We start from the raw sequence: 115,343 nt of genomic DNA, 5'->3' as shown, positions 1-115,343 counted from the left end.
CCAGGGGGGCGAGGGGAAAGGGAGCCGATCGAGTGCTGTTCAAAGCCTGAGTTCAACTTGATATTTCAGGTCGGCGTAATACGAACAAACAACTCGGTCAATTCCCTCTCCCTCTGGGAGAGGGCTAGGGTGAGGGCAGTCCGGCTGACACACCTCACATATCGAGGTTGACCCACCCCGGCTTGACCTCTTCAGGCGCCACCGCCTTCACCGGTTTCCCGGTCGCCAGTTCCACCCGCCGCGCCACCTCCGGATCATCCGCAAACGGCACCATGCTCGCCTCATCCAGAGTGTCCGCCGTCTCCCGGCCCAAGCAGTACTCCACCGCCAGCCACAGAAACACTACGCCCGTCACATCGAAGAACATTTCCATCACTGGCACCTCAAGCAACCTGCGCTTCACGCTGCGCCAGTGCGACATCCGCCACCCGCACCGTGCGCCAGACGTTGTAGGCCATCAGCAACATGCCGCTGAGGAAAAACACCCCGCCAGCGAAGCGCACGATGAACCCCGGATGGCTGGCCTGCAGCGCTTCGACGAACGAATAGGTCAGCGTGCCGTCCTCGTTGATCGCTCGCCACATCAGGCCTTGAGTGATGCCGTTGACCCACATCGAGGCGATGTACAGCACCGTGCCGATGGTCGCGAGCCAGAAGTGCAGGTTGATCAATGCGGTGCTGTGCATCTGCGCCCGGCCGAAGATTTTCGGCACCATGTGGTAAGTCGCGCCGAAGGTGATCATCGCCACCCAGCCGAGCGCGCCGGCGTGGACATGGCCGATGGTCCAATCGGTGTAGTGGGAGAGGGCATTGACGGTCTTGATTGCCATCATCGGACCTTCAAACGTCGACATGCCGTAGAACGCCAGCGACAACACCAGAAAGCGCAGGATCGGGTCGGTGCGCAATTTATGCCAGGCGCCGGACAGGGTCATCATGCCGTTGATCATCCCGCCCCAGCTTGGCGCCAGCAGGATCAGCGACATGGCCATGCCCAGCGACTGTGCCCAGTCCGGCAGGGCGGTGTAGTGCAAATGATGCGGGCCGGCCCAGATGTACAGGGTGATCAACGCCCAGAAGTGCACGATCGACAAGCGATACGAATACACCGGCCGATTGACCTGTTTTGGCACGAAGTAATACATCATGCCGAGGAAGCCTGTGGTGAGGAAAAAGCCCACGGCGTTGTGCCCGTACCACCACTGCACCATGGCGTCGGTGGCGCCGGAATAGACCGGATAGGACTTGAACCAGTCGACCGGAATCGACAGGTGATTGACCACGTGCAGCATGGCGATCACCAGAATGAACGCACCGAAAAACCAGTTGCCGACATAGATATGTCTGGTCTTGCGTTGCACCACGGTGGTGAAAAAAACCACGGCGTACGCCACCCAGACCACGGCCATCCACACCGCGCCGGAGAATTCGATCTCGGCGTATTCCTTGGTGGTGGTGTAGCCCAGCGGCAAGGTGATCAGCATGATCACGATCACCGATTGCCAGCCCCAGAAAGTGAAAGCGGCAAGAGCGTCCGAGTACAGCCGCACCTGGCAGGTGCGCTGTACCGCGTAATAACTGGCGGCAAACTGCGCGCTGCCAGCGAAACCGAAAATCACCAGGCTGGTGTGCAACGGGCGCAAGCGGCCGAAGGTGGTCCATGGCAGGTCCAGATTCATCTCGGGCCAGACCAGTTGCGAGGCGATCCACACGCCCATCGCCATGCCCACCACACCCCAGAAAACCGTCGCGATGACGAATTGGCGCACGACCTTGTAGTTATAGGCCTGCCCGATTGTTGCTGTGCTCATGGTCAGTTCATCCACGGTTGCCAAGTCTCGCCAGGCCTCCTGGTCTGGCATGGGCTGCACTGTAGGAATTGCGCTGGGAACAAAACAGACTCAGCAATGGCTGGTTTGTGCGGATCAGACTCGGAGCAGGGCTGTGGCGGTTTGACGCGGGCTGATATGGTGTTTCTGTAGTTTCTGTTCCCTGCCACGGTCCATTGCAGGAGTGAGCCTGCTCGCGATAGCGCTGTACCCGTCAACACATCTGAACCTGATACACCGCTATCGCGAGCAGGCTCACTCCTGCAAGTCGAAACGCCGGGACCGGGGAAACCCTTAGTATCCTCAACGATTGGGCATTTTCCCTTGGGTCAGTGATGGCCTTTTGGTAGAGTCGCGCTCGCCAGCGGGTTTTCGGCTGGACGATGGAACCGAAGAAGGGAGTCTGATCAGTGAGTCCGGGCAAAAAAATCCTCGGTCTGACGGCGTTGCTTTTGCTGCTGACGCTGTGGGCCAGCTATGTATATCTGTTCAACGAAAACCGTGACGGCCAGCTCGGCGGTGTCGGCGAGAGCACCGCGTGGTGTGGCGTGCCACCGTCTACCGAAGCGGCGGCGCCGGGCAAGGATCAGCTGACCCTGCGCATCACCAACAACCTGCGCGGCGAGTTCATGCTCAGCGGTTCGCTGGTGGTCTCCGAACGCACTTTCAATCGCTATGATCTCAGCCGCAATGAACTGCGCCTGCGCCTCGAGCCGTTGCAGTGGACCTACGGCGCGACGCCGATCTTCCTCGAACAGGTCAAGGTGCAGCCGCTGAGCCGCAACTTGTCGGCGAGCAACAAAAGCGCCTACGCCGAACTCGAACCGCGCCCGATCGGCGTGCAGGGCCAGGCCACTGCGTTCCCTTTCGACACCTACCGCTACGGCTACAAACCGGTGCTGTATTACCTCAAGGGCAGCGAACGCATCGACCTGCGGTTCAAGAACATCACCACGCTGATGGAGATGTCCAATACCTTCACACCGATCCAGAAGTACAACCGCGTCGACTACATCAACGAGAACACCTCGATGATTCGTGACGAGGATTACAAACCCTACGGACCCCACGAATGCGCCTTCAGTGTCGAGCGCAAGGATTCGTTCAAGGTCGTGGTATTGATGCTGCTGCTGGTGCTGTGTCTGCCGCTGATGCTGGTGTTCTATCGCGACCTGCCGGGGATCGATTTCCTCGCGACGCTGATGGGCGTGGCGCTGGTGCGCGGGCTGCTGCTCGGGCCGGTGCAGGACTTCCGCCTGTACAACATCGACTTTCTGTTTGGCGCGGTGATCTTGCTGGTGGGGACGGTGTCGCTGATCAAGGCGATGCGGATCAATAGCCGGCGGGAGATAGCGATGCGTAGTGGTGAGACGTCCTGGTGATAATCGGGTTGAAGATCAAAAGCCCCTCACCCTAACCCTCTCCCGGAGGGAGAGGGGACTGACCGAGGTGTCTGGCGAGCTGCGCCGACCTTGAAAAATCCAGTCGATTATGGATTCACTACATTAGGTCAGGTAAATGCATCTCATGAATATCCTTCGGTCGGCCCCCTCTCCCTCTGGGAGAGGGCTGGGGTGAGGGGATGCAATCTCCAGCCGATCACTTCAACGCCGGATCCCCCATGTTCATCTTCTTCCACCCCTGCAACAGCACCTGCGCCTTCGGCTCCTGCCCGCTGTCGAGGTACCACTGAATCAGCGACAACCGTGCATTGCGATTCGCCGGCTGCACCTTGAGCAACCCCTCCAGCAGTGCACAGGCCTCATCGACCTTGCCACTCTCATGCAGCGCCACCGCCAGCACGTAGCCGTACTGCGCGTTCTGCGGCTCCAATTCAGCAGCTTTTTTCAGTGGCGCCATCGCCTCATTGGTCTTTCCAGCGCGGATCAGTGACAAGCCTTGAGTGTGCTGCAGCAATGCAGCATCCGGGTGTTGCTTGAGACTGTCGCCGAGCAGTTTCTGCGCTTCAGCAACCCGACCATTGCCTTCCAGCCATTGCACCAGCGTGACCAGCGCCGGATAGAAGTCCGGGTCACGTTGCAGTGCCGAGCGCAACAAACCTTCGACTTCGACGGTACGGCCGCTGGCCTGGTACAGCATCGCCAGATTCAGATTGGCCTCGGCACGTTCCAGCAGGCTTTGCTGCACCGCTTCATATTCGGCAATCGCCGCGCTCCAGTTGGCTTGCGCTGCGCCCAGACCGGTGTTGCGCGATGCGCCGAGCAGGTCCCGCGCCGCAACGATGCGCACGGCTTTCACCGGGTCGCCCAACAACGGTGCAAGCAACGGCGCACGCTCTGCTGGCGGCAGGAAAGCGCTGATCGCGCGTACCGCGCCTTCACGCACGTGCGGGTCGGCGTGGCGCAAATCCTGAGTCGCCAGTTTCAACGCCTGTTCGCTCGGGTACAGCGGCAGTTCCGCCAGCAACGTCGCGCGCTGAATGGCCGGCAGGTTGCTGCGTTGCAGCTGCGTATACAGCGCGTCCGCGGCACCGGGCTGGCCGTTGCGAATCAGCCACAGACTCTCGTCATAACGCGGCGCTTGCGCTGCGCTGGAGGTGCCCCACAGCTTGAACTGCGCGGTGATCTTGTCGCCGGCCTTGCCCTCGTGGCAGGTCAGGCAAGCGTCCGGGGTGCCGAGCTTCTGCGCCCGTTCCGGGTTGGGAATGCTGAAACTGTGGTCATGACGGAAGTCGTTGCCCATGTAGAACTTGCCGGGCATGTGACAATCCACGCACTGCGAACCGGGCTGGCCCATGGTGTGGCGGGTGTGTTCGCTGGAGTCGTAGTTCTTTGCTTGCAGGCCTTTGCCGTCGACGTCTTCGATCGAGGTCTTGCCGGCGCTGTTGTGGCATTGCAGGCACACCGCGTTGCCCGGCGCGTTGAGTTCGGTGCTGTGCGGGTTGTGACAATTGCTGCAGCGCACACCCTTGTCGAACATTTTGCTTTGCAGGAACGAACCGTGTTCGAACACTTCATCCTTGATCTTGCCGTCCAGCTCGTACAGTTCGCGGGTGAGGACGCTGGGCAGATAATCGTCCATCAAGCGCTTGCCGACGGTAAAACCATCGTCCAGCGGTGCCCGACGGGCGTGACAGCGTGCGCAGGTTTCGATCTCGACGGTGGCGTTTTTGTCTTTCAGGTTCACGTCAAAGCCGTGATGGATCAGATCGGTTTTTTGCGCCGTCCACTGCACATGATTCGACGCCGGACCGTGGCACGCCTGGCAGCCGACGCCGAGGCTGTTCCACTGACTGTTGAAGCTGTTGCTGGCCGCCTCGAAGTTGCGCTTGAAGCCGGTGGTGTGGCACTCCACGCACATGAAATTGGCGTTCTGACTGGGCTTGCTCCAATGCAGCGGATTCTTGAAGTTGACGCCCTGGCCGGGATAGAGATGAAACCAGCGGTGCTTTTGACTATCCCAAGCCACGCCGAGCGCCTGCAAGCGACCTTCTCCGACCTCGATCAGGTACTGCTGCAACGGCGCGATGCCGAAGGTGTAGGCGACTTTGAAGTCAGCATTCTTGCCGTCGATGCCGGGCGTGTTGACCCAGAATCCACCGTCGTGGCGCGAGAACCGTGTGGTTTCCTTTTCCGCCTTGAAGGTGACGTTATTGAAATCGCCGAGTACGGTCTCGGCGTTCGCCGCCTGCATCGCCAACTGGTGGTGCGAACCCTGCCAGTCCTTGACCTGCTCGCTGTGGCAGCCTTGGCATTGCTGTTCATCGACCATCGTCGCCGGGGTGCTCGCCACGACCGGCTGTGACTTCGCGGGCGTGGCAACCGGCGTGCTCGCCGGTATGGCTTTCACTGGCGAGGGAGCGGGGCTGAACAGAAACCAGCCGATCCCCGCAACGGCAGCCAGCAGTACGCCGATGGCGACGGGAAACAGATAACGTGAGGTTGAAGAGCGGGACGAATCAGGGTCAGGTCGTGCGGCTTTGTTTTTATGCTTGGGCATTGCGACTTCCGTAGTCCAGGGGCATTTGCCGTCGGGCGCGCGTTCCAGCTCGTTGCAGCTTTGCCGGATGACCGGCGTCTGTCAAATGGGGCGTATGAGGCGTTGCGTAGCCGTCTGTGAATTTTGTGCTTTGCCAGCGCAATTACCGAGGATTTAGCTATACCTGTAACTCCCCCAGGCAAAGTGTTTGGCCTTCTGACAGGAGTTACAGCATGAAGCTAGCAGTGATGATGGGCACGCTGTGCATTGCCACCCTCGGTGTGGTGGGTTGTTCCAGCAAGACCGTCGCTCCCGATGAATACTCCGGGTTTCTCAAGGACTACAGCCAGCTCAAGGAGGCCAAATCGCCGTCCGGGGCTGAAGTGATGCGCTGGATGGACCCGAAACTGGATATCAACAAGTTCACCAGCGTGTACATCGAGCCGAGCCAGCTCTATCCAAAGCCGCAGCCGACCGCGAAAATTCCGCAGCAGACGCTCAACGGCATCACCAGTTATTACGATCAGGCGCTCAAGCGTGAAATCGGCAAGTCGTTGCCGTTGGCGACCGGGCCTGGGCCGGGGGTGATTGTGGTGCGTCCGGCGATTACGGCGGTGAGCAGCAAGACCGAGGGGTTGCATGCCTATGAGGTGATTCCGATTGCGCTGGTTGCTGCGGCTGTGAGCACGGCCAGTGGTATTCGTGATCAGGAAACGACCTTGGCCACCGAGGCGGTGTTTCTCGATGGTGGCAGTAACGGTGTCGTGGCGCAGGTGGTGCGCAAAGGTACCGGGACGCCGTTGGAGAATTCTTCGCAGGTGATGAAGGCTGATGACGTTAAAAAGGTTATCGATGGTTGGGCGGTGGATATGCATCAGACTTATTTGAAGCTCAAGGCTGAGGCCAAGTGATGCGCTGAGGCTTGGGCTTCGTCGTTGGCAGGCTGGCTCCGTTTTGTGAGCACTGAAGATCAGTGTGGGAGCCAGTCTGCTGGCGATGGCTATCTTTCTGGCGCTTCTTGATTGGGTACATATCCGTTGCTGCGGTAACGGCTTCTTATGGTTTCGCCCTTACGGCGACTCACTTTTTTTACAAACGCCTAAAAAAAGTAAGCAAAAAAACGCTTGCTCCTGCGTTCGGCCCTCGCAGGCTCGGGTCCCTTCGCTCCGGGATCGCTCCGGGCGCAGCGGCTACGGTTTGCTTCGCTGCACCTCCTTCCGCTGTGTCTGGCTGCGCCAGACGGTCGCTGCGCTCCCACGCCCGGATCAATCCCTCCACTCAGCCTTCCGATGTCGCTGGTTAGGCAAGATCAAGATCAAGATCACGCGAGCTAACGCTCATTGTTGAGTGGTTAGAAGCGACGTATGGCTTGAGATCTTCAGTGGATTCGCCCCTCATCGGAACGCCGCCCGCCCAGCCCTCTCCCCGAGGAGAGGGAGCCGATCTGCTTTGGCTTTGAAAATCGCGTACGACTCGGTATCCCAGGTCGGCGTATGCCTTCCAATCAACACGGTCAGTCCCCTCTCCCTGCGGGAGAGGGCTAGGGTGAGGGGCCTTTGATCTTGATCTTGGTCTTGATCTGGTTTTTGATCGTTCCCACCCTCCGCGTCACGGCTGCGTTCTTGGCTGCATAGCGTGGATCAGGCCTACCTGACTGGCGGTGCTTGTCAGGTATTTCCTACAGGAGTACAAATGTACTCCATGACCAATCTCACTCCTCGCCGTACCGCTATCCTGACCTTTATCCGCGAACGTATCGCCGAACACGGTCAGTCCCCAAGCCTCGCTGAAATCAGCGAGGCTTTTGGTTTTGCCTCGCGCAGTGTGGCGCGCAAGCATGTGCTGGCGCTCACTGAAGCCGGTTTTATCGAGGTCAACCCGCATCAGGCCCGTGGCATCCGACTGCTCGGGCAACCGTCGCGTCCCGAAATGCTTGATGTTCCTGTGCTTGGCCGCGTGGCTGCCGGTGCGCCGATAGGCGCCGATGCCGAGGTGCATGGGCGCTTGATGCTTGACCCCGCCTTGTTCTCTCGCACCCCCGATTACCTGCTGCGGGTGCAGGGCGATTCGATGATCGAGGATGGCATTCTCGACGGTGATCTGGTCGGCGTGCGGCGCAATCCCGAGGCGCTGAATGGGCAGATCGTGGTGGCGCGTCTTGACGGGGAAGTCACCATCAAACGCTTCGAGCGGTTGGGCACTGAGGTGCGGCTGTTGCCGCGCAACCCGGCGTATCAGCCGATTGTCGTGCGTGACGATCAGGATCTGGCCATCGAAGGGGTGTTCTGCGGTCTGGTGAGGCAAGGCTGATGGGCGCCGTCGTTGCACTGGATACGCTGTTCAATGGTGGCCAGGTCTGGAAGGGTCGGCCTGCGCCACCGGCGGCCAGTCCGCAGCCGACCGGGCATGCCGCACTCGATGCAGCGCTGCCCAGCGGTGGCTGGCCGGAAGGAGCATTGAGCGAAATCCTGCTGGCCGCCCCGGGTGTCGGTGAGTTGCAACTGGTCTGGCCGACGCTGGCGCGGTTGGCAGCAGCGGGTGAGCGCATCGTGCTGGTCGCGCCACCGTTCGTGCCGTATCCGCAGGCGTGGGCAAGCGCCGGGGTCGACCTGCGGCAGTTGTCGGTGATTCAGGCCAGCGAACGTGATGCCTTGTGGGCGGCGGAGCAATGCCTGCGTTCGGGCAGTTGTGGCGCGGTGCTGTGCTGGCCGCACAAGGCTGATGATCGTGCCTTGCGGCGTTTGCAGGTGGCTGCCGAGTCCGGCCAGACGCTGGCCTTTGCCTGGCGGCCGTTGAGCGAAGCGGTCAACCCGTCACCGGCGGCACTGCGGATTGCCATCGACGCCAAGCCGGCGCAATTGCGCATTCTCAAGTGTCGTGGCGGGTTGGCGCGTTCGGCACCGATTGCCTTTGCCGTGGGGCACTGAGACCGCCATGCGCTGGGTATGCATTCTGTTTCCGCAATTGGCTCTGGACGCTGTACTGCGTCAGCGCCCCGATGCCGATGAGCCGTTGGTGCTGCTCAACGGCCCGGCCCAGCGCCGGGTATTGCAGGCGGTCAACCCGGCGGCGCGCAAACTGGGTTTGCGTGCGGGGCAATCGATGACCGCGGCCCAGGCCATGAGCAAAGGCTTTGCCACGGTTGATTACCAGGCCGCCGAAGTCGAGCGCTGGCAGCAGTTTCTCGCCGCCTGGGCCTATCGCTTCAGTGCACAGGTCAGCGTGCATTACCCGCGTACCGTGGTGTTCGAGATCGAGTCGAGCCTGGGCCTGTTCGGCACCTGGGCGCAATTCGAAGCGCGGTTGCGCCAGGAACTGACCGATCTGGGCTTTCGCCATCGCATCGCCGCCGCCCCCAATCCGGTGGCTGCCCGAGTGTTGGCCAACGCCTACGATGGGCTGGTGGTGCCAGACGGCGAGGCCTTGCAGCATCATCTGGGTCAATTGCCCGTCGACCGGGTTGGCCTCGAACCGAGCGTGGCCACGGCGCTTTCACGGATGGGCTTGCGCAACCTCAATCAAGTGCAAAACCTGCCGCGTCAGGCGCTGGCGCGGCGCTTCGAAGCGTCGATGCTCAAACACCTCGATACGCTGTTCGGCGCGCGGCCGCTGGCGCTGGAGTTCTACTTGCCACCCGACCGTTTTGATGTGCGCATCGAACTCAACTTTGACGTGCAATCGCATCAGGCACTGCTGTTTCCGTTGCGACGACTGACCGGCGATCTGTCGGCGTTCCTTTGCGGACGCGACAGCGGCGTGCAGCGTTTCGATCTGCACCTGGAACACGCCGGCTTGCCGGACACGCTGATCAAGGTCGGCCTGCTCAGCGCCGAACGGGATCCGGCGATGCTTTTCGAACTGGCCCGGGGGCGGCTGGAACAGGTGCAGGTCGAGGCGCCGGTGCGCGGCTTTCGCCTGCGTGCAGAAGATCTGCCGAGTTTCGTGCCGCAATTTCAGGAGCTGTTCGACGACCGCCCGCAGCAGACCCTGCCGTGGGAGCAATTACGCGAACGCTTGCGCGCGCGGCTCGGTGACGATGCGGTGCAGGGTCTGCGCTTCCAGGCCGATCATCGCCCCGAGTGCGCCTGGCAGTTCGGCGTCGACAAACAGCCTTGCGCAGGCCTGCCGAGCGTGCAGCGTCCGGGCTGGCTACTCACTGAGCCGCAAAGCGTGCCGGAAGGCTCGGCGCGGATTCTCATGGGCCCGGAACGCATTGAGTCAGGCTGGTGGGATGGCGATGATGTGCGCCGCGATTATTACCTGATCCAGAGCCGCACCGGCCAGCAAGGCTGGGCCTGGCGGGCGGTGGGTGAGGGCGGACCGTTGTGGCTGCAGGGCTGGTTTGCATGAACGGTGGTTACGCTGAACTGCATTGCCTGTCGAACTTCAGTTTCCAGCGCGGTGCGTCCAGTGCGCTCGAGTTGTTTCAACGAGCGAAAAAGCACGGCTATCAGGCCTTGGCGATCACTGACGAATGCACACTGGCCGGCATCGTACGAGCGTGGCAAGCGGCAAAGTCGGTTGAGCTGCCACTGATCATCGGCAGCGAAGTGCGGATTGAAAACGGCCCGAAGCTGGTGCTGTTGGTGGAGAACCTTGCCGGTTATCAGGCGCTGTGCGGCTTGATCACCCGCGCGCGGCGGCGTACGCAGAAAGGCCAGTATCAAGTCTTGCGCGAGGACTTCAACGAACCGCTGTCGGGGCTGCTGGTGTTGTGGGTGCCTGATTCTGTCACTGAGGTGCAAGAAGGGCGCTGGCTGAAACAGACGTTCGGCGACAGGCTGTGGCTGGCCGTGCAACTGCACCGAGGTCAGGATGATCAACAGCGTCTGTTGGCGTTGTTGGATCTGGCCGCCGAGTTGCAGATTCGCGCCGTGGCCAGTGGCGACGTGCACATGCACGCCCGTGGCCGCCGCGCCCTGCAGGACACCATGACTGCGATCCGCCATCACCTGCCGGTGGCCGAGGCCGGCCTGCGCTTGCACCCCAATGGCGAGCGGCATTTGCGCAGTGTCGAGGTGTTGCATGAACTGTATCCGCAGGCTTTGCTTGATGAGTCAGTCGCCCTCGCTCGGCGCTGCACCTTTGATCTGAGCGAATTGCGCTATCAATATCCAAAGGAGCTGGTGCCCGAGGGGCACAGCGCCACTTCCTGGTTGCGCCAATTGACCAAGGAGGGCATCGCCTGGCGCTGGAAGCAAGGCGCACCGTTCAAGGTGCTACGGCAGATCAACAAGGAACTGCAACTGATCGCTGAACTCGGCTACGAAAGCTATTTTCTCACCGTGCACGACGTGGTGCGTTTCGCCCGCGAGCAACAGATTCTCTGTCAGGGCCGTGGTTCGGCAGCCAACTCGGCGGTGTGTTTTGCCTTGGGCATCACCGAAATCGACCCGGAGCGCACCACATTGCTGTTCGAACGCTTCATGTCCAGGGAGCGCAACGAGCCGCCGGACATCGACGTCGATTTCGAGCACGAGCGTCGCGAAGAAGTCCTGCAATATGTCTTCCGTCGATATGGCCGTGGTCGTGCAGCGTTGACCGCGGTGGTCAGCAGTTACCACGCCGCCGGTGCCGTACGGGACGTGGCCAAGGCCTTGGGCCTGCCGCCGGACCAGATCAATGCACTGGCCGATTGCTGTGGCCACTGGAGCGACGAAACGCCGCCGCTGGAACGCTTGCGCGAAAACGGTTTCGACCCCGAGAGCCCGCTGCTACGCCGGGTCTTGAGCCTGACCGGGCAACTGATCGGCTTCCCCCGGCACCTGTCGCAACACCCCGGCGGTTTCGTGATTTCCGAGCAGCCGCTGGACACTCTGGTGCCGGTCGAGAACGCGGCCATGGCCGAGCGCACGATTATTCAGTGGGACAAGGACGACCTCGATGCGGTCGGCCTGCTCAAGGTGGATATCCTGGCACTTGGCATGCTCAGCGCGATCCGCCGCTGTTTCGATCTGCTGCGCCACCATCGTCAACGCGATTTGAGCCTGGCGACGATTCCCCCCGAAGACCAACCGACCTACGCGATGATCAGCCGCGCCGACACCATCGGCGTGTTCCAGATCGAATCACGGGCGCAGATGTCGATGCTGCCGCGCCTGCGACCGCAAAAATTTTATGACCTGGTGATTCAGGTGGCGATTGTCCGGCCGGGCCCGATTCAGGGCGGGATGGTTCACCCGTATCTGCGTCGTCGCAATAAAGAAGAAAAAGAAACCTATCCTTCGCCAGAACTGGAAGTGGTGCTCAAGCGCACCCTTGGCGTGCCGCTGTTTCAGGAACAGGTGATGCAGATCGCCATTGTTGCCGCCGACTACAGCCCCGGCGAGGCCGACCAGTTGCGCCGCTCCATGGCGGCGTGGAAACGCCACGGTGGCCTGGAACCGCACAAGGAGCGCCTGGCTGCCGGTATGAAGAAAAACGGCTATACGCCGGAATTCGCTGCGCAGATCTTCGAGCAGATCAAAGGTTTCGGCAGCTACGGTTTCCCCGAGTCCCATGCCGCCAGTTTCGCTTTGCTGACCTACGCTAGTTGCTGGCTCAAGTGCCACGAACCGGCAGCGTTTGCCTGTGCGCTGATCAATAGCTGGCCGATGGGCTTCTACAGTCCCGACCAGATTCTGCAGGACGCGCGTCGCCATCAATTGCAGATTCGCCCGGTCGACGTACGTGCCAGCGACTGGGATTGCAGCCTGGAAACCACCACCGGGCCACAACCGGCGATTCGCATGGGTTTGCGCATGATCAAGGGCTTTCGCGAGGACGACGCTCGGCGCATCGAAGCGGCGCGGGCGCGTGGAGCGTTCGCCGATGTTGCCGATCTGGGCGAGCGTGCGGCGCTCGACAGCCGCGCGCAAGCCTTGCTTGCCGACTCCGGGGCCTTGCGTGGCCTGGCCGGGCATCGGCATCGGGCGCGCTGGGAAGTGGCGGGGGTGCAGAAGCAGTTGGGGCTGTTTGCCGGATTGCCCAGTCAGGAAGAGCCGGAAGTGCTCTTGCCCAAACCCAGCGTTGGCGAGGATCTGCACGCTGACTACGCCACCGTCGGCACGACATTGGGGCCGCATCCGCTGGCACTGTTGCGCGGCGAATTGCGAGCCTTGCGCTGCCGCAGCTCGCGGGAACTGCTGGATGTCGAACATGGCCGGCCAGTGAGCATGGCCGGGTTGGTGACCGGGCGCCAGCGTCCCGGTACTGCCAGCGGGGTGACGTTCGTGACGTTGGAAGACGAGTTCGGCAACGTCAATGTGGTGGTCTGGCGCGATCTGGCCGAGCGTCAACGGCAAGTTCTTGTTGGATCGCAATTGCTGAGGGTCGATGGCCGCTGGGAACGCGAGGGCGAAGTGCGGCACTTGATCGCCGGTCGCCTGAGTGATCTGAGCCCTCTGCTCAACGGCATTCGCGTGCAGAGCCGGGATTTCCACTGATCAACCCGACCCTGGTCCAAACAGCGAACCCTGCGGGAGCCAGCCTGCTGGCGAAAGCGACCTGTCATTCAACATAGTCGTCGCCTGATTCACCGCCTTCGTGAGCAAGCCCACTCTCACATGGCTTTTATTACCCCTGGATGCCAAGCCTGTTTATTGACGCCAAAAAATCCTGTCATGAGTGATGGCACTTTGTCATAATGCCGGTCCTTTTCCGCTGCCCAGCGCTTTGCCGTGCCGGGACACCCCGTTTTTCAAGAAGGAAATACTCAGTGAGAATGATCTCCCGGATGTTGGTCTCAGGCGTTGCGATTGCCGTGCTCGGCACGCTGGCCACCACGCTGTCCGGCTGCGCCACCGAAAGCTCCCGCGCGCTGCCGGTGGCCAAGGTCGAAAGCGCCACTCAGGTCTGGACGGGCGTTCGCGTGCCAATGGCCGTGGGCAAGTTCGACAACCGTTCCAGCTACATGCGCGGCATCTTCTCCGACGGCGTCGACCGTCTCGGCGGCCAGGCCAAGACCATCCTCATCACTCACTTGCAGCAGACCAACCGCTTCAGCGTGCTGGACCGCGACAACATGGGCGAAATCCAGCAGGAAGCCACCATCAAGGGCCAGGCCCAACGCTTGAAAGGCGCTGATTACGTGGTCACTGGAGACGTCACCGAGTTCGGCCGCAAAGAAACCGGCGACCACCAGTTGTTCGGCATTCTCGGTCGCGGCAAGACCCAGGTCGCCTACGCCAAGGTCAACCTGAACATCGTCAATATCAGCACCTCCGAAGTGGTCTATTCGACCCAGGGCGCCGGCGAGTACGCCTTGTCCAACCGCGAAATCATCGGCTTCGGTGGCACCGCTGCCTACGACTCCACCCTCAACGGCAAAGTACTGGATCTGGCCATGCGCGAGGCGATTAATCGCTTGGTCGATGGCATGAACGCCGGTGCCTGGAAACCGGGCAACTGATCGACGCCCATTGCAAGGAGCAACACCCATGAAACTGAATCTGTCGCGCCCGCTGCTGGCGCTGACCCTGGCCGCCAGCACGTTGTTGGCCGGTTGTGCCGCGCCGAAAACCCTGTATCAGTGGGAAGGCTACGAGCCGCAGGTCTACGAATACTTCAAAGGCGAAGAACCGAAGGAAGCCCAGGCCGAAGCGCTGGAGCGTGACCTGCAAAAAATCCGCTCGACGGGTAAAGCCGTGCCGCCGGGCTACCACGCGCACCTGGGCCTGCTCTATCTGAGCATGGGCAAGGACGATCAGATGGTGCAGCAATTCAACACGGAAAAAACGCTGTTTCCCGAGTCCGGCACGTACATGGACTTTTTGCTTAAAAATGCCAAGGCCGGAGTCACCCAATGATCTCGCGTACCTGCAAATGGCTGATTGCCGGTCTGGCCCTAACCGTGCTGGGTGGCTGCGTCGCGCCGAAAACCGTGGATTACTCGGCGTACAAACAGGCGCGCCCGAAAACCATTCTGGTCCTGCCGCCGCTCAATACCTCGCCGGACGTGAAGGCTTCCTACAGCCTGCTGTCGCAAGTGACGTTCCCGCTGGCCGAGGCCGGTTACTACGTCCTGCCGATCACCCTGGTCGACGAAACCTTCCGCCAGAACGGCATGACCACGCCCGATGACATCCATCAGGCACCGCCGAACAAACTGCAGGAAATCTTCGGGGCGGACGCGGCGCTGTACATCACCGTGACCGAATACGGCACTCGCTACATGGTGATCAGCAGCGAAACCGCAGTGACCGCGACGGCGAAACTGGTCGACCTGAAAAGCGGCACGACGCTGTGGACCGGTACGGCGCGCGCGTCGAGCGAAGAGGGTGGCAACAACGGTGGTGGCGGTCTGATCGGCATGCTGATCACCGCCGCCGTGAAGCAGATCATCAACAGCTCCACCGACGCCGGCTACCCGATTGCAGGTGTGGCGAGCAATCGTCTGCTTTCCGCTGGCCACCCGGCAGGCCTGCTGTACGGCCCGCGTTCGCCGAAATACGGCACCGACTGAACCTCTACCGGTGATCGTTCCCACGCTTTGCGTGGGAACGCCGCCATGGACGCTCTGCGATCAATAGTGGTCAGTCCCAGCGCCATTTCCCCATCGAAACCCCTGTATCCTGACGCCAAAGTCGATATTCTGCGCCTCGGGCCAACCGACGCCAAAGGAGTGTTCGTATGACCGACAAGAAACCGGAGACCACGGTCGACCGCGTCTACCAAGGGGTTTACCAGGCGATCAGCAAGCGTTCGCTGCGTCCGGGGATGAAACTGGGCGAGGCCTCGCTGGCCGAGCTGTTCAATGTCAGCCGCACCTCGGTGCGCGCGGCGCTCAAGCAACTGGAAGCCGAAGGGCTGGTCACCACGGAACCCAACAAGGGCGCATCGGTGTCGTTGCCGAGCAACGATGAGCTGCGCTCGCTGTTCGAAACCCGCCGTCTGATCGAGATCGGCATCGTCACCGAACTGTGCCGGCGCAAAGACCCGGCGGCGATGCAGGACCTGCGCGCGCACCTGCTGCTCGAAGACGAAGCCCACGCGGCGGGCGATCACGAACGGCTGATTTACCTGCTCGGTGAATTCCATCTAAAACTGGCGCGCAGCCTGAACAACCCGGTGCTGCTCGATTGGTTCCAGAAACTGATTTCCCGCGCCTCGCTATACGCTGCTGCGTTGGATGACGACAGCCATGAAGTCTGCCGCGACGACGAGCATTTGCGTCTGATCGAGCACATCGAGGCCGGCAACCAGAGCGCTGCCATCGAACTGACCTGCACCCATCTGAACGGTATCGAGAAAGCCATTCTCGACGTCGCCGCGAAAATGAAAACCGGCTACCACCCGCTCAAGCACTTGATCGGCGTCTAGTCGGCTGCACGCCCACAAATCGGCTAATCTCTGATGAAACCAATGCGACCGAAGACGCTCGAAACACACGAGCGTCGCGTCGTTCCGGCGTCGCGACAGATCGGGCACTCACCACAGGACTCCGAGTCAATCGATGCAGTTTTTATCCGAGAGCTACGGTTGTGACGGCTGGAAAGGCGAAATGGCCGAGCGTATTCGGGCGTTCGACTGGAGCCACACCGAGCTGGGCCCGTTGCATAGCTGGCCGGCGAGCCTGTGCAGCGCGGTACAACTGATGCTGGCCTCGCCGTTGCCAATGGTGATGCTTTGGGGGCGCGCCGGTTACATGGTCTACAACGACGCCTATTCGCAGTTTGCCGGCGGTCGTCACCCTTACCTGCTCGGCGCGCCAGTCGAATTGGGCTGGCCAGAAGTCGCCGAATTCAATCGCAACGTGGTCGATACCTGCCTGGCGGGCGGCACGCTGTCCTACCGCAACAAACTCCTCGTGCTGTTGCGTGACCGCGTCCCGGAAGACGTCTGGCTCGATCTCTATTACAGCCCGGTGGCCAATGATGAAGGCGCGCCCGCCGGCGTGATGGCAATGGTGGTGGAAACCACCGAGCTGGTGATCTCCGAACGCCTGCGTCAGGAAGCGGAGAACGCCTACCGCGCCGATAACGAGCGAGTGCGGCTGGCGCTGAATGCCGGGGCGTTGCTCGGCTCGTTTGTCTGGGACATCAAAAACAACCGGCTGTCGGCCGATGAACGCTTCACCCGGACCTTCTCCTATCCACCGGACCAGGATCTGAGCAATCTGGCCCAGGACATTGCCGACTCACGCATTCATCCCGATGACCTCGCCTGGGTGCAGGAGCGTGTTGCTCATTCGGTGCAGACCGGTGAGCCGTATAACGCCGAATACCGGGTGTTGCGCAGCGATGGCAGTTACCTGTGGGTGCTGGCCAGCGGTGCTTGCGAATTCGACGACGACGGCGCGCCGCTGCGCTTTCCGGGTGTGCTGATCGACATTCATGAACGCAAGAACGCCGAAGAATCCCTGCTCAAGTTCACGCGCAATCTGGAACAGCGTGTGGCCGAAGAGGTCGAGGCGCGCCTCGCGGCTGAAGAGCAGTTGCGCCAGTCGCAGAAGCTCGAATCGATCGGCGGATTGACTGGCGGCGTCGCTCACGATTTCAACAATCTGCTGCAAGTGATCGCTGGCAACCTGCATCTGCTCGCGCGGCATGAACCAAACAATGCCAATGTGCAGCGCCGCGTCGGTGCTTCGCTGGCAGCGGTCGAGCGCGGCGCAAAGCTGTCTTCGCAACTGCTGGCGTTTGCCCGGCGCCAGCCGTTGTCGCCGGCGGTATGCAACCCGCAGCAGATCTTCGAGGGCGTCGGCGAATTGCTCCAGCGCGCCCTCGGCGAAACCATTCAGATCGACGTGCAATTGCCGCCAGCACCGTGGCATGTCTACGTCGACCGCAACCAGTTGGAAAACGCCATTCTCAACCTGGCGATCAACGCCCGCGATGCCATGCAAGGCGAGGGCGTGATCGGCCTCAGTGCTTCCAACGTCCAGCTCGACAGCGCGTTCTGTGCCGGTAAAGGCATCAGTCCCGGCGACTTCGTGCGGGTCGCGGTCAGCGACAGCGGCGCGGGTATCCCGCCGGACATCCTCGAGCAAGTGTTCGAGCCGTTTTTCACCACCAAGGCCGATGGTCAGGGCACCGGGCTTGGCCTGAGCATGGTCTTCGGTTTCGTCAAACAGAGCGGCGGCCATGTCGAGATCGACAGCCGGATCGGCGAGGGTACGCGGGTGCAGTTGTATTTCCCGCGCAGTCTGCGCCCGATCCTCGACGAATCGCCGAACCTGCAACGCCAGCAGAGCGGCGGCAACGAGACGATTCTGGTGGTCGAGGACAACGATGCCGTGCGCACCTCGGTGGTCGAGTTGTTGCGCGAGGAAGGTTATCGCGTGGTCACGGCCGGCAATGGCGATGTGGCGATGCAGACACTGCTTGAAGGCACTGAAGTCGATTTGATTTTCACTGATGTGGTCATGCCGGGATTGATCAAGAGTTCCGATCTGTTCGCCTGGGCCAAGGTGCAGACGCCGCCGGTCGCGGTGCTGTTCACGTCCGGGCACACCCGCGACATCATTTCGCGCAATCACCAGCTCAGCCCCGACACCCATCTGCTCGGCAAACCCTACAGTCCGCAAGCGCTGCTGCAGACGATTCGCTCGGTACTCAGCAGTTGAGCGCTGAACACCCTTTCACCAAGGCAGGCCGATGACTTCCAAACGCAGCTCCAAAGCGCCCGCCGGCATGGTCCGCGTTCGCGGCGCCCGCGAACACAACCTGAAAAACGTCGATGTCGACATTCCGCGCGACGCCTTGGTGGTGTTCACCGGGGTGTCCGGTTCGGGCAAGTCATCGCTGGCCTTTTCGACCCTGTACGCTGAGGCGCAGCGGCGCTATTTCGAATCGGTGGCGCCTTATGCTCGGCGTCTGATCGATCAGGTCGGCGTGCCGGATGTCGACTCCATCGAAGGCCTGCCGCCCGCCGTCGCTTTGCAGCAACAGCGCGGCACGCCGAGTACGCGTTCATCGGTGGGCAGCGTGACCACGTTGTCGAGCCTGATCCGCATGCTCTATTCGCGCGCCGGCAGTTATCCGCCGGGGCAACCGATGTTGTACGCCGAGGATTTTTCGCCGAATACCCCGCAGGGCGCCTGCCCGGAGTGTCATGGGTTGGGGCGGGTTTATGAAGTCACCGAGGCGCTGATGGTGCCGGATCCGAACCTGACCATCCGCCAGCGCGCGGTGGCCTCGTGGCCGCTGGCGTGGCAGGGACAGAACCTGCGCGACATCCTCGTAACCATGGGTATCGATGTCGACATTCCATGGAAGAAACTGCCGAAAAAGCAGCGCGACTGGATTCTGTTCACCGAAGAAACCCCGACGGTTCCGGTGTACGCCGGGCTGACCCCGGAAGAAACCCGCGTCGCCCTCAAACGCAAGATGGAGCCGAGTTACCAAGGCACGTTTACCGGCGCCCGTCGCTACATCCTGCACACCTTCACCCACTCGCAAAGTGCGCTGATGAAAAAGCGCGTTTCGCAGTTCATGCTCGGCAGCCCGTGCCCGTTGTGTGAAGGCAAACGCCTGAAGCGTGAGGCGTTGTCGGTGACGTTTGCCGGGCATGACATCGGTGCGTTGTCGCAGATGCCTTTGCTGCAACTGGCAGAGGTGTTGCGCCCGGTCGCGGCGGCGGATTATCTGGAGCAGGCTGAAGAAAGCAGCGACACCCTCAGTCATGCGCAAACCCGCGAGGCCCGCCAGCAGCGCGTGGCCCACGGCGCCAGCGGTCATGCCAGCGCGCCGGATGTGCGGCACACGCCGAACCTGTCGCTGGAGAAGCGCATTGCCGCGCAGCGCATCGCCGAGGATTTGCTCGAGCGAGTCAGCACCCTGACCGATCTGGGCCTTGGTTATCTGGCGCTGGAGCGCAGCACGCCGACGCTGTCTTCCGGAGAGTTGCAGCGCTTGCGCCTGGCGACGCAATTGGGCTCGCAGCTGTTCGGCGTGATTTACGTGCTCGACGAGCCCTCCGCCGGCCTGCATCCGGCCGATGGCGAGGCGCTGTTCGAGGCCTTGCAGCGTCTGAAGGCGGATGGCAACACGCTGTTCGTGGTCGAGCATGATGTCGAGACCATGCGCCGCGCCGACTGGCTGATCGACGTCGGCCCGGCTGCGGGCGAGAATGGCGGTCAGGTGTTGTACAGCGGCCCGCCGGCCGGTCTGGCCGAGGTCGAGTTGTCGCAGACCCGGCCCTATCTGTTCGGCGAAGCGCAGCGTCCACCACGCGCCGCACGCAAACCCTCGGCGTGGCTGAAACTCGAGGGCATCACCCGCAACAATCTGAACAACCTCAGTGCCGAATTTCCGTTGGGCTGTTTTACCTCGGTGACCGGCGTTTCCGGCTCCGGCAAGTCGAGTCTGGTCAGTCAGGCCTTGCTCGAACTGGTCGGTGCGCAACTGGGGCGGCCGACGGTGGAGGCCGAGCCGGAAGAACTCAGCCTCGAAGACGATGCACCGCAGATCAGCGGCGGCCAGGTCACGGCAGGGCTGGAATCGATCAAGCGTCTGGTGCAAGTCGATCAGAGGCCGATTGGTCGCACGCCACGCTCCAATCTGGCGACCTATACCGGGCTGTTCGATAACGTACGCAAATTGTTTGCCGCCACCGATGCGGCGCGCGCCGAGGGTTACGACGCCGGGCAGTTTTCTTTCAACGTCGCCAAGGGCCGCTGCGCCACTTGCGAAGGTGAGGGGTTTGTCAGTGTCGAGTTGTTGTTCATGCCCAGCGTTTATGCGCCGTGCCCGACCTGTCATGGCGCGCGCTATAACCCGCAGACCCTGGCGATTGTCTGGCAAGGCTTGAGCATCGCTCAGGTGTTGCAACTGACCGTCGATGAAGCGGTGGCGGTGTTTGCCGAGCAACCGGCGATTCGTCGTTCGCTGGAAGTGCTGCGCGATATCGGCCTCGGTTACCTGCGCCTCGGCCAGCCGGCCACCGAATTGTCCGGCGGTGAAGCGCAGCGCATCAAACTCGCCACTGAATTGCAGCGCAATCAGCGCGGCGCAACCTTGTATGTACTCGACGAACCGACCACCGGATTGCACCCGCGCGATGTCGATCGGCTGCTGGAGCAACTGGATACGCTGGTGACGGCGGGGCACACGGTGATTGTGGTCGAGCACGAAATGCGCGTGGTCGCGCAAAGCGACTGGGTGATCGACATCGGCCCGGGCGCCGGGGATCAGGGCGGCAGAATCGTCGCCGCCGGCACACCGCAAAAAGTCGCCGCCAGCAAGAAAAGCAAAACGGCGGCGTTTCTTGCCCGTGCCTTGAGCCGATGACGGCGGCGCCTGGACTCGCGCCATCGCTGGCAAGCCAGCTCCCACAGTAATCCTTGGTGTAGCCGAAAATTGGTGCACGCCGCCAATCCCTGTGGGAGCGAGCCTGCTCGCGAAGGCGTCCGTCCAGCCAACTCATCTGCAGCTGACACAATGCTTCGCGAGCAGGCTCGCTCCCACAGGGAAAGGGGGGTGTCGGCTATTCCTGCACCACTGCAAAACTGTGTGGGAGCTGGCTTGCCAGCGATGGCATCAGCTCAGGCCCCATCCAGCGTGCGGCGAACCTTGTCGAGCAGTTCGTTGATCTGGAACGGTTTGACCAGCATGTCCATGCCCGTGCCAAGGAACACCTGGCGGTTGAGCGCGGTTTCGGCGTAGCCGGTCATGAACAGGATCGGCAACCCTTCGCGCCAGCCACGGGCGACATCGGCCAGTTCCCGCCCGCTCATGCGCGGCAGGCCGACGTCGGTCAGTAGCAATTGAATTGACGGATCATTCTGCAAACGCTCCAGCGCCGATTCGACATCGACCGCCTGAGTGCAACGATAACCGGCATCTTCCAGCACTTCGGTGACGAACAACCGCACCGTGGCCATGTCTTCGACGATCAGCACGTGCTCGCCGCTGCCTGTGGCGTCGGGCAAGGGCGCCGGTGTGTCGGCCCCGGTCGGGTCGTTGGTGCCGGGGAGCATGATGGTCACTTCAGTGCCACGCCGGGCAACGCTGCGAATGTGCGCGTCACCGCCAGACTGGCGGGCAAAACCGTAAATCGTCGACAGGCCCAGCCCGGTGCCCTGACCCAGCGGTTTGGTGGTGAAGAACGGTTCGAACACTTTGTCGATCACGTTGTGTTCGATGCCAGTGCCATCGTCACGCACCGACAGGGCCACGTACGCGCCATCGGCCAGATTCGGATCGCCATGGGAATAGGCGGCGTACGTATTCACCCAGATATTGCCGCCCGAGGGCAGGGCATCGCGGGCGTTGATCACCAGGTTCAGCACTGCGCTTTCCAGCTGCACCGGGTCGACCAGGGCAATCGCCGGTTTATTGGTCAGTTCAAGCTTGAGGGTGATGCGCTCGCCGATGGTGCGCACCAGCAGTTCCTCCAGCGAGCGAACGTGCTCATTGATGTCCACCGGCCTTGTGTCGAGCGGTTGCTGACGGGCAAACGCGAGCAGGCGATGGGTCAGCGAGGCCGCGCTCATCGCCGAGTTGAGCGCGGCTTCGGTATAGAACTGGACTTTGTCCAGACGCTCATCGGCGATGCGCTTCTGAATCAGTTCCAGACTGGTGATGATCCCGGTTAGCAGGTTGTTGAAGTCGTGGGCGATGCCGCCGGTGAGTTTGCCCAAGGCGTCCATTTTTTGCACTTGCAGCAATTGCGCTTCGGCGCGCACGCGCTCGGCGACTTCCTTGGCCAGTTGCGTGGTGGTGTCGTCCAGTTGCGCCAGGTGCGAGCGCTCACGGTGGCGGTGCTCGGTGACATCCTCGACGAACACCAGGCTCAGTTCCGGCGTGCGATAGGGCGAGATCTGCCACTGCGTTTCGCGAATCTCACCCTGCACGCTCATGTTCAGCGTGCCTTTCCAGCGCTCGCCGTCCACCAGGCGCATACGCAATTCGTCAAGGATCGTCGATTGATCCTCGGCGAAGCATTCCTGCAGGGCCAGCGGGTTACGGTTGTCGACGATCAGTTGGGCGAACGCATGGTTGCACTCATGCACTTTGAGGCTGGCATCGAGCACGGCAATCGGCGCCGAGACGTTGGCGAAGATTTCGCGAAAGCGCGCCTCGCTTTCGCGCAAGGCGTTTTCCGTGTCGCGTACCCGCAGCAAGGTGCGCAGGGTGGCAAGCAGCACGTCGGGGTCGACCGGGTGAATCAGATAGGCATCGGCGCCCGCGTCGAGGCCGGTGATGATGTCGCCGGTCTGGATCGATGCCGCCGACACGTGGATTACTGGCAGCAGCGCCGTACGCGGGTCGGCACGCAGCAGGCGAACGATATCGAAACCGCTCATGTCCGGCAGGTTGACGTCGAGGATCAACGCATCGAGTGCTTCACTCTCGATCAGGGCCAGGCCGTCGCTGCCGGTGCCGGCTTCCAGCACCGTATAACCGTGGCGCTCAAGGCGCCGGCGCAGCGCATAACGGGTGGCAACGTTGTCATCGACGATCAACAGGCGGATGTCACGATTCATCGACGTTCTCCAGAGCGATCGCCAGCGGGATGATGACAAAGAACGTCGAGCCGACGCCCGGCGTACTTTCGACGCCGACTTCGCCGCCCAGCAACGCGGCGAAACGCTTGCACAGTGACAGGCCCAGACCGGTGCCGCGCAGGCGTTTCTGCAACGGCGAATCGACTTGAGAGAAATCTTCGAACAGGGTGTCATGCAGCTCCGCCGCGATGCCGATGCCGGTATCGCTGACGGCGAAGCGCACACGGTCTTCGCCTTCCATGCGCGCCGACACTCGCACTTCACCGCGAGTGGTGAACTTCAGCGAGTTGGAGATGAAGTTGCGCAGAATCTGCCCGAGCTTCTTGTCGTCTGTGTACAGGCGCGGCAGGCCACGCGGTTCTTCGAAAATCAGGTCGACCGCCGAGGCATCGACGATCGGCCGGAACATCCCGCGCAGGGCCGAGAACAGGTCGAACATGTCGAACCAGGCCGGAGAAATAGTGATGCGTCCGGCCTCGATCTTTGCCAGATCGAGCAGGTCATCGACCATGTCGCTCAGTTCGCGGGCAGCGGTGCTGACGAACGCCACCTGCTTGTGCTGTTCCGGGCTGAGCGGGCCGTCGAGTTCGTCGGCCAGTAAACTGTTGATGCTCAGGATCGAACCCAGCGGCGTGCGGAATTCGTGGCTCATGTACGACAGGAAACGGCTTTTCAGATCCGACGCCTGACGCAGCTCTTCGGCCTGGGTGTCGAGTTCGGCGTACAGCGCCAGCACCCCCTGATTGGTTTCATCGAGTTCTTCGCGCAGCGCGCTGGTTTCGCGCTGCAACTGGTCGATGAGCGCAAGCTGTTCGGCGTGGCTCAAATCGGTCGATTCAGCCATGGCTGGCCTCCAGCGCGACGACCAGCACCGTAACGTCGTCGCGGCCACGACAAAAGTCGCGGTGCAGGACGCTGGCTATCACGGCGGGATGGCGATGCACCAGGCCGGGGTAGTCTTTCAGGTTCCAACGGGACTGTAAGCCGTCGCTGTACATGATCAATAAATGTCCGTTCACGTGAGCATAGTCAAAAGGTTTGGCTTTTCGGTACTGAGCACCGACGATGCCGGGGTGCGAGGCCAGGCCGCGCGATTTTTCCGGGTCGAGCAGGCTGGCGCCGATATTACCGACACCGGCGAACGTCAGGCCATCGCGCTGGCTGTCGAACTGGGCGAACGCTACGGCGCCGCCGCGGGTGCCGAGCATGTCTTGATGCAGATCTTCCATCAACATCACCGGATCGGCAAACGGCGCTCGGGCGAACGCCCGGGCCCCGGCCAAAGCTGCACGTTCGGCGTCTTCGCCATGACCCAGGCCGTCAATCACCAGCGCGCTGATCCGCGACGCTTCATACGTCAGGTGCCAGACATCGCCGCACGCAGGATCGGCATGCAGCGAATGCTGGCTGACGCCAAAACGGATATCCGCCTGACGATCACTGCGAGGGAAGATCCGCGCCAACAGCACGGCGCCACGGTGGTCAGCGTAGACATCGAACGCGTCGGTCTGCCGAGATACCGCCCCGAGACCAATCCCTTGTGTGCCGCCGGTGGAAAAGCCATCGGCCAGACACGCATCGAGATCAAAACCCTGGGCCCGATCTACTGTCTGCATTTCGATGCCGAAGCCGTTGCCCGGTCGCGCCAGTACCCGCAGGTGAAACTCACCGCGCTGGGCATGCTTGAGCACATTGCTGGTCAGTTCCGTCGCGACCAGTGCGACACGGCCGGCATCGTTTTCATCGAAACCATGCTGCTCGGCGAGTTTCTGCGCGGTGCGCCGCGCGTGGCCGATCTGGCTGCTGTCCTCGATCGGCAAAACCTGGGTCAACGACCCGGCAATATTCATGTCCATCGGGTGATCGTTATGCGCGTGCCTTTGCCGGGCTCAGTGTCAAGTTCGAACTCATTGACCAGCCGCTTGGCACCGGTCAGGCCAAGGCCCAGGCCACTGCCGGAGGTCCAGCCGTCGGTCATCGCCAGTTTGATGTCGGGGATGCCCGGGCCTTCATCGCGAAACGTCAGACGCAAGCCGACCCGGCCGTTTTCCTCGAGGATCTGCCAGTCCATGTCGCCGCCGCCGCCGTAGACCATGGTGTTACGCGCCAACTCGCTGACGGCGGTCACCAGTTTGGTCAGGTCGATCAGGCGCATGCCGCATTCAGTGGCGAGCTTGCGCGTGGTCTGGCGGGCCAGCACTACGTCCTGTTCAATGAGAATGGGTTGAGTACCACTGCTGCGCACGGTCATTGCAGGCGCACTCGATCCTGCAGCAGTTTCATTCCACGCTCGACGTTCAACGCGGTGCTGACGCCGGGCAAGGTCATGCCCAGCTCAACAAGGGTGATCGCCACGGCCGGTTGCATGCCGACCAGCACGGTTTCGGCGTCCATGATTTTCGACAAACCGGAAATCGTGCCGATCATGCGGCCGATGAACGAGTCGACCATGTCCAGCGCGGAAATGTCGATCAAAACGCCGCGCGCCGAGGTACGACTGATGCGTTCGGACAGATCGTCCTGCAGGGTCAGGGCGAGCTGGTCATGCATGTCGACCTGAATGGTCACCAGCAGCAGATCGCCCATTTGAAGAATCGGAATACGTTCCATCGGTCAGACCGCTTTGCCGAGGGTGATGCCCAGGCGTGTCAGGGCCAGCTTCAATGCATCGGCCAGATTGGCTTTGGTGACCACGCCTTGCAGGTCCAGGCCCAGGTGCACGATGGTTTGTGCGATCTGCGGGCGCACGCCACTGATGATGCAGTCGGCACCCATCAGGCGAATCGCGGTGACGGTTTTCAGCAAGTGCTGGGCGACCAGGGTGTCCACAGTCGGCACGCCGGTGATGTCGATGATGGCGATTTCCGAACCGGTGTCGACGATGCGTTGCAGCAGCGATTCCATCACCACTTGCGTGCGCTGCGAGTCGAGGGTGCCGATCATTGGCAGGGCGAGGACGCCGTCCCACAACTTGACCACCGGGGTCGACAGTTCGAGCAGCTCTTCCTGCTGACGCTTGATCACTGCTTCGCGGGATTTCTGGAAGGTGCCGATGGTGTGCATGCCGACCGTGTCCATCAGTTCGGAAATTTCCAGCAATTGCTCGGCCAGCAGTGCCGGCTGATCCTGATAATGATTTTGCAGCAGGGCGAACAGCGGGCCCTTCAACGCGAAGATGAAGTTGGCGGTTTGCTGGGAATCCTGGCCGAGCAGGGCGCGGCTTTGCGAGAGCTTTTCAAGGAACTGACGGGTGTCTTCCCAGCCGGCGGCGGCGATCTTGCTGCCGTTGCCATTTTCCAGGCCGGCCAGCAGCAGGCCCAGCAAGTCGCGGGTTTGCTGTGCGATGTCATGTTCTTTGAGATTGCGCGTCGCGCCGCTGGCTTCGAGGCGTTTGGTCCATTCGTTCAACAGTTGAGTCTGGTTGTTCTTGATTGCTTCGACTGTGCTGTTCTGCAGGGCTGCCATGTGCGTGTCGCTCCGTTACGTAAGGGGCCGGCGTGGCGAAATGGCCGGCGCGAATTGACTGACATTTGCCGCTTGAAATAGTTGTTCATCCAGCGGTGAATTTTTCTGCCTGCCGCGTCGAACGCCCCGGTAACTCTAGTCGGCGTGGCAGCAGGCAACGATGTTTTGAACGAATCTACGGCGTCAGGCTTCGAATCTGCATGCCCGACGTTTTCCAGTCGTGCTGGAAGAAGGAGGCAGGACTATGAATGAGGTGGATATGAACGAGCAAGCGCCGCAAACGCAAAATCAGTCCGCGGAATCGATCAATCGCAACGACCCGGCCATCGACCCGCAAACACCAGGGCAAAATACCCCCGCGCCGGCTGAAGAAGGACAGGCGGACAGCGCTGCTGCCGAGGTCGATCAGAAGCAGCATCACAACGATAACAGCAACGACTTCAGCCCCGGCTTCAAGCCCGATCCGGACAGACCTGCGCCGGGCGAGAGCACGGATGCCGACATCGACACCGACGGGGGTTGATCGCCGCACCCAAAAAAAAGCCGCATCCATGGATGCGGCTTTTTATCGCCCGGGCGTTTATTTGCTCGGATACTTGGCTTGCAGCTCTTTGGCATGGGTCAGATGCTTCTCCAGCGCAGGCAGCATTTTTTGCGCGAAGGCCTTCAGTTCTGTCGCCCCCTTGGCCTTGTCATCGGTCACGGTGTTCGCCTGTTTCTTGAACAGCTCGATGGTTTCCTGGTGCGCCATGACCTGATTGTTGGCATAGGCCGCATCGAAGGATTCGTCGCGCATGTCGAGAATCTTTGCCTTGGCCTGTTTGGTCAGGGTCGTGGTGTCAGGAACCTCGATGTCGTTGGCTTTGGCAATCGCCGCCAGCTCATCGTTGGCCTTGCTGTGATCAGTGATCATCTGGTTGGCGAAGGCTTTGATGTCTGCGGACTGACTTTTTTCCAGGGCCAGGCGACTGGTTTCGATTTCGGCGATGCCACCGGCGGCGGCGTTATCGACAAAGTCATTGTCAGTCGCGGCAAAGGCGCTGCCCATGCCGGCCGACAGTGCAACAGCCAGAGCGAGATGACGCAGGTTGAATCCGTCCATTGGGTATCTCCACGCAGGTTTTTGTGAGCGTTAACCAATGGAGCGAACACACCCGCCAAAGGTTTTATCGCATTTACGACAGGGCGACGAACGGCAACCGCTGGTCTGACAGGGTGTCGACAGACGCCTGCGGGTGAGGCCATGCTGATAACGAACCAGCGCATCGGTCGCGTTGGTTGTCGATCAATTGATGGAGGTGTTTCATGCCGGTTTCACATGATCTGTATCAGGACCTGGGTTGCAAGAAGGAAGAGATCGAGCAAAAACGCTCCGAGGATCCGAAGCTGGATTCGCTGCTCAACAAGTATTTCGACGTCGATAAAGCGGTCGTCGAGGCCGAGAACGCCCAGTCCGACGCCCCCACTGACGACGAGCTGAAAAAGCTCAAAGAGAAGCGTGTGATCGTCAAGGAACAGATCGTCGCCCAATTGGCCGGGCAACCGCTGACGGGCCAATAAGTCGCCGACCGGCGGTCACTGACTGACCGGAACGACCCTCGGCAATGGCACCTCGAATATTCAGAGTCCTCCAAACCCGACTCTTGGCGAGGTGCCTTATGAACGACCCCAAATTTCCCAGTGAGGAGCAGGGCGGATTCGACCCGATTCCAACCCGTCCCGAACCGAACAGCCCGGCGCACACCACCGCGCGTCCCGAGAAACCCGTGGAAGAATTGCCCGAGGATGAAGATCCCGAGAAGTTCGACAGGTCCAGCAACTGACAACCACTATCGCCAGCAGGCTGGCTCCCACAGTGGAGTGTGTTGCAAACAGATTTTGTGACCGACCAGGAACCCTGTGGGAGCTAGCCTGCCAGCGATAGCGCCAGTCCATTCAACATGGACCCAGAGGGCTCACTTCAGAGCCGCCTCCAACGGCATCCGCGCCATATGCCGCGCCTTCAACGAGCCGAAATACAACCACTCCCCATACTCGCGCACCGTGGTAATCGGCGAATAATTACCGCTGCTCGCATCCTGCAGATTGGCGATCACCTTGCCCTGCAGATCCAGCCCCAGCACAAAGCCGCGTTTCTCCACCGGTTTGGGCAGCACGGTCAGCGCCCGAACGATCATCTTGCGCACGAACGGATGCTCGGCGGTGCCATCGAGCAAGGCATTGCGCGGCGCATACAAGGCCACCCAGAAACGATTGCTGCCATTGAACGCGAGGTTATCCGGTAGCCCCGGCAAGTTGTCGATGAATACATCATGGGTGCCGGCTTGCGGTCCGCTTAGCCAATAGCGGCTGATGCGGTAGGCGCCGGTTTCGTTGACCAGCACATAGGCGTCATCCGGGCCGAGAGTCACGCCATTGGCGAACTGCAATTTGTCCAGCAACACGCTGGTCTTGCCGGTCTGAAAGTCGTAGCGCAGCAAGCGCCCGTCAGCACCGTGCTCAATGATCGCCTCGCCGTCGTGGCCATAGCCCCAGCGGCTGGAGGCGTCGCTGAAGTAGGCGTAATGCCCGGATTCGTCGATCGCCACGTCGTCGGTGAAACCGAAGACCAGACCGTTGGCCTCGGTGCTCAATGGAATCAAGCGACCTTGCGCGTCGAGGGACAGCAACCCCTTGACCGCATCGGCGATCACCAGCAAACCGTTGGGATGCCGCGCCAGGCCCAGCGGACGTCCACCGGTGTCAGCCAGCACTTTGCGCTCCTGGCCGTCGAGGCTGGTGCGGATCAGTCGGCCGTCATGCAGGCCGGTGATGAGGTAATCGTCTTCCAGCAGTAATGCTTCCGGCCCTTCGATATCGCTCGGGCCGACCTTTACCGCGCTTTTGAGTTTCTGGTTGTCGGCGTAGATGCCTTCTTTCAGCGACGGTGCTGGCGGTGGGGTCCAGGCCAGTGGTTCGACGCGGGTCGGCATCAACAACAGAAAACCGATAACGATGACAACCAGCAATGACAATCCATGTCGTAGCTTCACGCGTGCGTCCTCGCTGAGGCCAGGTACTGTGTGGCCATGTCGCGCAACGCCAGCAACGACGCGGCGGACTCGCGCTCGATACGCCGCTTGAGCAGCAAGCGATTAACGATGCGCAGGGCGAAACCGTCGAAACGATAATCCAGCGTACGCACGAATCGCGTCGTGCCAGCCTCGGCGCTGCATTCATAGGTGAGGTGCAACGACAAGCCCTGATCACCCTGCGCCCGCGCGCACCAGCGGCGGCCCGGGCAGGTACTCGGTGACTTCCCAGCGCAAATGGCCGCTGCGCCCGCCGGCGTTGATGTCTTCCTCGAAACGCGAACCGGCATGCAGCGGCCCTTGTGCGCCGTCGATTTTCCGTGACGAGGGATGCCACTCCGGCCAGCGACTGACGCTGGCGGCATAGGCGAGGACGGCAACCGGGTCGCCAGCGATATCGATCTGGTGCTGCATGCGGGTCATGGGCAATCTCGAATGGCTTGGAAGGGTGTCTTCAGGTTCGCGATAAAGCGTGCCGAACAGGTAATCCATCAGCGGCACAACGATGTTGAAATTGCTTGCTTGCATGTGCTCGCGACGGTGATGCAGTTCATGCAGGCGGCGCATCTGGCGAATCCACGGCAGGCGCGCCAGTGGATGATGTGACGGCAGATGTTCACAGGCGTGAAAAACCTCATACATCAAATAGCCGAGCACCATGCAGCCGCCGAACAGCCCGGCGACGTTGGCGTTGGCCTGTGCCAGCAACCACCACAGCGGGAGGGTGATCAGCAGCGTATGAATCACGACCAGCCACGCCGGAAACAGAATCACCCGCCAGTCGCGCGCGCTGTCGTAGCTCATGTGACCCGGGGTGAAGAAACTGTGGTGATCGCCGGCATGGCGGGCATAGAACATTCTTGCCCAGGCCTTTTTGTGGTGGCCGAGATGACGATGAACCATGTACACGCCGAAGTTGAACAACAGCAGAGTCACCGGCACCGTCAGCCATTCCAGCGGGCTGACCTGCTGCACGCCGCTCCAGAACCCGGCAATCGCCAGCACACCAAACACCAGCACAAACCCACCATGCAGCCATGGGTTGTAGCGCGGATGAACGGCCGCGCGGTAGCGCTCGCGGAACATCTCGGTGGTCTGCCTCACTGCCTCACCTGCGGGTATCGTTGTGATACCCGGCAGAGTAGCCGATCCGGCCATTCGTGCAGGCTCGACCTTGATGGCAGTTGCGCCATCATCCGGTGTAAAGCGTCGGCGTCAGCTCAACGGATTCCAGCGCTGCGACCAGTCGTCATCGGTGCGGATCACTTCGCGCAGCAGGTCGAAGGCTTGCTGCAGGGTTGCCGAGTCACGGTCGCGTGAGTAGACGAGGTAGGTCGGGTAGCCGAATTCCGGGGCTTTGGTCACTGCCTCCAGCGCACCGGTTTCCAGATAGGTGCGCACCACACGGGTCCGGAAGTAGCCGCTGCCGCCGTGTTCGAGGATGTATTGAAGGGCCAGCGGGCCGAGATTGAAGCTCAGCGGCGCCTTGGCTTTTTCCGGCAGCGCGGCGTCGTGCTGGCGGCGGAAGTCCGGGCCCCAGTCGATGTACACGTAGGGATCCGGACGATCGGGCGCGCGCACCAGAATCAGTTTTTCTTCCAGCACTTGCTCGACCTGCAAGCCCGGCCAGTATTCCGGTTGATAGACCAGGGCTGCGTCGAGCACGCCAAGTTCGAGCTGGCGCAGCAGGTTTTCACCGTCGCGGATTTCCATGCGCAGGGCGTGACCGGGGATCTTCTCGCGCAGTTCCGCCGCCCAACTGAGCATCAACGGGTTGCACAGGCTGACTTCGCCGCCGATGTGCAGCACGTTGTGATAGCCCTCGGGCAGCGGCAGGTCGCGGCGTGCGGCTTCCCAGGTTTGCACCAGTTGATTGGCATAGACCACGAAGGCCTCGCCGTTGGGCGTCAGCTTCGCCCCGGCGCGGTTACGCACGAACAGCGTGCTGCCGAGCTGGCTTTCCAGCTTCTGCACCCGCGCGGTGATTGCCGTCTGCGTGACAAACAGCTTCTGCGCCGCCGCGGCGAGGCTGCCATGGCGGACAATTTCCAGAAAGGTGCGAGCGAGATCGATGTCCATGGGTGGGCCGGTGTTTTCAGATGGCGCATTGTACGGACAAAAAAGCCCTCACCCCTAACCCTCTCCCGGAGGGAGAGGGGACTGACAGTTCCCTCTCCTGTGGTAGAGGGCCAGGGTGAGGGCAAATGCAGTCACCGCCGAGCATGGCGTTTCGTTCAGTTCCTACGAAAACGGGCCTGTATCCAGCAGATGAGGGGATATTTCTGACGACTTTTTCAGGTTGGTTGTCGGACGCCTGGCCTATAGCATCAGTCCCGACATTGAAGTCACCGAGCGCACGATCGCTCGGAACCCAGACAAAGGACGGCACTATGCGAATTCCGCTGCTTGAAAGCCACACACCGGCTTACTCCCCTCGCCATTACTGGCGCGACGATCGCGCCAGATGCCCCTCGGAGGACATCGCCATGCCCGCTGCCAAAGCGCCCCGGCTTACGGGCTTGAAGAAGCTCGAGGGCAAGCCGGTCGAGTTATTGCTGCGAGGGCAGGACACTGGCGACGACCCGATGTTGATTCTGCGCTGCACAACCGAAGGGTTTGAACTGCACGACGTCATTAACATGCTCGCCTCCAGCGAGCTCTATCAGCGTGGCGATCTGGTCAAACGCATCACCGGAAGATCGGTCAGAACCGTGCGGCGCCTGCTCAAAGAGGGCACGTCGGTGCGCCTGGACACGCCGCAGAGCATCATCGCGTACCAATACGCCGCTGCGCTGGAATTGGCCACCGAAGTGTTCGCACGCCAGGCCAAGGCCGAGTCGTGGCTGCAACAATCTGCGACCTATTTCTACGGCCATGTTCCGCTCGATCTGGTCGGGCACGCATTGGGGTTCAGGATGGTCGAGGAATATCTGAACCAGATCAAATACGGGGTTTATCAATGAATCCCTTGCCCTGGGATGAACGCTGGTACGCCTGGCGACTGGATCGCGAGATGTACAGCGATACGTGGGATCGCGGCCTGGGTTCGAATCGCCGTGGCGGCCGCTGGAATACACCCGGGCGACGCGTGGTTTATGCGTCAGTCGACCCCTCCACGGCGATCCTCGAAGTGGCCGCCCATGGCGGGTTCGATGCACTGGACGAGGAGCCTCATGTGTTGACCTGTTTTGAGGTCATCCACGAAGCCAGCGTCAGAATCGTGCAACCGGAAGAAGTGCCCAATCCGCATTGGCTGCACCCGATGAAAACCTCGCCCAATCAGCGCCGATTCGCCGACGCCTTGTTGGCCGAGCACCCGTTCGTACTGGTGCCCTCGGTGGCAACTCGCCATTCCTGGAACTTGCTGGTGAGCTGCGATCTGGCAGAGGGGCAATTCAGGATGGTTTCGCAGGAGCGGTTTGGTCTGGATACACGGTTGTTGAAGGATTTGGCTGCTAGCTGAGCAGACGCTCAACTACCAGACACAAGCCGGGCGCTGAAACGACAAATCCCGCCACAAGGGACGGGATTTGCAGATAACCAAGCCGCTTCTTACGAAGGGAACAGCTCGGACAGTTTCATCGACAGCATCATGTCGCCTTCAACGCGCAGCTTGCCGCCCATGAATGCCTGCATGCCGTCGGTTTCGCCGCTGACGATGTCTTTCAGGGTCTGGCTGTCGAGTACCAGCGTGCAGTTGGCATCCGGGTTTTCGCCTTCCTGGATGTCGCAAGTACCGTCCTTGACGATCAGTGCGTACTGCTTGTCTTCGTCGGTGATGTTGAAACCGAAGACCAGATCCAGACCGGCAGCGGCGGCTGGGTTGAACTTGGCTTGCATTGCTTTTACGGCATCAGCTACGGAGGTCATGGTTCGATCCTTTCTTGGGTAATGGTGCTGGTGTTACAGCAAGGGTCACAGTTGTCCGGTACTCAGCGGAAAGTGATGAGTTCCGGAGCCTTCAACAGTTGCAGATGTGCATGACTGTTGAAGGAAGCCAGGGCCACCTCGCGACCACGGAACTTCAGCTGGTTGAGCGAGGTGTTGACGATTTGCCAGTTCAGTTCAAAGGCCTGTTTCGCAGGCATTTGCGTAATGAGGTGGAGCAGGGCAGTAATGGTGCCGCCGGAAGTGAACACGGCGATTGTCTGGTGCTTTTGAGCCAGATCGAGAATCCGGTGGAGCCCGGCGCGTACGCGTTCGACGAAGCCCTGCCAGCTTTCAAGGCCAGGGGTGTCGTAGGTGCCGGCCAGCCAGCGCTCGATGATCAGGGCGAAAATGCGCTGGAACTCGCCACGGTTTTGCGCGGCGTTGCGCAGGATGTCGAGCGCTTCGGGTTCTTCCGGCAGCATCGCCGGGAGCAGAGCGCGGATCACCGCGTCGGCATCGAATTCGTTGAACGCGGAGTCGGTTTCGAGGATCGGCACCGACAGGCCTTTGGCGCTGAATTGCTCCAGTGCACTAGTGGCGGTGTGTTGCTGGCGACGCAGGTCACCGGCGAGGCAGCGATCGAAGCGAATACCCAGTTCAGCGAGATGCTGACCGAGGATTTCAGCCTGGCGCACGCCGGTCGGCGACAGCACGTCATAGTCGTCTGCACCGAAGGAGGCCTGGCCATGTCGAATCAAGTAGATGCTGCCCACGTCCGCGTCTTCCCGGTACGTTGAAGGTTTGGCGAGGTTATGGGGATGGCGGTTAGCTGTCAATGAAAAAACATACGCTTGTTTGAAATGCCCGTTACAGGGGTGTTGCCGAAGGTTTCACGACTGGTCGACAAGGCGACGCATGGGTATGCTGGGGCCATCCCGCGTGTGCCGTAAAACCACGCACTGTTCTAAGGAGTCTCTGTGGAGTTTTTCACCGAATACGCCAGCTTCCTGGCCAAGACTGTCACGCTGGTGATCGCCATTCTGGTGGTGCTGGCCAGTTTTGCTGCATTGCGCAGCAAGGGCCGGCGCAAGTCGGCGGGGCAATTGCAGGTCAGCAAGCTCAACGATTTCTATAAAGGTCTGCGTGAGCGTCTGGAGCAGACGCTGCTCGACAAGGATCAGCTCAAGGCGCTGCGCAAGAGCGAGGCGAAATCCGAGAAAGGCGAGAAGAAACAAAAGAACAAACCCGAGAAGAAATCGCGGGTGTTCGTGCTGGATTTCGATGGCGACATCAAGGCCTCGGCCACCGAAAGCCTGCGCCACGAGATCACCGCGTTGCTGACCCTTGCCACGCCCAAGGATGAAGTCGTGCTGCGCCTGGAAAGTGGCGGCGGCATGGTGCACAGCTACGGTCTGGCCTCCTCGCAACTGGCGCGTATCCGTGAGGCCGGCGTGCCGTTGACCGTGTGCATCGACAAGGTCGCGGCGAGCGGCGGCTACATGATGGCCTGCATCGGCGAGAAGATCATCAGCGCGCCGTTCGCGATTCTCGGCTCGATCGGGGTGGTTGCGCAGTTGCCCAACGTCAATCGCCTGCTCAAGAAGCACGATATCGACTTCGAAGTGCTGACTGCCGGTGAGTACAAGCGCACCCTGACCGTGTTCGGCGAAAACACTGACAAGGGCCGGGAGAAGTTTCAGGAAGACCTGGATATCACCCATCAATTGTTCAAGAACTTCGTCGCCCGCTATCGCCCACAACTGGCGATCGATGACGTGGCAACCGGTGAAGTCTGGCTCGGCATCGCGGCACTGGACAAGCAACTGGTCGATGAACTGAAGACCAGCGACGAATACCTGGCAGACCGAGCGAAAAAAGCCGAGGTCTATCACCTGCACTACGCCGAGCGTAAAAGCCTGCAGGAGCGTATCGGCATGGCCGCGAGCGGTTCAGTCGATCGCGTGCTGTTGAGCTGGTGGAGCCGTCTCACGCAGCAACGTTTCTGGTAATCCGGCAGGCATAAAAAAACGCCGGTCACATGACCGGCGTTTTTATGTCCGCAGCAAAAGCCCTGAGGCTTATCGGCGACGGAACAGCGGCAGCGGTTCGTCAGTCGCGGCCTGGTAGGTCACCGAGAAGTCCTTGAGACCTTCCAGCGCTTCGTACGGATCTTTGTCGGCGCGAATGGCAAAGGCGTCGAAACCGCAGCGATGCATGTAGAACAGTTGATCGCGCAGCACGTCGCCAATCGCACGCAATTCACCTTTGAAACCATAGCGATCCCGCAGCAGGCGCGCATTGGAATAGCTGCGGCCGTCGGTGAAAGCCGGGAAGTTCAGGGCAATCACCTGGAATTCATTGACCACTTCACCGATCTCTTCGGCTTCTTCGTCGGCGTCCAGCCAGACGCCCAGACCGCCGTCGCGAGCCTTGAGCATGCGGCTGTGCTCGCGCCACAGTTGCAATGGAACGATCAGATCGTCGCAATTGCTGATCTCGTCAATGTTGAAATCCTTGGGCAGCAGGTGCCAGGTTTCGTCGACGACTTCGTTGTTCTTAATGATTCGCTGCATAGACGCGTTCCTTGAAGAGGTCGATGCCAATACGCTGATAGGTGTCGATAAAGCGCTCGTCTTCGGTGCGTTGTTCAACGTACACGTCGATCAGTTTAGAGATCACGTCAGGCATGGCATCCTGAGCGAAGGACGGGCCGAGGATCTTGCCCAGGCTCGCGTCACGGCTGGCGCTGCCACCGAGAGAAACCTGATAGAACTCTTCGCCTTTCTTGTCCACGCCGAGGATGCCGATGTGGCCGACGTGGTGGTGACCACAGGCGTTCATGCAACCGGAGATGTTCAGGTCCAGCTCACCGATATCGAACAGGTAGTCCAGGTCGTCGAAACGACGCTGGATCGATTCGGCGATCGGGATCGACTTGGCGTTGGCCAGCGAACAGAAATCACCGCCAGGGCAGCAGATGATGTCGGTCAGCAAACCGATGTTCGGCGTGGCGAAACCTTGTTCGCGCAATTCGCCCCACAGGGTGAACAACTGGCTCTGCTCGACATCGGCAAGAATGATGTTCTGCTCGTGGGAGGTGCGCAATTGACCGAAGCTGTAGCGCTCGGCCAGGTCGGCGACGGCATCGAGCTGCTTGTCGGTGATATCGCCTGGCGCCACGCCGGTCGGCTTCAGCGACAGGGTCACGGCGACATAGCCCGGTTTCTTGTGCGTCAGGGTGTTGCGGCTGCGCCAGCGGGCGAAACCTGGATGCTCTTTGTCCAGATCGGCCAGCTGCGTGGTCTGGTTGTCCAGCGCCTTGTAGTCCGGGTCGACAAAGTGCTTGGCCACACGCTGCAGTTCAGCTTCGGTCAACGTGGTCTGGCCACCGCGCAGGTGCTCCATTTCCGCATCGACTTTCTGCGCGAACACTTCAGGTGTGAGCGCCTTGACGAGGATCTTGATCCGCGCCTTGTATTTGTTGTCGCGACGGCCGTAGCGGTTGTAGACCCGCAGGATGGCGTCGAGATAGCTCAACAGGTCCTGCCACGGCAGAAACTCATTGATGAAGGCGCCAACCACCGGCGTACGACCGAGGCCACCGCCAACCAGCACGCGGAAGCCCAGTTCGCCGGCGGCGTTGTACACTGGCTCAAGACCGATGTCGTGGACTTCAATGGCGGCACGGTCAGTGGTTGAACCATTGACGGCAATCTTGAATTTGCGCGGCAGGTAAGCGAATTCAGGGTGGAACGTAGTCCACTGGCGAATGATTTCGCACCATGGACGCGGGTCGATCACTTCATCAGCGGCGACACCGGCGAACTGGTCGGTGGTGACGTTGCGCAGGCAGTTGCCGCTGGTCTGGATGGCGTGCATCTGCACGGTGGCCAGCTCAGCCAGAATGTCCGGAATGTCTTCCACCGCCGGCCAGTTGAACTGCACGTTCTGCCGCGTACTGATGTGGGCGTAGCCCTTGTCGTAGTCGCGGGCAATTTTGGCCATCATGCGCACCTGACGCGAGGTCAGTTGGCCGTACGGCACGGCGACGCGCAACATCGGCGCGAAACGCTGGATGTACAGGCCATTTTGCAGGCGCAGGGGGCGGAATTCTTCTTCGCTCAGCTCACCTGCCAGATAGCGTCGGGTCTGATCACGGAACTGCTTGACGCGGTCCTCGATGATCCGCTGATCGTACTCGTCGTATACGTACATATAAGTCCTGTTCTCAGGCTTTGGGCTACTCGGAAAACGCTGCGTTTTCGCTTGCTGGAGTCCGATTGTGCCTCTGCAATTCTGCGCGCACGGCCGCGCACTCCCTGACGGAGCCGGGGCAATATACCCGTTTGCAGTTATGCGCAAAAGTGATGTTTGAGTATATGTAAAGAACCAAATCGCCTAACGAGAATCACTGTCAGCTAATCCACATTTGTCGTGCGGACAATCTTCGTCTTAACTGTGGTCGAGTCTTTCTGCAATCACCGACAAAACCGACAAGAGGCGATGCAATGAGCAATCCGACTAAGGCAAGAAAGAGCGACAGCAGTGTCGATGCGTGGGCCATCCTGTTCCTGATCATTCTCGTGGTAGGGACAGCGGTATTCTGGGTCAGCCATCAGTAAGTGAAATTCCGGGCCTGACCGCATGCCTGTAACAGGTGGTTCGCCAGTTACAAGGCTCGATCGTTCTGTCACGGCCCGGATTTTTTTCATGCAGGCCTCAAACCCCGGCCAGATGCAACACCAGTTTGACAATGGCAAACAGCGTCAAACCGAACAGGGCTGTGAATAAAACCCCCAGAATGACGAAATGGCTGGGCTTGCCGTGGGTGAAGTCCCTTTCGCGGTTCTTGCCGCTCTGCACCCCGAACGCAGCGGCCATGACGCTATGCAGCATCTGCCACAGGGTCGGCGGTTTGTTGTCGCTTGGATCGTCCATATATCCCTCTGCACGAAGTCGTTCGTGATCAGCATAGTCAAATAACCGCCTGTCAGCGGTCCGAACACGACGTAACAACTCTCTCGCTATTCGATAACTATGTACCGCCGGACGGGTCGGTGCGGATGATGTGCTGCCGCTTCATCTACAGGAGCGATGTATGTCACCCGATTTCCCCCTATCCCGAACCGCGCAAGTCATGGCCAAACCTCTGGCAACGGAAAGTGTGCATGCGCCGTTGCTCGAAGCCGCGTTGCCGCAATGGCTGATTGATGCTCCCGCTCGCAGAAGAGCTGAAATCAAGCGGGCCACCAGCACCATCCCCGACTGGTACACAAAGGCGTCACCGGCGCAACGCGACGTATTGCACAAACGCTTCAATCACAGTTTCCAGGCGCAGGTGCAACTGGATAAAACGATGTCGTCGTTCAAGGACATCGACGCATTTGCCAGGCCTTTGTTGCTGGAGGCGTTGAAAAGCCGCTTTCAGGTGCAAGTGGATGTCGACAAGACGCTGTTGTGTTTGAAGCGACCCGTTCTGTTGACTCTTGCTCGCGTGGAAGTCGGCACGTTCGAAGTCCTGACATTGCCCATGCTGCAGGCGGCGCTGCACAACTTTGAAAGTGAGGAATGCAAGTACGGAGCCTTTCACAACAGCTCAACCTTCGCGGTTGAAACCGGCACGCCCGACAAATACAGGGCAGTACCGGTCAATGTCTCGGTGAGGAACTTTCTCAGCCTGTGCCGGGAGCTGGACATCGGGGCAAAGTATCAAGCCTATCTGACTTCTTTTTTCCATCCCGCCAACCCAGACGCAGAGGCAAAGCTGCGCCGCCATTTCATTCTTGCTCAGAAAACCGCTCTGCACGCGGCGGCCGAACAAGCGTTGTTGACAAAGGACATCCGTCGGCAGGATTACGCGATGATTCTTTCGGTACTCAACGGCAATAGAAACCCCAGACTGGACAACAAGATAGTCTCATTCCAGGACTTGAGTCTGATGCGCTACAGGCTGGTTGGCTGCATTGTCTTTGTGATGTATGACAAATTCCCATCGTTTGATGAGGTGATTCTGTATGTGCCCAACGACCCCGAACATCCGCTCAAGCGCTATACCGGCACGCAGATGCAAGACACCTTGAAACGGCTATTGTCTGCTCGGGATCCACAGCAGCCGCAGAGTACCGCACCGACAGCCTATCAACAGTTTTTCAGTCAGTTCTTACCTTATAAAAGGCGCGCAGAATATTTCAGCCAGTTCGTCAAGCCCGCCCATCCCGCGTCCGATTGGCTGTGGTCGGCATGGCTTACGATCGGGCAAGCAGTGACGGGTGTCAGCGCGTGGGAGGCGCCTCCCAGGGTACCGAATACGATTCCGGATACCGACCCATTCGTGGCGGCAAAACCGCTTCCGGACCTGGAGACCTACATAAAGGGTAGGAACCATGACCTCTGGACTTATCTCTACGAAAAACACCGCGACAAGCTGTTCGATGATGCTCGCAGTCACGCGGTGCCAACCGCGGACGTCGATGCCAAGGCGCGCGATGCCAAACTCGCTGCGCTGCTGCAGTTCGGTCTGTTGGCCCTGAACGTCGTATCAATGTTCGTTCCCGTGCTGGGTGAAGTCATGATGGTGGTCATGGCGGGTCAGTTGTTGTTTGAAACCATTGAAGGCGTCGTCGAATGGAGCGAAGGCGACAAGCATGCGGCCAAGGCCCATTTGGTCGATGTTGCCGAAAACCTTGCGCTGATGGGCGCGATGGCAGCTGGGGGGGCGGGCTTCAGCCGGCTGACGGCGGTCAAGCCTGAGCCGGTCATCGAGAGCCTCCACCCGGTGACGTTGCCCAACGGAAAAACCCGCCTGTGGAAACCCGACTTCAGCGGTTACGAACAGGACGTCACGTTGGGCGCCTTATCCGAACCCAATGCGCTGGCGCAGTATTCGCTCGACGGCAAAACGTATATCCGTCGAGACGGCAATATCTACGAGCTGGTCAAGGATGAGACGACTGCGCAATGGCTGCTCAAACATCCCACCGATCCCGATGCCTACCGGCCAGTCCTTGTGCATAACGGCCACGGAGCCTGGCGCTTGGCACTGGAACAACCCATGACCTGGGGGCGTCTGGACCTGTTACGACGCATGGGGCCGGTAACCGACGGTTTTTCCGATGATTCCCTGCTGATGCTGGCCGATGTCAGCGGTGTCAGTGACAACACGTTGCGCAAGATGCACATGGACCATCTGCCGCCGCCGCCCGAATTGCGCGACGCCATGAACTTGTTCGAGGCGGACGCCGGTGCGCGGCAGATGATCGAGCAATTGCGCGGCGCAAGAGCGATCGATGAGCGGTACCTGTACGCATTGCCATTGATCCCCGAGATGCCGAACTGGCCGGCCGGTCGGGTGTTGGAAATCTTTTCCGGGTCGGAGAGCGCGGGACGGTCGATCCGCTACGGGGCGCAAAATTCGGGTGCGGTAGTTGGCCAAAACTCCTTGATACGTCTCAGTCGTGAACAAGTGATGAACGGCGAGATGCCGGCGCGAATCCTGGCAGCGCTGGAGGAAAACGAGATCGGTCATCTATTGGGCGAAAGAGGCGCACAATTTCGGCCGGCAAGGCCTGACGAGTTCATGCAGCGGCTCGCCGAGTATGCGTACACGCGCCAGGCGGCCATTTTTGACAGCCTCTACAGCGGCACCCAACCGCTGAGCCGGCGTGCGCGCATTCTGCAGCGTGAGTGTCCCGGTCTCGGCCAGGCCGCCGCGCAGGACGTGCTCGAGCATGCAACGTCCGCGCAACTGAGCCAGATGGATAAAACCGGACGTTCGCCTCTCAATCTGCTCGAAGAGGCCCGCTGGCATGCTCGGCAAGGGCGCCGGATCCGCGCCTTTGCCGGTTTGCACAGTGAAAATCTTGCCTCGGCAGCGAGCCGGCGGCTGGCATTGTTTGCCCTTGAGCAATTGCCGGAATGGCCCTTGACACTGCTTCTGGAAATTCGCGAAGGCAGCACTGCAGGTGCCTTGCTCGACAGCATTGGCGAACCGACGGCCGCGGTTAAACGCTATCTGGTAAAGAACGGGCCTTTTTACCAGGCATTCGATGCACATGGAGTAGCGCTCAACCGGGTACGAAGAATCGAGGACAGCTTTTACCGTTCGCTCATGTACGCATTGCCTGATGACCTGCGTGCGACGCTAGGTTTGTATGAAGGCAGCAACGGTAGCGAACTGCAACACCGGATCATCGAGTCCGCGCATGTTCATCGACACGAAGCTGTGCGCCTGCTGGAACCTCAAGCCAAATGGTTCAAACCGCCGGTGCGGGTCGCTGCGAGGTTGCTTGGCTATTATGCAAGTGGGCGGGGCAGGGGGTTCAATCGGTCGCTGGAGTCGCGAGTCACCCAGTTGTATCCCCAACCGCAGCAGGCCGATGCATTCTTCGCCCAGCAACGAGGCCGTAACGACGTGCAGATCTACGCTGAGTTGCAAACGCGTCAGCAGGATTGGGACACCCTCAACACCAGCCTCGATGAGTGGCAGGCAGGCCCGACCGACAGCCAGACTGCACAGCGCCGCACGCACGTGGCTCAGGCGTTGCGAGATGCCTGGCGCAATGCTCCCTTGGCCGGACAGATTGCCGAAACCGCGCGGCTGTCATTGGTTTGCGACACGCCGCTGCCGGTGCTGAACACACGCTTTGCCCACATCCGCGAACTGTCGCTGACGGGCATCGGTGTGACGGACGCCAATGCTGATGGCTTCCTGGCGGCTTTTCCGAACCTCACCGATTTGTCGATTGGCGAGCCGGGGCCGGTTTATCACCGCCGATCCATGGCCCGGCCGCTGACGACACTGCCACTGGCAGTCGGACAATTGCCACGATTGACCCGCCTGCGGTTCTCCACCGATGCGCCTCTACTGGCGCAGACCCTCGCCCCAAGACTCAGAGCGCTTACATCACTGGAAACGCTGCACATCGACTATTCGGGTACCGACGCAACCACACTCCACGGTCTCGATCTTGAGCCTTTGACGCAACTGCGCACACTACGCATAGACGCGCCGCGTGCCTTGTGGCGATGGCCTGCCTACGTTGAACGGCTTGAGCGGCTTGGGCGCCTGGACCTGACTCACACACTGATCGAAACCTTGCCGGAGTCGCTTTATCACGGGCATGAACAACTCTGGGCCGGGCTGTCGCTGGATTGGTCGCGGGTCACCCCGGCCACCTTCAGGCGCGCTTACGATTATGTCAGCCAATATTCCGGTCCTTTTGGTCATCTGCTTGATGTGCATCAGATGGTCCGTGAGTTCTGCGCTGCGGAGCTGGACGCCATGGCGATCAGGCCAGGCGTGGCCGATCCTTTGGCCGAGGCCTTTTACGGCGCCTGGGCTACACCCGAAACCCGGATTGAAGCGATTGAAGATCTTCGGGCCGAACATGAAGCGGTATTCGCTCAGTTCTACGCCCCCGCCCTGCGCCACGGAACACGCTATGCGGCCCTCCAACGGCGTTGGTCGACAGGGCGCAACGCCGACATGCTCAATGCGCTGAGAGTCAGTTGGCATGGGACGATTCGCCGGCGCTACGGCCTTGCGTCCAGCGTCGAGACGTTTGAGTTGCCTGGGGCGCAAACGCCGCTCGCCTTGTCAGCGCACGCCGAATTGCTCACCGAGCTGCCGTCGCTGCCGACCGGCAGTTTTGCGCACGTGCGTACATTGCGTCTGGCGCGGCTGGATGTGCCGCTCGAACAGGCGCGCAGCTTTCTCCGGGCGTTCAGTCAGGTTGAAAGCCTTGAAATCACGGGTGCGACCTTTACCGAACTGCCTTTCACCGCAGACGCGTTGCCAGCGTTGACGCACCTCGATGTCTCAGGCAACAGGATCGCGGTAACGCCGCTCGTGCAGCGGCAGATCAATGGATTGCAGCGTCTGAGAGGACTGAATCTGAGCCATAACCCGCTCGTTAACGTCGATGTCGGCGCTTTGAGTCGCTTGCGTGCCTTGAATCTGCGGTCGACCTCATTGCAAACGTGGCCCGGCGGCGCCGAACGCCTGCGGCGATTGACCTGGCTGGATTTACGCGACAATCGTATCGCGGCATTGCCGCCGCCAGTGCTGTCCCTCCCCGACGTACTGATGCGAACCAATCTGACCGGTAATCTTTTCAGCCCGGACGGCGAAGCCGGATTCAATGCGGCGCTGCAGCGGGTCGAGCAGCAACGTGGATTGCGGCAGGGCACGTTGCGTCGCTTCGCGGCGGAACCGGTGCCGGAACCATTTCCTCCGGCGGAAACGGGTGGGTCATTCATCGATTGGCTGCTGCCGCTTCCAGAGCCGGTGACCGTATTGCCCGATGACGCTGTGGCTTCGGCGAACGTGCAACGCCTCAGCACGATCATGCCCCACGCACAGGCTGAGCCTTGTGTGAACGACTGGCGGGCGACGGGATGGAGTGAGGCGCGAATCGAAGCGCAAATCGACGTCTGGCATCGGTCCTGTGAGGGTTTGATCCGCCAGATGAACGACTGGCTGTACATTCGCGAGATACGCACGGACCGGCTGCAGATCAACGCACGGAACCGTTCATTTGCGGCGCGAAGAATCCGCGATGCATGGCTCGACGGACTCACCGAAAACCCCGGCAGGCCGGGGCTGGAACTTGAGCTCGAGGGGCGTGAGACAGGTGACTTGCCAGCGCTGGCTGTACAGCTTCCGGCGGTGACCACGCTGGATCTTGACGGGGTGGGCATGACCGTGCAGGGCTCCGACGGTTTTCTCAATGCGTTTCCCTCTCTCGATACCTTGTATATCGGTGGCAACGCACTGACGTCTTTGCCCGCCCCGGTGTTACGGATGCGTCATCTGGAACGTCTGGACATGCAGTATTGTGATCTTCACAGCGCGACGAGCCTTTATCCGTTGGTTGGTCGTGCGCGTCTTCGCCAACTGGATATCGGCTACAACGAACTTCGCGTGTTCAACCCGCCCGATTTTGGCGTCATCGAGACCCTTGATCTGCGTTACAACCGCCTGACCGAATGGCCGGTGGGCGTGTTGCAGGCACCACGGCTGCGCAACTTGAACCTGAGCGGCAACGAGATCGCCGACATCCCGGTTGATCTGTTCAATGGCACGCACGAATCTTTGATCCATGGGACCGACCTGTCGGGAAACCAGCACTTGTCTCTTGCCGCGTTGCAGGATTTGCGCCGCTACGCCCGCGAACATTCATCGACTCACGCGTTGGGCGTATCACGTCGAAGCATCAACAGCATGATCGATGCGCATGTTCTGCCTGACCCCGTCGCTGTCGCCGGGCCCAGCGGCAATGAAACCAGTACTGACGCTCATGACCCGCATGCAGTCATGGAGCCGGTGGAAGAGGTTTTTGATCCAGCCATCGACGTAGCGCCGAGGTCGCTGGAGCCGTGGCTGAAGCACAGCAGCCCGCAAGTGGCGGCACAACGACGGGCGGTCTGGGCGCAGTTGGCTCGCGAACCGAATCATGAGCGGTTTTTCCAGTTGCTGCGGCTGTTGCGTGACACCGAGGATTTCCGCTTGGTACCGGCAGATCTCACGAGAAGAATGTGGGACGTGGTACAGGCCGCCACGGAAAATACCGAGTTGCGACAGTTGTTGTTCGCGGGGGCCGAAACCCATGGTACCTGTGTCGATGGACGAATTCTGACCTTCAGTGACATGGAAGTACGCGTCGCGGTGTATCGCACCTTGCACGACATTCCGTTAAACAGAACAGCGCTTCGGGGCCGGACACTGTTGCGCCTGTCCCGGCAGTTGTTTCGCCTGGAACGGGTGGAAGTGCTTGCCGAAGCCGCGGCACCAGGGATGGATCGCGCCGAGGTACGCCTTAAATACCGCATCCGTTTGACCCGCGGCTGGGGTGACGGTATCGAGTTGCCCGGCCAACCGGCCTACATGCTGTACGACGCGCCCCTGAGCGATGAACGGCTGATGCAGATCCGGGCTTCAATCCTGGAAGCGGAGCAGACTGACGCGCTGCCGGCGAGCATGATCGAACGCGATTACTGGAGCGCTTATCTGCAGGAGCGTTATCCGCAAGCGTTACGCGCAATCGACGTCGAAATCGACGCGCAGCGTGAGCAGCTCTGGACCGTGCTGGATGATCGGCTTGCGCGGGGTGAAATCAATGCCCAACAGTACGATCAGCAACTCACTGATCTGGGCAGGACCATGGAGGCGCGGCGCCGGCAAGAGCGCATCGCACTGACGCGACGGGAGATTGTTGATCTGCTGAGTTATGCCGGTGAGTCCGAATCGCCCGGTCATCTGTCGCCGACGCCTGGGCCGTCATCGCAACCGTAGAAGGTGCATTTGGGCGCAGTCACATGCATGGGGGGCGGGTGACGTATCCGGTTACTCATCGCCGGCCGTGCAATAACCGGGTACCGCAGACGCAATGGCGCGACGTGGTCTGCTGATTGTTTCCCCAATAAGGAACAATCATGAACCCGACATCAACCAGTGCGCGAGCGAAGCAACCTGCTTCGCTCGCGCAACCTGCCAAACCGAAAGCGACGCAAAGCCTGCACGGCCACTTCCTTGAGAAATCGATCCCTGCATGGTTGACCAACGCCTCAGCGCAACGACGCGAGGCGTTCAAAGGTGTCACGACAGCGCTGCCGTCCTGGTTTCTTAACGCGACGTCGGCCCAGCGCCAGACGTTGAGCGACACCTTCAAGGCCAGCATTGAGGCGCAGAACAGCCTCGATAAAAGCATGGCGACGTTTCAGCAGGTCGAAGCCTTTGCCAGGCCTTTGCTGATCAAGGCCCTTGCGGACGAGTATCGGTTGCAAGTGGACGTTGACCAGACGCTGCTGTGCCTGCGCCGGCCGCTGGAGGTCAGCGTTCTGGCAATAGAGGTGGGCTCCTTCGAAGTGGTCAAACTGTCATTGCTGGAGGCCGCGCTGCATAACTTCGAAGCCTGGGAATGTGACCGGGGTGCTTACCACGCAACCTCCGGCTTCGTCGTGGCAACGACTGAAGCCGGCAATTATGAGGCCGTGAGCCTTGCGATCTCGGTCAGCCAGTTCCTCGGATTGTGTCGCCGTCTGGACATTGGCAAGCAATATCAGACCTGGCTGCGGTCGTTCTTTCATCCCGCGGATCCAGTGGCGGAGGCGGCACTGCGTGAGCGTTTCATTGCCAGCCAGAAAGCGACAATGTGCGCTGCTGCCGAGCAGGCGTTGCTGACGAAGGACATCGAAGCTGCGCACTACGCGATGATCGTTTCGGTGATCGAGGGCGAGCTCAACCCCTCGGTCGGCAACAAGCCAGTGTGGTTCCGCGACTTCAGCCTGATGAAAAAAAGAATGACGGGCTGTGTGGTCTTCGTCATCAGCGAGAAGTACCGCTACAGCAATGAATGGCTTGTTTACATTCCTCACGATCCCGAGCACCCGTTCAAATGCTATCGCGGCAATGACGAGAAAGAAGAGTTCAAGCGGCTGCTCACGGCTCGAAGCACGGCGTCAGCGTCGGGCGCGGAACCGACTGCCTATCAGCGCTTCCTCAGTCAGTTTTTGCCTTACGACCAACGAGGCGACTATTTCAGCCAATTCACCCGCAAGGCAGCGGATTCACCCAGCGATTTCTGGCGCTCCCCGTGGCGCATCGTCACCTCGTTTGGCCCTGGCGCGCCTATTACTCGAATCAAGCAGTTGCCGCCCCCGCCAGCCGCAAAACTTGAGCCTGAACCTGATCCCTATATCGCTCCCGGCACGCTTCTGCAAAGGCAGCGCGGGCTGTGGGAAAAGAACCAGGATTTGTGGCAGTACCTTTACGACGAGAGCCGGGCCAAGGTATTGGCCGACGCTCGAAGCCATGCCGTGCCCACCGACGATGTCGACGTCAAGGCGCGCGAGGCCAAACTGGCGCACCTGATGCAGATCGGCCTGCTTGGTTTGAATGTGGTGTCGATGTTCGTGCCGGTGCTGGGCGAAGTGATGATGGTGGTGATGGCCGGGCAACTGCTCTATGAAACCCTTGAGGGCGCGATTGAATGGGGTGAGGGCGATCGCCGTGCCGCCAAGGATCATCTGATCGATGTGGCGGAGAATCTGGCGCAGATTGCGCTGATGGCGGGGATTGGGGCAGGGGTGCGGAAAATCTCCAGCGCCAAAGCTGTGCCGGTCATCGAGCAGCTACAGCGGGTGCAGTTGCCCAACGGCGAAACCCGTCTGTGGAGAGCCGACCTGCAAGGTTACGAGTCCGCTGTCGCGCTGCCGGACAGTCCCGGCCCGAATGATGCCGGGCAGCATGTGTTTGAGGGGAAAACCTACATTCGCCAGGGTGGCAAGGTCTACGAGCAGTTTTTCGATGACTCGATCGGCAAATGGCGGATCAGGCATCCGAGCGACGCCAATGCCTGGCAGCCGGTGCTCGAGAGCAATGGCCTCGGCGCCTGGCGGCATACGCTGGAGCGTCCACAGACCTGGGATCGTCTGACGCTGCTGCGGCGCATCGGCCATGCAACCGAAGCCTTCTCCGATGCGCAACTGCTCAAGGCTGCCGATATCAGCGGTGTCAGTGAGGCGGCCCTGCGCAAGATGCACATCGATTCGGCGCTGCCACCGCCGGAACTGACCCAGGCCCTGCGCATGATGCGGGCCGATAGCAACGCGGCGCGAGTCGTTGAGCAGTTGCGCGGGACACAAGCGATCGACGACCTTTATCTCTACGCGTTGCCGCTGATCACCGAAATGCCGCGCTGGCCGGCGAACCGGGTGTTGGAAGTCTTTGACGGCGAGTCATTGTCCGGCAAGTCCGTCAGGTATGGCTCCGCTCGGCGCTTTCGCGATGTCGGCGTCAAGGCGCCGATTCAGATATCGCGGGCCGATGTCCTCAGCGGTGACCTGTCAACCCATATTCTGGCGGCGCTGGACGAATCTGAAGTCACCGCGCTGCTGGGAGAACAAGGTGCACGCGTGCGCGATGCCCGGCCGGCAGAATTCGGCAAGCAGATCGCCGACTACGCCAACAGGCGTCAGCCGGCGATTTACGACAGCCTCTATCTGGGGACAGGTCCCGCCGCCCCTCAGGTTTTGCGTTTACAGAAGGCCTGTCCCGGGCTCAGCGAAGCGGCGGCACAGACAGTGCTTGCACATGGGCGCCCCGATGAACTGGAGCGACTCGGCGCAGGCCAGCGAGTGCCGCTGCGCCTGCTGGAAGAGGCACGCTGGTATGCGCGTCAAAGCCGACAAGTGGCGGCCAACGCCGGTCTGCGCAGTGAAAATGTTGCTTCGGCGGACAGCCGGCGTCTGGCGTTGCACGCGCTGGAACAATTGCCGGGCTGGCCTGACACCTTGCGTATCGAAGTACGCGAGGGGCATGCGGCTGGCACGCTAATCGACAGCATTGGCAGTGAAACGGCCGGCGAGAAAAAATACCTGATCAAGCAAGGCATGCAGTTTCAGGCCTTCGACGAACGCGGGGAGGCGCTCAACAGCCTGCCTCGCCACGGCGATAATTTTTACTCATCGATCATGCATGCCCTGCCTGATGCGGCGCGCCGCAGCCTCGGTGTGCCTGAGGTCGGGCAGTCCGCCGGGTTGCGAACAAAGATCATCGATTATGCCGATAAGCATCAAGCAGATGTGTCTGCGCTGCTGGCGCCACCGGTCAAGTGGATCAAGCCGCCCGTGCGGGTGAACGCTACGCTGATCGGTTATCCCGCCAGCGGACGCGGCGCGGGATTGCCAACGCAGCTGGTCGCCCATGTGCGCGATATCTATCCGCAACTGAGCTACGAGCAGGTTCAAGGCTTCATTCTTGAACAATATCGGGCGGGAAAAGACAGCAGCGCCATTTTCGAACTGTTGCTATCCCGTCGGCGCGAGTGGGAGCAACTTAACGCGACGCTGGATGAATGGGCGGGGACATCGACGCTCGCACCCTGGGAACGTTCCGGTACAGATCACAAGTTTCGCGCCGCGCAAGCGCTGAAAACCTGTTGGCGCAATGCCTTGTCCACCGGAGTCGCGGGTGCTGATCAACTTTCGATTCTCACTTACGACCCTCTGCCGGTGCTGACCGCAGATTTTGCACATGTACGTGAGCTTTCGATTGGCGGCAACGGTTTGACCGATGCCAATGCAGACACATTTCTGGCGCGGTTTGCCAATGTGCAAAAGCTGTCGCTGGGGGAGCGGGGCACTCTGTTCGGCACTTACATTGGGCATGAGCAGTCCCTGACGACCGTGCCCTTGACGGTGACGCGAATGTCCGCGCTGAAGACGCTCAAGTTCAGAACCCAAGCCACGGTCATGGCTGCAGATCTATCGACACGATTGCGTACGTTGACCGCGGTCGAGGAGCTTCATCTCGACTTGATCAGCGGCGCAGGCATGCCGCCTGGCCTGGACCTGGCTACCCTCAAGCGACTGCAAAAACTCAAGATCGAAGCCCCGGGCCTTACGCAGTGGCCGGCTTATGTGGAGCAACTGCCTGAACTGGAACGACTGGACCTGACCCAGACCGCCATCGCTTCCCTGCCACAAACGCTTTATATCGGCCACGAAAAACTCTGGGCGGGTTTGTCACTGGACTGGTCGAAGTTTTCCCATGAAGCGTTCAAACCTGCTTACGACTATGTGAACAATTACCTCGGGCAGTGGCGACACCTGGTTGATCTGGACACGATGGTTCGCCGCTATTGCGCCGGAGAACTGCAATTTCTCACGGGCGAGGCCGGCCGTCCCAACCCGCTGCCCGAGCGGATCATGAGCCTGTGGAACACCCCGGAAACCAGGCTCAAGGCCGTGGAGATCCTGCGCGTGGAGCACACCGCGATATTCCGCCAGTTCTACGAGCCCACGGCATCCGCAGGACTGCGGACTGCGAAGCTGGCCGCGCGTTGGCAAACGCCGCCCCATGACCGGGTAGTTCGTGCACTGGAAAAGAACTGGCGTGCTGCGATACGCCGGCGTTATCGCTTGAGCGACGACATGCATCCCTTCAATGCGACGAACTGGACATCCGCCACCGATCTCGACGATGCCGGCGTGTTTGAACTGGTCGACACCGCCTGGATAGAGGGCGAGGCGCCGATCAGTGAACTGCCGCAATTGCCAGTCGGTACGTTTGCCCATGTGCAGACCGTGCGGCTGGAGCGGTTGAACGTGCCGATCGATCAGCTTCGCGGGTTTCTCCAGGCATTCAGTGGCGCCACAAGCCTGGAAATCACCGCCTGCGGCTTGACCGAAGTGCCGGTGCGGCCAGCCGACTTCACCCAGCTGACTCAGCTGGACCTGTCTCTCAACCTTATCGCCGTCACGCCTGAGGTGCAGGGCCAGTTCAATGCGCTGAACAAACTGGAACACCTCAATGCCCGGCTCAATCGGCTGGACACACTGGACGTTTCTCGCCTTACAGGGCTCAAGACGCTGAACCTCAGCTCCAACGGACTCAATCAATGGCCGACAGGGGCGCAAAGCCTGCCTCGTTTGCAAGTGCTGGATTTGCGTCATAACACCATCGGGTCGCTTCCCGAAGATGTCCTTGCCGACGACACGGTGCTGCTCAAGACCCGCTTGCTCAACAACCGCTTCAGTGTCGCAGGCGAGGCGGACCTTGAAGCGGCGCAGCGCCGGATTGAAATGTCCATCGGTTTGCCCGAGGGCGCCTTGCAACAGTTCGATGCGCAGTCGGTGTCACTGCCGGGCATTTCAAGCGCGACCCTGCCGGAAAGTGCGCTGAATCGCGCCGGTCAGCTGTTGCCACTCCCGCCGGTCTCCGCAATCAGCGGCGGCTCTGACATGAGCGCCAGTGTGCTGGAGATATTTCCCTTGCTGACGCTTGAACAAGCGCAAGCCAGCGTTGCGCGCTTACGCAGCGAAGGGCTGCTTCCCGAACAAGTGGTGGACAGGCTGAACCAGTGGCGAGCGACTAACGAGACGCTGACGCGTGAGTTGAACGGCTGGATTTTCAACCCGGCGCCAGGGCCTGGTGAGGGGGTGTCGTCGTCCACGAGACTGTTCGACGCGACGAGGATCCGAAATTGCTGGCGCGACGGGGTTACCGCGCTGACCGAGTCCGCCGGACAGACGCTGAGTCTTTCAGCGGGACTCATCGGTGATTTGCCTGCGTTGTCTAGCGTGTTTTCCCACGTGCGAACACTGGACCTGACAGGGGTCAAGTTTACCGTTGAGGGTTTCAACCGCTTTTGCCCGGCGTTCCCTGAGTTGACCACCCTGATGCTCAACGGCAATGCATTGGACCGCGTGCCGGAAGCTGTCGCGGGTCTGAGCCAGCTGGAACGGCTGGAATTGAGCGGTAATCGCCTGGCCGCGGCACAAACGGTATATCAGTACGTGACCGGGGCGCGCCTGCGCTGGCTCGACCTCAGCCACAATCAGCTGGAAGAATTCAACGCCACAACCTTCAGCCGCCTGGAAACCCTCAACCTCGGCCAGAACGGTCTGGATTTCTGGCCTGACGGCGTGCTCAATCTGGCGCATATGCAAAGGCTGGATCTCTCGGGCAATAACATCATGGTCTTCCCGGACCGGCTGTTGGGCGGCAACCATGAGCGGCTCGTGGCGGGTACTGACTTGGCGGATAACTCGCTGTCGCTCGACGCACTGCAGCAACTCAGGGATTACAGTGCCGCGCAGGGTGGTGATGTAATGGGGTACACGCCGGAATCCTTGCAGGGTTTGATCGAAGAGCGGATAAGCAGCTCGGAAAGCGATTCCGGTTCCGGATCGGATTCGGATACCGATAGCAGTGACGGTGATGACCCGAGTGGCGCAGGCGGTGGGGCTGTCAGGCGCGTTGATACGCATGCTGGTGTCGAGGCTGCAGAGGTGATTGCCGATCCGGCCCAGGATGTGGCCGCACCGGCGATGGAGACCTGGATGACGTACACGCATGCAGATGTACGTGCCGCGCGGCTTACGCTATGGCAGCAATTGGCACGACAGACCAACCATGAGTCGTTCTTTCATTTGCTCTCGACCTTGCCTGACACCCTCGAATACAGGTTGTCAGGCGCGGATCTGACTCATCGGGTGTGGCAGGTCATCGAGGCCGCCACGGAAAATACCGAGCTGCGCGAGCTGTTGTTTCTCAATGCCGAGACGCACGGCACTTGCGGTGATGGGCGGATCCTGTCGTTCAGCGAACTGGAAACCCGGGTCTATGAATACAACGCTTTGCGTGATATCCCACGGCACCGTCCGCAGCAGCGCGGCAGAGCGCTGCTTGATCTGACCCGCCGCCTGTTTCGTCTGGAAAGGGTCGACCGACTGGCTGAAGCCGCTGCAAAAAACAAGGACCGCGCCGAAGTCCGCTTGCAATACCGCATCGGCCTGACTCGCGGCTGGCCGGACGGCCTCGAATTGCCGGCGCAACCCGAGCACATGCTGTACGCCACACCCATTCGCGGGCAGCGCTTGCTCGACGCACGCGCCGCGGTGCTCGCCGATGAAGCGTCGGACAGGTTTCTCGAGGATCTGATCGCCCGCGATTACTGGATTCGCTATTTGCGCGAGCGCAACCCTGAGGTGTTCGAGACGCTGGAGCGCAACGCTGGCCAGCGTCAGGAAGAGGTTGAGGACGCCTACCCGGACAAAGAGGACAACGAGGTCACCCGCAACCGCTATCTCGAGGCAATGGCAGCGCTGGAGATCGAACTGGCGGAAGCGCGTATAGAAAAGTTGAAAGAACTGACGCGCGCGCAACTGCCAAACCTGGCGTCGAGCGGCGAGGGCGCGGCAACACCCGCTCCGGCTTCACCGCAGCCCGGCCCGTCATCGCGCCCGTGAGCGGCTGAAGGACAAGGCCCGGGAGCAAGCAGCTACCGGGCCTTGGGCGCCTCAGTTGTCGTAACCCAGGTTCGGCGCCAGCCAGCGCTCGGTGACGCTCAGATCCTGGCCCTTGCGCGCGGTGTAGCTCTGCACCTGGTCCTTGTCGATCTTGCCCACGGCAAAATACTGCGCCTGCGGATGGGCGAAGTACCAGCCGCTGACCGCTGCTGCCGGGAACATCGCGTAGTGTTCGGTGAGGAACACGCCGCTGCGTCCGGCACGCATTTCGGCCGCTTCAGGATCGAGCAGGGCGAACAGCGCCGCTTTCTCGGTGTGGTCCGGGCAGGCCGGATAACCGGGAGCAGGGCGGATGCCGCTGTATTGCTCTTTGATCAGCGCTTCGTTGTCGAGCGTTTCATCCTTGGCGTAACCCCAGTGCTCTTTACGCACCTGTTGGTGCAGCCACTCGGCGCACGCCTCGGCGAGACGGTCGGCCAAGGCCTTGACCATGATCGAGTTGTAATCGTCGCCGGCGTCCTGATAAGCCTTGGCGACTTCTTCGGCGCCGATACCGGCGGTGGTGATGAAACCACCAACGTAATCGGTCACTTCGCTGTCCTTCGGTGCGACGAAGTCGGCGAGGGAGAAGTTCGGTTTGCCGTCGGTCTTGATGATCTGTTGGCGCAGGTGATGCAGTTTCGCCAGCGGCTGGCCGTCATCGCCGTACAGCTCGATATCGTCGTCATGCACCTGATTCGCCGGCCAGAAACCGAACACGGCGCGGGCGCTGATCAGCTTCTCGTCGATCAGCTTGGCCAGCATCTCCTGCGCGTCCTTGTACAGCGCGGTGGCGGCTTCACCGACCACTTCGTCTTCAAGGATGCGCGGGAACTTGCCGGCCAGATCCCAGGAAATGAAGAACGGCGTCCAGTCGATGTATTCGGCCAGCACCTTCAGATCGATGTTATCGAGCACTTTGCTGCCAGTGAAGGTCGGCTTAACCGGCTGATAGTTGGCCCAGTCGAATTGCGGTTTCTTGGCGATGGCGGCGGCGTAGCTCAGGCGCTCGGTGCGCGCGCTGCGGTTCGAGGTGCGCTCACGCACGTCGACGTATTCCAGGCGGGTCTTCTCGACGAAACCGGCCTTCAATTCCTTGGACAGCAACTGCGTCGCCACGCCTACCGCGCGGGAGGCGTCGGTCACATAAACCACCGCATCGTTGCTGTACTTCGGCTCGATCTTCACCGCTGTGTGCGCTTTGGAAGTCGTTGCGCCACCGATCATCAGCGGCAGGTGGAAATCCTGACGCTGCATCTCGCGGGCCACATGAACCATTTCATCCAGCGACGGCGTGATCAGGCCGGAGAGGCCGATGATGTCGCATTTCTCATCCTTGGCGACCTGCAGGATTTTCTCCGCCGGGACCATTACCCCGAGGTCAACAATGTCGTAGCCGTTGCAGCCGAGCACCACGCCGACGATGTTCTTGCCGATGTCGTGCACGTCGCCCTTGACCGTGGCCATGAGGATCTTGCCCTTGGCTTCCGGTTTGTCGCCTTTTTCCAGTTCGATGAACGGAATCAGGTGCGCCACGGCCTGCTTCATCACGCGGGCGGATTTCACCACTTGCGGCAGGAACATTTTGCCGGCGCCGAACAGGTCGCCAACGATATTCATGCCGGACATCAGCGGGCCTTCGATCACTTCGATCGGCCGCGCAAACGACTGACGCGATTCTTCGGTGTCTTCGACGATGTGCGTGGTAATGCCCTTGACCAGTGCATGCTCCAGGCGCTTGTTGACGTCCCAGTTGCGCCACTCTTCGGTTTCGGCTTCCTTGACACTGCCATCGCCCTTGTATTTGTCGGCGATGGCGAGGAGGGCGTCGGTGCCTTCCGGTGTACGGTTGAGGATCACGTCTTCAACGGCGTCGCGCAGCTCCTGCGGGATCTGGTCGTAGATCTCCAGCTGGCCGGCGTTGACGATACCCATGGTCAGGCCCGCGCGGATCGCATACAGCAGGAACACCGAGTGGATCGCCTCGCGCACCGGGTTGTTGCCACGGAACGAGAACGACACGTTGGACACGCCGCCCGAGCTCAACGCGTACGGCAGTTCATCGCGGATGTAGGCGCAGGCATTGATGAAGTCGACTGCGTAGTTGTTGTGTTCTTCGATGCCGGTGGCCACGGCGAAGATGTTCGGGTCGAAGATGATGTCTTCCGGCGGGAAGCCGACTTCGTTGACCAGAATGTCGTAGGAGCGTTTGCAGATCTCTTTCTTGCGCGCTTCGGTGTCGGCCTGGCCGGCTTCGTCGAACGCCATCACCACCACCGCCGCGCCGTAGCGCTTGCACAATTTGGCGTGATGGATGAACTGCTCGACGCCTTCTTTCATGCTGATCGAGTTGACGATGCCCTTGCCCTGAATGCATTTGAGGCCGGCTTCGATCACTTCCCATTTCGACGAGTCGATCATGATCGGCACGCGTGAGATGTCCGGCTCGCCGGCGATCAGATTGAGGAAGGTCACCATGGCCTTCTTCGAATCGAGCATGCCCTCGTCCATGTTGATGTCGATGATCTGCGCGCCGGCCTCAACCTGTTGCAGGGCAACTTCAAGGGCTTCGGTGTAGTTGTCTTCACGGATCAGACGGGCGAATTTAGCCGAACCGGTGATGTTGGTGCGCTCGCCGACGTTGACGAACAGCGAGCTGCGATCGATGGTGAACGGCTCCAGACCCGAGAGGCGGCACGCCTTGGGAATGTCCGGAATCTGCCGCGGCGCGTAACCGGCGACGGCTTTGGCGATGGCTTCGATGTGCCCCGGTGTGGTGCCGCAGCAACCGCCGACGATGTTCAGGAAGCCGCTCTGGGCGAATTCTTCGATGACCTTGGCGGTTTCCGACGGCAGTTCGTCGTACTCGCCGAATTCGTTCGGCAGGCCGGCGTTCGGGTGCGCGGAAACGTGGGTGCTGGCCTTGTTCGACAGCTCTTCCAGATACGGCCGCAATTCACTGGCGCCGAGCGCGCAGTTGAGGCCTACGGAAATCGGCTTGGCGTGGGCCACCGAGTTCCAGAACGCTTCGGTGGTCTGCCCCGACAAGGTACGGCCGGACGCATCGGTGATGGTCCCGGAAATCATGATCGGCAGCTCGATATGCAACTCTTCGAACACGCCCTGCACGGCGAAAATCGCCGCCTTGGCATTGAGGGTGTCGAAAATCGTCTCGATCAGGATCAGGTCGGCACCGCCCTCGATCAGGCCTTTGGTGGCTTCGGTGTAGTTTTCCACCAGCTCATCGAAGGTGACGTTGCGGTAGCCGGGGTTGTTGACGTCGGGCGACAGCGAGCAGGTGCGGCTGGTCGGGCCGAGCACGCCGGCAACGAAGCGCGGCTTGGCCGGGTTTTCGGCAGTCTTGGCGTCGGCCACCTTGCGGGCCAGGCGTGCGCCTTCTACGTTTAACTCGTAGGCCAGCTCTTCCATGCCGTAGTCGGCCATGGAGATGCGTGTGGCGTTGAAGGTGTTGGTTTCGAGAATGTCGGCGCCGGCGTCGAGGTAGGCTTTTTCGATGCCGCCAATCACGTCCGGACGGGTGATCACCAGCAGGTCGTTGTTGCCCTTGACGTCACTCGGCCAGTCGGCAAAACGCTTGCCGCGATAATCCTGCTCTTCGAGCTTGTAGCTCTGGATCATCGTGCCCATCCCGCCGTCGAGAATCAGGATGCGCTCTTTGAGGGCTTGCTTGAGAGCTTGAAGGCGGATGCTGCGATCGGACATGTGGACTACTCGAAAAGACCATTACGAAGGAGGGGGATCATAACAAACCTGTGCGCTTTTGGAGCATGCCGGACTTTTCCATGAATATCGCTCATGTTGGTACGGACGTCATAACGGTAGAATCGCAGCCTTTTTTACAATCGGGATCAGCAGCATGTCGTACCGCGTCATCAGTTTCATGTTGCTGTTCCTGAGCGGCGTTGCTGCAGCGCAGACGCCTGCGACCTCGTCCCCGATCAGTTACACGCGCGATATCCAGCCGATCTTCACCGAGAAATGCGTTGCCTGCCACGCCTGCTATGACTCAGCCTGCCAGTTGAACCTGGGCAGCGGCGAGGGCGCGGCGCGCGGGGCAAGCAAGATGCCGGTCTACGACGGCGAACGCACCCAGGCGGCACCGACCACCCGATTGTTCTACGACGCTTTCGGCAAACGTGCCTGGCAGCAGAAGGATTTCTATTCGGTGCTCGATGCCCAGGGCAGCCAGGCAGCGCTGATGGCGCGCATGCTCGAACTTGGTCACAAGACCCCGCTGACACCGAACGCGAAACTGCCGGAAGACATCGTGCTGGGCCTCAATCGCAGCAATCTGTGCGCGATGCCCGGCGAATTCGACGCTTATGCCGGCGCGCACCCCAAAGAAGGCATGCCGCTGGCGGTCACCGGGCTGACCGACCAGCAATATCAGACCTTGCAGCGCTGGCTGGCGTCCGGCGCGCCGATCGATGAACAGGGGCTGGCGCCGAGCGCCAAAGAGGCGTTGCAGATCGTCCAGTGGGAAAACCTGCTCAACGCCCCCGGTGCGCGGCAGAGTCTGGTCGCGCGCTGGCTGTTCGAGCACTGGTACCTGGCGCACATCCATTTCCAGGATGGCGAGCCGGGGCATTTTTTCCAGTGGGTGCGTTCGCGCACGCCGACCGGTCAACCGATCGACCTGATCGCCACGCGCCGGCCCAACGACGATCCGGGCACGCAGGTGTATTACCGCTTGTGGCCGGTGCAAGGGGTGATCGTGCATAAAACTCACATCACCTACCCGTTGAGCACGGCGAAGATGGCGCGGGTCAAAAGCCTGTTCTACAGCGGTAACTGGCAGGTCGATGCGTTGCCCGGTTATGGCCCGCAGAGTCGCGCCAACCCGTTTGCCACCTTCGAAGCGATTCCGGCGCAGGCGCGCTATCAGTTCATGCTCGACAACGCTGAATATTTTGTCCGTACCTTTATTCGCGGCCCCGTGTGCCGCGGGCAAATCGCGACCGACGTGATTCGTGACAACTTCTGGGCGCTGTTCCAGGCGCCGGAGCATGACCTGTACATCACCGACCCGCGCTATCGCGGTCAGGCCACGCCGTTGCTGGCCATGCCGGGGCAGAACGATGACGTCGGCAGTGTCCTGAGCCTGTGGCGCGATTATCGCAACAAACGTAACGAATATGAGGCACTGCGCCGCGACAATTACGCTGAAATCCCGGCGCCGAGCTGGTCGACCCTGTGGGCCGGCAATGACAACGCGCTGTTGAGTATCTTCCGCCATTTCGACAGCGCAGCGGTGGTCAAGGGCTTGATCGGCGATGTGCCGCAGACGATGTGGCTGTTCGACTATCCGCTGCTCGAGCGCACCTATTACCAGTTGGCGGTCAACTTCGATGTGTTCGGCAACGTCTCCCATCAGGCGCAGACGCGTCTGTACTTCGACCTGATCCGCAACGGCGCCGAGCAGAACTTCTTGCGTCTGATGCCTGCCGATTCCCGCGAGGACTACCTCAACGATTGGTATCAGGACGGCGGCCAGTTCAAAATGTGGCTTGATTACGAAGCCATTGATGACGACAAGCCGACTGCCCTGAAACTCGACGAAAAGGACCCGAAACGCGACTTTGCGATGCAATTGCTGGCGCGTTACGGTGATCTCAATGCGCGGCCGGATCCGATCAATCGTTGCGATGGCGCTTACTGCTCGCGGCCGAACATCGACCCGGCACTGCAAAATGCAGAGCACGCCCTCAGTCACCTGGCCTCACGCCCGGCTGCCGGATTGAAAGTCATCGATAAGTTGCCGGAAGCGACGCTGCTGCGCATCGAAACCGCTGGCGGCAAACGTGAGGTGTACAGCCTGCTGCGCAACCGTGCGCACAGCAACGTCGCGTTCCTGCTGGGTGAATCGCGGCGCTATCAGCCGGGGCTCGACACGCTGACGATCTATCCGGGCGTGCTGACCAGCTACCCGAATTTCATCTTCAACGTACCGGCGGATCAGGTCCCGGCGTTCGTCGATGGCATGGAAAACGCCAGGGACGCCCATCGCTTCGAGAAAATCGTCGAGCGCTGGGGCATCCGTCGCAGTCACCCGCAGTTCTGGTTTTATTTCCACGACCTGAGCCAGTACCTGCACGAAACCGATCCGGTGGAAGAGGGCGTGCTGGACATGAATCGCTACGAGAATCTTTGAGCAGGCATCGACGCAGGCCTGTGTCTGCGTCGATGGATGCGTCAATACTGAGCAGCGCTCATGTCGGGGCGGGTGCTGACATTGCCCCAGCGGGCTTGAAGGCTTTCCAGAAATCCGTGCCGTAATCGAGGAACAGTTCGGTGCCCGCCGGAATCTTCTCCCATGCGAGCAAAAACACCATGTATTTGCCAACGTAGATCGAGCCAACGTTTTCCACGCCTATGTTGGCCTGGCCGGGCACATTGACCGCGTTGATCAGGCTCAGCACGTTGCTGTTGCCATGACCGCTCAGGGTGGCGCCCTTCGTTGCCGTTGCGAAAAGGAACGTGCTGACTTTCTCGGTGGATTTCTCGAGCATTTCCGCCCGCACGGATTTGGCGGTGCGGTGCAGTTTGCCGGCGTAAGGCCCCAATACTTCGAAAGGCTCGATATCGACTTTGGCAAATACCGACAGCCCCCGTTCCGGACCGTCGAGCGGTCGTCTGACCTCGAGACGACTGACCAGTCTGTCGCGATGGCGGCCTTCATCGGCGATCCATTCCTGAACGTCTTCGGTGATTCTGCGCGTCATTTCCTTGAGTCTGGCACCCTCAAACCCAGCGAGAAAACGATTGGTTTCGGTGATGGTGATATTGTCGATATCACCCTCCAGTTTGCGCGTCAGACTGATCCTGACATCCGTTGGGTCCTGAAGAATCGGGGCATTGTTATTGATGTGATGCCCAAGCGAAGGGGTCAGATCCGTGGCGCGGGCGTTGTCTGGCGCAGCATTTTCCAGTCGAGGTCGTTTGGAACTGCCAGCAGTCGGCGGCGAAAGTGGCCCTGTTTCGCGGGGCGAAGGCGGCTGCGGCATCTGCCAGGAAGCGGATTTTATCCCGGCACCGGGGGGAAGGGCCTTTCGAGCGCGCATGAGCGCTGAATCCGAGGCTGCAAGCAATTGCAAACACTCTGGAACCGCACTTCTTAATTCACCCCGATTATTGACAAAAGTTGACCAGAGCACCGGGTCGAGATTGTTGTCATCGAGAAACGTACTCATGGTGCTGGCCGATCCGGTAGCGATGTAACGCACTCGCCATTGTTCGATGTGTCCTGCGGTCAAAGGCGTGAACGCCTGGTTGTGGGCATATTTCTCCAACACCTTGCCCGGTGCCCGGAACGAGCCATCGGTGTTGACGTGGGAAATGAAGTCCGTCGGGTCAAGATTGTGCGTGGCGGCGAAGCCTTCGCGGCTGAGGGTGTTGCGGCCTTCTTGTGACATGCTGCGCCAGTCCCGCAGATGCTCGTAGGTGACGACCGTACGCGCGGTGTCGGCCCGATCCAGTACTTGTTGGCCCAGCGGTTTCAATTGCCCTTCTGTGTGGACGAATTGCCTGAAAGCGGCCGGGTCCAGCCGATGTTTTTTCGCGAACGCCTCAAGGGTGACCTCCAGCACGTGCTCGCTGAACTGCGACCACTTCTGCAGATGCAGCGGGGTTGTCACGGTGGGATCGTCAGGCGCGCCGCCTCTGACCCGGATTTCCCGGGTGTACCAGTGACCGGGTTTTACCGATGAGAGGTTGATCGACAGGTCACGGTTGTTTTTCGGATTGACCAGTACCACGGAAAAGCTGTTTTCCCCGGTCTGCGCGGTCTCCTGAATGAATCCATAGGAGTTTTCACGTACCTGGTAAACGGCGACAGTCCCGTATTCATCGATGTTGCAAATGAACTTCTGGTTGTATTCAGGGCGGAAAAAAATCCCTCGCGAGTCGGCCTGGAGGCCGGAAATCCAGTGGGGCTGAACAGCGTGGGGGCGCAGCAGCGGGCTGTTGTTGCTTATCACAGTCACCGGCTCGCGATAGCGAGGGCCGAAAGCCTTGTTGGTCAGTGCATCGATGAGCCGATAGTCCGCCGCATCGACGCTGCCGACGTTGCGCATGGGAATGTTGGCGATCCCTTCGACGGTGCACAGCCGATCACCGGGCTGGCGCGGTTTCCAGGTGGTCGGGTCAACCGCGATCAAGTGCTGAGCGGTCACCGTACCATCGCGCAGTTGGGCAATGCCAAGGCGCGCCTGGCGTATTGCCGCAGCGCCGATTTTACGCAACGTAAAGCGACCGAGCTTGAGCAATCCCAATACTGACTCCAGCGGGTTGAGTTCGCGCAGCGTCGAGATCAACAGCGTTCGCGTCAGGGTGGCGAATTTTGGCAGGGCGAGGCGAATGCCGATCTTGCCTGCGAGGCTGACCACCCGCGTACAGCCGGCGAAATATTTTCCGATGGGCAGGGCAAACGAAACGATGTCGGTGAACAGGCCGAGCCCGCCGCGCTCGATACGTTGCGACTCGCCGGATGCCAGGTCGTCAATGGCGCCCCAGAACGGCACGAACATTTTTCCCCAGAAACTGAGGTCCTCGAGAAAATCCCTGCCGATATCCGTGCTGCGCGTGGCCTTGCGGGTGTCTTCGAGCAAGGCCGATTGATCTTTGTAAAACAATTCCCGAGCAATCATCGCCGCGAGATTCTCCGCCCGGGCAGAGGTCAGGTTATTTGCCGCAAAGGGCAGGGTGCGTGTCGCTACGTCGGGGGCGCGTTGCTCAATGGCAACCGCGATGAATTTTTCGCCGACCTGCTCCATGATCAAGGTGGCGTGCTGATGCACTCTGGGTTTCGAGCCGTCGCGGTAGGCTTCCCAGTCAAAAGGCATTTCGGTGCCTTTTCTGAAAGCGCCGCGACTGGTGCGGCTGCTGGAACCGACTTTCTCGACCTTGATCTCACCGCCGACAGGCAGCGAGTCGATGTTTTCGCGCAAACGCACGATACCCGCGAGCGGGAAGACTTCCATGTAGCGGGCCTTTGCCGGATACACCGGGTTGACCATTCTCAGAATGAACCCGCAGCGGCCACGCACCGCGTCGGTGTTGGTCTTGTTCTCATGTTCGACCTGCGTGTCGTTGAGCGGTAGCCGCAGCGAGTAAACAGTCACTTCGTCCCGCTCAAGATCACCCCGGCATGCGGGCAGGTACTGGGCGAGCAACGTCTTGATCAGGGACTTATAGGCGGCTCCTGGAGTGATCAGCCAGGCATGAAACGCTTGGTCATACGCCGCGTCTGACTCATAGCGAAATCGACTCGGCGGGCTCAGCGCGAGGTTGTTCAGGGCATCGAGCATTTCTTGCTCATGCTGTTCCAGCGTGCTCAATGCCAGTTCTATTTCGCTGACCGGGTAAGCCGTCTGACGTGTGGCGAACAATCCCATCGCCGCCGCCCACTCCACCGTCGGGCGGACCTTGGCGGCGGCAACCAGTCGCTGTTGCTCGATATCATGCGCAAAAGCCCGAAAATGCTCTGCCGGCAGGTTGAGCAGCTGTTCGAAAGTCATGTGCCGCGATGAGCCGGGCGCGACGGATTCGGCAAGTATGAAACCACTCTTGAAATTGACCCAGGTGCTCGACGTGGCATACGGCAGTGCGTCGGGGATGTCCTGAACCCACGCTTCGCTGGCCACATTGCTCTTCATGATGGCCACCGCTAACAAGGCAATGGGCCGCTCGACGTGAAGTGATCTTTGAAATTCTTCGATCAATGATTTTTGTATGGACGAATAACTACAGGCGGGCTCGATCAGTATCTGCAACTCGTTTTGATTGTTGGTGTGCGCGCCTGGTTTGATGCTCAGCCAGAGCGCTCGCCACAACAATTTCGTCAAAACACTGGCTGGGCCATCTTGCTTGTTCTTTGCGGTGTACCAATCCAGTTCCCTGGCAATACGTTGCGCCAGTTGCAGGTTATCGGCCGACTGCAGGGCTGTTTCCAGAAGTGCTACCGGCGTGGTTTGGCTCAACGTTTCAAATCTGCCATTGGGTTTCACCGGTACGACATTTGCCAGCAGGCAGCGTGATGTTTCGGCTTCGATTTGGCGGACAACCCGCATGATCGTTTCGTCGCCCTCAGCGCTGAACAAGTGTTCGAAGTCGCTGACGGGACCGTGATGTCCGAGCAGCCATAACGCGCGATGCTCAACCAGGTTGTGCAGCAGGCGCTGCCAGTCGGCATGTTTGGCGGGACGCCGCGGAATCAGCGCGTACCAGGCCAGCACCAGGTCGAAGCGCACCGAACCGTCGCTTTTGAGCCCGTTTCCGACCTTGCCGTAGATATCCAGCAAGACATCCACGTCGATGGACCAATAAATCGGAACATCTCTGAGCGTTACCGAGTGACCGGCGATCGGGAAAACTTCCGCAGGGTCAGGTGTTGGCGACTTCGTGGAACTCAATTGGGAGGACAGAAAGTCTTCCAGGAAATCGTTGCCCAACAACGATTGATCGACCTTGGCAGGCATGGAGAGATGCGTTATGAAATCTTCGTCTGTCTCGAGTTTTTTCAAGACGCGAAAGGCTTCCTTGCACTCGCGCCCCAATTCAGAGGTGGCGGGCGGGTAGTAATAGAGCTGACTGGCACCCATGTTGACGTTATCGTCGATGAGCTCATGCAGGTAACTGATCAGGTGGTTGAGATCCTGCAATCTGCGCGGGGGCGTCTTGTTGTAGAAACTGGATAACGAAGTAGACATTCAAGGCCTTTGAACCGTAGCGGCTGGAAAAATAGTCGAAGGCGTTGAATATAGGGGTGCGGAAAACCGGCTGAGGTATACATATATATGGGTGCGAATGCGCTTCGGTTTCCATTTGTTAACGGCGCACCAACCGATCAAGCGCCCAGCCGTCGCCGTCGGCAGCTTGCGGGCGACGGCATACGCCCGGCTTTTTCCGACAAAAATACTGGGACTTTGTCCCGCGCGCCGATTGGCGTAAACTGCGCCCAAGCCTGCGAGGAGTTTCCATGACCGCCATTACCATTACCGACGCCGCCCACGACTACCTGGCTGATCTGCTGTCCAAGCAGAACACCCCGGGCATCGGCATCCGCGTCTTCATCACCCAGCCTGGCACCCAGTACGCCGAGACCTGCATTGCCTACTGCAAGCCGGGCGAAGAAAAGCCTGAAGATACGGCGCTGGGGCTGAAAAGCTTCACCGCGTATATCGATTCGTTCAGCGAAGCGTTTCTCGACGACGCCGTGGTCGACTACGCCACCGACCGCATGGGCGGCCAGCTGACCATCAAGGCGCCAAACGCCAAAGTACCGATGGTCAACGCTGACAGCCCGGTCAACGAGCGCATCAATTACTACCTGCAAACCGAAATCAACCCGGGGCTGGCCAGCCACGGCGGTCAGGTCAGCCTGATCGATGTGGTGGAAGACGGCATTGCGGTGTTGCAGTTCGGTGGCGGTTGCCAGGGCTGCGGCCAGGCCGACGTGACCTTGAAGGAAGGCATCGAGCGCACGCTGCTCGAGCGCATCCCTGAGCTCAAGGGCGTGCGCGACGTGACCGACCACACGCAGAAAGAAAACGCCTACTACTAAGGCGTTCGCTGCGAATATGAAAAACGGCGCCCCGTGAGCGCCGTTTTTTTATGCCCCCGCTTTACCCAGGGTGGGAGCGAGCCTGCTCGCGAAGAGGCCATCAAGGGCGATAAAGATGCGCATGCCCCGCCCGATACAACGACGACTCGCTGAACACCTCACTCCCCAGCACCCGCCCGACCAGAATCAACGCGGTACGCCGAAAGCCTTTCGCTGCAACCTTGTCCGCAATGTCCGCAAGCGTGCCCACCACCCAGTCCTGATCCGGCCACGTCGCCCGGTGAATCACCGCAATCGGACAATCCGCACCGTAATGCGGCAACAACTCCACAAGAATCTTCTCCAGATGATTGACCCCCAGGTGAATCGCCATGGTTGCACCATGCCGGGCCAGATTGCCCAGTTCTTCGCCCGCCGGCATCGCAGTCTTGTCGGCATAGCGAGTCAGAATCACGCTTTGCGACACATCCGGCAGGGTGAGTTCGGCTCCGAGCAGCGCCGCACAGGCGGCGGTGGCCGTCACGCCCGGAATGATCTCGAACGGGATACCAAGCTCACGCAGATAACGAATCTGCTCACCGATCGCGCCGTACAGGCTCGGATCACCGGAATGTACCCGTGCGACGTCATGGCCTTCGGCATGCGCGGTCTTGATCAGCTCGATGATCTGCTCAAGGTGCAGCTCTGCACTGTTGACCACGGTTTGCGCCTGGTGCCCCTCGAGCACTGCGGCGGGTACCAGTGAACCGGCATAGATGATCACCGGACAGTGTCGGATCAACCGTTGGCCTTTGACAGTGATCAATTCCGGGTCGCCGGGGCCGGCGCCGATGAAATAAACGGTCATCGTTGGATCCTTGGAGAAGAGGCGCGACAACGCTTCAGATGAAGATTGTTCATGATGGATGGCGGCGATTATCAGGATTTACGCGGCGCCGGCCAACGCCAGAGTGGCTTGAGCGTATTTTTGTCGGCTGATCAGCAGCTTTGCCGGCGCCTGCAGGAGTTGTTCGGCAAGCGCCAGCGCTGCGCTTTCCGCCACGCCGTAGCAGCCGGTGCGTTCGTAAGCGATTTGCGACTGGTGGCTGAGCATTGACTGGTAACCGGCCAATTCCTCGCTGCTGAAGTACAGCAGGGGCAAGGCCAGTTGTACGGCCAGTTCCTGCAGGCCCGGTTCGTCGCGCTTCAAATCGATGCTGGCCAAGGCCTTGATTGACTTGAGCTCGATGCGGTGCGCCTGCAAGGCCTGGTCGAGCAACGCGCGCAGCGTGCTGGTCGGACAGCCGCGTTGGCAGCCGAGGCCGACCACCAGCGTGGACGCCGCGCGGTCATCGCTCATGCGTGGTAGTGACCGTCGCTGTTGCGGCGGAACAACCAGGCGCTGATCAGGCCCAGGGCCAGCCAGAACGCCACGTTGGTCAACTGCGAAGCGATCTTGAACTGGCTTTCCAGCGCCTCGGGCGCGAGCATCGAATGCACCAGCGGCTGCGGCGCGCCGATCACATGCGGCACCGCGAGAATCGCTACGCCGAGCAGCTTCATCAGCCAGTGCCGGCTGAAGGCGATCAGCGACAGGCCGACGGCGGTCGAGGCCGCAGTGCCGATCCACCACATCTGCCGCGACGCCAGATCAGCCGCAGCGGTGCCCGGCAATTCCGGCGGCAGGCCCAGCGTTGGCGCCAGCACGAACGTCGCGTAACCGGCCAGCCCCCAGAGCAGGCCTTGCGCGGTTGAGCGCGGCGCACGCAGGGTGTACAGACCGGCAAGCATCAGAGCGAAACCGACCGCCACCACCAGATTGCCACCGGTGGTCGAAACCACGCGCTGCCAGCCGTTTTCCGGCTCCCAGGCTTCGCCGTCATGGCTGTGCGCTGCGGTGCCGGCCGCGTGTTCGTGGACTTGGGCGACCGGTTCGGATTTTTCAAAGGTTTCGGCCTGAAGAATCAGCGGTGAGACCCAGAAGCTTTGCAGCAGTGTGAGGAGCAGGGCGGCCAGCAGGCCGCTGAAACCTGCGGTTTGCGCAATTCGCTTGATCATTCGACAGGTCTCAGTGGCACGGAAACGCGGCGCTGTGGCGGGTATCGTGGGCGGCGTTGTGCACCGCTTCGATATGCGAAAAACCGGCGAAATACACCAGGCCCGCGCCGAGAATCGAGGCGAAGGCGGCGGCAATCAGGCGTTGGCTCAGGGTGGTGGTGCTGGCGATTTTATCCGTGTTGCTGCCGGTGCTGCTGATGATCGACATGGCGCTTCCCTATAGTGTAAGGGGCAGTCGAACGCATGCGGACCCTGCGTGACGGACACGCGGAGGTACGAACAGCGCCCGCCCACCGCGGGTTTGTTATGTCCAGTGACGCCGATAGCGCACTGTGTATTGCGGGCCGGTCTCCGGGCTCGCGAGGGGTTGGCGCCTGGCCGACCTGCAAGCGTCACCTTCCCATGCCGGGTTGGCACAGTGGTTTTGACGCTTCGCTCGCTTACCGTTGCGGGGGCAGCACCGGACTGACATGGCTCTGAGTAAAGCACATGATTCACCGGTTTCCCGTTTCACCCTGTGAAGGGCACCCGTAACAAGGCGTACAGGAGAGCATGCGGGTGGGTTTGAGTCAATTTCGGGCAGTAGTGAATATCCACGAAACCAAAGCATTGACCCATCATCAACCCATGCGTAGCCTTGCGCCTTCGAGGTTCTTCGGCATCTGTCGAAGCTAAGAAGGGAACGCGGTCAAAGCCGCGGCTGCCCCCGCAACTGTGAACGGTGAAGTTCGCTGCCACGCCACTGCCAGCTCGGTCCACGAGCCCGCGGGAAGGCGCAGCGAATGCCAGGCCCGGCGCCTGAACACTGTCAGCCAGGAGACCTGCCTCGTCACAGATTCTCACTTTCAACCGGGCGGGGTGATCCGGTGGCGAACACTTCCGGCGCGCCTGCGCGTGGCCGGTTCTCGTCCCGTATGCCCGCCGCTTTGCCAAAGGGCATACCGATGAAAACACTGGCCAAACTCCCCGTCACCATCGTCACCGGTTTCCTCGGTTCGGGCAAAACCACCTTGCTGCGGCACATGCTCGACAATGCTCAGGGCCGGCGCATTGCGGTGATCGTCAACGAGTTTGGCGAGCTGGGCATCGACGGTGAAATCCTCAAGCAATGCACCATCGGCTGCACCGAAGAAGAAGCCAGCGGCCGCGTTTACGAACTGGCCAACGGCTGCCTGTGCTGCACCGTGCAGGAAGAATTCTTCCCGGTGATGCGCGAACTGGTCGCGCGTCGCGGCGATCTCGATCACATCCTCATCGAAACCTCGGGCCTGGCCTTGCCCAAGCCGTTGGTGCAAGCCTTCCAGTGGCCGGAAATCCGCAGCGCCTGCACCGTTGATGCGGTGATCACTGTGGTCGACAGCCCGGCCGTGGCCGCCGGCACCTTTGCCGCGTTCCCGGATCAGGTCGATGCCCAGCGCAAGCTTGACCCGAACCTCGATCACGAGTCTCCGCTGCACGAACTGTTCGCCGACCAACTGGCCAGCGCCGATCTGGTGATCCTCAATAAAGCCGACCAGACCAGTCCGGAAGATCTGGCGCGTGTGCGCGCTGAAGTCGCCGAAGAGTTGCCACCTGCGGTAAAAATCATTGAAGCGAGCAACGGCCGTCTGCCGCTGGACGTGCTGATCGGCCTCGGCGCCGGTTCCGAAGAACACATCGACAGCCGTCACAGTCACCACGACCATCACCACGACGGTGATGACGATCACGATGACCACGATCACGACGCCTTCGACTCGATCTCTATCGAACTGCCGCAAGCCGACGAAAGCCTGCTGCTCGACGCGCTGACGCAACTGGTGGTGCAACACGGCATCCTGCGCGTGAAAGGCTTCGCCGCGATTCCGAACAAGCCGATGCGCTTGCTGATTCAAGGCGTAGGTACGCGCTTCGACAAGCATTTTGACCGTCAGTGGGGCGCCGACGAAGCGCGCGTAACGCGTCTGGTGTTGATCGGCCAGGAATTGGATGCAGCGCAGCTCGAAGCGCAACTGCGCGCCGCGCTCAGCGTTTAAGCCATGCACCTGCTCAGGACCCAGCCCGGCGGTTTCGTCTCGGATGACAACATTGCCGACCTTGGCCAGACGCCCGCCGAGTTGGTGATCCTGTGCAGCGGCGATTCCAGCCTTGCGCTGCTCGCCGAAGCGGCGCAGCAGTTGCCGCAAGACTACCCGAGCCTGCGTCTGGCCAACCCGATGCAGGTGCAGAATCACGCGTCGGTCGATCTTTACGTCGATGAAGTGTTGCGCCACGCCAAGCTGATTCTGATTTCGCTGCACGGCGGGATTGCCTACTGGCGGTATGGCGTCGAGCGCCTGGTGGAATTGTCCGAGCGCGGCGTGCAGGTGATTCTGGTGCCGGGCGACGATCGCCCCGACCCGGAACTCAGCGACTTGAGCACCGTCAGCGCGGTGGACCGTGACCGTCTCTGGCAGTTCTTGCGTCAGGGTGGACTGGGCAACGCGCTGGATTTTTTCCGCTGCCTGGGCAATCGCTGGTTCGCCCGCGATTACCCGTGGGGCGAGCCGCAAACCTTGCCGCGTACAGCGATTTACCACCCGACCAAAACTACTGCTGCCCTGAGTGACTGGCAAGCTGAATGGCTGCCCGCACAACCGGTCGCGGCGCTGCTGTTTTACCGCTCGCACCTGCAAGCAGCCAACACTGGGTTCATCGATGTGTTTTGCCAGCGCATGCAAGCTGCGGGGCTCAATCCTTTGCCCATCGCCGTGGCCAGCCTGAAAGAACCCGGCTGCCTGACGGTGGTCGAGGATTGGCTGGACGAAGTCGAGGCCGGGGTGATCCTCAATACCACCGGTTTTGCCCAGTCCAGTCCCGAAGCGCCGCACCTGCGACCGTTTCGTCGCAATATTCCGGTGATCCAGGCGATCTGCGCCCAGGACAACGAGCCCGGCTGGCGCGACAGCGAGCAAGGCCTGGGCCCGCGCGATCTGGCCATGCACATCGCCTTGCCGGAACTTGACGGGCGCATCATCAGTCGGCCGATCAGCTTCAAGGATCTGGCCTGGCGCAGCGAGCGCAGCCAATCGGATGTGGTGTGCTATCGCGCGCAACCCGATCGCATGGATTTTGTTGCTGAACTGGCGCGGCGCTGGACTGATCTGGCGCGGGTACCGAACAGCGAAAAGCGCATCGCGCTGATTCTCGCCAACTACCCGACCCGCGACGGGCGCATCGGCAACGGTGTCGGCCTCGACACGCCAGCGGCAGCGCTGAATATCCTGCGTGCGTTGCAGGCTGAGGGCTATCCGGTTTCGGCCGATTTGCCAGGCAGCGGCAGCGAGTTGATCCAGCAATTGCTCGGCGGCGTCAGCAACGATCTCGAGACGATTGACCTGCGCCCATGCCAGCAAAGCCTGGCGATGGACACTTATATGGCGATGTTCGATGCATTGCCTGAATCCAACCGCGCCGCCGTGATCGCGCGTTGGGGCGCGCCGCACAACGACCCGATGTGCCGCGACGGACGCATGATGATCGCCGGGCTGCGTTTCGGTCTGACCTTCGTCGGCATTCAGCCGGCGCGTGGTTATCAGGTCGACCCGAGTGCGGTTTATCACGACCCGGACCTGGTCCCGCCGCACGCTTATCTGGCGTTCTATTTCTGGCTGCGCAACACCTATGGCGCGCACGGGGTGATCCATGTCGGCAAGCACGGCAACCTCGAATGGCTGCCAGGCAAAGGCGTCGGCCTGTCGGAGAATTGTTGGCCGGACGCGCTGCTCGGGCCGCTGCCGAATATCTATCCGTTCATCGTCAATGACCCGGGCGAGGGCGCCCAGGCCAAACGGCGTACGCAAGCGGTAATCATCGACCACCTGATGCCGCCGCTGACCCGCGCGGAAACCTACGGGCCGTTGCGCAATCTCGAACTGCTCGCCGACGAGTATTACGAAGCGCAGTTGCTCGACCCGCGCCGCGCCCGGGAATTGCAGCGCGACATTCTGCAACTGGTGCGTGATACGCAGATTGACCGCGAGCTGCAACTCGACGCCGCGCTGGACAGTGACGCCGACGCGGCGATCTGGTTGCCGCGTCTGGATACGTATCTGTGTGATTTGAAGGAGTCGCAGATTCGCGATGGCCTGCATATCTTCGGCGAATCGCCGAGCGGGCGGTTGCGCATCGATACCTTGCTGGCCTTGCTGCGGATTCCGCGCGGTGACGGCAAGGGCGCGCAATCGAGCCTGCTGCGCGCGGTGGCAAAAGCGTTTGAACTAGGTTTCGATCCACTGGATTGCGCTCTGGCCGAGCCGTGGGAGGGACCGCGTCCAAGCGAACTGCAAACCGTCACCGACGAAGTCTGGCGCACCGCCGGCGACACCCGCGAACGCCTCGAATTGTTCGCCACCGAGCTGATCTCCGAATCCCTGCATATCCCTTGTAGGCCTTCGCCTGCTCGCGATAGCGGTGGATCAGCCAACATCAAATCAACTGACACACCGCCATCGCGAGCAGGCTCACTCCTACAGGAATCGGGGTGGGCTGAAGTCGGGTTAATCATTGATAATTTGCGTGAGGTCATCGCACCACGCCTCGACGCCTGCGGCCCGGCAGAAATGCGCGGTCTGCTCGACGCTCTCAGTGGCCGTTTCGTCCCCGCCGGCCCGAGCGGCGCGCCCAGTCGCGGGCGCCTCGACGTGCTGCCGACCGGGCGCAATTTCTATTCGGTGGATGTGCGCAACCTGCCGACCACCACCGCGTGGCGTATCGGTTTTCAGTCAGCGACGCTGATCCTCGAACGGCATCTGCAGGATCACGGCGACCATTTGCGTCAGCTCGGCCTGTCGGTCTGGGGCACCGCCACCATGCGCACTGGCGGCGACGACATCGCTCAGGCCATGGCGTTGATGGGAGTGCGCCCGGTATGGGCCACCGGTAGTCAGCGTGTCGATGATTTCGAGATTCTGCCGCTGAGCCTGCTCGACCGCCCGCGCGTCGATGTGACGTTGCGCGTCTCGGGATTTTTCCGTGATGCGTTTGCCAACCTGATTCGCTTGTTCGACGCCGCGGTGCAAGCGGTTGCGGCGCTGGACGAGCCGGACGACCTCAATCCGCTGGCGGCCAAAGTGCGCGCCGAGCGCGAGGCGCTGCGTCAGTCCGGCGTCGACGAGGACACCGCGCGGCGCCAGGCCGGCTGGCGCATCTTCGGCGCCAAACCCGGTGCTTACGGCGCTGGCGTGCAGGGCGCTGTCGACGGTCGCCTGTGGCAGAGCCGCGAAGACCTCGCCGAGGTTTATCTGAACTGGGGCGCTTACGCCTATGGCGGCGCCGACGAGGGGACCGCTGCACGCGAGCAGTTCGTCCAGCGTCTGAGTCAGGTGCAGGCGGTGTTGCAGAATCAGGACAACCGCGAGCATGACCTGCTTGATTCCAACGATTACTACCAGTTCCAGGGGGGCATGCTTGCCGCCGTGGAAAGCCTGCGCGGCGAAGCGGCGGCGAGTTATCACGGCGATCATAGCCAACCTGATTTGCCGAAAATCCGCACCCTGAAAGAAGAGCTGAACCGGGTGATTCGTTCACGCGCAGCAAACCCGAAGTGGATCGACGGGGTCAAGCGCCACGGCTATAAAGGTGCGTTCGAGATGGCCGCGACGGTCGATAACCTGTTTGCCTTCGACGCGACCACGCAATTGATCGACGATCATCAATATGCGTTGCTGGCCGACGCCTATTTGCTGGACCCGCAGACCCGGGAGTTTGTCCGCGAGCACAATCCGCATGCCTTGCGAGACATGACCGAACGCATGCTCGAAGCGCAGCAGCGCGGCATGTGGCAGGAGCCGGGGGCTTATAAGGAAGCGCTGGAGAATTTACTGCTGGATATCGAGGAAGATGGGTAGCGCCTGCAAAAGCCAACCCTCACCCCAGCCCTCTCCCGGAGGGAGAGGGGGCCGATCTGTGTTGTATTCGAAACCTATGTTCGACTCGAACTATCAGATCAATGCAATTCGTGAGATCACCTCGATCAGTCCCCTCTCCCTCCGGGAGAGGGCTAGGGTGAGGGCCTTTTACCTGACACCCCGCAACATTGGAGAACACCCGAATCAGTTCCCTCTCCCTCCGGAAGAGGGCTAGGGTGAGGGGCTTTACCTGACACACCAGAACATTGAAGACCACCAACGACCACGCCAGAGAACCCACACATGACCGACACCCCACATTTCCCCCTCTCCGCCGTGGTCGGCGCCGATGATCTCAAGCTCGCCCTGTGCCTCACCGCCATCGATCCGAAAATCGGCGGCGTGCTGATCGAAGGTCCGCGCGGCATGGCCAAATCGACCCTGGCCCGCGGCCTTGCGGACCTGCTCGCCAGCGGCCAGTTCGTCACCTTGCCGCTGGGCGCGACCGAAGAACGTCTGGTCGGCACCCTCGATCTCGACGCCGCCCTGAGCGACGGTCGCGCGCAGTTTTCCCCCGGCGTGCTGGCCAAGGCTGACGGCGGCGTGCTCTACGTCGATGAAGTCAATCTGTTGCCTGATCACCTGGTCGATCTGCTGCTCGACGTCGCCGCCAGCGGCACCAACCTGATCGAACGCGACGGGATTTCCCATCGTCATTCGGCGAAATTTGTCCTGATCGGCACGATGAACCCGGAAGAAGGCGAGTTGCGCCCGCAGTTGCTCGACCGCTTTGGTCTGAACGTCGCGCTCAGCGGCCATACGCAACCGACCGAGCGCGGCCAGATCATTCGTCGGCGGCTGGATTTCGACAGCGATCCGCAGGCCTTTTGTGCGCAATGGGCCATCGCGCAACAAAGCCTGCGTGAGCGCTGTGAGCGTGCGCGCATCGCACTGACCGGCATCGAACTGGACGATGCCGCGCTGGGGCAGATAACCGAACGCTGTTTCGCCGCCGGCGTGGATGGCTTGCGCGCCGATCTGGTATGGCTGCGCGCAGCCCGCGCGCACGCGGCATGGCGTGGGGCGGCAGTGATTGGCGAGGAAGATATTGACGCCGTGGCCGAGTTTGCCCTGCGCCATCGTCGTCGCGAACCCTCGGTGCCGCCGAGCCCGCAACAGCAGCAACAGCCACAACAACCGCCACAGGCGCCGAATCAGGCGCAAAGCACCGTGAGCGAAGGGCAGGGCCAGTGGGGCGATATGCCGGCACCGGCGCTCGCCACCGGCACTCGACGAGAAGTGCCCGCCTGGCCAAAAAAGCCCTAGGCATTCGCCCCCGATCCGACGCGGGGGCGAATGCCAGACCCCGCGCCGGACGGCTCGACAACGGACGCCAAGGCAAGCGCCACAGCGCCAGGAATGGCTCGGTGAACTGGCCGGGCACGTTGATAAACGGGCGGCCACGACTGCGTGAAGACCTGCTGTTTCAGCTGCGCACCCGCTCGCCGCATGAGTTGTGGCTGGTGATTGTCGATGCCTCTGCTTCGACCAGACGCCATCAGGCGCTGAGCGATGCCAAAGGTCTGCTCGCACAAGTGTTCGACGATGCCTACCGCCAACGCGCGCGGCTCGCTTTGTTGACCGCCAGTGGTTCGACGCCGAAATGGCAAGTGCAGGGACTCAAAGCGTCCAGCGGTCTGCAAGCGTGGCTGCAAGCGTTGGGGGCGGGTGGTGGCACGCCGTTGCTCGCGGCGTTGCAGCAGGCGCAGCAATGGCTGGGGCAACGGCGCAAGCGCTTCCCCGCCGAACTGCAGCGATTGCTCGTGGTGACCGACGGGCGTTTGAAGCAATGTTCCGGGCTGCCGATGCTGGATTGCCCGGGATTGCTGATTGATATCGAGCGTGGACCGATTCGCCTGGGACGTGCGCAGGTGCTTGCCGAAGCGCTGGGGGCCGACTATCGGCACATCGATGATCTTGCTGTGCATTGACGATCGCGTTTCAAGAGTGCTCGCGAACGGAACTGCCGTCAGGCCCATTCGTACAGATCTTGAAACGATTTGCCACTGGGGAAAATGTGTCTTGAGGCGGTACGCTCCAAGGCCATTTTTCCTTCAGGATTTGCATGAACACCCTCTCGGAGCCCCCCAGTTATCCCGTCTCCTGGCGCCACGGCGCGGTCTTGATGCTCGCGCAGCATCCGGTTTTTCGACTTCCGACTATCTTTGCCAATGCGGCTCTTGAGCCTTCGCGTTGCGCTTTGTCGTGTCCGGCAGCCTGAACTCACTGAGAGAGATCGAGACGTTTTATGGAATGGTTAGCGGATCCCACAGCCTGGTTGGGCTTGTTGACATTGATCGTGCTGGAACTGGTGCTGGGTATCGACAACCTGGTGTTCATTGCGATTCTCGCGGACAAACTGCCGCCGCATCAGCGCGACCGCGCGCGAATCATCGGCCTGTCGCTGGCGCTGATCATGCGTCTGGGCTTGCTGGCGAGCATTTCCTGGCTGGTCACGCTGACACAGCCGCTGTTCGAAGTGTTCGGCAAAAGCTTCTCCGGGCGTGATCTGATCATGCTGTTTGGCGGCGTGTTCCTGCTGTTCAAGGCGACGATGGAGTTGCATGAGCGGCTGGAAGGTCATGTCGGTGAACGCACCACCAACGCGGCGTACGCGCTGTTCTGGCCGATCGTTGCGCAGATCGTGGTGCTGGACGCGGTGTTCTCGCTCGATGCGGTGATTACGGCGGTGGGCATGGTCGATGAACTGGCGGTGATGATGATCGCTGTGATCATTTCCATCGGCCTGATGATCGTCGCCAGCAAGCCGTTGACCCGCTTCGTCAATGCGCACCCGACGGTGATCATGCTGTGCCTGGGCTTTTTGATGATGATCGGTTTCGCCCTGACCGCCGAAGGTCTGGGTTTTCATATTCCGAAGGGTTACCTGTATGCGGCCATCGGTTTCTCGATCCTGATCGAGGTGTTCAACCAGATTGCCCGGGCGCGCCGCAAACGCTCGATGCAGGGCGTGCGCCCGTTGCGCGAGCGCACGGCCCACGCGGTGATGCGCTTGCTCGGCGGTCGCACCCTGGCCGCGGAAGAGGTCGGAGAAGAAATCTCTGACCTGCTCGACAACGGTGACGCGCCGAGTTCAGAGCTGTTCGACCGTCGCGAGCGGGTGATGATCAGCGGCGTGCTGCAACTGGCCGAGCGACCCATTCGCCAGTTGATGACGGTGCGTGCCGACGTCGACGCCATTGATTTGGCCGATGACGCGGAGACGATTCGCACGAAGTTGATGCATTCGTCCTACTCTCGCCTGCCGTTGATACGCAACGGCGCGGTGGATGAGCCGTTGGGCTTTGTCCACAAAAAGGAACTGCTCAAGGACTATCTGGCCGGCGCCGAGCCAAACCTTGAGCAACTGGCCCGCCAGACCGTCAACCTGCTTGACAGCTATTCGATCCTCAACGCGCTGGAACAGATGCGCGCGGCCTCGACGCACATTGCGTTTGTGGTCAACGAGTTCGGTGATTTTGTCGGTGTGCTGACCATGACCGACATTCTCGAATCGATTGCCGGCGAGTTGCCCGACGCCAGCGAAATCGAAGGCCCGGACGTGCTGGAGGAGCAGGGCGGCTATCTGGTCAGCGGCGCTTTGCCACTGGCTCGAGTGCGCCAACGAACCGGGTTCGCCGCCGAGCCGACCGAGGATTACCAAACCATGGCTGGCCTGGTGATGAGTTTGCTGGATCGCTTGCCGATGAAGGGCGACCGGCTGGCATACGAAGGCTGGCAATTGACGGTGAAAGCAGTGGAAGAACGACGGGTCACGCGAGTGTTGCTGGAGCGCGCTGCGGCATGATTGTGATGGTCATTGCCTGACCCTCCGCCATTGCCAGCAGGCTGGCTCCCACAGGTTTTGTGTTTGCTTCAGATCGAATGCCTTACGCATCCCTGTGGGAGCTGGCTTGCCAGCGATGGCGATCAGTCAAGCGACGCAGCTTCATGAATGAAAGGTGTATCGGTCCTTGCCGGTGTGTTTGGACTCATACAACGCCGCATCCGCCTTGATCAACGCCTGATTCAACGTGTCGCCATCCTCGACCCGGGTAATGCCGACGCTGATGGTGACCGGGTGCTCGGCAGGCTGTTCACGAACCAAACGGCACAGCTCGGTGGCCAGCCCGGCAGCGTCTTCGCGGCGCACGGCCGGCAGATAGATCGCGAACTCTTCACCCCCCAGGCGCGCATAGTCGAATTCAGCCATCACGGTTTTGATATCGGCAGCGACGCGTTTGAGCACTTCGTCACCGATGTCATGGCCGTAGGTGTCGTTGACCTTCTTGAAATTGTCGATGTCGATCATCATCAGAAAGTGATCGTATTCGCGCGGGATTGCTTGCAGACGCTGCTGCGCGTGCGTCATGAACGCACGACGGTTGGGAATTTGCGTCAGTGGATCGTTGTACGCCTGATCCAGCAGCAATCTGGACATGATGTAGTTGCTGAACCGCGCCTCGCGAAACTTCAAAAACGCGTACAGGGTCAGCGCGCAGAGGAACACGCTGTAACAGGCGGTCAGTACGCCGCGCAGTTCGCTCAGTTCGGTGCTGGTACCGAGGAACGGGTTGAGCACCAGCCAGATAACCACCTGCACGGCAAAAAACGCCCAGCGCCGCAACGGCAACACCGAAACGCTGTACAGCAGGCTCGCAGCGGCGAGCATCAGCCACGAGCTGTGCACCGCAGGCGGCAGGCCATCGACGATCATTCGCACGCCGACCGTCAGGCCCAGGACCAACAACACGGTGAGCACATCGAAATGCGCGGCTTTGCGAGTAAACCCGAGCACCAGCGTCAACACACCGAAGACGCCAAGAAAGACCATCGAGCGCCAGGTGAAGCCTTGTCCGCCCATGAAACTGACGATCAGGTCGAACAACAGCCACATGAAAATGCTGACCACGTAAATCAGCAGGCTGAAGGTTTTCAGCCGCTCGAATTCGCGCTGAAGAAACTCGCTTCTCAACGGCGCCGACGCGCTTTCCTTCAATGCCTGCGCTTCTATGCTCTCGAACATGCTCGCCCTGCTGCTTGTTTTGATGGCAGCGGCCACGCGCCTGAAGGGCTGTAGCGCTGCGTATTCGCTCAAGAGCAAAGCAGCCGGATGGACAGTTGTCCAATTCCTGTCTGTGTGAGGATTTTTCAGTGACGCTCAGCGCGAATGAGCTGCCAGCTTATCCGCGTACACGGTGGCTGGCACGACCGACCATGCATAACGACCGCAGCGCTCGACGCAACCAGACCAGATCATGCTCGGACTTGCGCCCCTGTGCGGCAGGCGCTTTGGTCTTGCCAACGTACCGTGCGAAATCTTCTGCAAGCGTCTCTTCAGTGCCGATGCCCTTGAGCTTTTTTTGCAATTTGCCGTTGCGATAGAACAGCACCGTGGGCGTACCGGTGACCAACGGATGGCGCGGCGTCTGGCTGGTGTCGAGCATGTAAACGTTGGCACGGTGGCGGTAGGGTTCGGCTGTCTGACGAAAAACAGGACCGGCCCATTCGCACGCGGGGCAGTGCTCGTTGGCAAAATACAGGATGACCGGGCGCCAGGTTTTCAGGGCTTTGCGATAAACCGGTGCCAGCGTTGCCGCAGGGGTGGATGCGCTCATTGAAGGCTCCTTTTCAACGACGGTGAGGTCTGGCGACGTTAAAGGAGGGTATGTGAGGACGTCTACTGTCAGAAATTACAGGTGCTGGCCTGAAGTCTCGGATTTATCCCACGAAAATGGTAGAGCGCACTGACATCCAAGGCAGAAATGATGAATGAAATGACGTGTTAGGCTCGATGCATCAAGTCAACCGCTTCTCGGGGTGCTATTTCTGGTACTTCTTAAAGTACGCCGAGGAGCATCTTGATGGCACATATCGTCCTCTCCAACGTTGTAGCGAGTATTTCTGAATTGAAAAAAGATCCGATGGGAACGGTAGCAGCAGGTGACGGGCATTCGGTCGCAATCCTTAACCGAAATCAGCCAGCGTTTTATTGCATTCCTGCCAAAGAGTATGAGGCGATGATGACGCGTCTGGATGATCTGGAGCTGATTGCGCTGTGCAAGGAGCGGGAAAACGACCCAACGATCAGGGTCTCCATAGATGACTTATGAGCTGGAGTTTTCGGAACTAGCCTGGAAGGAGTGAATGAAGCTTGGCTCAGTTGTGAAGGAGAAGTTCAAGAACAAGCTCGCGGAAAGACTGTTGAATCCACACATTCCCTCGGCTCGTCTGAAAGGCTTGGGCAATGCATACAAAATCAAACTTCAAAGCGCCGGCTATCGGCTGGTATATAGAGTGAGCGACGAGGTGCTGATTGTCACAGTGATCGCCATCGGCAAAAGAGCCGGGGGCGATGTATATGAGGCTGCCGCTAAACGCTGATTGCAATTCTGGCTCTTCGTTAGATGCACTGAATTCGCCCAACCCCACCCCATTTGGGAATCTGAAACCCGCCTGCAGTAGCGTTCGGTAGCACAACCGCTCCCTTCAGTTCGCCACCCTCAAGCAATATTGTTATCGCATCCCCTTGATTCTAAAAACCTTTAAACCCCACGCAGATTTCTGACCAGGGCTGTGGCACACTTTCTGCTGTCTATTCCGTAGTAACAAACCGTGTTCCGGTATAGCGGAATAAACACCATTTTGGAGTGCTTGCCATGCATCGCCGTCCTTCGTTGTTCAAAGCATGTGTTTTCGTTCTTGCAGCTTCATCAACCGTGATGGGCCTGGCCCAGGCTGCCGAGAGCAAGCTCGACAGTGTGCTGGCTCGCGGCAAATTGATTGTCGGCACGGGCAGCACCAATGCGCCTTGGCACTTTCAAGGCGCGGACGGCAAGTTGCAGGGTTTCGATATCGACATCGCCAGGATGGTGGCCAAAGGTCTGTTCAACGACCCGAGCAAGGTCGAGTTTGTCGTGCAGTCGTCCGATGCACGGATCCCCAACCTGCTCACCGACAAGGTCGACATGAGCTGTCAGTTCATCACCGTCACTGCCAGCCGCGCGCAGCAAGTGGCGTTCACCCTGCCGTATTACCGCGAAGGGGTCGGTCTGTTGTTGCCGAACAACAGCAAGTACAAGGAAATCGAAGACCTGCAAGCGGCGGGCGACGACGTCACCGTTGCTGTGCTGCAAAACGTCTACGCCGAGGAACTGGTGCATCAGGCATTGCCCAAGGCCAAGGTTGATCAGTACGACAGCGTCGATCTGATGTATCAGGCAGTGAACTCCGGCCGCGCCGACGCGGCTGCCACCGACCAGTCTTCGGTCAAATACCTGATGGTGCAGAACCCTGGCCGCTATCGCAGCCCGGCTTACGCCTGGAGCCCGCAGACCTACGCCTGCGCCGTCAAACGCGGCGATCAGGACTGGTTGAACTTCGTCAACACCGCTTTGCATGAAGCCATGACCGGGGTTGAATTCCCGACCTACGCCGCGTCGTTCAAGCAGTGGTTCGGTGTAGATCTGCCGTCGCCGGCCATCGGTTTCCCTGTCGAATTCAAATGATCCCGTGAGAGCGGGGCGATTGCCGTCGCCTCGCTCAAGGTACTGCTGACCATGAACTATCAGTTGAACTTTGCCGCCGTGTGGCGCGATTTCGACACCTTGCTGGCGGGGCTCGGTCTGGGCCTGCAACTGGCGCTGGTGTCGATCGCCATCGGCTGCGTGATCGGCCTGCTGATGGCGTTTGCCTTGCTGTCGAAGCATCGCGCCTTGCGGGTGCTGGCCTCGGTGTACGTCACGGTGGTACGCAATACGCCGATTCTGGTGTTGATCCTGTTGATCTACTTTGCCTTGCCGAGCCTCGGCATCCGGCTGGACAAGATTCCTTCGTTCATCATCACGCTGTCGCTGTATGCCGGCGCGTATCTGACCGAAGTTTTCCGCGGTGGCTTGCTGAGCATTCCCAAAGGCCAGCGCGAAGCCGGGCTGGCAATCGGGCTGGGCGAGTGGCAGGTCAAGGCCTACGTCACCGTGCCGGTGATGCTGCGCAACGTCTTGCCGGCGCTGTCGAACAACTTCATTTCGCTGTTCAAGGACACTTCGCTGGCGGCTGCGATTGCGGTGCCGGAGCTGACTTATTACGCGCGCAAGATCAACGTCGAAAGCTACCGGGTGATCGAAACCTGGCTGGTGACCACGGTGTTGTATGTCGCGGCCTGTTACCTCATTGCCATGCTGCTGCGGTACCTGGAGCAGCGTCTGGCGATCCGCCGATAGGAGCTTGCGATGTACGAATCACCTGATTGGCTGCATGAATTGTGGGTTGCCCGAGAGCCGCTTTTCCAAGGTTTTCTGACCAGTGTGCAAGTGTCGGCGCTGGCGATTGTGCTCGGCACCTTGCTGGGCGTTGTCGCCGGATTGGTGCTGACTTACGGGCGCTTGTGGATGCGTGCGCCATTTCGTTTTTACGTCGATCTGATTCGCGGCACACCCGTGTTTGTATTGGTATTGGCTTGCTTCTACATGGCGCCGGCGCTGGGTTGGCAGATCAGTGCCTTTCAGGCCGGCGCCTTGGGCCTGACGCTGTTTTGCGGCTCGCACGTCGCCGAGATTGTCCGCGGCGCGCTGCAAGCGTTGCCACGCGGGCAGATGGAAGCGGGCAAAGCCATCGGTCTGACGTTTTACCAATCCCTCGGTTACGTGCTGTTGCCTCAGGCATTGCGGCAGATTTTGCCAACCTGGGTCAACTCGTCCACGGAAATCGTCAAGGCTTCAACCTTGCTCTCGGTGATCGGCGTGGCTGAATTGCTGCTCAGCACGCAGCAGGTCATCGCCCGGAACTTCATGACCCTGGAGTTCTATCTGTTCGCCGGTTTTCTGTTCTTCGTCATCAACTTCGGCATCGAATTACTCGGCCGGCACATTGAAAAGCGGGTGGCCCTGCCATGACTCAAGCTCAAGTTTCCCCACAGAATCAGGCGCTGCTGGACATTCGCGGCCTGCACAAACAGTACGGCGCGGTCGAAGTGCTCAAAGGTGTCGACCTGAGCATGCAGCGCGGCAACGTGGTAACGCTGATCGGTTCCAGTGGTTCGGGCAAGACCACGTTGCTGCGCTGCGTAAACATGCTCGAGGAATTTCAGGGTGGGCAGATTCTGCTCGACGGTGAATCCATCGGCTATGACGAGGTCAACGGCAAGCGCGTACGTCACGCGGAAAAAGTCATCGCCCGGCATCGCGCGATGACCGGCATGGCGTTCCAGCAATTCAATCTGTTCCCGCATCTGACCGCGTTGCAGAACGTCACTCTGGGCTTGCTCAAGGTGAAAAAGATGCACAAAGACGAAGCCGTGGTGCTCGCCGAGAAATGGCTGGAGCGCGTCGGCCTGCTGGAGCGGCGCAATCACTTTCCCGGCCAGTTGTCCGGCGGTCAGCAACAGCGCGTGGCGATTGCCCGGGCGATTGCGATGAACCCGAGCCTGATGCTTTTCGACGAGGTCACCTCAGCCCTGGACCCCGAATTGGTCGGCGAAGTGCTCAACGTGATCAAGGGCTTGGCCGAGGACGGCATGACCATGTTGCTGGTGACCCACGAGATGCGGTTTGCCTTCGAGGTGTCGGACAAGATCGTTTTCATGAATCAGGGGCGAATCGAAGAGCAGGGGCCTCCCAAGGAACTGTTCGAGCGCCCGCAATCACCGCGTCTGGCCGAGTTTCTGAAAAACACGCGGTTCTAATTTTTGTTTTGTAATCAGGAGAAACACCCATGAGCATTACTCGTTATGGCACCGGCAGCACTGCCGCCGGCGGTCAGCCACGTCCCTTCGCGCGCGCAGTCGAAGCGGATGGCTGGCTGCACGTCTCCGGCCAGGTGCCAGCGGTGGAGGGCGAGATCATTGTTGGTGGCATCGTCGAACAGACTCACCAGACCATGAAAAACCTCATCGCGATTCTCGAAGAGGCGGGTTATGGCCTGGAGGATGTGGTGCGGGTCGGTGTGTGGCTGGACGATCCGCGCGATTTCAGCAGCTTCAACAAGGTCTTCGGCGAATATTTCAAACCCGAACACGCCCCGGCGCGGGCTTGTGTGCAGGCGAGCATGATGGTCGATTGCAAGGTTGAGATTGATTGCATCGCGTACAGGAAGAAGGCCTGAGTGATGGCTTCCCCTCACCCTAGCCCTCTCCCGGAGGGAGAGGGGACTGATCGCTGTCGATGCAGGTTTTGTCGGCTCACCACAACATGTGCATCGATACGATCAGGCTCCCTCTCCCTCCGGGAGAGGGCGGGGGGTGAGGGCAGCAATGCCGCTGACACGACACCAAGGGCCAGTTACCATCCGGCGACTTTGAATGGGAACCACTGATATGACCGAAGACACCATCAAGCGCCGGGCTCGCGGTCTGGACCGGGCGTTCGATATCCTCGATTTCCTCAAGGAAATCGGCCAGCCGCTGCGCCCGAACGACATTGCCAACGGCATCGGCAGCCCGAAATCAACGGTCTACGAGCTGGTTGCCTCGTTACTCGAACGGCGAATCCTGGAACCGGTGGGCAAGGACGGTCATGTCTATCTCGGCCGCCAGCTGTATTTTCTCGGCCAGGCGCACCTGCGCCATTTCGACCTCAGTCGCGAAGCCGATCACGCCTTGCAGGAAATCGTCCGCCAGACCCGCGAAACCGCGCAGATGTGCCTGCTCAACGGGCGCAAATACACGGTGGCGCTGATGAAGGAAGGCGAGCGGCATTTCCGTATTTCCTCCGACATCGGCGAGAACGCGCCGATCCCGTGGACAGCCTCGGGGCGTCTGCTGCTGGCGCACCTGAGCGACCAGCAGATCATCGATCTGATCGACGAAGACGACTACATCCTGCCCGACGGCGAACGTCTGCCGCTGGAGCGCTTTCTGGCGGAGATCCGTCAGGCCGGCATCGACGGTTTCTTCTCCTTCGACAGTGTCGCCGACACCTTCACCCATTGCTTCGCCGCGCCGGTCAAAAACCCGCAAGGCGTAGCGATTTGTACCTTGTGCATCGTCGCGCCACGGGCCGACGCGAAAACCCATTACGACGACTATCGCCGGGTACTGATCGAGAGCGCCAACAGTCTCGCCCGGCGCATCAACGAATAAACGCGGCTGCCTGCGGCCGTGACAACGAGGAGTTCGACCATGACGACTGCCAACAATCGTGCTGTGCAAAAGGGCGACGCGGCCATCGGCGCGCAGCTGGTGCGCGACGTCAGCCTGCCCGCGCTGGTGCTGCACCGCCAGGCACTGGAGCACAACATTCGCTGGATGCAGAAATTCGTCAGCGACAGCGGCGCCGAACTGGCGCCCCACGGCAAGACCAGCATGACCCCGGCGCTGTTCAAGCGTCAGCTCGATGCCGGTGCGTGGGGCATCACCCTCGCCAGCGCGACCCAGACCCGCGCCGCCTATGCCCATGGCGTGCGCCGGGTGCTGATGGCCAACCAACTGGTCGGTACACCGAACATGGCGCTGATCGCCGACTTGCTCGCCGATCCGGCATTCGAATTCCACTGCATGGTCGATCACCCGGATAACGTCGCTGACCTTGGCGCGTACTTTGCCTCGCGCGGGCTCAAGCTCAACGTGATGATCGAATACGGCGTCGTCGGCGGACGCTGCGGTTGCCGCAGCGAGCAGGAAGTCATCGAACTGGCCAAGGCGATCAACGCGCAACCGGCGCTGGCCCTGACCGGTATCGAAGGTTACGAAGGGGTGATCCATGGCGACCACGCAGTCAGCGGCATCCGCGAGTTCGCCGCCTCGTTGGTACGCCTGGCCGTACAGTTGCAGGACAGCGGCGGTTTTGCCGTTGCCAGGCCGATCATCACTGCGTCCGGCTCGGCGTGGTACGACTTGATTGCCGAATCGTTCGAGACGCAAAACGCTGCTGGGCGCTTTCTCAGCGTGCTGCGCCCGGGCAGTTACGTCGCTCACGATCACGGCATCTACAAGGACGCGCAGTGCTGCGTCCTCGACCGGCGCAGCGATCTGCACGAAGGCTTGCGCCCGGCGCTGGAAGTCTGGGCGCATGTGCAGTCATTGCCGGAACCGGGTTTTGCGGTGATCGCACTGGGCAAGCGTGATGTGGCCTTCGACGCCGGATTGCCAGTGCCATTGCTGCGCTACAAGGCCGGTGCCGTGCCCGCCTCAGGCGATGACGTGACTGCCTGCAAAGTGACCGCGGTGATGGATCAGCACGCCTTCATGACGGCGCCGCCGGGTGTTGAATTGCGCGTGGGCGATATCATTTCCTTTGGCACGTCGCATCCGTGCCTGACGTTCGACAAGTGGCGGGTGGGGTTGCTGGTGGATGAGCAGTTGACGGTGATCGAGAGCATGGAGACGTGTTTCTAAGGTCCAGACCGCATCGCGGCCAATCGCGAGCAGGCTCGCTCCTACATTTGAAATGCATTCCAATTGTAGGGGTGAGCCTGCTCGCGATGACGGCGGCACAGCCACCACCGAACCATCAGAGACCCCTCAAATGAACACCCTCAGCCCTCTGGGCCCAAACAATCCGCGCATCGCCCTGATCGGCGAATGCATGATCGAACTGCAGCAGCGCGCCGATGGCAGCCTGCAGCAAAGCTTCGGCGGCGATACCCTGAATACCGCGGTGTACCTGTCCCGCGCCATGGGCAGTCAGGCACAAGTCGACTACGTCACCGCATTGGGCGACGACAGTTTCAGCGATGCCATGTGTCGGATCTGGGCCGGCGAAGGCATCGGCCTCGATCTGGTCCAGCGTCTGCCCGGTCGTTTGCCCGGTTTGTATTGCATTCAGACCGACGCCAACGGTGAGCGACGTTTCCTTTATTGGCGCAACGAAGCCGCCGTCCGCGAGTGTTTCACCACGCCGGCCGCCGAACCGGTGCTGGCGGCGTTGCCCGATTATGACGTGCTGTATTTCAGCGGTATTACCCTCGCTGTGCTCGGCGCAAAGGGGCGGGAGAGGCTGATCGAAACCTTGATCAATGCGCGGCAAAACGATGCGCGCATCGTCTTCGACAACAACTATCGGCCTCGGCTGTGGGCTTCTGTCGAAGAGGCGCGAGCGGCGTATCGCAGTATTTTGCCTTTCGTTGATCTGGCGTTATTGACGGTGGATGACGAGCAGGCGCTGTTCGGCTTCCCGGACTGTGCTGAAGTGTTTGCCGCGTACGCACAGATCGGCACGCCGGAAGTGGTGCTCAAGCGTGGGGCGGAAGCTTGTCTGATTCGCTGTGACGGTGAGGCGTTTGAAGTCCCGGCGCAGAAGGTCGAAAAAGTGGTGGATACCACGGCGGCGGGGGACTCGTTCAGTGCGGCGTATCTGGCCAGTCGTTTGTCCGGTGGCAGTCCTGCGGAAGCGGCGCAGGCGGGGCATCTGCTGGCGAGTCGGGTGATTCAGGTGCCGGGGGCGTTGATTCCCGAATAGTCGTTGAATGGCCGCTTGCTGCGCAATCGATCACGAGCAGGCTCGCTCCTTGGTGGAATGCGTTGCAAATTGTAGGAGTGAGCCTGCTCGCGATGGGGCCGGGAAGCCAACCCGCTAATCCCGGTAAAACACCTGCACCAGGTGATAACCAAACTTGCTCTTGATCGGCCCATGCACGGTGCGCAGTGGTTTTTTGAAGATCACCGCATCAATTGCACCGACCATCTGCCCCGGGCGCACTTCGCCCAGATCGCCGCCGCGTTTGCCGGACGGGCAGGTGGAGAATTTCTTCGCCAGCACATCGAACGCCTCACCCTTGGCGATGCGTTGTTTGAGCTGTTCGGCCTCTTCGGCGGTTTTCACCAGAATGTGGCGGGCTTGGGCTTTCATCGGGCGGTCCTGATAACGGGGTGACGGCGGGGCGCGGATTATGCCTCAAGTCACAGGGTTTGGCTGGTCATCGTGCGGATCTTGCTGGCCAGCAACTCGACTGCGAACGGTTTGGCGACCATGTCCATGCCGTCTTCCAGAAAGCCTTGGCGTTCGGCGGCTTTCTGTGCATAACCGGTCATGAACAGCACCTTCAGGCCCGGCCGATGCTGTCGGGCAATCTCTGCCAATTGCCGACCGTTCATGCCCGGCAGGCCGACGTCGGTGACCAGCAGGTCCACGCGCCGGCTGGATTCGAGCAGGGGCAGGGCGGTCTTCGCGTCGACGGCTTCGTAGGTCTGATAACCCAATTCCCGGAGCAGGTCGAGCACCAGCATGCGCACCGCCGGATCGTCTTCGACCACCATCACGGTTTCACCGGTGGCGATGGTCGGCGTTTGTTCAACGGCCGGTTGCGTGGCGTGTTGTGCCTCGACGCCGTGCAAGCGCGGCAGATACAAACGCACCGACGTCCCCTGGCCCGGCAAACTGTCGAGGCTGACATGCCCGCCTGATTGCTGGGCAAAACCATAAATCATCGACAACCCCAGGCCGGTGCCCTGGCCGATCGGCTTGGTGGTGAAAAACGGATCGAAGGCTTTCGAGCGTACCGAGGGCGTCATGCCGGTACCGTTATCGCTGACTGCGAGCATTAGATAATCGCCAGCCTTGACCGGTTCCAGCGTGGTGATGTCACTGCCGTCGAGATAGACGTTGGCGGTTTCGATCAGCAACTGGCCGCCATCGGGCATCGCATCGCGGGCGTTGATCACCAGATTGAGCAGGGCGTTTTCCAGTTGGCTGACGTCGGTGCTGACCGGCCACACATCGTTGGCCAGTTGCAGTTTGAGTTCGATCGGATCGCCCTTGGTCCGGCGGATCAGATCCTCCAGCGATAGCACCAGCACATTGACGTCGAGGGTTTTGCGATCCAGCGACTGGCGCCGCGAGAACGCCAGCAAGCGGTGAGTCAGTGCCGCCGCGCGGTTGGCCGAAGACACCGCCGCTTCGGTGAAACGCCCGATCTCGTCGGCGCGGCCGTTGGCGATGTAGCGCTGCATCAGGTCGAGACTGCCGATGATTCCGGTGAGCATGTTGTTGAAGTCGTGGGCGATGCCGCCGGTGAGCTGGCCGACCGCTTCCATCTTCTGCGCATGGCGCAACGCATCTTCAGCGCGCTCGCGTTCGAACATTTCGCTCTGCAAGCGCTGATTGGCCAAGGCCAGTTGCTCGGTGCGAGCACTGACGCGTTCTTCCAGGGTTTCGTTGAGATTGCGCAGGGCTTCTTCGGTTTTCTTGCGCTCGGTTTCGTCGATCACAAAGATATAGAAACCGTTGACCGCGCCGTCAGCGCCATACCGCGGCAGATAATTCATCAACGCGTGGCGGCTGCTGCCATCGCGGTGCGGGGTGTACAGGCTGAAGGAACACGGCCGGCCGGCCAGCGCTTCGGCAATGTACGGCAGGCGCAGGAAATACGCCTCCTCACCAATCACTTCGCGGATCGTTCTCCCGTACAGCTCCTGTGGCGTGAGGCCGTACCAGTCCAGATAAGCCGCGTTGTTCAAGCGGAAGCGTTCTTCGCGATCGACGTAGCTGATCAGGATCGGCATGGCGTTGATGATCAGTTGCAGCTCGGTCTGACTCTGGCGCAATGCCTGTTCGGTGTGCTTGCGCTCGGTCAGGTCCAGCGCGGCGCCGAGGAACCGCGTCGGCCGGCCATGGTGATCCTTGTAGCAGCGCCCGCGCGCAAACACCCAGCGTACCTCGCCGTCAGGCTGCAGCAGGCGATATTCCTCGGCGTATTCGGTGCCGTGGGTGATGCAGTGTTTGATGCTGCGCGCAACCATGGCGCGATCTTCGGGGTGCACGCCTTGCAGGTACTCGCTGATCGGCAATTGCCGGGCCTGCGCGGGATCGACCCCGTGCAGCTGAGCGAAATGCGCGTCGGCGATGAAGCGGTCTTCGCCGATATTCCAGTCCCAGGTGCCCACCGCGTCGGTCGCCGCCAAGGCCAGTTGCAGGCGCTCTTCGGTTTCACGCTGTGCTTGCAGGCTCTCTTCGGAGCGGCGCTGCAATTCCAGCGCAACGCGTCGGCGTTCATTGGTTTCGATGGCGGTGACGAGAATCCCGGCGACTTGCGCGGATTCGTCGCGAATCGGGCTATAGGTCAGATCAAGCCAGAAGTCGCTGTCCTTGCCGTCACGCTGCAAGGTGAAGCGCCGCTCGCTGTAGGTGCGCACCTGGCCCTGCAGGACGGCGGAGTAAATCGGGTCGGTGAAGTCGCGAAGCTCCGGCCAGACCTCATGCGCCGGCTGCCCGAAAGCCTGCGGATGCTTCTGCCCGGCAAGCATGGCAAAACCGTTGTTGTAGATCTGCGTTAGCTGCGGGCCCCACAGCAACACCATGGGCATGGGCGAGTGAATGACGATGTCGACCGCGGTGCGCAGGCTCTGCGGCCAGGTTTCGGCAGCGCCCAAGGGGCCGCGACTCCAGTCGGTGCGGGTGAGCAGTGCCTGGGCATCATCGGGAATCGGTACAGCGTTCATTACATCGGTCCTGAGCGTAGTTCGGTGAGACGGCGTCTATCATTGTTGCAAACAGGCGTGCGTCAGGTGCAGGCCAATTTCTGTTCATTGAATGCTTCGCGGGTGATTTTTGCCATGGAAATCGATGCACTGCTATCAATTTTGTCCAATAAAAACGGCTCAGACCTGTTTCTTTCTACAGGCGCACCGCCCAGCGCGCGGATCGACGGCGTGCTCGTCGCGTTGGGCGAACAGCCGTTCAAACTCGGCGAAACCGCCGCCATCGCCGCCTCACTGATGGACGCCGAGCAACAACGGGAGTTCGACCGGGATCTTGAAATGAACCTGGCAATCTCCCGAACGGGCATCGGCCGCTTTCGGGTGAACGTTTTCAAGCAGCGCAACGACGTGTCGATCGTCATTCGTAACGTCAAACTCGATATACCGAGGTTCGCCGACCTGAAATTGCCGCCAGTGCTGCTCGACACCATCATGCTCAAGCACGGGCTGATTCTGTTCGTCGGGGCGACCAACTCGGGTAAATCGACCTCTCTGGCCGCACTCATCGATCATCGCAACCGCCATAGTACCGGGCACATTGTCACCATCGAAGACCCGATCGAGTACATCCATCGGCATCAGCGCTCGATCGTCAACCAGCGTGAAGTCGGCGTCGATACTCGCAGTTTTCACGCGGCATTGAAAAATACCCTGCGCCAAGCCCCGGATGTGGTGCTGATCGGCGAAATCCGCGACCGCGAAACCATGGAGCATGCCTTGGCGTTTGCCGACACCGGGCATCTGGTGTTGTCGACGTTGCATGCCACCAATGCCAATCAGGCGCTGGACCGGATCATTAACATGTTCCCCGAAGAGCGGCGACCGCAACTGTTGCACGCACTCGGCAATAATTTGCGCGCCTTTGTTTCGCAGCGCTTGGTACGCGGCGTCGATGGGCAGCGCCGGGCCGCGGTCGAGGTGCTGTTGGGGACGCCGACTATCGCTGATCTGGTTCGGCGCGGGCAGTTGGAGGAGCTCAAGCCGATGATGGAAAAGTCCGCCGAGCTGGGCATGCAAACCTTCGACGCGGCACTGTTTGCGCTGGTGATGGAAGGCGCAATCAGTGCAGACGAAGCGCTGAAAAATGCAGATTCGGCGAACAATCTGAAGCTGCGCTTGAAGCTGGCGGATGAACCCGTCAATAACGCGGGCTCAGTTTCGGGAGAGTGGGGCTTGATGGATTGACGAACAGGCTGGCACCCGCGTTTTGGTGTGCGGCTGCCAGCGCAAGGTTCAGAAATCCAGTTCCGGCCGACCCCGAAACTGGGCAAGCGCCTCGGGATTGGCCAGGGCATCGGTGTTGTTCACCGGTCGCCCATGCACCACCTCGCGCACCGCCAGTTCGACGATCTTGCCGCTGATGGTGCGCGGGATATCGGTCACCGCAACGATCTTCGTCGGTACATGCCTTGGAGTGGTATTGGCGCGGATCACCTGGCGGATGCGCTGTTCGAGCGCGTCATCCAGTCGCAGTCCTTCGCGCAATCGCACGAACAACACGACCCTTACGTCATCCTGCCACTGCTGGCCGATGGCGACGCTGTCCAGTACGTCGCTGAGCTTCTCGACCTGACGGTAGATCTCCGCCGTGCCGATGCGCACGCCGCCGGGGTTCAGCACAGCATCCGAACGCCCGTGTATCAACATCGCGCCGTGTGGCAATTGTTCGGCGTAATCGCCCTGTGCCCAAACACCGGGAAACAGGCTGAAATACGATTGGCGCAGTTTCGTGCCGTCCGGGTCATTCCATAAACCGATCGGCATGGCAGGAAAATGCCGGGTGCAGACCAGTTCGCCTTTCTCGCCGATCACCGCCTGGCCGGCGTCGCTCCACACCTCGACCGCCATACCCAGGCTCTTGCCCATGATTTCTCCACGCCGTACCGCTGACAGCGGATTGCCATTGACGAAGCAAGAGACGATATCGGTGCCGCCGGACATCGACGCCAGACACACATCGCTTTTAACGTCGCGGTAAACATAGTCATAGCTCTGCGGCGACAGCGCCGAGCCGGTGCACAGCAGGGTGTTCAGGCTGCCCAGATCATGGCTGTCGCGAGGGCGGGCACCGCTGTTTTCCAGGGTGGCCAGATACTTCGGGCTGGTGCCGAACACGCTGATGCGCTCATCGTCGATCAAGTCGAGCAAACGCTGGTGGTCCGGGTAAAACGGCGAGCCATCGTAGAGCACCACCGCACTGCCGACCGCAAGCGCGGAGACCAGCCAGTTCCACATCATCCAGCCGCACGTTGTGTAGTAGAACAGCCGGTCGCCGGGGCCGAGATCGCAATGCAGGCCGTGCTCCTTGACGTGCTGCAGCAGCACGCCGCCGGTGCTGTGGACGATGCACTTCGGTACGCCGGTGGTGCCGCTGGAATACAGCACGTAAAGCGGATGGTTGAATGGCACCGGGACGAAATGCGCTTCGCCGCCGGCTGCGTAGAAGTCATCCCACAAACTCACTTCAGCCTGTGTCCGGTACATTTCGGCGCGTGCTTGCGGCTGGGCGTACGGGACGATGATCAACTGTTTGAGCGTCGGCAGCTGTTCGAGGATGCCGTTGATCTTGTCTGTCTGGTCGAGGATCTTGCCGGCATAGCGATAACCCGCGCAGGTCAGCAGCACTTTCGGTTCAATCTGGCCGAAGCGATCGATGACCCCGTGGGTACCGAAGTCGGGCGAAGAGCACGACCAGATCGCCCCGAGGCTGGTGGTCGCCAGCATCGCCACCAGCGTCTGCCAGGTATTGGGCATGCACGCTGCGACACGGTCACCGAGGCCCACGCCGGCCGCCTGCAGGCTCGCTTGAAAACCGGCGACGTGCTCGGCCAGTTCGGCCCAGGTCAATTGCTCGCGCTGGCCGTTCTCCGCCACGCTGATCACCGCCACGGCGTCGTCGCGGCGGCGCAGCAGGTGTTCGGCGAAGTTCAGGGTCGCGCCCGGAAACCACTCGGCGCTGGGCATCTGCACGCCTTCACGCAGTACCGCGTCGGGCTGGGTGTGAAAGCGGATATCGAAGAAGTCGACAAGCGCCTGCCAGAAATTCGCACGCTGCTCGATGCTCCATTGGTGCAGGGCAGGGTAGTCGCCGATGTTCAGACCGTGGCGTTGATTGATGGCACGGCGAAACGCATCCATGCGTGATTGGGCGATGCGGTTGGCGCCGGGTTGCCAGAGAATGTCGGACATTGCTTGCCTCTTTTTATCGGGTTGATGGGGCTTCCTGTGGGAGCGAGCCTGCTCGCGATAGCGGTCTGTCTGTCGTCATCGATAACTGAAAGTCGCCTTCGCGAGCAGGCTTGCTCCTGCAGAGGGGCGTTATTGCGCGAGCCAGCCGCCATCGATATTCCACGCCGCACCACGCACCTGACTGCCAGCCTCGCTGCACAGAAACAACACCAGTTCGCCCAGATGCTGCGGCGTAACGAATTCCAGCGACGGTTGTTTCTCGGCCAGCAGATCATGTTGCGCCTGCTGCGGATCGACACCCTTGGCCGTACGATCGTCGATCTGCTTCTGCACCAGCGGCGTCAGCACCCAGCCCGGGCAAATGGCGTTGCAGGTGACGTTGCTGGTCGCGGTTTCCAGGCCGACCACTTTGGTCAGGCCGATCACGCCGTGCTTGGCGGCCACGTAAGCGGCTTTGCCGGTCGAGCCGACCTGGCCGTGCACCGAGGCGATATTGATGATCCGTCCCCAGTTTTTGCGGCGCATGCCCGGCAGGCTCAGGCGGGTGCTGTGGAACACCGAGGACAGGTTGATGGCAATGATCGAATCCCAGCGCTCGACCGGAAACTCTTCCACCGCCGCGACATGCTGAATGCCGGCGTTATTGACCAGAATATCCACGCCACCGAACTCGCGCTCGGCGTAGGCGATCATCTCGGCAATCTGCGCGGGGTCACTGACGTCCGCCGGATGGTGGCCGACCTTGCCACCAAACTGGCCGACTTCGGCAATCACTGCCGACGCATCGCCAAAACCGTTGAGAATCAGATTGGCCCCAGCCTTGGCCAGGCTCAGTGCGATGCCCAGACCGATGCCGCTGGTGGAGCCGGTCACCAGTGCGGTCTTGCCGGAAAGAGTCGTCATGAATACCTCACACAATGCCAGTGGCGTAGAAAGTGCCGATCACTACGAAAACCGCCAGGGTCTTGATCAGCGTAATACAGAAAATGTCTTTATAGGCTTCGCGGTGGGTCAGCCCGGTCACCGCCAGCAGAGTGATCACTGCGCCGTTGTGCGGCAGGGTGTCCATGCCGCCGCTGGCCATGGCGGCTACGCGGTGCAGCACTTCCAGCGGAATGTTTGCAGCGTTGGCTGCGCTGATGAACTGCTCGGACATCGCCGCCAGGGCAATGCTCATGCCGCCCGATGCCGAGCCGGTAATGCCGGCCAGCAGGGTTACGGTGATGGCTTCGTTGACCAGTGGATTGGGGATCTGCTTGAGCCAGTCCGCCAGTACCAGAAAGCCCGGCAACGAGGCGATCACTGCGCCAAAACCGTATTCGGACGCGGTGTTCATCGCCGCCAGCAGTGCGCCGCTGACTGCACTCTTGCTGCCTTCGGCGAGCTTGCTGCGAATCGCCTGAAAGCCGAACGCCAACACCATCAGAATTCCGACCAGCAGCGCCGCCTGTACCGCCCAGATTGCGGTGAGCTTGGCAATTTCGGTGGTGACCGGCGTGGCCATGCCCGGCAGCGCGAGGCTGTGGGTCTTGCCGTACCACTGCGGAATCCACTGGGTGAACAGGAGGTTCATGATGCCAACCGCCAGTAGCGGCGACAGTGCAATCCACGGGTTGGGCAGCTTCAGGTCTTCGGCGGTTTCCGGCTCGTTGCGCAGCTCGGTGCCGTAGCCCTCACCCGTGCGCTGCGCCTTGTTGCGCTGACGCTGCAGGAACAGCATGCCGGCGCAGAACACGAAAATCGTGCCGATCACACCCAGCCACGGCGCGGCCCATGCGGTGGTATTGAAGAACGTGCTGGGAATGATGTTCTGAATCTGCGGGGTGCCGGGCAGGGCGTCCATGGTGAAGGAAAACGCGCCAAGGGCGATGGTCGCCGGGATCAATCGTTTAGGGATATTGCTCTGGCGAAACATCTCGGCGGCAAACGGATACACCGCAAACACCACCACGAACAACGATACGCCGCCGTAGGTGAGCAACGCGCAAACCAGCACGATCACCAGCATGGCCTGGCGAGTGCCGAGCAGGCGAATCGCTGCTGCCACGATCGACCGGGAGAAACCCGACAGCTCGATCAGTTTGCCGAACACGGCGCCGAGCAGGAACACCGGAAAATACAGCTTGATGAAGCCGACCATTTTTTCCATGAACACCCCGGTGAAGGCAGGTGCGACAGCGGAAGGATCGGTGAGCAGGACCGCGCCGAGCGCGGCAATCGGGGCGAAGAGGATAACGCTGTAGCCACGGTAGGCGGCCAGCATCAGCAACGCGAGGGCTGCCAAGGCAATGATCACACTCATGGTGTGTCTCTCCAGAATTGTTATTTTTGTGGGTGGAACGGGTGTGGAGAGGTGTTAGCGAGATTTGTGCCAATTGGCTAAGTGATTGAAAAACAAAGAATTGATGAGCTGGATGCGGTCACGTTAAGAGAGTTTGTCTCTGAATGGAGATATTTATCGCCTGATCTGACGCCATCGCGAGCAGGCTCACTCCTACAGGGTGACGGTGTGCGCAGATCCTGTAGGAGTGAGCCTGCTCGCGATAAGTGCGAAGCACTTCAATCTATAAAACAGGACATGAGTCTCGCTATTGAGACTCGGCAATCCCCAGCGCGACCATTTTCTTGTACAGCGTCGACCGCCCAAGCCCCAGCCTGGCCGCTGCTTCAGGCACCTTGCCCGCGCTTTGCGCCAGTGCGGCCTGTATCAATTGCCGGTCGAAGCGTTCCCGCGCCTGCGCGTAGGTTTCTTCCGTCGCCGTTTCGGGCACGTGCGCGGACGTACGTTCAACCGGTGTCAACGTGCCAATCGCCGCGCGCAGATCCTGCTCGGTCAGAATCAAGTCATCACTGAGTAGCGCCGCACGCTCCAGCACATTACGCAACTCGCGAATGTTCCCCGGCCAGGCGTGTTGGCCGAGCAACGTCAGCGCATCGCGGTGCAGCTCGTGCTGGCTGCGCAGCTCCTCCAGAATCGCCTCGCTGAGTGCCGGCAAATCATCGAGGCGTTCGCGCAGAGGCGGCACCTGGATCGGCAGCACATTCAGGCGATAGTACAAATCGGCGCGGAATTCGCCGCGCTTGATTGCCGCTTGCAGATCGGTCGATGTGGCAGCGATGACTCGTACGTCGCTCTGGATCACTTCGTTGGAGCCGACGGGTTCAAACTCCTTTTCCTGCAGTACGCGCAGCAACTTGCTCTGTAGCGGCAGCGGCATGTCGCCGATCTCGTCGAGAAACAGCGTGCCGCCCTGAGCGATCTGAAACTTGCCGGTACGCCCCTTGCGATCAGCACCGGTGAACGCGCCGGGGGCCGTGCCGAAAAATTCAGCTTCGAGCAGCGCTTCGGGAATCGCCGCGCTGTTGATGCTGACAAAGGCTTTGTGCGCGCGGGGCGATGCGCTGTGGATCGCTTGAGCGAGCAGTTCCTTGCCGGTGCCGGTTTCGCCGAGCAGCAAGACCGGCGAGTCGGCACTGGCACTGCGCCGGGCGCGGCGTTTGACTTCAAGACTGGCGGCGCTGGTGCCGATGAAGTGGGCAAAGTTGTATTTGGTCTGGCGGGCGCGCAACAGCGAGCGCGTCGAGGCCAGTTCCTCCTGCATGCTCAGGTAGCGCTTGAGCATGGGCGACAATGTGCGCAACTCGTCGAACAGGGCAAACCCGATCGCGCCGATCACGGTGCCAGCATCGTCGTGAATTGGCAGGCGCATCACCACCAACGGCTCTTTTGGCGTGTCTTGCATGTCGAGCAGAATCGGCCGCCCGGTGCGTACCACTTCACGCAGCAGGCTGCTGGGGATCACGCTTTCGCAGGCCTTGCCGATTGCGCTGGCAGCCGATTCAAGGCCGAAGCGCCGGGCATAGCGCTCGTTCATCCAGACGATGTTGGCGTCCCGATCAACAATGACCGTGCCTTCGCTCGACTGCTCGATGATCTCGAACAGCGAGCGGATCGCCAGCGTGCGAACGCGTTGGTAGTCCTTGAGGCTTTCGGTGGTGTTCATCGGGTAGATCCTGAAAACGTTTCGTCAGTAATGGCGCTATCGCGAGCAGGCTCACTGCTACATTTGGAATACATTTCAAATGTGGGAGTGAGCCTGTTCGCGATGAATATGACTCGGTTTGCCGGCCATCTCGGATTATGCCTACCCCGGATGCGCCGCCGCCAACAGCTCTTTGGTATACGGATGCTGCGGCGCATCGAATACCTCATGGCTGGCGCCACGCTCCACGACTTTACCGTCCTTGATCACAATCATGTCATGGGCCAGCGCGCGAACGACGGCCAGGTCATGGCTGATGAACAGGTACGTCAGACCGTGCTTTTCCTGCAACTGGCGGAGCAGGGCGACCACTTGTTTCTGCACTGTGCGATCCAGCGCCGACGTCGGCTCGTCGAGCAGAATGAGCGCCGGTTTCAATACCAGTGCCCGGGCGATGGCGATGCGCTGGCGCTGACCACCGGAAAACTCGTGGGGATAGCGATGACGACTTTCCGGGTCGAGACCGACCTCTTTGAGCACGCGGATCACTTGCTCATCACACTCATCGGCGCTCGATTCACAATGCACTTCGAGGCCTTCGCTGATGATCTGTGCCACCGACATGCGCGGGCTGAGGCTGCCGAACGGGTCCTGAAACACAACTTGCATTTGCCGCCGCCACGGGCGCATCTGTTTCTGATTGAGACAGTCGAGTGCCTCGCCCTGAAAGCGGATGCTGCCTTCGGAGTCGAGCAGGCGCAGGATCGCCTGACCCAGCGTCGACTTGCCTGAACCCGATTCGCCGACGATGCCCAGCGTTTTGCCACGCTGAATGTTCAAGCTGATGCCATCCACCGCGCGCAGATATTGCTTGCGCTGAAACAGCCCGCCACCGACGGCGAACTCGACCTTCAGATCATCGACTTCCAGCACGTTCTCACGCTCATCGCGCGGCAGCGCTTCGCCCTCGGGTTCGGCGTTGAGCAGCACGCAGCTGTAAGGGTGCTGCGGCTCGGTGAACAAGGTTTCGCAGGGCGCCTGCTCGACGATTTCGCCGGCCTTCATCACGCAAACACGTTGCGCGATGCTGCGCACCAGATTGAGGTCGTGGCTGATCAACAGCAACGACATGCCCAAGCGCTTCTGCAAGGATTTGAGTAGCAGCAGAATCTTGCGCTGTACCGTGACGTCGAGCGCGGTGGTTGGCTCGTCGGCGATCAACAATTCCGGTTCGCACGCCAGCGCCATGGCGATCATGACCCGCTGCCGTTGCCCGCCCGAGAGCTGGTGCGGATAGGCTTTCAGGCGCTCCTTTGGTTTCTGAATACCGACCAGTCCGAGCAATTCGAGAATGCGTTGCTGCGCTGCTTTGCCGCCGAGGCCGCGATGCAACAGAAGCGTCTCGCCAATCTGTTTCTCGATGGTGTGCAGCGGATTGAGCGAGGTCATCGGCTCCTGAAAAATCATGGCGATGCGGTTGCCGCGCAACTCGCGCAAGACTTTCGGATCCGCCCCGAGCAGCTCCTGGCCACGATAGCGAATGCTGCCGCGGGTGTGCGCCTCGGACTCGGGCAACAATTGCAGAATCGAGTGCGCGGTGACCGACTTTCCGGAGCCGGATTCGCCGACCAGCGCCAGGCATTCGCCCGGGCAGATATCCAGACACAAATCACGCACCACGGTCTGGCCGTGGAACGCGACATTGAGGTTACGGATTTCAATCAGGTGATCAGTCATGGGCACGCTTCAGGACCTTGGATCGAATGCGTCACGCAACGCTTCGCCGATGAATACCAATAAAGACAGAATCAGCGCCAGCGTGAAGAACGCCGTCAGACCGAGCCAGGGGGCTTGCAGGTTCTGTTTGCCCTGGCCGATCAACTCGCCCAGCGAGGCACTGCCGGCGGGCATGCCGAAGCCGAGAAAGTCCAGCGCGGTCAGGGTCGAGATCGCTCCGGTGAGAATGAACGGCAGGTAACTCAAAGTCGCGTTCATTGCGTTGGGCAGTATGTGCCGGAAAATCACCTTGCGGTCGCTGAGCCCCAGCGCACGGGCGGCTTTGACGTATTCCAGATTGCGCCCGCGCAGGAATTCGGCGCGCACTACATCCACCAGCGCCAGCCATGAAAACAGCGCCATGATCCCCAGCAACCACCAGAAATTCGGCTCGACGAAACCGGACAGAATGATCAGCAGGTACAACACCGGCAACCCCGACCAGACTTCCAGCAGCCGTTGCCCAAGCAAGTCGACCCAGCCGCCGTAGTAGCCCTGCAATGCACCGGCAGCAATGCCGATCAGTGCGCTGACAAACGTCAGCATCAAGGCGAACAGAATCGACACCCGCGCGCCAAAAATCACCCGCGCCAGCACATCCCGCGACTGATCGTCAGTCCCCAGCCAATTCACCGATGTAGGCGGGCTGGGCGCTGGTTTATTGAGATCATAGTTCGGCGTGTCGTCACTGAACGGAATCGGCGGAAACAGCAGCCAGCCGCCGTCCTTGCGAATCAGGTTCTGCACATAGTCGCTGCGATAATCGGCCTGGAATGGCAGTTGCCCGCCGAACTCCTGTTCGGTGTGGCGCTTGAACACCGGGAAATACCACTGGTCCTGATAGCTGACCATCAACGGCTTGTCGTTGGCGATCAATTCGCCGCCAAGTGTCAGCATGAACAGGCCGATGAACAGCCACAGCGACCACCAGCCGCGACGGTTTTTCTTGAACCGCTCGAAACGGCGACGACCCAACGGCGAGAGCTTGAACATCAGGCGTTCCTCGCGGCGAAGTCGATACGCGGGTCGACCAGGGTGTAGCACAGGTCGCCAATCAGTTTTATCAGCAGGCCGAACAAGGTGAAGATGAACAACGAACCGAACACCACCGGATAATCCCGCGAAACCGCCGCTTCGTAGCTCATGCGCCCGAGGCCATCGAGCGAAAAAATCACTTCGATCAACAGGGAGCCGGCGAAGAACACGCTGATAAACGCTTGGGGAATGCCGGACACCACCAGCAGCATCGCATTGCGAAATACGTGGCCATACAGCACACGGCGTTCACTCAAGCCTTTGGCGCGCGCGGTCACCACATACTGGCGGGTGATTTCATTGAGAAACGAGTTTTTCGTCAGGATCGTCAGCGTCGCAAATCCGCCGATCACCAGCGCTGTCACTGGCAGCACCAGGTGCCAGAAATAGTCGGCGATCTTGCCCAGGGTCGACAGCGATTCGAAATTGTCCGAGACCAGCCCGCGCACCGGAAACCAGTTCAGCGAGGTGCCGCCGGCGAATACCACAATAAGGAACATGGCAAACAAGAACGCCGGCATCGCATAACCGATGATGATCGCGGTGCTGCTCCAGACATCGAAATGACTACCGTGGTGAACGGCCTTGCGAATACCCAGCGGAATCGACACCAGGTAGGTAATCAATGTCGCCCATAAGCCGAGCGAAATGGTCACCGGCATCTTTTCCAGGATCAGATCAGTGACCGTGGCGCCCCGGAAGAAACTCTTGCCGAAGTCCAGCTGCGCATAGTTTTTCAGCATCAGCCACAGGCGCTCATGAGCCGGTTTGTCGAAGCCGTATTGTTTCTCGATGTCCTTGATCAGTTGCGGATCGAGGCCACGGCTGGCGCGCGAGGCGCCGCTGGCAGTCTCGCTGGCACCGGCGCCGACGCTGGCACCACCGATCCCTTGCAGATGAGCGATGGCCTGTTCCACCGGGCCGCCCGGAGCGGCCTGAATGATCACGAAATTGACCAGCAGAATGATCACCAGCGTCGGGATGATCAGCAGCAGACGCCGCAGTATGTAACCCCACATCAGTGCGGTCCTCCGGGTCTGCCGCGAGCGATTTTCTCGGCGGTCATCTGTTGGTTGGTCAGCGGCGTGCGGCTGATTTCCCACCAGCTCTCGATCGCTTCGTCATTGCTGGCTTGAATCGTCGGTATGCCGAAACGATTCCACCACACGGTCGAAGTGCCGGGTGGATAGTAATTGGGAATCCAGTAGTAGTTCCATTGCAGTACCCGGTCCAGTGCATGCGCATAGCGCAGCATGTCGGCCTGGGTGGATGCGCGAATCAGGCCATTGATCAAGGTATCGACCGCCGGGTTTTTTAGCACCATGTAGTTGTTGGCACCGGGATCGTTGGCCGATGCCGAGCTGAAGTAGTTGAGCAGTTCGCCGCCCGGAGATGTCGTGACGGGATAGCCGGTAACGATCATGTCGTAATCGCGGCTCATCAGCCGGTTGACGTATTGCGACGAATCGATGCGGCGGATGTTGAGCTCGATGCCGATCTGTTTCAGCGTGCGTTTGTAGGGCAGTAGCAGGCGATCCATACCGTTCTGGCTGACCAGGAAAGTGAAGCTCAGCGGCTCGCCCTGGGCGTTCACCAGTTGATCGCCCTCGGGTTTCCAGCCAGCCTCTTCGAGCAGTGCGAGGGCTTGCAGTTGCTTGTCGCGGATCACACCGCTGCCATCGGTTTTCGGCGCCTCGAACACTTTGCTGAACACCTCGTCGGGGATCTGCCCACGCAAGGGTTCGAGGATCTTCAGTTCTTGCGCATCGGGCAACTCGGTGGCGGCCAGCGACGTATTGGAGAAGTAGCTTTGCTGGCGAATATACAGACTGCGCATCATCTGCCGGTTGCTCCACTCGAAGTCCCAGAGCATCGCCAATGCCTGGCGCACACGCCGGTCGGCGAACATCGGCTTTTGCAGGTTGAACACGAATCCCTGGGCCGATTGCGGCGCTTCGGTGGCCAAATGGGCTTTTTGCAGACGGCCGTCGCTCAGCGCGGGGCTGTCATAGCCGATCGAATAGCCGGTCGCCGAGAATTCGCGGTTGTAGTCGTAGGCGCCGCCGCGCAGCACTTGGCGAGCGACATCGGTGTCGCCGAAGTATTCGATGCTGAAATGATCGAAGTTGTACAGGCCGCGACTGACCGGCAGGTCCTTGCCCCACCAGTCGGGGTTGCGCTCAAAGGTGATGCTGCGCCCCGAATCGACCCTGCCGACTCGATAGGGGCCGCTGCCCAGCGGGGCTTCATAACCGCCACCGCCGGCGAAATCGCGGGTTTTCCACCAGTGTTCGGGGAACACCGGGAGCGTCGCTATATCGAGGGGCAGGGTGCGGTTTTCGTTGCTCTTGAAATCGAAACGCACGGTCAGCGGCGCCTCAACTTCGACACCTTTGACCTCGGCGAACTGGGTGCGATAGCGCAGGCTGCCCTGGGTCATCAGAAGGTCATAGGTGTAGCGCACGTCTTCGGCGGTGATCGCTTTGCCGTCGGCGAAGCGGGCCTTGGGATTGATGAAAAAGCGCAGTGACAGGCCATCGTCCGAACGCTCCATCTTTTGCGCGACAAGGCCATATACGGTGTAAGGCTCGTCCAGCGAGCGCTGGGCCAGCGGCGAATACAACAACCCATCGATCTGCGTGACACCGATGCCTTTGTCTATATAAGGAAGGACATGGTCGAAGTGGCCGATCTCGATGGCCGAACGGCGCATCGTGCCGCCCTTGGGCGCCTGCAGGTTGGTGTAGTCGAAATGGCTGAAACCAGCGGGGTATTTGGCAGGCTCGCCATAAACGGTCAGGGCATGTTGCGGTGCGGCGTTCGCGCTTGCGCCAGCCGTCAGCAGGGCGAGGGCGGCGAGCATCAATGTGGGGAAAACCAGTCGCATTGTCAGCCTTGGGACTTGAATCGATAAGCGCAAGTTGTACGCGAGAGGCGCGTCGCTCGCCAGCCGTATGTGTAACTGAAACACAACGGCCCACCAGAAGGCGGGCCGTTGCGGGCAGTCGGACGACGAATCAGTCCTGACGGCTGGTGACTTCCAGCAGGTGATAGCCGAACTGGGTCTTCACCGGGCCTTGCACGACATTGATTGGCGCGCTGAACACGACGGTGTCGAATTCCTTGACCATCTGACCAGGACCGAAGGAGCCCAGGTCACCGCCCTGACGGCTCGATGGGCAGCTGGAGTTGGCCTTGGCCACTTCGGCGAAATCGGCGCCGCCTTCGATCTGGGCCTTGAGTTCGTTGCACTTGTCTTCGCTGGAAACCAGGATGTGGCGGGCAGTGGCTTTAGCCATGGGGAATTTCTCCAAATGTATTTCAGTAAAGTGTGGAGCCTACCGGATTCAGTGAGCGATTTCCCGGCAAAGTTCCGTTGCTCTGTCCGTGGCGCAAATCAGAGATCGGCTGCACGCAGGCGCTCGGCGTGTTCGACGTACAGCTCGATCGGATCAGGCAGCCTCGTCACCGTGCCGTAAGCGCGGCGCAGACTGCCCAGATGGTCCAGCGGATAGTCCGAGCGAATCACCTGGCCCAAGTGAGAACTGAAGCGCCCGACAAACCCATCGTTTTGCTCCGTCTCGGTCGTGAAGTATTGCGAAAGCGCCTGGCAGATACGATGCATGGGATCAAGCAGTGAGGCGGGCGCAGTCGCAATGACGCCACTCCATGAATAATAGCGCACGCCATCGACCTGGTCCGCCCCATGCCCGCCCCAGGTCCTGGGTAGCCCTTGCGGATACTTGTCGTTGAAATCGCCGACGCCTTCGGTTGTCAGTGCATTGAGCGCGGCCAGTGCGTTCTGCGGTAACGCCGAATTGCCACTGAGCAATGAAAGGAAGTTGGCAAACAACGTCGCGACGTTCTGCGCCACCGCTTCCGGCAAACGGCCCGGGACCAGTGCCTTGCGCAAGAAGTCGGCCAGTTCCGAACCATGATTCGGGCCACTGACCGACGTCACCGAAGCAACGGTGTGTGGTGCAAGCGCTGCAGCGTAGCGGGCTGCCAATGCACCTTGGCTGTGGCCGATAAGGTTGACTTTCTCGGCACCTGTGCCAATCAGTACGCGATGAATCTGTGCAAGCAGTTGTTCACCCCTTGTTTCGTTTTTGTGAGTGGCGGAAATATGTGGGACGAACACACGGCTGCCGGCTGTTTTCAAAGCGTCGCGTGCGTCATGGAACAGCTCGAAGTGGCCGATGCGCTCGAATCCGAACAGACCATGTACCAGCAGGATGGGATAGCGAGTTGAAGCATTCCGTTGCATGTTCTGACCTTTCACAGAGGTTCATCGGGAGTCCGGAGGCCACTCTAAAACACTCATCTTGCCGAAGAAGTAAGAACAGGCTTCTATTGGTCGATGAAACTGGACCAGAAGTTGTACGAATTATCAGATAGTTGTGAGATCCGAATCGGAAGTTGCCGCCGTCTTTCGCACATTCAATAACGAATTCGAGATGTTTGCCTACTCGCCGCGCAGCTTTTACCGGACGTCTGCGGCGAATCGTGCCGACAGAAGAAATTCGCCGGATCCCGTTCAATGTGAGCTGTCGACGTCGCTTGCAAACGGCGTTTTTCCAAGGAACGGAGCCACTGATGAACACGCATGAAGTCGAGTTTTGCTACCGGATGCGCCACCCCGTCGGAGCCTGTGCATCAAATGAGTTGTTGCCGGCGGTAACCCTGGATTCGGTCGAAGGCAGGGTGCTCGATCCCGCGTTGGGCAGGGTCGTTGTCCGTATCGCTCCTTATCCAGGCATGACCTGCGGCGACCGCTTGCTGCTGAGTTGGGAAGGGCTGGATATCGAAGGCTTCGCTTACCAGCATGAAATGGTGCGTTATGTCACCGAAGGCCAGGTCGGCAAGGAGGTTGTTTTCGTCATCAAAGGCCTGCATGTCGCGGCACTGGATGGCGGTTCGCTGGAAATCTACTGGACTCGCATGAGTGCCGGATTGCCCGAACCCTCCTTGTCGGCACGTCTGCAATTATCGGTCGGTGATCCACGTCCACAACTGCTCGCACCGATCGTCGAGGGTGTGGTCAGTGGAACACTGGACCCAGCGCGGGTGCCGGAGGGTACGCTTGTCGTGCTGCAGCCTTATGCACGCATGGCGGCTGGCGATCGGGTGACATTGATATGGGGCACCGATGCGTTTCCAGCTTCTTTCAGGGATAACCTGAAGGTCGAAACCTTCGCTGTTGCCGATGTGCTGTCATTCTGGATCGACGGAGCGCACATCGCCGGGCATCTCGGTGAGCAGGTAGCGGTGCGTTACCGGGTCGAAGACGCTGTCGGCGCACTGCGTGAGTCCGAAGCGACGAAACTGCGGGTGATGCCCTTTTTCCGTGAGGATCTGGACGCCCCCGATGTGCTGGAGGCCCAGGATGGCGTGCTTGACAGTGAAGATTCAATCGATGGGGTGACTGTCGTGATCGGTAATGCCCGCACGCAGGAAGGAGAGTTGGTATACCTCAAATGTGACGGAGACTTTTTCAACCATCGCGACGACCGTGAGATCAGCCGCGAAACGGCAGGGAAACCGTTGATTTTCATCGTGCCTCACCGGTTTTGGCGTGAGCATCATGGCACCACGGTGCGTGTGGCTTACACGGTAGAACGTCTCGATGATGTCAGTCAGGAATCGGCAGAAACACAGGTACGAGTAGAGGCGTAGCGCTGTTTGCCATCCCTTCGGTTTCAGCGAAACCGAAGGGATGGCATGGCTATCAGTCCGCGTGCGCAGCGAGACGCTTGGCGGCGTCGAGCAACAAGCGCTCAGTCGCACTGAAACCGAGGCAGCCATCGGTAATCGATACCCCGTAGCGCAGAGATCCGCTCAGCGGCTGGCAGCCCTCGAACAGGTGGGATTCGAGCATCATGCCGATCAGGCCGCGGTCACCCTGCAGGCGTTGCTCAAGCACTTCGTTGAAAACGCCGGGTTGGCGCAAAGGGTCCTTGCCACTGTTGGCGTGACTGCAATCGACCATGATCCGGCTCGGGATATTCAATCGATTCAGATCGGCGTGGATTTTCGCCACGCTTTCACGATCGTGGTTCGACCCTTTGTGACCTCCGCGCAGCACCAGATGGGTATCGGGGTTGCCTGGCGTTTGAATGATGGCCGGATGACCTTGGCTGTCGACGCCAAAATGCCGATGCGGGTGGGCTGCCGAACGCATGGCATCAACCGCAATTGCAGCACCGCCGTCGGTGCCGTTCTTGAAGCCGACCGGCATGCTCAAGCCGCTGGCCATCTCGCGGTGGATCTGCGATTCAGTCGTGCGCGCGCCAATGGCCACCCAGCTCAGCAGATCATCGAAGTACCCGGCGGCCATCGGTTGCAGCAGTTCCGTGGCCACCGGTAAGCCGAGCCGAATCATTTCCAGCATCAACTCGCGTGACAGCGCAAGGCCACCGGCCATGTCATCGCTGCCATCCAAGTGCGGGTCGTAGGCCAGGCCTTTCCAGCCAACCGTGGTGCGTGGTTTTTCGACATAGGCACGCATTACCAAAAGCATTTCGTCGCTGACCTGTTCAGCCAGTCGAGCGAGTTTTTCGGCATATTCGAGTGCGGATTGCGGGTCGTGGATAGAGCAGGGGCCGACAATTACCAGCAGCCGCTGGTCCTGGCCGTTGAGAATGGCGCGCACGGATTGGCGCTGGGCGGCGATCTGCTGACTCAAGGTGTTGCTGAGCGGTAACCGCTGTTTGAGTTGCAACGAGCTGGGCAGACGCAAGGTCAGAGCTTCGTTGGCAGGATTCAACGTGGAGAGTGGCAGAGCGGAAACGGACGAGTTCATATTCGGTCTTCCTGGGCTGGCGGCGGTTTCTTACCGCGCGATCGGCCCTACTGGGGTGTTCGACAATTGGCCGGATTGGCTACGCGTGTGTGCTTGCCACCTGTAGGTGACCGATCGGAGGCGGCAGGCTGTCCCGAGCGGAAGCTGGTAAATCGCCAGGCGCTAAAGCTGTCGTAACGGTAATAAGTGGCGTAATTCATGGGTGAATCCTCAAATGTCTGGTGGTGTGGCTGAAAATGTGTGAAGCCTGAAAAAACAAAACCCCCGGTCGGGGAGCCGACCGGGGGTTGAGAAATCTCTGGTAGGCGACCCGTTTACATGGGCGCCGTTTGGGTATCAGGCGCGCCAGTGGCTAAACCAATACCCAAAATAAAAGCTGACCGGAGCGCAAACACCATTCACCCACGCAGCCGCGACCGAGCGCTGGGCGCTGGCGGTATCAAGCTGTGAAAGTGTATTGAACATGGGCTGTCTCCGTGGAATGGACCGAGCTTACTCGACGCTGACCGGCGGCAGCAATCAGAAATTGCTATTGGCTGTTCAACCTGATGTCTATTGCCGAAGTCCTTGAGATCGTAACACCCGGTCCCTTGCTTGTTGACCGAGGATGAACAGTGTCGTCATTGTGCTGGTTGTGGCGCTGACGAATGCGACAAAGAATGGCAAGCGCCCTGGGTTGGTGTTTCTGGAGAATGCAGGATGAGCCTTGAATTGCGTCGCGCTACCGCCGAGGACGTGACATTCGCCCGCGAGCTGACCTGCCAGAACATGCTGCGTTACTACCTTGAGTTCGAGCTGCCATGGCAAGACCATGCGTTCGATGTCGCGTGGTCGGAGCGGCAGAACTGGCTGATAGTGCGTGATGACGTGTCTGTCGGTTATATGAGTCTGAGCCGGAACATGCGCGCGCTTTATATTCGAGAATTACAGGTCTCTGAAGCGTTTCATCGACAAGGTGCCGGTTCCTGGGCGATCGATCAGGTTATCGACATGGCGCGCAGAGAGCGTCGTCCGGCTATACGCCTGACGGTCTTCCAGAATAATCCGGCAAGAAACCTTTACGAAAGAAAAGGCCTGCAGGTCCGGGGCAAGGATGAGTGTTTTCTGCGAATGCAGCTCGATATCAGCACACCTGTGCTCTGAAACCCGCAGCCGGCAAGCCCTCAATGATGTATTGAAACTTTTTTAATGCTGCTTTCCGCTAGGTCTGTGGGGCACTTTTTGCTAAGGTGTCCCGCATCCCAATATGACCATATCGCGAGGTGTCTGCTTGATTAGGGTGCTAGTGGTCGATGACCATGATCTCGTTCGTACGGGCATTACCCGCATGCTGGCCGATATCGACGGCTTGCAGGTGGTCGGCCAGGCCGAGTCCGGGGAAGAGTCCCTGATCAAGGCTCGAGAGTTGAAACCCGATGTGGTTCTCATGGATGTCAAGATGCCCGGCATCGGTGGCCTGGAAGCCACGCGTAAGCTCCTGCGCAGTCATCCGGACATCAAAGTCGTCGCGGTGACGGTTTGTGAAGAAGATCCTTTTCCGACACGCTTGCTCCAGGCCGGCGCTGCGGGATATCTGACCAAAGGCGCCGGGCTGCCGGAAATGGTTCAGGCGATTCGCCTGGTGTTCGCGGGTCAGCGCTACATCAGTCCGCAAATCGCTCAACAACTGGCAATCAAATCCTTCCAGCCGTCCAACGATTCGCCCTTCGATGCGCTGTCGGAGCGGGAAATTCAGATCGCGTTAATGATTGTCGGCTGTCAGAAGGTGCAGATCATTTCCGATAAGCTGTGCCTGTCGCCGAAAACCGTGAACACCTATCGCTACCGTATCTTCGAGAAGCTTTCGATCAGCAGTGACGTTGAGTTGACGCTGTTGGCGGTTCGTCACGGCATGGTCGATGCCAGCCTCTGATCATGACTGAAACATTCGATTCCAGTGCTTTTCTCTCGACCGTCAGCGGACGCCCAGGCGTCTATCGCATGTTCGACAGTGATGCGCGGCTGTTATACGTCGGTAAAGCCAAGAACCTGAAAAAACGCTTGGCGAGCTACTTTCGCAAAACCGGTCTCGCGCCCAAGACCGCGGCGTTGGTCGGACGGATTGCGCAGGTCGAGACGACCATCACGGCGAATGAGACCGAAGCGTTATTGCTTGAGCAAACGCTGATCAAGGAATGGCGTCCGCCGTACAACATTCTGTTGCGCGACGACAAATCCTACCCCTACGTGTTTCTATCCGATGGTCAATTTCCGCGCCTGAGCATTCATCGCGGCGCGAAAAAAGCCAAGGGCAAGTACTTCGGTCCCTATCCGAGTGCCGGCGCCATCCGCGAAAGCCTGAGCCTTCTGCAAAAAACCTTTTTCGTTCGTCAGTGTGAAGACAGCTACTACAAGAACCGCGCGCGACCATGCCTGCAATATCAAATCAAACGTTGCAAGGCGCCTTGCGTTGGCCTGGTCGAGCCCGAGGTTTACGCCGAGGACGTGCGTCACTCGGTGATGTTTCTTGAGGGGCGTAGTCATGCGTTGACCAACGAGCTGTCCACGGCAATGGAAGAAGCGGCGATCAATCTGGAATTCGAGCGAGCGGCCGAGTTGCGCGACCAGATCGCACTGTTGCGACGGGTCCAGGATCAGCAAAGCATGGAGGGTGGCACGGGAGACATTGATGTCATCGCTGCGTTCGTCAACCCCGGCGGCGCCTGCGTGCATCTGATCAGTGTTCGCGGCGGGCGAGTGCTGGGCAGCAAGAATTTCTTCCCGCAAGTGGGCATCGAAGAAGACGTGTCGGAAGTCATGGCCGCGTTCTTGGGCCAATACTTCATCAGCAGCCCCGAGCGCGATTTGCCGAGTGAACTGATCGTCAACGTGGTGCACGAAGACTTTCCGGCGCTGATCGAGGCCATTCATGAATTGCGTGGGCGCGAGTTGGCGATCAGTCATCGGGTCCGTGGTACGCGTGCGCGCTGGCAGCAATTGGCTGTCACCAACGCCGAGCAGGCATTGGGCGCGCGTCTGGCAAACCGTCAACACACCGCGGCGCGTTTCGAGGCCTTGGCCGAAGTGCTCAATCTCGATGAGCCGCCACAGCGTCTGGAATGCTACGACATCAGTCATTCCAGCGGTGAGGCAACGGTGGCTTCCTGCGTGGTGTTTGGCCCTGAGGGCGCAATCAAGTCGGACTACCGGCGCTACAACATCGAAGGCGTCACGGCCGGTGACGATTACGCTGCCATGCACCAGGCACTGACGCGGCGCTTCAGTAGACTCAAGGAAGGCGAGGGCAAGTTGCCGGACATTCTGCTGGTCGATGGCGGCAAGGGCCAGCTATCGATGGCTCGCGATGTGCTCAATGAACTGGCCGTGCCGGATCTGATTCTGCTCGGGGTTGCCAAGGGCGCAACCCGCAAGGCTGGCTTCGAAACGTTGTATCTGAATGATGCAGCGCACGAGTTCACGTTGCGCGGCGACTCGCCGGCATTGCATCTTATTCAGCAGATTCGCGACGAAGCACACCGTTTTGCAATCACCGGGCACCGCGCGCGCCGCGGCAAAACCCGCCGCACATCTACGCTTGAAGGCGTTGCTGGCGTTGGACCAACCCGCCGTCGCGACTTGTTGAAACATTTTGGTGGATTGCAGGAGTTGTCTCGTGCAAGCATCGAAGAGATCGCCAAAGCCCCGGGGATCAGTAAAAAGCTCGCAGAGTCGATTTATGCGAACCTGCATAGCGAGTAGAATGCCCCCTCACCTCGTAGCCAGTTGTGCCGATGAATATCCCTAATCTGATTACCGTTTTACGCGTCCTGCTCATACCGATCTTCATTTTGCTGTTCTATCTGCCTTACCAGTGGAGTTACATGGCCTCTGCCTCGGTGTTTGCCTTTGCGGCAGCAACCGACTGGCTGGACGGTTACCTCGCCCGTCGTCTGGAGCAGAGCACGCCGTTCGGCGCGTTTCTCGATCCGGTTGCCGACAAACTCATGGTTGCCGTGGCGTTGGTGCTGCTGGTGCAGGAACACGGCAATCTCTGGCTTACGTTGCCGGCGGCAGTCATCATCGGTCGCGAAATCGTCGTTTCGGCATTGCGTGAATGGATGGCCGAACTCGGCGCCCGTGCCCATGTCGCAGTGTCCAATCTGGGCAAATGGAAAACCGCTGCACAGATGCTTGCTTTGGTGATCCTGCTGGCCAATCCCAAGGACTTCAGCTTCTGGGTCATCTTGGGTTACGCCTTGCTGATGGTCTCCGCCGGCCTGACGTTATGGTCGATGGTTCAATACCTTCGTGCTGCCTGGCCGCATCTGAAGACGGATGTGGAAAAGAAATAAAAGTTTTTTGAATCAAGGGGTTGACGGACCTTCTTAATTCTATAGAATGCGCATCACCAAGCGGGAATAGCTCAGTTGGTAGAGCACGACCTTGCCAAGGTCGGGGTCGCGAGTTCGAGTCTCGTTTCCCGCTCCAAGTTTTACGTATTTGTTGTTGTGCTACTGACAGCAAATGCTTTGAGGCCGAGTAGCAAAATGGTTATGCAGTGGATTGCAAATCCACCTACGCCGGTTCGATTCCGACCTCGGCCTCCACTTTAAACAAGCTCCGTAGATCCATGATTTACGGAGCTTTTTTATTTGCATTGCGCTGCAAGATTCAGTTTTGAAATACAGCCATTGCTAACTTGCTTCAACGGGAAGTGATGTATATATTTCCCGCACTGCTTCAAGGGCTGCATCCTGTCAGGATTGCTGCTCTGATGCAGACTACAGCAACACCGCGCTACCGCCCGAATGGCGAAACTGGTAGACGCATGGGACTTAAAATCCCCCGCTCGTAAGGGCGTGCCGGTTCGATTCCGGCTTCGGGCACCATGAATATCAAGGGCTTGCATGACATACATCATGCAAGCCCTTAGTTCTTTTTTCCGCAATCAAAAAATCTTTTCCGCAATTCGTGACCGTTAGTCACCTCGTAGGGGTGACCTTCATGCCCTTTCGCATACGGATGTACTGTTCTGTCATCCCTACGGTGGTGTGCCCAAGTTGGTCTCGTGCTTCTCTGATGCTCCCTGTTGACTCCTCTTTATCCGTGGCCGCTTTTGCTCGTAGGTCGCGCATCTGAAATTCTGCTTTTGGAATCCCGGCTGCTTCCCTGGCGTCATCGAACCTTTTTCTGAGCATGCTGGCCGTCATCGGCTGCCCAGAGTCGATCACTACCAGGCGTGTTGATCTGATTTTCTGTCCGGCCTTTCGCGCCATGATTCGATCTATTACGACTTTGAGCTCACCAATGATTTCGATCCTTCGTTTAGCCCCAGTTTTGCCTTGCTGGACGGAGAGCTTTCCGTCGTTTATGTCGCGCTCATCCATCTTCAATGTGTCAGCGACCCTCTGGCCTGTTAGATAGAACAGGTCCAAAGCATCTCTTAATGGTTGATCGGCATGCTGGTAGGCTCGGGCAAGGACTTCGTCTTCAACATATATGTCGCGACCGGTTTCTTTATTACCCTTCACGCCTGAGCAAGGATTTGCCAAGGATGTGTAGCCGTTCTCGCGAGCGAAGTTCCAAATGGAGCTGAGTAACGCTTTTTCCCGATTTGCACGAATAGGAGCTGCCTTACCGCGATGACGAAGGTACTGGCTGACATGTTTCGGTTCGATTGCTTCTAGAGGGGCCGGTGGGTCGTTGAAGAACAGGAGAAGATTTTTCAGTTCGCGCGCGTTGTCCTTTTGGGTGGCATGGGCTTTCGTGGGAACCACCTCATTCATATAAAGCTCGGCCACGTATGCAAAGGTAAGTACGGTTTGTGTCAGAGTTTGAGAAACGCGGCTTTTTTCGAGCTTTGCGTACTCCAAGATGGCTAGGCCGTAATCTGTACCCAGCGGGATTTCCTTGCGTGGTTTCCCGCCAGTGTCATAAAGGTAGTAGGTGGTGTTGCCGCGTTTTCTCTCGCGCAGGCGAGGAATGCTTCCCGGCTTTGTTGGTCTTCGCCCCATTTATCCCACCAAGCGTGGCTGCCACGTCGGAACTTCTGGTGCGTTTGTAGTTACCCCTGTTAGCGCCGAGGCAATCACGCAGGGCCAGCCGTTGCGCTTGATGGTGTGACGAATGCCATTACGCTTCAGTACAGTAATCTGACCAGCTTTAGTTTTGGCTCCAGTCAACTCGCAGACCTGCTCATGGCTAAGAAATTGAATGTTCATGCCGCCTCCTTGCCAGGAAATACAGAGCGCTTCGAATGCGCTTGCTGTGCGACTTTGCTGCCCTCGATTCCTGGTTGCAGCTGCGCAGCCATTGCAAGTACCTGTTCGCGCATAGATCGGGCATCACGCTCGAGCTTCTTGCCGGTACGGAAGGCGCTGAAGGTTTCGGCGGCGATCCGCAGCAACTCGCCGATGGCGACCAGCGTCTGGTGCTCGGCCGGGCCGAAGAGGGGGGCTGCTTCAAGTCGTTTGCAGGTTTGTGCCAAGCGAGTGTGATCGGCCCGGATGAACTGCAGGGAGGCTCGAAGCTCGCGGATGGTTTTGGCGCTTGCGGCGCGTTGGATGTCTTTACCCTCGCGCAGGCCGGTCTCCAGGCCATCGCTGCGGCCTATGATGTAACCGCCCCAGAGCAGCAGGGCGGCCAGAGCTATCAGGATGATCAGTGCACCGATTTGTATTGGGGTCATCATGTGGTGTGCTCCTAAGGTTGTCGTTGGCTGGTGGTGACAGCCGTCAGTGGTGTGGGGGCCGTTTGGCGTTGGCCGTCCTGCTGTCGCTGCATATCTTCATCAGCCTTGTAGGCGCGGATGTCGATCAGCGAGGCAACATGGCGGATGTGCGCGTACTTCAACGCCTTGCGGCTGGTGTCCAGCGTGGTTATGGGAAGCTGGATCCGGCCGCTGTTGATCTCCGTCACAAACGACTGCTCGTTGAGATTGCGAAAGTATTGCTCGCGGACTTTTTCTAGCGGGATCAGGACGTCACCGAAGATTCGATAGAGCAGTTCGACGGTGGCCGATTCGGGCGCCGGATGCAGGCGAAGCGGATTCTGTGCAGCGTTACTCATGGCCTTGTCTAGGCTCCTTGCGTTGTTGTCGTGCCGGGTGGTTCCAGGCATTCAGGCAGTGGCGTCTGGTCAGCTCGCGCAGATGTTCGGGCACTTCGAGGAGCGCGGCGTTGCGCTCCTCGCGTGTGCGCATGGCAACGATCTGGCGGGCGTACTCCCTAGGCCACGTCACGGCGATCTGCTGGGATGGCAGGAAGATCGATGTCCAACTGCTCGGCCAGCCAGCGGATGCCGGCTTGCATGACGCGGGTCGATTGGCTGTACTGCATTCCGCATTTTTCGTCATACCAGGGGCTGTCCTTGACACGCAGGTACGCTTTGTCGCGCTTCGGGTTCGCTGGCAGGTTTCCCTTGAGCAAGCCTTTTTCCCGCATGAGAGCGATCAGTTTGGGACGAGTGAGGCCGAGTTGTGTGGCTGCTTGGGCGAGGGTGCGTTCCATATCTCTCTCCTATGCTGCGTGCGCAGCTGGAGTGGCCGCTGCAGCAAGGTGATTAATGGACTCAATGACCTCTGCGTAGATCTCGGCATCGGAGTCATACAAGGTGAAGCAGCGCGTATGCGGACTCTTGTTGCCGATGCTCAAGATCGCGGTGACGCCGCGGCGTGTATGAGTACGATGCAGCGCCACATGCAGGGGAAGTTCAAAACCCATGTCGAGGCTCAGCACGCCGCCGGTGTGCACCAGTTCGAACAAGCGCTGCTTGTCCTGGGCTTCAAAGCGACCGTATTGACGATCCGCATGTGGGAGATGCACCAGATCGCTGGAGTTGCTCGCGTCGAACGGACCGTTGGCAATCTCTTCAATAAAGTCTGCCAGTTTGAGGTGCATCTTCTTGTCGTTTGGCAGGGTCAGCGTGTGGCGTTCGCTGCCCAGCTCCACGACAAAAGTGCTTACCACTGCGCCGCGCTCAGCCTTGAGACGGAATGCCAGGCATTCACGCTTCGGTGCTGTGCGCAGGACATGGTTGAAGGTCTCGGTCAGGTTGACCTGGGCGTTGAGCAGCTGCAGGGTGCGGTTGTCGATCTTGTACTTGATCATGCCGCGTGCCCTCCACCGTTTGGGTCGAAACACTTGGCAGGAGGGCGACGTTTTTTGGAGGTTTGGATGCTAATAAAAGCGCAGCCACATTCTCGGGCCAGACGACGAACCTCGAAAATGCGGCAGGGGTCAGCAATGGTTGGGTGCAAATGAATCGTAGCTTTGGTATGCATGAATTTGCCTCGCTCTGTGGTTAAAGAGTGAGTGCAAATTAGCAACAGCTAATTCATTTCGCAATAGCAAATGCTAAATTTCAGATCTCAAGGTACTTTGACGGCTTTAAGATAGCCCCTACGTACTGGATTTTCTCGACGAGCTTTTCCTCCAGGAAGATAGGAGGGTAGCTGTCGTTAATGCTATCGAACCGGAGTTGACCGTCCCGGCGATAAATGAACTCTTTCACCATTGCCCTACCATCGGTGGTCCGCACGAGGACCTCATCGCCAGTCTGATAAGCATGATTCGGTTCAATGAGCACAAACTCTCCGTTTTTGATGCGTGGATGCATGCTGCTTCCCACGACTTTCAAGCCATACGCATCGGGATCGGAACTGATAATTTCCAAATATCCATCGCCATGACCTGGAGGATATTCAAGTGCGTCGAAGTAGCCATCAGTACCCAACATAGCCTTTCCCACTACGGGTACTGGAGCAGGGCGCCGGTGCTCGCTTGCTTCCCGCTCTTCAGCTGTTCTAAGGGCGGTTTCGTTGATGGTTGCATTGAAGAACGCGGGGTGGGGCAAAACTGGAGGCTTCAGGCCAAGAGCGATCCAAGCGGCGGTGATTTGATGCTGGTCTTCGGCGGAGTAGGTTCCCGTCGTAAGCAAATCAGCAGGAATTGCGAGCTTTTTTGCAAGGTTCGTGGCAGCTCGGTCACCCAATGTCCGGTGCCCGTTTAGGATCTGAGAAATGTACGAAGCGTCCACATCTGCATGCGCTCCGGCAAAGTCCTTGAGTTGGTTTTCACCAATCAGGGCTTTAAGAATCGTGAGGCGTTTTTCGTAGATATTCATATAGGGAATCATCCGTGCTCCGTTAGCAAAATGTAAATTACGTTTTGCTATTGCGGACCGGATTAGCAGTTGCTAATCTTGTGTTGAATAGGGGGTTAGCAATGACG

90 protein-coding genes, 3 tRNA genes, 1 pseudogene and 2 riboswitches (1 of these 96 running past the window's edge) are annotated in these 115,343 nt (G+C 60.1%); of the genes and pseudogenes, 47 read left to right on the top strand and 47 right to left on the bottom strand.

Annotated elements, in window-relative coordinates:
• Positions 1-154 precede the first annotated feature (154 nt).
• Positions 155-373 carry a CcoQ/FixQ family Cbb3-type cytochrome c oxidase assembly chaperone gene (locus tag BLU24_RS16505; protein ID WP_093101867.1) on the bottom strand — a complete coding sequence of 73 codons (219 nt, stop codon included), beginning with the start codon at positions 371-373 and terminating at the stop codon, positions 155-157.
• Positions 374-383: 10 nt separating this feature from the next.
• A complete protein-coding gene (gene ccoN / locus BLU24_RS16500) occupies positions 384-1,811 on the bottom strand; it encodes a cytochrome-c oxidase, cbb3-type subunit I (protein ID WP_093106759.1) in 1,428 nt (475 codons plus the stop codon).
• A 428-nt stretch (positions 1,812-2,239) separates the two neighbouring features.
• Between ccoN and BLU24_RS16495 the strand changes: the two genes are divergently transcribed.
• Positions 2,240-3,211: a hypothetical protein gene (locus BLU24_RS16495; RefSeq protein ID WP_093101866.1), complete on the top strand. Its 972-nt coding sequence runs from the start codon at positions 2,240-2,242 to the stop codon at positions 3,209-3,211.
• Between the two features lie 217 nt (positions 3,212-3,428).
• Here the strand turns inward: BLU24_RS16495 and BLU24_RS16490 are convergent, their stop codons facing one another.
• Positions 3,429-5,789: a tetratricopeptide repeat protein gene (locus BLU24_RS16490; protein ID WP_093101865.1), complete on the bottom strand. Its 2,361-nt coding sequence runs from the start codon at positions 5,787-5,789 to the stop codon at positions 3,429-3,431.
• Between the two features lie 212 nt (positions 5,790-6,001).
• Here BLU24_RS16490 and BLU24_RS16485 point away from each other — a divergent pair, with 212 nt between their 5' ends.
• The 11 genes from BLU24_RS16485 to BLU24_RS16435 all read left to right on the top strand — a co-directional run bounded on the left by BLU24_RS16485 (position 6,002) and on the right by BLU24_RS16435 (position 20,977).
• Positions 6,002-6,679 (top strand): DUF3313 domain-containing protein, encoded by a 678-nt coding sequence (locus tag BLU24_RS16485; RefSeq protein ID WP_093101864.1) that lies wholly within the window; start codon positions 6,002-6,004, stop codon positions 6,677-6,679.
• A 781-nt stretch (positions 6,680-7,460) separates the two neighbouring features.
• Positions 7,461-8,078, top strand: a complete 618-nt coding sequence (lexA, locus tag BLU24_RS16480; RefSeq protein WP_093101863.1) for a transcriptional repressor LexA — start codon at positions 7,461-7,463, stop codon at positions 8,076-8,078.
• The gene (gene imuA, locus BLU24_RS16475; RefSeq protein WP_093101862.1) at positions 8,078-8,695 is read left to right on the top strand and encodes a translesion DNA synthesis-associated protein ImuA; all 618 of its coding nucleotides are present in this window, start codon (positions 8,078-8,080) and stop codon (positions 8,693-8,695) included. Before lexA ends, imuA begins: the two co-directional genes overlap by 1 nt.
• 7 nt (positions 8,696-8,702) lie before the next feature.
• The gene (locus BLU24_RS16470) at positions 8,703-10,118 is read left to right on the top strand and encodes a Y-family DNA polymerase (protein WP_093101861.1); all 1,416 of its coding nucleotides are present in this window, start codon (positions 8,703-8,705) and stop codon (positions 10,116-10,118) included.
• The gene (locus tag BLU24_RS16465; protein WP_093101860.1) at positions 10,115-13,192 is read left to right on the top strand and encodes an error-prone DNA polymerase; all 3,078 of its coding nucleotides are present in this window, start codon (positions 10,115-10,117) and stop codon (positions 13,190-13,192) included. Before BLU24_RS16470 ends, BLU24_RS16465 begins: the two co-directional genes overlap by 4 nt.
• Before the next feature lie 278 nt (positions 13,193-13,470).
• On the top strand, positions 13,471-14,157 hold the full coding sequence (locus BLU24_RS16460) for a CsgG/HfaB family protein (protein ID WP_172833336.1): 687 nt from the start codon (positions 13,471-13,473) through the stop codon (positions 14,155-14,157).
• A 28-nt stretch (positions 14,158-14,185) separates the two neighbouring features.
• The gene (locus BLU24_RS16455) at positions 14,186-14,554 is read left to right on the top strand and encodes a DUF4810 domain-containing protein (RefSeq protein ID WP_090283191.1); all 369 of its coding nucleotides are present in this window, start codon (positions 14,186-14,188) and stop codon (positions 14,552-14,554) included.
• Positions 14,551-15,210, top strand: coding sequence for a DUF799 domain-containing protein (locus tag BLU24_RS16450; RefSeq protein ID WP_090283192.1), 660 nt, complete (start codon positions 14,551-14,553; stop codon positions 15,208-15,210). The genes BLU24_RS16455 and BLU24_RS16450 overlap by 4 nt, the downstream gene beginning before the upstream one ends.
• Before the next feature lie 167 nt (positions 15,211-15,377).
• Positions 15,378-16,067: a GntR family transcriptional regulator gene (locus BLU24_RS16445; RefSeq protein ID WP_093101858.1), complete on the top strand. Its 690-nt coding sequence runs from the start codon at positions 15,378-15,380 to the stop codon at positions 16,065-16,067.
• A 133-nt stretch (positions 16,068-16,200) separates the two neighbouring features.
• Positions 16,201-18,312 (top strand): hybrid sensor histidine kinase/response regulator, encoded by a 2,112-nt coding sequence (locus BLU24_RS16440; RefSeq protein ID WP_093101857.1) that lies wholly within the window; start codon positions 16,201-16,203, stop codon positions 18,310-18,312.
• A gap of 31 nt (positions 18,313-18,343) precedes the next feature.
• Positions 18,344-20,977, top strand: coding sequence for an excinuclease ABC subunit UvrA (locus BLU24_RS16435; RefSeq protein ID WP_093101856.1), 2,634 nt, complete (start codon positions 18,344-18,346; stop codon positions 20,975-20,977).
• A 254-nt stretch (positions 20,978-21,231) separates the two neighbouring features.
• Here the strand turns inward: BLU24_RS16435 and BLU24_RS16430 are convergent, their stop codons facing one another.
• From BLU24_RS16430 to BLU24_RS16405, 6 genes are read right to left on the bottom strand one after another with little or no spacing between them, the layout of a single operon-like run.
• Positions 21,232-23,175 carry a response regulator gene (locus BLU24_RS16430; protein WP_093101855.1) on the bottom strand — a complete coding sequence of 648 codons (1,944 nt, stop codon included), beginning with the start codon at positions 23,173-23,175 and terminating at the stop codon, positions 21,232-21,234.
• Positions 23,165-24,040, bottom strand: a complete 876-nt coding sequence (locus tag BLU24_RS16425; RefSeq protein WP_093101854.1) for a sensor histidine kinase — start codon at positions 24,038-24,040, stop codon at positions 23,165-23,167. Before BLU24_RS16425 ends, BLU24_RS16430 begins: the two co-directional genes overlap by 11 nt.
• A complete protein-coding gene (locus BLU24_RS16420; RefSeq protein WP_093106755.1) occupies positions 24,033-25,046 on the bottom strand; it encodes an ATP-binding protein in 1,014 nt (337 codons plus the stop codon). Before BLU24_RS16420 ends, BLU24_RS16425 begins: the two co-directional genes overlap by 8 nt.
• Complete coding sequence (locus tag BLU24_RS16415; RefSeq protein ID WP_090283198.1) at positions 25,043-25,447, bottom strand: anti-sigma regulatory factor; 405 nt, start codon at positions 25,445-25,447, stop codon at positions 25,043-25,045. The genes BLU24_RS16420 and BLU24_RS16415 overlap by 4 nt, the downstream gene beginning before the upstream one ends.
• Entirely contained in the window at positions 25,444-25,806 is a 363-nt protein-coding gene (locus BLU24_RS16410) for an STAS domain-containing protein (RefSeq protein WP_090283199.1), read from the bottom strand. The genes BLU24_RS16415 and BLU24_RS16410 overlap by 4 nt, the downstream gene beginning before the upstream one ends.
• A gap of 3 nt (positions 25,807-25,809) precedes the next feature.
• Positions 25,810-26,661 carry an STAS domain-containing protein gene (locus BLU24_RS16405; protein WP_093101853.1) on the bottom strand — a complete coding sequence of 284 codons (852 nt, stop codon included), beginning with the start codon at positions 26,659-26,661 and terminating at the stop codon, positions 25,810-25,812.
• A gap of 259 nt (positions 26,662-26,920) precedes the next feature.
• Here BLU24_RS16405 and BLU24_RS16400 point away from each other — a divergent pair, with 259 nt between their 5' ends.
• Complete coding sequence (locus BLU24_RS16400) at positions 26,921-27,184, top strand: hypothetical protein (RefSeq protein WP_090288508.1); 264 nt, start codon at positions 26,921-26,923, stop codon at positions 27,182-27,184.
• A gap of 57 nt (positions 27,185-27,241) precedes the next feature.
• On the opposite strand, the gene BLU24_RS16395 is transcribed toward BLU24_RS16400, so the two are convergent.
• On the bottom strand, positions 27,242-27,763 hold the full coding sequence (locus BLU24_RS16395) for a DUF4142 domain-containing protein (protein ID WP_090283201.1): 522 nt from the start codon (positions 27,761-27,763) through the stop codon (positions 27,242-27,244).
• A 203-nt stretch (positions 27,764-27,966) separates the two neighbouring features.
• On the opposite strand from BLU24_RS16395, the gene BLU24_RS16390 reads away from it, so the two are divergent.
• Positions 27,967-28,221, top strand: coding sequence for a DUF465 domain-containing protein (locus tag BLU24_RS16390; RefSeq protein WP_041478686.1), 255 nt, complete (start codon positions 27,967-27,969; stop codon positions 28,219-28,221).
• Between the two features lie 98 nt (positions 28,222-28,319).
• Complete coding sequence (locus BLU24_RS27815) at positions 28,320-28,484, top strand: hypothetical protein (protein WP_172833276.1); 165 nt, start codon at positions 28,320-28,322, stop codon at positions 28,482-28,484.
• Between the two features lie 132 nt (positions 28,485-28,616).
• Here BLU24_RS27815 and BLU24_RS16385 read toward each other — a convergent pair whose 3' ends face one another.
• From BLU24_RS16385 to BLU24_RS16375, 3 genes and pseudogenes are all read right to left on the bottom strand, one after another.
• A complete protein-coding gene (locus BLU24_RS16385) occupies positions 28,617-29,633 on the bottom strand; it encodes an SMP-30/gluconolactonase/LRE family protein (protein ID WP_442965785.1) in 1,017 nt (338 codons plus the stop codon).
• Between the two features lie 56 nt (positions 29,634-29,689).
• Positions 29,690-30,836: pseudogene (locus BLU24_RS16380) on the bottom strand (sterol desaturase/SRPBCC family protein).
• A gap of 111 nt (positions 30,837-30,947) precedes the next feature.
• On the bottom strand, positions 30,948-31,811 hold the full coding sequence (locus tag BLU24_RS16375; protein WP_090283206.1) for a LysR family transcriptional regulator: 864 nt from the start codon (positions 31,809-31,811) through the stop codon (positions 30,948-30,950).
• A 407-nt stretch (positions 31,812-32,218) separates the two neighbouring features.
• Here BLU24_RS16375 and BLU24_RS16370 point away from each other — a divergent pair, with 407 nt between their 5' ends.
• Both BLU24_RS16370 and BLU24_RS16365 read left to right on the top strand, forming a co-directional pair.
• Positions 32,219-32,695, top strand: coding sequence for an antitoxin Xre/MbcA/ParS toxin-binding domain-containing protein (locus BLU24_RS16370; RefSeq protein ID WP_090283207.1), 477 nt, complete (start codon positions 32,219-32,221; stop codon positions 32,693-32,695).
• A complete protein-coding gene (locus BLU24_RS16365; RefSeq protein WP_093101851.1) occupies positions 32,692-33,195 on the top strand; it encodes an RES family NAD+ phosphorylase in 504 nt (167 codons plus the stop codon). The genes BLU24_RS16370 and BLU24_RS16365 overlap by 4 nt, the downstream gene beginning before the upstream one ends.
• 89 nt (positions 33,196-33,284) lie before the next feature.
• Here the strand turns inward: BLU24_RS16365 and BLU24_RS16360 are convergent, their stop codons facing one another.
• Positions 33,285-33,602: an SCP2 sterol-binding domain-containing protein gene (locus BLU24_RS16360; protein WP_016774477.1), complete on the bottom strand. Its 318-nt coding sequence runs from the start codon at positions 33,600-33,602 to the stop codon at positions 33,285-33,287.
• A 62-nt stretch (positions 33,603-33,664) separates the two neighbouring features.
• The gene (locus BLU24_RS16355) at positions 33,665-34,375 is read right to left on the bottom strand and encodes a histidine phosphatase family protein (RefSeq protein ID WP_090283210.1); all 711 of its coding nucleotides are present in this window, start codon (positions 34,373-34,375) and stop codon (positions 33,665-33,667) included.
• Positions 34,376-34,579: 204 nt separating this feature from the next.
• Here BLU24_RS16355 and sohB point away from each other — a divergent pair, with 204 nt between their 5' ends.
• Positions 34,580-35,611: a protease SohB gene (gene sohB / locus BLU24_RS16350; RefSeq protein WP_093101850.1), complete on the top strand. Its 1,032-nt coding sequence runs from the start codon at positions 34,580-34,582 to the stop codon at positions 35,609-35,611.
• Positions 35,612-35,680: 69 nt separating this feature from the next.
• Here the strand turns inward: sohB and BLU24_RS16345 are convergent, their stop codons facing one another.
• The 3 genes from BLU24_RS16345 to BLU24_RS16335 all read right to left on the bottom strand — a co-directional run bounded on the left by BLU24_RS16345 (position 35,681) and on the right by BLU24_RS16335 (position 38,540).
• On the bottom strand, positions 35,681-36,175 hold the full coding sequence (locus BLU24_RS16345; protein WP_090283212.1) for a DUF934 domain-containing protein: 495 nt from the start codon (positions 36,173-36,175) through the stop codon (positions 35,681-35,683).
• Positions 36,159-37,817 carry a nitrite/sulfite reductase gene (locus BLU24_RS16340; protein WP_093101849.1) on the bottom strand — a complete coding sequence of 553 codons (1,659 nt, stop codon included), beginning with the start codon at positions 37,815-37,817 and terminating at the stop codon, positions 36,159-36,161. Before BLU24_RS16340 ends, BLU24_RS16345 begins: the two co-directional genes overlap by 17 nt.
• A 504-nt stretch (positions 37,818-38,321) precedes the next feature.
• On the bottom strand, positions 38,322-38,540 hold the full coding sequence (locus BLU24_RS16335; RefSeq protein ID WP_090283214.1) for a DUF2970 domain-containing protein: 219 nt from the start codon (positions 38,538-38,540) through the stop codon (positions 38,322-38,324).
• 199 nt (positions 38,541-38,739) lie between these two features.
• Between BLU24_RS16335 and BLU24_RS16330 the strand changes: the two genes are divergently transcribed.
• Together BLU24_RS16330 and BLU24_RS16325 are read left to right on the top strand one after the other, a co-directional pair.
• Entirely contained in the window at positions 38,740-45,894 is a 7,155-nt protein-coding gene (locus tag BLU24_RS16330) for an NEL-type E3 ubiquitin ligase domain-containing protein (protein WP_231990163.1), read from the top strand.
• 140 nt (positions 45,895-46,034) lie between these two features.
• The gene (locus tag BLU24_RS16325; RefSeq protein WP_093101847.1) at positions 46,035-53,354 is read left to right on the top strand and encodes an NEL-type E3 ubiquitin ligase domain-containing protein; all 7,320 of its coding nucleotides are present in this window, start codon (positions 46,035-46,037) and stop codon (positions 53,352-53,354) included.
• 51 nt (positions 53,355-53,405) lie between these two features.
• Here BLU24_RS16325 and metH read toward each other — a convergent pair whose 3' ends face one another.
• Positions 53,406-57,116 (bottom strand): methionine synthase, encoded by a 3,711-nt coding sequence (gene metH, locus BLU24_RS16320; protein WP_093101846.1) that lies wholly within the window; start codon positions 57,114-57,116, stop codon positions 53,406-53,408.
• 154 nt (positions 57,117-57,270) lie between these two features.
• Between metH and BLU24_RS16315 the strand changes: the two genes are divergently transcribed.
• The gene (locus tag BLU24_RS16315; protein WP_093101845.1) at positions 57,271-59,565 is read left to right on the top strand and encodes a fatty acid cis/trans isomerase; all 2,295 of its coding nucleotides are present in this window, start codon (positions 57,271-57,273) and stop codon (positions 59,563-59,565) included.
• Between the two features lie 58 nt (positions 59,566-59,623).
• Here BLU24_RS16315 and BLU24_RS16310 read toward each other — a convergent pair whose 3' ends face one another.
• A complete protein-coding gene (locus BLU24_RS16310) occupies positions 59,624-64,120 on the bottom strand; it encodes an SET domain-containing protein (protein ID WP_093101844.1) in 4,497 nt (1,498 codons plus the stop codon).
• 269 nt (positions 64,121-64,389) lie between these two features.
• Here BLU24_RS16310 and nfuA point away from each other — a divergent pair, with 269 nt between their 5' ends.
• Positions 64,390-64,974 carry a Fe-S biogenesis protein NfuA gene (nfuA, locus tag BLU24_RS16305; RefSeq protein ID WP_003225494.1) on the top strand — a complete coding sequence of 195 codons (585 nt, stop codon included), beginning with the start codon at positions 64,390-64,392 and terminating at the stop codon, positions 64,972-64,974.
• A gap of 100 nt (positions 64,975-65,074) precedes the next feature.
• Here the strand turns inward: nfuA and cobM are convergent, their stop codons facing one another.
• The 4 genes from cobM to BLU24_RS16285 all read right to left on the bottom strand — a co-directional run bounded on the left by cobM (position 65,075) and on the right by BLU24_RS16285 (position 67,219).
• Entirely contained in the window at positions 65,075-65,821 is a 747-nt protein-coding gene (gene cobM / locus BLU24_RS16300) for a precorrin-4 C(11)-methyltransferase (RefSeq protein ID WP_093101843.1), read from the bottom strand.
• 78 nt (positions 65,822-65,899) lie between these two features.
• Entirely contained in the window at positions 65,900-66,313 is a 414-nt protein-coding gene (locus BLU24_RS16295; RefSeq protein ID WP_039758622.1) for a cobalamin biosynthesis protein, read from the bottom strand.
• Entirely contained in the window at positions 66,310-67,011 is a 702-nt protein-coding gene (locus tag BLU24_RS16290; RefSeq protein ID WP_093101842.1) for a CbtA family protein, read from the bottom strand. Before BLU24_RS16290 ends, BLU24_RS16295 begins: the two co-directional genes overlap by 4 nt.
• A gap of 10 nt (positions 67,012-67,021) precedes the next feature.
• Positions 67,022-67,219, bottom strand: coding sequence for a CbtB domain-containing protein (locus BLU24_RS16285; RefSeq protein WP_093101841.1), 198 nt, complete (start codon positions 67,217-67,219; stop codon positions 67,022-67,024).
• Between the two features lie 117 nt (positions 67,220-67,336).
• Positions 67,337-67,558, bottom strand: a riboswitch (cobalamin riboswitch).
• A gap of 84 nt (positions 67,559-67,642) precedes the next feature.
• A riboswitch (cobalamin riboswitch) is annotated at positions 67,643-67,854 on the top strand.
• 101 nt (positions 67,855-67,955) lie between these two features.
• On the opposite strand from BLU24_RS16285, the gene cobW reads away from it, so the two are divergent.
• The 5 genes from cobW (at position 67,956) to BLU24_RS16260 (ending at position 76,746) form a co-directional block, all read left to right on the top strand.
• Positions 67,956-69,026 (top strand): cobalamin biosynthesis protein CobW, encoded by a 1,071-nt coding sequence (gene cobW / locus BLU24_RS16280; protein WP_041478704.1) that lies wholly within the window; start codon positions 67,956-67,958, stop codon positions 69,024-69,026.
• Positions 69,027-69,029: 3 nt separating this feature from the next.
• Positions 69,030-72,878 carry a cobaltochelatase subunit CobN gene (cobN, locus tag BLU24_RS16275; RefSeq protein ID WP_093101840.1) on the top strand — a complete coding sequence of 1,283 codons (3,849 nt, stop codon included), beginning with the start codon at positions 69,030-69,032 and terminating at the stop codon, positions 72,876-72,878.
• Positions 72,879-73,181: 303 nt separating this feature from the next.
• Positions 73,182-74,204, top strand: a complete 1,023-nt coding sequence (locus BLU24_RS16270) for an ATP-binding protein (RefSeq protein ID WP_093101839.1) — start codon at positions 73,182-73,184, stop codon at positions 74,202-74,204.
• Entirely contained in the window at positions 74,129-74,869 is a 741-nt protein-coding gene (locus tag BLU24_RS16265; RefSeq protein WP_093101838.1) for a VWA domain-containing protein, read from the top strand. Before BLU24_RS16270 ends, BLU24_RS16265 begins: the two co-directional genes overlap by 76 nt.
• Positions 74,870-75,186: 317 nt before the next feature.
• A complete protein-coding gene (locus BLU24_RS16260; RefSeq protein ID WP_090283228.1) occupies positions 75,187-76,746 on the top strand; it encodes a TerC family protein in 1,560 nt (519 codons plus the stop codon).
• 141 nt (positions 76,747-76,887) lie between these two features.
• Here BLU24_RS16260 and BLU24_RS16255 read toward each other — a convergent pair whose 3' ends face one another.
• A complete protein-coding gene (locus BLU24_RS16255) occupies positions 76,888-77,964 on the bottom strand; it encodes a GGDEF domain-containing protein (RefSeq protein WP_093101837.1) in 1,077 nt (358 codons plus the stop codon).
• A gap of 157 nt (positions 77,965-78,121) precedes the next feature.
• Positions 78,122-78,556 carry a thioredoxin family protein gene (locus BLU24_RS16250; protein WP_093101836.1) on the bottom strand — a complete coding sequence of 145 codons (435 nt, stop codon included), beginning with the start codon at positions 78,554-78,556 and terminating at the stop codon, positions 78,122-78,124.
• A gap of 246 nt (positions 78,557-78,802) precedes the next feature.
• Here BLU24_RS16250 and BLU24_RS16245 point away from each other — a divergent pair, with 246 nt between their 5' ends.
• From BLU24_RS16245 to BLU24_RS16200, 10 genes are all read left to right on the top strand, one after another.
• Positions 78,803-79,051: a type II toxin-antitoxin system Phd/YefM family antitoxin gene (locus BLU24_RS16245; protein ID WP_093101835.1), complete on the top strand. Its 249-nt coding sequence runs from the start codon at positions 78,803-78,805 to the stop codon at positions 79,049-79,051.
• A gap of 34 nt (positions 79,052-79,085) precedes the next feature.
• On the top strand, positions 79,086-79,322 hold the full coding sequence (locus BLU24_RS16240; RefSeq protein ID WP_231990162.1) for a type II toxin-antitoxin system RelE family toxin: 237 nt from the start codon (positions 79,086-79,088) through the stop codon (positions 79,320-79,322).
• Between the two features lie 275 nt (positions 79,323-79,597).
• Positions 79,598-80,446, top strand: coding sequence for a transporter substrate-binding domain-containing protein (locus tag BLU24_RS16235; protein ID WP_093101834.1), 849 nt, complete (start codon positions 79,598-79,600; stop codon positions 80,444-80,446).
• 51 nt (positions 80,447-80,497) lie between these two features.
• Positions 80,498-81,160, top strand: coding sequence for an amino acid ABC transporter permease (locus BLU24_RS16230; protein WP_093101833.1), 663 nt, complete (start codon positions 80,498-80,500; stop codon positions 81,158-81,160).
• A gap of 9 nt (positions 81,161-81,169) precedes the next feature.
• The gene (locus BLU24_RS16225; protein ID WP_093101832.1) at positions 81,170-81,832 is read left to right on the top strand and encodes an amino acid ABC transporter permease; all 663 of its coding nucleotides are present in this window, start codon (positions 81,170-81,172) and stop codon (positions 81,830-81,832) included.
• A complete protein-coding gene (locus BLU24_RS16220) occupies positions 81,829-82,620 on the top strand; it encodes an amino acid ABC transporter ATP-binding protein (RefSeq protein WP_090283234.1) in 792 nt (263 codons plus the stop codon). The genes BLU24_RS16225 and BLU24_RS16220 overlap by 4 nt, the downstream gene beginning before the upstream one ends.
• A gap of 29 nt (positions 82,621-82,649) precedes the next feature.
• On the top strand, positions 82,650-83,039 hold the full coding sequence (locus BLU24_RS16215) for a RidA family protein (RefSeq protein ID WP_090283235.1): 390 nt from the start codon (positions 82,650-82,652) through the stop codon (positions 83,037-83,039).
• Between the two features lie 211 nt (positions 83,040-83,250).
• Entirely contained in the window at positions 83,251-84,015 is a 765-nt protein-coding gene (locus BLU24_RS16210; RefSeq protein WP_090283236.1) for an IclR family transcriptional regulator, read from the top strand.
• Between the two features lie 39 nt (positions 84,016-84,054).
• Positions 84,055-85,269, top strand: a complete 1,215-nt coding sequence (locus BLU24_RS16205; RefSeq protein WP_093101831.1) for an amino acid deaminase — start codon at positions 84,055-84,057, stop codon at positions 85,267-85,269.
• A gap of 130 nt (positions 85,270-85,399) precedes the next feature.
• On the top strand, positions 85,400-86,332 hold the full coding sequence (locus BLU24_RS16200; RefSeq protein WP_093101830.1) for a sugar kinase: 933 nt from the start codon (positions 85,400-85,402) through the stop codon (positions 86,330-86,332).
• 114 nt (positions 86,333-86,446) lie between these two features.
• On the opposite strand, the gene BLU24_RS16195 is transcribed toward BLU24_RS16200, so the two are convergent.
• Together BLU24_RS16195 and BLU24_RS16190 are read right to left on the bottom strand one after the other, a co-directional pair.
• Positions 86,447-86,722, bottom strand: a complete 276-nt coding sequence (locus BLU24_RS16195; RefSeq protein ID WP_007912322.1) for a peptidylprolyl isomerase — start codon at positions 86,720-86,722, stop codon at positions 86,447-86,449.
• Positions 86,723-86,772: 50 nt separating this feature from the next.
• Complete coding sequence (locus BLU24_RS16190) at positions 86,773-89,310, bottom strand: PAS domain-containing hybrid sensor histidine kinase/response regulator (RefSeq protein ID WP_093101829.1); 2,538 nt, start codon at positions 89,308-89,310, stop codon at positions 86,773-86,775.
• Between the two features lie 114 nt (positions 89,311-89,424).
• On the opposite strand from BLU24_RS16190, the gene BLU24_RS16185 reads away from it, so the two are divergent.
• Positions 89,425-90,534: a PilT/PilU family type 4a pilus ATPase gene (locus tag BLU24_RS16185; RefSeq protein ID WP_093106752.1), complete on the top strand. Its 1,110-nt coding sequence runs from the start codon at positions 89,425-89,427 to the stop codon at positions 90,532-90,534.
• A gap of 48 nt (positions 90,535-90,582) precedes the next feature.
• On the opposite strand, the gene BLU24_RS16180 is transcribed toward BLU24_RS16185, so the two are convergent.
• The 10 genes from BLU24_RS16180 to BLU24_RS16135 form a co-directional block, all read right to left on the bottom strand.
• Entirely contained in the window at positions 90,583-92,538 is a 1,956-nt protein-coding gene (locus BLU24_RS16180) for an acetoacetate--CoA ligase (protein ID WP_093101828.1), read from the bottom strand.
• 129 nt (positions 92,539-92,667) lie between these two features.
• Positions 92,668-93,441 carry a 3-hydroxybutyrate dehydrogenase gene (hbdH, locus tag BLU24_RS16175; protein WP_093101827.1) on the bottom strand — a complete coding sequence of 258 codons (774 nt, stop codon included), beginning with the start codon at positions 93,439-93,441 and terminating at the stop codon, positions 92,668-92,670.
• 7 nt (positions 93,442-93,448) lie between these two features.
• Positions 93,449-94,840 (bottom strand): GntP family permease, encoded by a 1,392-nt coding sequence (locus tag BLU24_RS16170; RefSeq protein WP_090283242.1) that lies wholly within the window; start codon positions 94,838-94,840, stop codon positions 93,449-93,451.
• A gap of 286 nt (positions 94,841-95,126) precedes the next feature.
• Entirely contained in the window at positions 95,127-96,542 is a 1,416-nt protein-coding gene (locus BLU24_RS16165) for a sigma-54 interaction domain-containing protein (protein ID WP_093101826.1), read from the bottom strand.
• 141 nt (positions 96,543-96,683) lie between these two features.
• Positions 96,684-98,258: an ABC transporter ATP-binding protein gene (locus BLU24_RS16160; RefSeq protein WP_093101825.1), complete on the bottom strand. Its 1,575-nt coding sequence runs from the start codon at positions 98,256-98,258 to the stop codon at positions 96,684-96,686.
• Positions 98,259-98,267: 9 nt separating this feature from the next.
• Complete coding sequence (locus tag BLU24_RS16155) at positions 98,268-99,290, bottom strand: ABC transporter permease (protein ID WP_093101824.1); 1,023 nt, start codon at positions 99,288-99,290, stop codon at positions 98,268-98,270.
• On the bottom strand, positions 99,290-100,351 hold the full coding sequence (locus BLU24_RS16150) for a microcin C ABC transporter permease YejB (RefSeq protein ID WP_093101823.1): 1,062 nt from the start codon (positions 100,349-100,351) through the stop codon (positions 99,290-99,292). Before BLU24_RS16150 ends, BLU24_RS16155 begins: the two co-directional genes overlap by 1 nt.
• Positions 100,351-102,219, bottom strand: coding sequence for an extracellular solute-binding protein (locus BLU24_RS16145; protein ID WP_093101822.1), 1,869 nt, complete (start codon positions 102,217-102,219; stop codon positions 100,351-100,353). The genes BLU24_RS16150 and BLU24_RS16145 overlap by 1 nt, the downstream gene beginning before the upstream one ends.
• A gap of 130 nt (positions 102,220-102,349) precedes the next feature.
• Positions 102,350-102,631: a peptidylprolyl isomerase gene (locus BLU24_RS16140; RefSeq protein WP_039758565.1), complete on the bottom strand. Its 282-nt coding sequence runs from the start codon at positions 102,629-102,631 to the stop codon at positions 102,350-102,352.
• Between the two features lie 98 nt (positions 102,632-102,729).
• Positions 102,730-103,599, bottom strand: coding sequence for an esterase/lipase family protein (locus BLU24_RS16135; protein WP_093106745.1), 870 nt, complete (start codon positions 103,597-103,599; stop codon positions 102,730-102,732).
• A 329-nt stretch (positions 103,600-103,928) separates the two neighbouring features.
• On the opposite strand from BLU24_RS16135, the gene BLU24_RS16130 reads away from it, so the two are divergent.
• A complete protein-coding gene (locus BLU24_RS16130) occupies positions 103,929-105,008 on the top strand; it encodes a hypothetical protein (RefSeq protein WP_093101821.1) in 1,080 nt (359 codons plus the stop codon).
• A gap of 52 nt (positions 105,009-105,060) precedes the next feature.
• Here BLU24_RS16130 and BLU24_RS16125 read toward each other — a convergent pair whose 3' ends face one another.
• Together BLU24_RS16125 and BLU24_RS28095 are read right to left on the bottom strand one after the other, a co-directional pair.
• The gene (locus BLU24_RS16125) at positions 105,061-106,134 is read right to left on the bottom strand and encodes a 3-deoxy-7-phosphoheptulonate synthase (RefSeq protein ID WP_093101820.1); all 1,074 of its coding nucleotides are present in this window, start codon (positions 106,132-106,134) and stop codon (positions 105,061-105,063) included.
• A 336-nt stretch (positions 106,135-106,470) separates the two neighbouring features.
• On the bottom strand, positions 106,471-106,599 hold the full coding sequence (locus BLU24_RS28095; protein ID WP_269458767.1) for a hypothetical protein: 129 nt from the start codon (positions 106,597-106,599) through the stop codon (positions 106,471-106,473).
• Positions 106,600-106,833: 234 nt separating this feature from the next.
• Between BLU24_RS28095 and BLU24_RS16120 the strand changes: the two genes are divergently transcribed.
• The 7 genes from BLU24_RS16120 (at position 106,834) to BLU24_RS16090 (ending at position 111,002) form a co-directional block, all read left to right on the top strand.
• Positions 106,834-107,277 (top strand): GNAT family N-acetyltransferase, encoded by a 444-nt coding sequence (locus BLU24_RS16120; protein ID WP_093101819.1) that lies wholly within the window; start codon positions 106,834-106,836, stop codon positions 107,275-107,277.
• Positions 107,278-107,404: 127 nt separating this feature from the next.
• A complete protein-coding gene (gacA, locus tag BLU24_RS16115; RefSeq protein WP_016984198.1) occupies positions 107,405-108,046 on the top strand; it encodes a response regulator transcription factor GacA in 642 nt (213 codons plus the stop codon).
• A gap of 2 nt (positions 108,047-108,048) precedes the next feature.
• Complete coding sequence (gene uvrC, locus BLU24_RS16110; RefSeq protein WP_090283252.1) at positions 108,049-109,872, top strand: excinuclease ABC subunit UvrC; 1,824 nt, start codon at positions 108,049-108,051, stop codon at positions 109,870-109,872.
• A 32-nt stretch (positions 109,873-109,904) separates the two neighbouring features.
• A complete protein-coding gene (gene pgsA, locus BLU24_RS16105; RefSeq protein ID WP_007950102.1) occupies positions 109,905-110,465 on the top strand; it encodes a CDP-diacylglycerol--glycerol-3-phosphate 3-phosphatidyltransferase in 561 nt (186 codons plus the stop codon).
• A gap of 60 nt (positions 110,466-110,525) precedes the next feature.
• A tRNA-Gly gene (locus BLU24_RS16100) sits at positions 110,526-110,601 on the top strand.
• A 45-nt stretch (positions 110,602-110,646) separates the two neighbouring features.
• Positions 110,647-110,720 (top strand) — tRNA-Cys (locus BLU24_RS16095).
• 195 nt (positions 110,721-110,915) lie between these two features.
• Positions 110,916-111,002 (top strand) — tRNA-Leu (locus tag BLU24_RS16090).
• A 93-nt stretch (positions 111,003-111,095) separates the two neighbouring features.
• Here the strand turns inward: BLU24_RS16090 and BLU24_RS16085 are convergent.
• From BLU24_RS16085 to BLU24_RS27890, 7 genes are all read right to left on the bottom strand, one after another.
• Positions 111,096-112,127, bottom strand: coding sequence for a site-specific integrase (locus tag BLU24_RS16085; RefSeq protein ID WP_093101818.1), 1,032 nt, complete (start codon positions 112,125-112,127; stop codon positions 111,096-111,098).
• On the bottom strand, positions 112,128-112,334 hold the full coding sequence (locus BLU24_RS16080) for a DUF4224 domain-containing protein (RefSeq protein ID WP_093101817.1): 207 nt from the start codon (positions 112,332-112,334) through the stop codon (positions 112,128-112,130).
• A complete protein-coding gene (locus tag BLU24_RS16075; protein WP_093101816.1) occupies positions 112,331-112,804 on the bottom strand; it encodes a hypothetical protein in 474 nt (157 codons plus the stop codon). Before BLU24_RS16075 ends, BLU24_RS16080 begins: the two co-directional genes overlap by 4 nt.
• Positions 112,805-112,815: 11 nt before the next feature.
• Positions 112,816-113,181 carry a pyocin activator PrtN family protein gene (locus BLU24_RS16070; protein ID WP_093101815.1) on the bottom strand — a complete coding sequence of 122 codons (366 nt, stop codon included), beginning with the start codon at positions 113,179-113,181 and terminating at the stop codon, positions 112,816-112,818.
• 158 nt (positions 113,182-113,339) lie between these two features.
• A complete protein-coding gene (locus tag BLU24_RS16060) occupies positions 113,340-113,621 on the bottom strand; it encodes a phage antirepressor KilAC domain-containing protein (RefSeq protein WP_008086765.1) in 282 nt (93 codons plus the stop codon).
• Positions 113,622-113,630: 9 nt separating this feature from the next.
• Positions 113,631-114,221: a hypothetical protein gene (locus BLU24_RS16055; RefSeq protein WP_093101813.1), complete on the bottom strand. Its 591-nt coding sequence runs from the start codon at positions 114,219-114,221 to the stop codon at positions 113,631-113,633.
• A gap of 253 nt (positions 114,222-114,474) precedes the next feature.
• Complete coding sequence (locus tag BLU24_RS27890) at positions 114,475-115,236, bottom strand: S24 family peptidase (protein ID WP_093106741.1); 762 nt, start codon at positions 115,234-115,236, stop codon at positions 114,475-114,477.
• Between the two features lie 101 nt (positions 115,237-115,337).
• Between BLU24_RS27890 and BLU24_RS16045 the strand changes: the two genes are divergently transcribed.
• A protein-coding gene (locus tag BLU24_RS16045; RefSeq protein ID WP_081500541.1) for a transcriptional regulator crosses the window boundary here: on the top strand, positions 115,338-115,343 show its 5' end (the start). The gene runs 246 nt beyond the window's last position; the window shows 6 of its 252 coding nt (coding positions 1-6); it begins with the start codon at positions 115,338-115,340; the stop codon falls past the right edge of the window.

Source organism: Pseudomonas sp. Z003-0.4C(8344-21) (assembly GCF_900104975.1).
Taxonomy (GTDB): domain Bacteria; phylum Pseudomonadota; class Gammaproteobacteria; order Pseudomonadales; family Pseudomonadaceae; genus Aquipseudomonas; species Aquipseudomonas granadensis.
Note: the sequence above shows the minus strand (reverse complement) of the source record. Positions and strands in the feature narration are given on the sequence as shown.

Bases quoted from the DNA above. Each gene is read 5' to 3' on its own strand.
- BLU24_RS16160 (WP_093101825.1), bottom strand. From the start codon at position 98,258: ATGACTGATCACCTGATTGAAATCCGTAACCTCAATGTCGCGTTCCAC.
- hbdH (WP_093101827.1), bottom strand. From the start codon at position 93,441: ATGACGACTCTTTCCGGCAAGACCGCACTGGTGACCGGCTCCACCAGC.
- BLU24_RS16260 (WP_090283228.1), top strand. From the start codon at position 75,187: ATGGAATGGTTAGCGGATCCCACAGCCTGGTTGGGCTTGTTGACATTG.
- BLU24_RS16310 (WP_093101844.1), bottom strand. From the start codon at position 64,120: ATGTCTACTTCGTTATCCAGTTTCTACAACAAGACGCCCCCGCGCAGA.
- BLU24_RS16425 (WP_093101854.1), bottom strand. From the start codon at position 24,040: ATGGCTGAATCGACCGATTTGAGCCACGCCGAACAGCTTGCGCTCATC.
- BLU24_RS16400 (WP_090288508.1), top strand. From the start codon at position 26,921: ATGAACGAGCAAGCGCCGCAAACGCAAAATCAGTCCGCGGAATCGATC.
- BLU24_RS16230 (WP_093101833.1), top strand. From the start codon at position 80,498: ATGAACTATCAGTTGAACTTTGCCGCCGTGTGGCGCGATTTCGACACC.
- BLU24_RS16250 (WP_093101836.1), bottom strand. From the start codon at position 78,556: ATGAGCGCATCCACCCCTGCGGCAACGCTGGCACCGGTTTATCGCAAA.
- imuA (WP_093101862.1), top strand. From the start codon at position 8,078: ATGGGCGCCGTCGTTGCACTGGATACGCTGTTCAATGGTGGCCAGGTC.
- BLU24_RS16150 (WP_093101823.1), bottom strand. From the start codon at position 100,351: ATGTGGGGTTACATACTGCGGCGTCTGCTGCTGATCATCCCGACGCTG.
- BLU24_RS16145 (WP_093101822.1), bottom strand. From the start codon at position 102,219: ATGCGACTGGTTTTCCCCACATTGATGCTCGCCGCCCTCGCCCTGCTG.
- lexA (WP_093101863.1), top strand. From the start codon at position 7,461: ATGTACTCCATGACCAATCTCACTCCTCGCCGTACCGCTATCCTGACC.
- BLU24_RS16450 (WP_090283192.1), top strand. From the start codon at position 14,551: ATGATCTCGCGTACCTGCAAATGGCTGATTGCCGGTCTGGCCCTAACC.
- BLU24_RS16055 (WP_093101813.1), bottom strand. From the start codon at position 114,221: ATGATCAAGTACAAGATCGACAACCGCACCCTGCAGCTGCTCAACGCC.
- BLU24_RS16060 (WP_008086765.1), bottom strand. From the start codon at position 113,621: ATGGAACGCACCCTCGCCCAAGCAGCCACACAACTCGGCCTCACTCGT.
- BLU24_RS16405 (WP_093101853.1), bottom strand. From the start codon at position 26,661: ATGGCAGCCCTGCAGAACAGCACAGTCGAAGCAATCAAGAACAACCAG.
- BLU24_RS16435 (WP_093101856.1), top strand. From the start codon at position 18,344: ATGACTTCCAAACGCAGCTCCAAAGCGCCCGCCGGCATGGTCCGCGTT.
- BLU24_RS16135 (WP_093106745.1), bottom strand. From the start codon at position 103,599: ATGCAACGGAATGCTTCAACTCGCTATCCCATCCTGCTGGTACATGGT.
- BLU24_RS16080 (WP_093101817.1), bottom strand. From the start codon at position 112,334: ATGAACATTCAATTTCTTAGCCATGAGCAGGTCTGCGAGTTGACTGGA.
- BLU24_RS28095 (WP_269458767.1), bottom strand. From the start codon at position 106,599: ATGTTCAATACACTTTCACAGCTTGATACCGCCAGCGCCCAGCGCTCG.
- BLU24_RS16415 (WP_090283198.1), bottom strand. From the start codon at position 25,447: ATGACCGTGCGCAGCAGTGGTACTCAACCCATTCTCATTGAACAGGAC.
- BLU24_RS16195 (WP_007912322.1), bottom strand. From the start codon at position 86,722: ATGAAAGCCCAAGCCCGCCACATTCTGGTGAAAACCGCCGAAGAGGCC.
- BLU24_RS16165 (WP_093101826.1), bottom strand. From the start codon at position 96,542: ATGAACACCACCGAAAGCCTCAAGGACTACCAACGCGTTCGCACGCTG.
- BLU24_RS16470 (WP_093101861.1), top strand. From the start codon at position 8,703: ATGCGCTGGGTATGCATTCTGTTTCCGCAATTGGCTCTGGACGCTGTA.
- BLU24_RS16240 (WP_231990162.1), top strand. From the start codon at position 79,086: ATGAAGCTTGGCTCAGTTGTGAAGGAGAAGTTCAAGAACAAGCTCGCG.
- BLU24_RS16345 (WP_090283212.1), bottom strand. From the start codon at position 36,175: ATGCAGCGAATCATTAAGAACAACGAAGTCGTCGACGAAACCTGGCAC.
- BLU24_RS16190 (WP_093101829.1), bottom strand. From the start codon at position 89,310: ATGAACGCTGTACCGATTCCCGATGATGCCCAGGCACTGCTCACCCGC.
- BLU24_RS16285 (WP_093101841.1), bottom strand. From the start codon at position 67,219: ATGTCGATCATCAGCAGCACCGGCAGCAACACGGATAAAATCGCCAGC.
- BLU24_RS16070 (WP_093101815.1), bottom strand. From the start codon at position 113,181: ATGAGTAACGCTGCACAGAATCCGCTTCGCCTGCATCCGGCGCCCGAA.
- BLU24_RS16375 (WP_090283206.1), bottom strand. From the start codon at position 31,811: ATGGACATCGATCTCGCTCGCACCTTTCTGGAAATTGTCCGCCATGGC.
- BLU24_RS16210 (WP_090283236.1), top strand. From the start codon at position 83,251: ATGACCGAAGACACCATCAAGCGCCGGGCTCGCGGTCTGGACCGGGCG.
- BLU24_RS16360 (WP_016774477.1), bottom strand. From the start codon at position 33,602: ATGACCTCCGTAGCTGATGCCGTAAAAGCAATGCAAGCCAAGTTCAAC.
- ccoN (WP_093106759.1), bottom strand. From the start codon at position 1,811: ATGAGCACAGCAACAATCGGGCAGGCCTATAACTACAAGGTCGTGCGC.
- nfuA (WP_003225494.1), top strand. From the start codon at position 64,390: ATGACCGCCATTACCATTACCGACGCCGCCCACGACTACCTGGCTGAT.
- cobN (WP_093101840.1), top strand. From the start codon at position 69,030: ATGCACCTGCTCAGGACCCAGCCCGGCGGTTTCGTCTCGGATGACAAC.
- BLU24_RS16245 (WP_093101835.1), top strand. From the start codon at position 78,803: ATGGCACATATCGTCCTCTCCAACGTTGTAGCGAGTATTTCTGAATTG.
- BLU24_RS16445 (WP_093101858.1), top strand. From the start codon at position 15,378: ATGACCGACAAGAAACCGGAGACCACGGTCGACCGCGTCTACCAAGGG.
- BLU24_RS16170 (WP_090283242.1), bottom strand. From the start codon at position 94,840: ATGAGTGTGATCATTGCCTTGGCAGCCCTCGCGTTGCTGATGCTGGCC.
- uvrC (WP_090283252.1), top strand. From the start codon at position 108,049: ATGACTGAAACATTCGATTCCAGTGCTTTTCTCTCGACCGTCAGCGGA.
- BLU24_RS16215 (WP_090283235.1), top strand. From the start codon at position 82,650: ATGAGCATTACTCGTTATGGCACCGGCAGCACTGCCGCCGGCGGTCAG.
- BLU24_RS16430 (WP_093101855.1), bottom strand. From the start codon at position 23,175: ATGAATCGTGACATCCGCCTGTTGATCGTCGATGACAACGTTGCCACC.
- BLU24_RS27815 (WP_172833276.1), top strand. From the start codon at position 28,320: ATGAACGACCCCAAATTTCCCAGTGAGGAGCAGGGCGGATTCGACCCG.
- BLU24_RS16330 (WP_231990163.1), top strand. From the start codon at position 38,740: ATGGCCAAACCTCTGGCAACGGAAAGTGTGCATGCGCCGTTGCTCGAA.
- BLU24_RS16085 (WP_093101818.1), bottom strand. From the start codon at position 112,127: ATGGGGCGAAGACCAACAAAGCCGGGAAGCATTCCTCGCCTGCGCGAG.
- BLU24_RS27890 (WP_093106741.1), bottom strand. From the start codon at position 115,236: ATGAATATCTACGAAAAACGCCTCACGATTCTTAAAGCCCTGATTGGT.
- BLU24_RS16505 (WP_093101867.1), bottom strand. From the start codon at position 373: ATGGAAATGTTCTTCGATGTGACGGGCGTAGTGTTTCTGTGGCTGGCG.
- pgsA (WP_007950102.1), top strand. From the start codon at position 109,905: ATGAATATCCCTAATCTGATTACCGTTTTACGCGTCCTGCTCATACCG.
- BLU24_RS16465 (WP_093101860.1), top strand. From the start codon at position 10,115: ATGAACGGTGGTTACGCTGAACTGCATTGCCTGTCGAACTTCAGTTTC.
- BLU24_RS16385 (WP_442965785.1), bottom strand. From the start codon at position 29,633: ATGCCGACCCGCGTCGAACCACTGGCCTGGACCCCACCGCCAGCACCG.
- BLU24_RS16370 (WP_090283207.1), top strand. From the start codon at position 32,219: ATGCCCGCTGCCAAAGCGCCCCGGCTTACGGGCTTGAAGAAGCTCGAG.
- BLU24_RS16140 (WP_039758565.1), bottom strand. From the start codon at position 102,631: ATGGCTAAAGCCACTGCCCGCCACATCCTGGTTTCCAGCGAAGACAAG.
- BLU24_RS16220 (WP_090283234.1), top strand. From the start codon at position 81,829: ATGACTCAAGCTCAAGTTTCCCCACAGAATCAGGCGCTGCTGGACATT.
- BLU24_RS16340 (WP_093101849.1), bottom strand. From the start codon at position 37,817: ATGTACGTATACGACGAGTACGATCAGCGGATCATCGAGGACCGCGTC.
- BLU24_RS16130 (WP_093101821.1), top strand. From the start codon at position 103,929: ATGAACACGCATGAAGTCGAGTTTTGCTACCGGATGCGCCACCCCGTC.
- BLU24_RS16270 (WP_093101839.1), top strand. From the start codon at position 73,182: ATGACCGACACCCCACATTTCCCCCTCTCCGCCGTGGTCGGCGCCGAT.
- BLU24_RS16155 (WP_093101824.1), bottom strand. From the start codon at position 99,290: ATGTTCAAGCTCTCGCCGTTGGGTCGTCGCCGTTTCGAGCGGTTCAAG.
- BLU24_RS16410 (WP_090283199.1), bottom strand. From the start codon at position 25,806: ATGGAACGTATTCCGATTCTTCAAATGGGCGATCTGCTGCTGGTGACC.
- BLU24_RS16325 (WP_093101847.1), top strand. From the start codon at position 46,035: ATGAACCCGACATCAACCAGTGCGCGAGCGAAGCAACCTGCTTCGCTC.
- cobW (WP_041478704.1), top strand. From the start codon at position 67,956: ATGAAAACACTGGCCAAACTCCCCGTCACCATCGTCACCGGTTTCCTC.
- BLU24_RS16075 (WP_093101816.1), bottom strand. From the start codon at position 112,804: ATGATGACCCCAATACAAATCGGTGCACTGATCATCCTGATAGCTCTG.
- BLU24_RS16440 (WP_093101857.1), top strand. From the start codon at position 16,201: ATGCAGTTTTTATCCGAGAGCTACGGTTGTGACGGCTGGAAAGGCGAA.
- BLU24_RS16180 (WP_093101828.1), bottom strand. From the start codon at position 92,538: ATGTCCGACATTCTCTGGCAACCCGGCGCCAACCGCATCGCCCAATCA.
- BLU24_RS16485 (WP_093101864.1), top strand. From the start codon at position 6,002: ATGAAGCTAGCAGTGATGATGGGCACGCTGTGCATTGCCACCCTCGGT.
- BLU24_RS16290 (WP_093101842.1), bottom strand. From the start codon at position 67,011: ATGATCAAGCGAATTGCGCAAACCGCAGGTTTCAGCGGCCTGCTGGCC.
- BLU24_RS16335 (WP_090283214.1), bottom strand. From the start codon at position 38,540: ATGGACGATCCAAGCGACAACAAACCGCCGACCCTGTGGCAGATGCTG.
- BLU24_RS16295 (WP_039758622.1), bottom strand. From the start codon at position 66,313: ATGAGCGATGACCGCGCGGCGTCCACGCTGGTGGTCGGCCTCGGCTGC.
- BLU24_RS16120 (WP_093101819.1), top strand. From the start codon at position 106,834: ATGAGCCTTGAATTGCGTCGCGCTACCGCCGAGGACGTGACATTCGCC.
- BLU24_RS16255 (WP_093101837.1), bottom strand. From the start codon at position 77,964: ATGTTCGAGAGCATAGAAGCGCAGGCATTGAAGGAAAGCGCGTCGGCG.
- BLU24_RS16200 (WP_093101830.1), top strand. From the start codon at position 85,400: ATGAACACCCTCAGCCCTCTGGGCCCAAACAATCCGCGCATCGCCCTG.
- BLU24_RS16365 (WP_093101851.1), top strand. From the start codon at position 32,692: ATGAATCCCTTGCCCTGGGATGAACGCTGGTACGCCTGGCGACTGGAT.
- BLU24_RS16455 (WP_090283191.1), top strand. From the start codon at position 14,186: ATGAAACTGAATCTGTCGCGCCCGCTGCTGGCGCTGACCCTGGCCGCC.
- cobM (WP_093101843.1), bottom strand. From the start codon at position 65,821: ATGACCGTTTATTTCATCGGCGCCGGCCCCGGCGACCCGGAATTGATC.
- BLU24_RS16315 (WP_093101845.1), top strand. From the start codon at position 57,271: ATGTCGTACCGCGTCATCAGTTTCATGTTGCTGTTCCTGAGCGGCGTT.
- BLU24_RS16420 (WP_093106755.1), bottom strand. From the start codon at position 25,046: ATGAATATTGCCGGGTCGTTGACCCAGGTTTTGCCGATCGAGGACAGC.
- BLU24_RS16390 (WP_041478686.1), top strand. From the start codon at position 27,967: ATGCCGGTTTCACATGATCTGTATCAGGACCTGGGTTGCAAGAAGGAA.
- BLU24_RS16185 (WP_093106752.1), top strand. From the start codon at position 89,425: ATGGAAATCGATGCACTGCTATCAATTTTGTCCAATAAAAACGGCTCA.
- BLU24_RS16225 (WP_093101832.1), top strand. From the start codon at position 81,170: ATGTACGAATCACCTGATTGGCTGCATGAATTGTGGGTTGCCCGAGAG.
- BLU24_RS16460 (WP_172833336.1), top strand. From the start codon at position 13,471: ATGATCTCCCGGATGTTGGTCTCAGGCGTTGCGATTGCCGTGCTCGGC.
- BLU24_RS16395 (WP_090283201.1), bottom strand. From the start codon at position 27,763: ATGGACGGATTCAACCTGCGTCATCTCGCTCTGGCTGTTGCACTGTCG.
- metH (WP_093101846.1), bottom strand. From the start codon at position 57,116: ATGTCCGATCGCAGCATCCGCCTTCAAGCTCTCAAGCAAGCCCTCAAA.
- BLU24_RS16235 (WP_093101834.1), top strand. From the start codon at position 79,598: ATGCATCGCCGTCCTTCGTTGTTCAAAGCATGTGTTTTCGTTCTTGCA.
- BLU24_RS16490 (WP_093101865.1), bottom strand. From the start codon at position 5,789: ATGCCCAAGCATAAAAACAAAGCCGCACGACCTGACCCTGATTCGTCC.
- BLU24_RS16205 (WP_093101831.1), top strand. From the start codon at position 84,055: ATGACGACTGCCAACAATCGTGCTGTGCAAAAGGGCGACGCGGCCATC.
- BLU24_RS16125 (WP_093101820.1), bottom strand. From the start codon at position 106,134: ATGAACTCGTCCGTTTCCGCTCTGCCACTCTCCACGTTGAATCCTGCC.